Source organism: Kitasatospora sp. NPDC023176 (assembly GCF_055560495.1).
Window position 1 is genome coordinate 1 of record NZ_JBVHIP010000030.1, and the last position, 114,564, is coordinate 114,564.

The 114,564-nt window shown below is 74.3% G+C and carries 95 protein-coding genes and 1 pseudogene (1 of these 96 only partly in view); 50 read left to right on the forward strand and 46 right to left on the reverse strand.

All coding sequences use genetic code 11. The features are described 5' to 3' along the window. The 7 genes from ACZ3YL_RS31545 to ACZ3YL_RS31575 all read left to right on the forward strand — a co-directional run. Nucleotides 1-7,473 (forward strand): amino acid adenylation domain-containing protein (locus ACZ3YL_RS31545; RefSeq protein ID WP_465660626.1); only part of this gene is annotated, 7,473 nt, incomplete at its 5' end. Between the two features lie 109 nt (nt 7,474-7,582). Next, nucleotides 7,583-8,629, forward strand: a complete 1,047-nt coding sequence (locus tag ACZ3YL_RS31550) for an SAM-dependent methyltransferase (protein ID WP_188308509.1) — start codon at nt 7,583-7,585, stop codon at nt 8,627-8,629. Further along, nucleotides 8,629-9,657, forward strand: a complete 1,029-nt coding sequence (locus ACZ3YL_RS31555; protein ID WP_188308510.1) for a pyridoxal phosphate-dependent aminotransferase — start codon at nt 8,629-8,631, stop codon at nt 9,655-9,657. Before ACZ3YL_RS31550 ends, ACZ3YL_RS31555 begins: the two co-directional genes overlap by 1 nt. 40 nt (nt 9,658-9,697) lie before the next feature. Continuing rightward, on the forward strand, nt 9,698-10,993 hold the full coding sequence (locus ACZ3YL_RS31560) for an MFS transporter (RefSeq protein ID WP_465660628.1): 1,296 nt from the start codon (nt 9,698-9,700) through the stop codon (nt 10,991-10,993). A gap of 134 nt (nt 10,994-11,127) precedes the next feature. Beyond that, entirely contained in the window at nt 11,128-12,270 is a 1,143-nt protein-coding gene (gene hppD, locus ACZ3YL_RS31565) for a 4-hydroxyphenylpyruvate dioxygenase (RefSeq protein WP_465660630.1), read from the forward strand. Continuing rightward, on the forward strand, nt 12,267-13,397 hold the full coding sequence (locus ACZ3YL_RS31570; RefSeq protein WP_465660632.1) for an alpha-hydroxy acid oxidase: 1,131 nt from the start codon (nt 12,267-12,269) through the stop codon (nt 13,395-13,397). The genes hppD and ACZ3YL_RS31570 overlap by 4 nt, the downstream gene beginning before the upstream one ends. A gap of 65 nt (nt 13,398-13,462) precedes the next feature. Continuing rightward, nucleotides 13,463-14,692 (forward strand): aminotransferase-like domain-containing protein, encoded by a 1,230-nt coding sequence (locus tag ACZ3YL_RS31575; protein ID WP_188308523.1) that lies wholly within the window; start codon nt 13,463-13,465, stop codon nt 14,690-14,692. A 56-nt stretch (nt 14,693-14,748) separates the two neighbouring features. Here ACZ3YL_RS31575 and ACZ3YL_RS31580 read toward each other — a convergent pair whose 3' ends face one another. Beyond that, nucleotides 14,749-15,600 (reverse strand): PhzF family phenazine biosynthesis protein, encoded by an 852-nt coding sequence (locus tag ACZ3YL_RS31580; RefSeq protein WP_188308514.1) that lies wholly within the window; start codon nt 15,598-15,600, stop codon nt 14,749-14,751. Between the two features lie 275 nt (nt 15,601-15,875). On the opposite strand from ACZ3YL_RS31580, the gene ACZ3YL_RS31585 reads away from it, so the two are divergent. Then, complete coding sequence (locus ACZ3YL_RS31585; RefSeq protein WP_188308515.1) at nt 15,876-16,445, forward strand: hypothetical protein; 570 nt, start codon at nt 15,876-15,878, stop codon at nt 16,443-16,445. Between the two features lie 90 nt (nt 16,446-16,535). Here ACZ3YL_RS31585 and ACZ3YL_RS31590 read toward each other — a convergent pair whose 3' ends face one another. Beyond that, nucleotides 16,536-19,613, reverse strand: a complete 3,078-nt coding sequence (locus ACZ3YL_RS31590) for a SpaA isopeptide-forming pilin-related protein (protein ID WP_465660634.1) — start codon at nt 19,611-19,613, stop codon at nt 16,536-16,538. A gap of 395 nt (nt 19,614-20,008) precedes the next feature. On the opposite strand from ACZ3YL_RS31590, the gene ACZ3YL_RS31595 reads away from it, so the two are divergent. The 5 genes from ACZ3YL_RS31595 to ACZ3YL_RS31615 all read left to right on the forward strand — a co-directional run bounded on the left by ACZ3YL_RS31595 (nt 20,009) and on the right by ACZ3YL_RS31615 (nt 25,378). Continuing rightward, the gene (locus tag ACZ3YL_RS31595; RefSeq protein ID WP_465660636.1) at nt 20,009-20,812 is read left to right on the forward strand and encodes an MBL fold metallo-hydrolase; all 804 of its coding nucleotides are present in this window, start codon (nt 20,009-20,011) and stop codon (nt 20,810-20,812) included. 7 nt (nt 20,813-20,819) lie between these two features. After that, complete coding sequence (locus tag ACZ3YL_RS31600) at nt 20,820-21,251, forward strand: nuclear transport factor 2 family protein (protein ID WP_188308518.1); 432 nt, start codon at nt 20,820-20,822, stop codon at nt 21,249-21,251. A 172-nt stretch (nt 21,252-21,423) separates the two neighbouring features. After that, nucleotides 21,424-22,656: an NAD(P)/FAD-dependent oxidoreductase gene (locus ACZ3YL_RS31605; protein WP_465660638.1), complete on the forward strand. Its 1,233-nt coding sequence runs from the start codon at nt 21,424-21,426 to the stop codon at nt 22,654-22,656. 437 nt (nt 22,657-23,093) lie between these two features. Further along, complete coding sequence (locus ACZ3YL_RS31610) at nt 23,094-24,521, forward strand: serine/threonine-protein kinase (protein ID WP_465660640.1); 1,428 nt, start codon at nt 23,094-23,096, stop codon at nt 24,519-24,521. Nucleotides 24,522-24,961: 440 nt separating this feature from the next. Continuing rightward, on the forward strand, nt 24,962-25,378 hold the full coding sequence (locus ACZ3YL_RS31615; protein ID WP_465660642.1) for a DUF3592 domain-containing protein: 417 nt from the start codon (nt 24,962-24,964) through the stop codon (nt 25,376-25,378). 316 nt (nt 25,379-25,694) lie between these two features. On the opposite strand, the gene ACZ3YL_RS31620 is transcribed toward ACZ3YL_RS31615, so the two are convergent. Next, nucleotides 25,695-26,297: a GNAT family N-acetyltransferase gene (locus tag ACZ3YL_RS31620; protein ID WP_188308522.1), complete on the reverse strand. Its 603-nt coding sequence runs from the start codon at nt 26,295-26,297 to the stop codon at nt 25,695-25,697. Nucleotides 26,298-26,616: 319 nt separating this feature from the next. Beyond that, nucleotides 26,617-27,171: a universal stress protein gene (locus tag ACZ3YL_RS31625; RefSeq protein ID WP_465660644.1), complete on the reverse strand. Its 555-nt coding sequence runs from the start codon at nt 27,169-27,171 to the stop codon at nt 26,617-26,619. A gap of 478 nt (nt 27,172-27,649) precedes the next feature. On the opposite strand from ACZ3YL_RS31625, the gene ACZ3YL_RS31630 reads away from it, so the two are divergent. The 5 genes from ACZ3YL_RS31630 (at nt 27,650) to ACZ3YL_RS31650 (ending at nt 31,259) form a co-directional block, all read left to right on the forward strand. Beyond that, nucleotides 27,650-27,943 (forward strand): hypothetical protein, encoded by a 294-nt coding sequence (locus tag ACZ3YL_RS31630; RefSeq protein ID WP_188310054.1) that lies wholly within the window; start codon nt 27,650-27,652, stop codon nt 27,941-27,943. A gap of 120 nt (nt 27,944-28,063) precedes the next feature. After that, nucleotides 28,064-28,411, forward strand: a complete 348-nt coding sequence (locus tag ACZ3YL_RS31635) for a GntR family transcriptional regulator (RefSeq protein ID WP_188310053.1) — start codon at nt 28,064-28,066, stop codon at nt 28,409-28,411. Beyond that, nucleotides 28,408-29,418, forward strand: coding sequence for a DUF1648 domain-containing protein (locus ACZ3YL_RS31640; protein WP_465660646.1), 1,011 nt, complete (start codon nt 28,408-28,410; stop codon nt 29,416-29,418). The genes ACZ3YL_RS31635 and ACZ3YL_RS31640 overlap by 4 nt, the downstream gene beginning before the upstream one ends. A gap of 188 nt (nt 29,419-29,606) precedes the next feature. After that, the gene (locus ACZ3YL_RS31645) at nt 29,607-30,344 is read left to right on the forward strand and encodes a hypothetical protein (protein WP_188310052.1); all 738 of its coding nucleotides are present in this window, start codon (nt 29,607-29,609) and stop codon (nt 30,342-30,344) included. Nucleotides 30,345-30,446: 102 nt separating this feature from the next. Further along, entirely contained in the window at nt 30,447-31,259 is an 813-nt protein-coding gene (locus tag ACZ3YL_RS31650; protein ID WP_188310051.1) for an SAM-dependent methyltransferase, read from the forward strand. A gap of 184 nt (nt 31,260-31,443) precedes the next feature. Here ACZ3YL_RS31650 and ACZ3YL_RS31655 read toward each other — a convergent pair whose 3' ends face one another. Next, nucleotides 31,444-32,079 carry a response regulator gene (locus ACZ3YL_RS31655; RefSeq protein ID WP_411293107.1) on the reverse strand — a complete coding sequence of 212 codons (636 nt, stop codon included), beginning with the start codon at nt 32,077-32,079 and terminating at the stop codon, nt 31,444-31,446. A 50-nt stretch (nt 32,080-32,129) separates the two neighbouring features. Continuing rightward, nucleotides 32,130-33,323, reverse strand: coding sequence for a sensor histidine kinase (locus ACZ3YL_RS31660; RefSeq protein ID WP_188310050.1), 1,194 nt, complete (start codon nt 33,321-33,323; stop codon nt 32,130-32,132). A gap of 126 nt (nt 33,324-33,449) precedes the next feature. Here ACZ3YL_RS31660 and ACZ3YL_RS31665 point away from each other — a divergent pair, with 126 nt between their 5' ends. Further along, nucleotides 33,450-34,373: an ABC transporter ATP-binding protein gene (locus ACZ3YL_RS31665; protein ID WP_188310049.1), complete on the forward strand. Its 924-nt coding sequence runs from the start codon at nt 33,450-33,452 to the stop codon at nt 34,371-34,373. Beyond that, the gene (locus ACZ3YL_RS31670) at nt 34,370-35,212 is read left to right on the forward strand and encodes an ABC transporter permease subunit (protein ID WP_188310048.1); all 843 of its coding nucleotides are present in this window, start codon (nt 34,370-34,372) and stop codon (nt 35,210-35,212) included. The genes ACZ3YL_RS31665 and ACZ3YL_RS31670 overlap by 4 nt, the downstream gene beginning before the upstream one ends. A gap of 13 nt (nt 35,213-35,225) precedes the next feature. On the opposite strand, the gene ACZ3YL_RS31675 is transcribed toward ACZ3YL_RS31670, so the two are convergent. Beyond that, nucleotides 35,226-36,749, reverse strand: coding sequence for an MFS transporter (locus ACZ3YL_RS31675; RefSeq protein WP_223243648.1), 1,524 nt, complete (start codon nt 36,747-36,749; stop codon nt 35,226-35,228). Nucleotides 36,750-36,932: 183 nt separating this feature from the next. On the opposite strand from ACZ3YL_RS31675, the pseudogene ACZ3YL_RS31680 reads away from it, so the two are divergent. The 4 genes and pseudogenes from ACZ3YL_RS31680 to ACZ3YL_RS31695 all read left to right on the forward strand — a co-directional run. Then, nucleotides 36,933-37,955: pseudogene (locus tag ACZ3YL_RS31680) on the forward strand (MFS transporter); the annotation flags it as partial. A 423-nt stretch (nt 37,956-38,378) separates the two neighbouring features. Then, nucleotides 38,379-39,755, forward strand: a complete 1,377-nt coding sequence (gene lysA / locus ACZ3YL_RS31685) for a diaminopimelate decarboxylase (protein WP_465660649.1) — start codon at nt 38,379-38,381, stop codon at nt 39,753-39,755. 75 nt (nt 39,756-39,830) lie between these two features. Continuing rightward, entirely contained in the window at nt 39,831-40,757 is a 927-nt protein-coding gene (locus tag ACZ3YL_RS31690; protein WP_465660651.1) for a LysR family transcriptional regulator, read from the forward strand. Between the two features lie 40 nt (nt 40,758-40,797). Continuing rightward, a complete protein-coding gene (locus ACZ3YL_RS31695) occupies nt 40,798-40,998 on the forward strand; it encodes a hypothetical protein (RefSeq protein WP_465660653.1) in 201 nt (66 codons plus the stop codon). 23 nt (nt 40,999-41,021) lie between these two features. On the opposite strand, the gene ACZ3YL_RS31700 is transcribed toward ACZ3YL_RS31695, so the two are convergent. Together ACZ3YL_RS31700 and ACZ3YL_RS31705 are read right to left on the reverse strand one after the other, a co-directional pair. Continuing rightward, nucleotides 41,022-42,674, reverse strand: coding sequence for an N-acyl-D-amino-acid deacylase family protein (locus ACZ3YL_RS31700; protein WP_465660655.1), 1,653 nt, complete (start codon nt 42,672-42,674; stop codon nt 41,022-41,024). Between the two features lie 244 nt (nt 42,675-42,918). Continuing rightward, nucleotides 42,919-43,956: an aldo/keto reductase gene (locus ACZ3YL_RS31705; protein WP_465660736.1), complete on the reverse strand. Its 1,038-nt coding sequence runs from the start codon at nt 43,954-43,956 to the stop codon at nt 42,919-42,921. 127 nt (nt 43,957-44,083) lie between these two features. On the opposite strand from ACZ3YL_RS31705, the gene ACZ3YL_RS31710 reads away from it, so the two are divergent. Next, nucleotides 44,084-44,704 carry a TetR/AcrR family transcriptional regulator gene (locus ACZ3YL_RS31710; protein WP_188310043.1) on the forward strand — a complete coding sequence of 207 codons (621 nt, stop codon included), beginning with the start codon at nt 44,084-44,086 and terminating at the stop codon, nt 44,702-44,704. Nucleotides 44,705-44,880: 176 nt separating this feature from the next. Then, nucleotides 44,881-45,552 (forward strand): C39 family peptidase, encoded by a 672-nt coding sequence (locus ACZ3YL_RS31715; RefSeq protein WP_465660657.1) that lies wholly within the window; start codon nt 44,881-44,883, stop codon nt 45,550-45,552. Between the two features lie 23 nt (nt 45,553-45,575). Here the strand turns inward: ACZ3YL_RS31715 and ACZ3YL_RS31720 are convergent, their stop codons facing one another. Beyond that, entirely contained in the window at nt 45,576-46,502 is a 927-nt protein-coding gene (locus tag ACZ3YL_RS31720; protein WP_465660659.1) for a polysaccharide deacetylase family protein, read from the reverse strand. 158 nt (nt 46,503-46,660) lie between these two features. Here ACZ3YL_RS31720 and ACZ3YL_RS31725 point away from each other — a divergent pair, with 158 nt between their 5' ends. From ACZ3YL_RS31725 to ACZ3YL_RS31735, 3 genes are read left to right on the forward strand one after another with little or no spacing between them, the layout of a single operon-like run. Beyond that, on the forward strand, nt 46,661-47,341 hold the full coding sequence (locus tag ACZ3YL_RS31725) for a response regulator (RefSeq protein WP_465660661.1): 681 nt from the start codon (nt 46,661-46,663) through the stop codon (nt 47,339-47,341). Beyond that, nucleotides 47,338-48,840, forward strand: coding sequence for a sensor histidine kinase (locus ACZ3YL_RS31730; RefSeq protein WP_465660663.1), 1,503 nt, complete (start codon nt 47,338-47,340; stop codon nt 48,838-48,840). The genes ACZ3YL_RS31725 and ACZ3YL_RS31730 overlap by 4 nt, the downstream gene beginning before the upstream one ends. Further along, on the forward strand, nt 48,837-49,322 hold the full coding sequence (locus ACZ3YL_RS31735) for a GerMN domain-containing protein (protein ID WP_188310040.1): 486 nt from the start codon (nt 48,837-48,839) through the stop codon (nt 49,320-49,322). The genes ACZ3YL_RS31730 and ACZ3YL_RS31735 overlap by 4 nt, the downstream gene beginning before the upstream one ends. A gap of 56 nt (nt 49,323-49,378) precedes the next feature. On the opposite strand, the gene ACZ3YL_RS31740 is transcribed toward ACZ3YL_RS31735, so the two are convergent. Then, nucleotides 49,379-50,398 (reverse strand): TerD family protein, encoded by a 1,020-nt coding sequence (locus ACZ3YL_RS31740; RefSeq protein ID WP_188310039.1) that lies wholly within the window; start codon nt 50,396-50,398, stop codon nt 49,379-49,381. 167 nt (nt 50,399-50,565) lie between these two features. Here ACZ3YL_RS31740 and ACZ3YL_RS31745 point away from each other — a divergent pair, with 167 nt between their 5' ends. After that, the gene (locus ACZ3YL_RS31745; RefSeq protein WP_465660665.1) at nt 50,566-51,888 is read left to right on the forward strand and encodes a pyroglutamyl-peptidase I; all 1,323 of its coding nucleotides are present in this window, start codon (nt 50,566-50,568) and stop codon (nt 51,886-51,888) included. A 94-nt stretch (nt 51,889-51,982) separates the two neighbouring features. On the opposite strand, the gene ACZ3YL_RS31750 is transcribed toward ACZ3YL_RS31745, so the two are convergent. Further along, entirely contained in the window at nt 51,983-52,468 is a 486-nt protein-coding gene (locus ACZ3YL_RS31750; RefSeq protein ID WP_465660738.1) for an inorganic diphosphatase, read from the reverse strand. 130 nt (nt 52,469-52,598) lie between these two features. Between ACZ3YL_RS31750 and ACZ3YL_RS31755 the strand changes: the two genes are divergently transcribed. After that, on the forward strand, nt 52,599-53,423 hold the full coding sequence (locus ACZ3YL_RS31755) for a hypothetical protein (RefSeq protein ID WP_465660667.1): 825 nt from the start codon (nt 52,599-52,601) through the stop codon (nt 53,421-53,423). Nucleotides 53,424-53,451: 28 nt separating this feature from the next. Here the strand turns inward: ACZ3YL_RS31755 and ACZ3YL_RS31760 are convergent, their stop codons facing one another. The 4 genes from ACZ3YL_RS31760 to ACZ3YL_RS31775 all read right to left on the reverse strand — a co-directional run bounded on the left by ACZ3YL_RS31760 (nt 53,452) and on the right by ACZ3YL_RS31775 (nt 58,046). Continuing rightward, nucleotides 53,452-55,362 (reverse strand): CocE/NonD family hydrolase, encoded by a 1,911-nt coding sequence (locus tag ACZ3YL_RS31760; RefSeq protein ID WP_465660669.1) that lies wholly within the window; start codon nt 55,360-55,362, stop codon nt 53,452-53,454. Between the two features lie 8 nt (nt 55,363-55,370). Beyond that, complete coding sequence (locus ACZ3YL_RS31765) at nt 55,371-55,781, reverse strand: cupin domain-containing protein (RefSeq protein WP_465660671.1); 411 nt, start codon at nt 55,779-55,781, stop codon at nt 55,371-55,373. Nucleotides 55,782-55,954: 173 nt separating this feature from the next. Beyond that, nucleotides 55,955-56,686 carry a Mut7-C RNAse domain-containing protein gene (locus tag ACZ3YL_RS31770; RefSeq protein ID WP_465660673.1) on the reverse strand — a complete coding sequence of 244 codons (732 nt, stop codon included), beginning with the start codon at nt 56,684-56,686 and terminating at the stop codon, nt 55,955-55,957. 109 nt (nt 56,687-56,795) lie between these two features. After that, on the reverse strand, nt 56,796-58,046 hold the full coding sequence (locus tag ACZ3YL_RS31775) for an MFS transporter (RefSeq protein ID WP_465660675.1): 1,251 nt from the start codon (nt 58,044-58,046) through the stop codon (nt 56,796-56,798). 687 nt (nt 58,047-58,733) lie between these two features. Between ACZ3YL_RS31775 and ACZ3YL_RS31780 the strand changes: the two genes are divergently transcribed. Together ACZ3YL_RS31780 and ACZ3YL_RS31785 are read left to right on the forward strand one after the other, a co-directional pair. Continuing rightward, nucleotides 58,734-60,845: a xanthine dehydrogenase family protein molybdopterin-binding subunit gene (locus ACZ3YL_RS31780; RefSeq protein WP_317620995.1), complete on the forward strand. Its 2,112-nt coding sequence runs from the start codon at nt 58,734-58,736 to the stop codon at nt 60,843-60,845. A 15-nt stretch (nt 60,846-60,860) separates the two neighbouring features. Then, nucleotides 60,861-61,325, forward strand: coding sequence for a (2Fe-2S)-binding protein (locus ACZ3YL_RS31785; RefSeq protein ID WP_188304124.1), 465 nt, complete (start codon nt 60,861-60,863; stop codon nt 61,323-61,325). A gap of 56 nt (nt 61,326-61,381) precedes the next feature. Here ACZ3YL_RS31785 and ACZ3YL_RS31790 read toward each other — a convergent pair whose 3' ends face one another. Together ACZ3YL_RS31790 and ACZ3YL_RS31795 are read right to left on the reverse strand one after the other, a co-directional pair. After that, complete coding sequence (locus ACZ3YL_RS31790) at nt 61,382-61,801, reverse strand: hypothetical protein (RefSeq protein ID WP_188304125.1); 420 nt, start codon at nt 61,799-61,801, stop codon at nt 61,382-61,384. 309 nt (nt 61,802-62,110) lie between these two features. After that, nucleotides 62,111-62,503, reverse strand: coding sequence for a hypothetical protein (locus ACZ3YL_RS31795; protein WP_188304126.1), 393 nt, complete (start codon nt 62,501-62,503; stop codon nt 62,111-62,113). Between the two features lie 268 nt (nt 62,504-62,771). Between ACZ3YL_RS31795 and ACZ3YL_RS31800 the strand changes: the two genes are divergently transcribed. Then, complete coding sequence (locus tag ACZ3YL_RS31800) at nt 62,772-64,037, forward strand: helix-turn-helix domain-containing protein (protein WP_465660677.1); 1,266 nt, start codon at nt 62,772-62,774, stop codon at nt 64,035-64,037. Nucleotides 64,038-64,118: 81 nt separating this feature from the next. On the opposite strand, the gene ACZ3YL_RS31805 is transcribed toward ACZ3YL_RS31800, so the two are convergent. The 8 genes from ACZ3YL_RS31805 to ACZ3YL_RS31840 all read right to left on the reverse strand — a co-directional run bounded on the left by ACZ3YL_RS31805 (nt 64,119) and on the right by ACZ3YL_RS31840 (nt 73,219). Next, nucleotides 64,119-64,259, reverse strand: a complete 141-nt coding sequence (locus ACZ3YL_RS31805) for a hypothetical protein (protein ID WP_188304128.1) — start codon at nt 64,257-64,259, stop codon at nt 64,119-64,121. Nucleotides 64,260-64,363: 104 nt separating this feature from the next. Beyond that, nucleotides 64,364-64,954 carry a TIGR03086 family metal-binding protein gene (locus ACZ3YL_RS31810; RefSeq protein WP_188304129.1) on the reverse strand — a complete coding sequence of 197 codons (591 nt, stop codon included), beginning with the start codon at nt 64,952-64,954 and terminating at the stop codon, nt 64,364-64,366. Nucleotides 64,955-65,063: 109 nt separating this feature from the next. Continuing rightward, the gene (locus ACZ3YL_RS31815) at nt 65,064-65,819 is read right to left on the reverse strand and encodes an SDR family NAD(P)-dependent oxidoreductase (protein WP_465660679.1); all 756 of its coding nucleotides are present in this window, start codon (nt 65,817-65,819) and stop codon (nt 65,064-65,066) included. Nucleotides 65,820-66,121: 302 nt separating this feature from the next. Further along, nucleotides 66,122-66,883, reverse strand: coding sequence for a transglycosylase family protein (locus ACZ3YL_RS31820; protein ID WP_465660681.1), 762 nt, complete (start codon nt 66,881-66,883; stop codon nt 66,122-66,124). A gap of 554 nt (nt 66,884-67,437) precedes the next feature. After that, on the reverse strand, nt 67,438-68,106 hold the full coding sequence (locus tag ACZ3YL_RS31825; protein ID WP_188304132.1) for a response regulator transcription factor: 669 nt from the start codon (nt 68,104-68,106) through the stop codon (nt 67,438-67,440). A 91-nt stretch (nt 68,107-68,197) separates the two neighbouring features. Further along, nucleotides 68,198-69,859: a sensor histidine kinase gene (locus tag ACZ3YL_RS31830; RefSeq protein ID WP_317620996.1), complete on the reverse strand. Its 1,662-nt coding sequence runs from the start codon at nt 69,857-69,859 to the stop codon at nt 68,198-68,200. A 36-nt stretch (nt 69,860-69,895) separates the two neighbouring features. Then, nucleotides 69,896-72,484, reverse strand: a complete 2,589-nt coding sequence (locus ACZ3YL_RS31835; RefSeq protein ID WP_465660683.1) for a SpoIIE family protein phosphatase — start codon at nt 72,482-72,484, stop codon at nt 69,896-69,898. 165 nt (nt 72,485-72,649) lie between these two features. Further along, nucleotides 72,650-73,219 carry a Uma2 family endonuclease gene (locus ACZ3YL_RS31840; protein ID WP_465660685.1) on the reverse strand — a complete coding sequence of 190 codons (570 nt, stop codon included), beginning with the start codon at nt 73,217-73,219 and terminating at the stop codon, nt 72,650-72,652. A gap of 148 nt (nt 73,220-73,367) precedes the next feature. On the opposite strand from ACZ3YL_RS31840, the gene ACZ3YL_RS31845 reads away from it, so the two are divergent. Continuing rightward, nucleotides 73,368-74,669: an outer membrane protein assembly factor BamB family protein gene (locus ACZ3YL_RS31845; RefSeq protein ID WP_465660687.1), complete on the forward strand. Its 1,302-nt coding sequence runs from the start codon at nt 73,368-73,370 to the stop codon at nt 74,667-74,669. Nucleotides 74,670-74,746: 77 nt separating this feature from the next. Beyond that, a complete protein-coding gene (locus ACZ3YL_RS31850; RefSeq protein WP_188304136.1) occupies nt 74,747-75,382 on the forward strand; it encodes a nucleoside/nucleotide kinase family protein in 636 nt (211 codons plus the stop codon). Here ACZ3YL_RS31850 and ACZ3YL_RS31855 read toward each other — a convergent pair. From ACZ3YL_RS31855 to ACZ3YL_RS31875, 5 genes are all read right to left on the reverse strand, one after another. Next, a complete protein-coding gene (locus ACZ3YL_RS31855) occupies nt 75,330-76,178 on the reverse strand; it encodes a DNA-formamidopyrimidine glycosylase family protein (protein WP_465660689.1) in 849 nt (282 codons plus the stop codon). The two genes, ACZ3YL_RS31850 and ACZ3YL_RS31855, sit on opposite strands and share 53 nt — an antisense overlap. A 58-nt stretch (nt 76,179-76,236) precedes the next feature. Further along, nucleotides 76,237-76,689 carry a universal stress protein gene (locus ACZ3YL_RS31860; RefSeq protein ID WP_465660691.1) on the reverse strand — a complete coding sequence of 151 codons (453 nt, stop codon included), beginning with the start codon at nt 76,687-76,689 and terminating at the stop codon, nt 76,237-76,239. A gap of 136 nt (nt 76,690-76,825) precedes the next feature. Then, entirely contained in the window at nt 76,826-77,797 is a 972-nt protein-coding gene (locus ACZ3YL_RS31865; RefSeq protein WP_465660693.1) for a zinc metalloprotease, read from the reverse strand. Nucleotides 77,798-77,895: 98 nt separating this feature from the next. Next, nucleotides 77,896-78,486, reverse strand: a complete 591-nt coding sequence (locus ACZ3YL_RS31870) for an AAA family ATPase (RefSeq protein ID WP_465660695.1) — start codon at nt 78,484-78,486, stop codon at nt 77,896-77,898. Between the two features lie 237 nt (nt 78,487-78,723). Then, the gene (locus tag ACZ3YL_RS31875; protein ID WP_188306116.1) at nt 78,724-79,650 is read right to left on the reverse strand and encodes an LLM class F420-dependent oxidoreductase; all 927 of its coding nucleotides are present in this window, start codon (nt 79,648-79,650) and stop codon (nt 78,724-78,726) included. A 142-nt stretch (nt 79,651-79,792) separates the two neighbouring features. On the opposite strand from ACZ3YL_RS31875, the gene ACZ3YL_RS31880 reads away from it, so the two are divergent. After that, complete coding sequence (locus ACZ3YL_RS31880; protein ID WP_188306115.1) at nt 79,793-80,146, forward strand: DUF6401 family natural product biosynthesis protein; 354 nt, start codon at nt 79,793-79,795, stop codon at nt 80,144-80,146. A gap of 25 nt (nt 80,147-80,171) precedes the next feature. Here the strand turns inward: ACZ3YL_RS31880 and ACZ3YL_RS31885 are convergent, their stop codons facing one another. Then, a complete protein-coding gene (locus ACZ3YL_RS31885; RefSeq protein ID WP_465660697.1) occupies nt 80,172-80,972 on the reverse strand; it encodes a membrane protein in 801 nt (266 codons plus the stop codon). A 205-nt stretch (nt 80,973-81,177) separates the two neighbouring features. Here ACZ3YL_RS31885 and ACZ3YL_RS31890 point away from each other — a divergent pair, with 205 nt between their 5' ends. Continuing rightward, nucleotides 81,178-81,936 (forward strand): alpha/beta hydrolase, encoded by a 759-nt coding sequence (locus ACZ3YL_RS31890; protein WP_465660699.1) that lies wholly within the window; start codon nt 81,178-81,180, stop codon nt 81,934-81,936. Nucleotides 81,937-82,053: 117 nt separating this feature from the next. Here ACZ3YL_RS31890 and ACZ3YL_RS31895 read toward each other — a convergent pair whose 3' ends face one another. Together ACZ3YL_RS31895 and ACZ3YL_RS31900 are read right to left on the reverse strand one after the other, a co-directional pair. Continuing rightward, entirely contained in the window at nt 82,054-83,046 is a 993-nt protein-coding gene (locus ACZ3YL_RS31895; protein ID WP_188306113.1) for an ArsR/SmtB family transcription factor, read from the reverse strand. A gap of 210 nt (nt 83,047-83,256) precedes the next feature. After that, complete coding sequence (locus ACZ3YL_RS31900) at nt 83,257-83,847, reverse strand: isochorismatase family protein (RefSeq protein WP_465660701.1); 591 nt, start codon at nt 83,845-83,847, stop codon at nt 83,257-83,259. A gap of 150 nt (nt 83,848-83,997) precedes the next feature. Here ACZ3YL_RS31900 and ACZ3YL_RS31905 point away from each other — a divergent pair, with 150 nt between their 5' ends. Beyond that, on the forward strand, nt 83,998-85,089 hold the full coding sequence (locus ACZ3YL_RS31905) for a GlxA family transcriptional regulator (RefSeq protein WP_465660703.1): 1,092 nt from the start codon (nt 83,998-84,000) through the stop codon (nt 85,087-85,089). Here the strand turns inward: ACZ3YL_RS31905 and ACZ3YL_RS31910 are convergent. Both ACZ3YL_RS31910 and ACZ3YL_RS31915 read right to left on the reverse strand, forming a co-directional pair. After that, the gene (locus ACZ3YL_RS31910; protein ID WP_465660740.1) at nt 85,064-86,533 is read right to left on the reverse strand and encodes a sensor histidine kinase; all 1,470 of its coding nucleotides are present in this window, start codon (nt 86,531-86,533) and stop codon (nt 85,064-85,066) included. The two genes, ACZ3YL_RS31905 and ACZ3YL_RS31910, sit on opposite strands and share 26 nt — an antisense overlap. Before the next feature lie 32 nt (nt 86,534-86,565). Then, nucleotides 86,566-87,330, reverse strand: coding sequence for a response regulator transcription factor (locus ACZ3YL_RS31915; protein WP_465660705.1), 765 nt, complete (start codon nt 87,328-87,330; stop codon nt 86,566-86,568). 233 nt (nt 87,331-87,563) lie between these two features. Between ACZ3YL_RS31915 and ACZ3YL_RS31920 the strand changes: the two genes are divergently transcribed. From ACZ3YL_RS31920 to ACZ3YL_RS31940, 5 genes are all read left to right on the forward strand, one after another. Further along, nucleotides 87,564-88,931: a ferredoxin reductase family protein gene (locus ACZ3YL_RS31920; protein ID WP_465660707.1), complete on the forward strand. Its 1,368-nt coding sequence runs from the start codon at nt 87,564-87,566 to the stop codon at nt 88,929-88,931. Nucleotides 88,932-89,027: 96 nt separating this feature from the next. Beyond that, nucleotides 89,028-89,549 (forward strand): FMN-binding protein, encoded by a 522-nt coding sequence (locus tag ACZ3YL_RS31925; RefSeq protein ID WP_465660709.1) that lies wholly within the window; start codon nt 89,028-89,030, stop codon nt 89,547-89,549. Nucleotides 89,550-89,579: 30 nt separating this feature from the next. After that, a complete protein-coding gene (locus ACZ3YL_RS31930) occupies nt 89,580-90,335 on the forward strand; it encodes an FAD:protein FMN transferase (RefSeq protein WP_465660742.1) in 756 nt (251 codons plus the stop codon). A gap of 293 nt (nt 90,336-90,628) precedes the next feature. Further along, the gene (locus tag ACZ3YL_RS31935) at nt 90,629-91,264 is read left to right on the forward strand and encodes a cysteine hydrolase family protein (RefSeq protein WP_188309741.1); all 636 of its coding nucleotides are present in this window, start codon (nt 90,629-90,631) and stop codon (nt 91,262-91,264) included. Next, nucleotides 91,261-92,232, forward strand: a complete 972-nt coding sequence (locus tag ACZ3YL_RS31940; protein ID WP_465660711.1) for an SAM-dependent methyltransferase — start codon at nt 91,261-91,263, stop codon at nt 92,230-92,232. Before ACZ3YL_RS31935 ends, ACZ3YL_RS31940 begins: the two co-directional genes overlap by 4 nt. An 83-nt stretch (nt 92,233-92,315) precedes the next feature. Here ACZ3YL_RS31940 and ACZ3YL_RS31945 read toward each other — a convergent pair whose 3' ends face one another. The 6 genes from ACZ3YL_RS31945 to ACZ3YL_RS31970 are packed head-to-tail and all read right to left on the reverse strand — an operon-like array spanning nt 92,316 to nt 103,790. Further along, nucleotides 92,316-98,264, reverse strand: coding sequence for an SAV_2336 N-terminal domain-related protein (locus ACZ3YL_RS31945; protein ID WP_465660713.1), 5,949 nt, complete (start codon nt 98,262-98,264; stop codon nt 92,316-92,318). Between the two features lie 11 nt (nt 98,265-98,275). Next, nucleotides 98,276-99,400: an AAA family ATPase gene (locus ACZ3YL_RS31950; RefSeq protein ID WP_223243561.1), complete on the reverse strand. Its 1,125-nt coding sequence runs from the start codon at nt 99,398-99,400 to the stop codon at nt 98,276-98,278. Nucleotides 99,401-99,405: 5 nt separating this feature from the next. After that, nucleotides 99,406-100,935: a VMAP-C domain-containing protein gene (locus ACZ3YL_RS31955; protein WP_465660716.1), complete on the reverse strand. Its 1,530-nt coding sequence runs from the start codon at nt 100,933-100,935 to the stop codon at nt 99,406-99,408. Nucleotides 100,936-100,939: 4 nt separating this feature from the next. Next, nucleotides 100,940-101,905 carry a trypsin-like peptidase domain-containing protein gene (locus tag ACZ3YL_RS31960; protein WP_188309738.1) on the reverse strand — a complete coding sequence of 322 codons (966 nt, stop codon included), beginning with the start codon at nt 101,903-101,905 and terminating at the stop codon, nt 100,940-100,942. After that, nucleotides 101,902-102,222 carry a CU044_2847 family protein gene (locus ACZ3YL_RS31965; protein ID WP_465660717.1) on the reverse strand — a complete coding sequence of 107 codons (321 nt, stop codon included), beginning with the start codon at nt 102,220-102,222 and terminating at the stop codon, nt 101,902-101,904. The genes ACZ3YL_RS31960 and ACZ3YL_RS31965 overlap by 4 nt, the downstream gene beginning before the upstream one ends. Next, nucleotides 102,111-103,790: an SNF2-related protein gene (locus ACZ3YL_RS31970; protein ID WP_465660719.1), complete on the reverse strand. Its 1,680-nt coding sequence runs from the start codon at nt 103,788-103,790 to the stop codon at nt 102,111-102,113. Before ACZ3YL_RS31970 ends, ACZ3YL_RS31965 begins: the two co-directional genes overlap by 112 nt. A gap of 354 nt (nt 103,791-104,144) precedes the next feature. Between ACZ3YL_RS31970 and ACZ3YL_RS31975 the strand changes: the two genes are divergently transcribed. The 4 genes from ACZ3YL_RS31975 (at nt 104,145) to ACZ3YL_RS31990 (ending at nt 110,011) form a co-directional block, all read left to right on the forward strand. Then, on the forward strand, nt 104,145-105,428 hold the full coding sequence (locus ACZ3YL_RS31975) for an extracellular solute-binding protein (RefSeq protein WP_188309735.1): 1,284 nt from the start codon (nt 104,145-104,147) through the stop codon (nt 105,426-105,428). A 36-nt stretch (nt 105,429-105,464) separates the two neighbouring features. Next, nucleotides 105,465-106,367 (forward strand): carbohydrate ABC transporter permease, encoded by a 903-nt coding sequence (locus ACZ3YL_RS31980; protein ID WP_465660722.1) that lies wholly within the window; start codon nt 105,465-105,467, stop codon nt 106,365-106,367. Then, on the forward strand, nt 106,364-107,203 hold the full coding sequence (locus ACZ3YL_RS31985; protein WP_317621505.1) for a carbohydrate ABC transporter permease: 840 nt from the start codon (nt 106,364-106,366) through the stop codon (nt 107,201-107,203). Before ACZ3YL_RS31980 ends, ACZ3YL_RS31985 begins: the two co-directional genes overlap by 4 nt. A 150-nt stretch (nt 107,204-107,353) precedes the next feature. Beyond that, on the forward strand, nt 107,354-110,011 hold the full coding sequence (locus ACZ3YL_RS31990) for a glycoside hydrolase family 31 protein (protein ID WP_465660724.1): 2,658 nt from the start codon (nt 107,354-107,356) through the stop codon (nt 110,009-110,011). A gap of 134 nt (nt 110,012-110,145) precedes the next feature. Here the strand turns inward: ACZ3YL_RS31990 and ACZ3YL_RS31995 are convergent, their stop codons facing one another. From ACZ3YL_RS31995 to ACZ3YL_RS32005, 3 genes are all read right to left on the reverse strand, one after another. Beyond that, a complete protein-coding gene (locus tag ACZ3YL_RS31995) occupies nt 110,146-111,048 on the reverse strand; it encodes a hypothetical protein (protein ID WP_465660726.1) in 903 nt (300 codons plus the stop codon). 7 nt (nt 111,049-111,055) lie between these two features. Then, nucleotides 111,056-111,427, reverse strand: coding sequence for a peptidase inhibitor family I36 protein (locus ACZ3YL_RS32000; RefSeq protein ID WP_188309732.1), 372 nt, complete (start codon nt 111,425-111,427; stop codon nt 111,056-111,058). A 389-nt stretch (nt 111,428-111,816) separates the two neighbouring features. Further along, a complete protein-coding gene (locus ACZ3YL_RS32005) occupies nt 111,817-112,668 on the reverse strand; it encodes a LysR family transcriptional regulator (protein ID WP_188309731.1) in 852 nt (283 codons plus the stop codon). A 95-nt stretch (nt 112,669-112,763) separates the two neighbouring features. On the opposite strand from ACZ3YL_RS32005, the gene ACZ3YL_RS32010 reads away from it, so the two are divergent. Beyond that, nucleotides 112,764-113,495, forward strand: coding sequence for an SDR family NAD(P)-dependent oxidoreductase (locus ACZ3YL_RS32010; protein WP_188309730.1), 732 nt, complete (start codon nt 112,764-112,766; stop codon nt 113,493-113,495). Between the two features lie 142 nt (nt 113,496-113,637). After that, on the forward strand, nt 113,638-114,009 hold the full coding sequence (locus ACZ3YL_RS32015) for a tetratricopeptide repeat protein (protein ID WP_465660729.1): 372 nt from the start codon (nt 113,638-113,640) through the stop codon (nt 114,007-114,009). Between the two features lie 11 nt (nt 114,010-114,020). Here the strand turns inward: ACZ3YL_RS32015 and ACZ3YL_RS32020 are convergent, their stop codons facing one another. Further along, nucleotides 114,021-114,564: the 3' portion of a hypothetical protein gene (locus ACZ3YL_RS32020; protein WP_188309728.1), read on the reverse strand. Its footprint extends 95 nt past the window's final position; only the last 544 of its 639 coding nucleotides appear in the window; its start codon lies off the right edge, out of view; the stop codon is at nt 114,021-114,023.

Genomic DNA, 114,564 nt, shown 5'->3' on the forward strand with positions numbered 1-114,564 from the left:
GCCGCCGAGCGGACGCTCTGCGCACTGTTCGCCGAAACCCTCGGTGTGCCCGCCCTCAGCATCGACGACAGCTTCTTCGACCTCGGCGGCCACTCGCTGCTCGCCACCAAACTGGTCAGCCGCATCCGCACCGCCCTCGGCGTCGAACTGTCGATCCGCACTCTCTTCGACAGCCCGACGGTGGCCGCCCTGGCCGAGGCCCTGCCCGTCTCCGGCGCGGCCCGCCCGGCGCTGCGGCCGGCCGACCGGCCGGAGCGCGTCCCGCTCTCCCCTGCGCAGCAACGCCTGTGGTTCATCGACCAGTTCGAGGGCCCGAGCGCCCTCTACAACACCCCGTTCGTCGCCCGCCTCGCCGGCGCGGTCGACACCGCCGCGCTGGCCGAGGCGCTGGCCGACGTGGTCGCCCGGCACGAGGTGCTGCGCACCACCTTCCCGGCCGCCGACGGCCGGCCCCACCAGCTGATCGTCACCGACACCGTGCCCGTTCCGCGTACCCGCCGGGTGGCCGACGAGGAGGAGTTGCGCGTCGCCCTGGCCGAGGCCGCCGGCGAGGTGTTCCACCTCGCCGAGGACCTGCCGATCCGGGTCTCGCTGTTCTCCCTGGACGGCGAACGGCACGTCCTGCTGCTCCTGCTGCACCACATCGCCAGTGACGGCTGGTCCGTCACCCCCCTGCTGGGCGACCTCGCCACCGCCTACCGGGCCCGCCTCGCCGGCACCGCTCCGCAGTGGGAGCCGCTGCCCGTCCAGTACGCCGACTACACCCTCTGGCAGCGCGAACTCCTCGGCGACCAGGAGCAGCCCAGCGCCCTGCTGACCGGACAACTCGCCTACTGGCAGCAGGTGTTGGCCGACGCCCCGGAGGAGCTGGCCCTCCCGTACGACCGCCAGCGCCCGGCCACCCCGAGCCGCCACGCCGGAACGGTCGAGTACCGCTTGGACGCCGAACTGCACCAGCGGCTCGGCGAGTTGGCCGCCGCCCAGCAGGCCAGCCTGTTCATGGTGCTCCAGGCCGCCGTCGCCACCCTCTACACCCGCCTCGGCGCCGGCACCGACCTCCCGCTCGGCACCCCCGTCGCCGGGCGCACCGACGAGGCGCTGAACGACCTGGTCGGCTTCTTCGTCAACACCCTGGTCCTGCGCACCGACACCACCGGCAACCCCAGCTTCCGCGAACTCCTGGACCGCGTCCGCCGCACCGACCTGGACGCCTTCGACCACCAGGACATCCCCTTCGAGCGCCTGGTCGAACAGCTCAACCCCACCCGCACCCCCGCCCGCCACCCGCTCTTCCAGACCGTCCTGACCGTGAACAGCGGCCCGTCCCCCGTGCTCACCCTGGGCGGGGCGAGCGGGGTGCTGGAGGGCGCGGGCGCATCCCAGGCGCACTTCGACCTGAACTTCAACTTCACCGAGCAGCACGGCGACGACGGCACCGCGCTCGGCGTGGTGGCGGCCGTCGAGTACGCGGCGGACCTCTTCGACCACGCCACCGCCGCCACCCTGACCGAGCGTCTGCTGCGCGTCCTGGACGCCGCCGCCACCGACCCCGACGCCCCCATCGGCACCATCGAGATCCTCAGCCCGGCCGAGCGGCACCGGCTGCTCACCGGCTGGAACGACACCGCCGTCCCGGTCGCCGACACCACGCTGTCCGAGCTGTTCGAGGCCCAGGCCGCCGCCACCCCCGACGCGCTCGCCGTGGTGTCCGACTCCGAGGAGCTGAGCTACGCCGAACTCGACGCCCGGGCCGGCGCCCTGGCGGCCGTCCTGCTGGCCCGCGGGCTGGCGGTGGAGGAGCCGGTCGCGATCCTGATGGACCGCTCGGCCGAGCTGGTGACGGCGATCCTGGCGGTCACCAAGGCCGGCGGCACCTACGTCCCGATGGACGCCCGCTACCCGCTGGACCGGATGCGGCACATCCTCGCCGACACCCGGGCGCGGCTCGTGCTGGTCGATCCGGCCCACCGCGACCACCCCGCAGTCGACGACGCCGGCCTCACCGCCGTAGACGTCACCGCTACCACCGACACCCGGACCCCCGGCACCCACACCCCCGGCACCCAGCCCCCCACCGGCCGGCGCTCCCACCCCGGCCAGCTGCTCTACGTGATGTACACCTCGGGCTCGACCGGCGTCCCCAAGGGCGTCGCCGTGACCCACCGCAACGTGGTCGACCTGCTCGCCAACCGGCACTTCCACCAGGGCCACCACGAGAGCGTCCTGCTGCACTCGCCCACCGCCTTCGACGCCTCCACCACCGAGGTGTGGGCGCCGCTGGTGACCGGCGGGCGGATCGTCCTGGCCGCCCCCGGACAGCTCGACCTGCCCGCGCTGGCGGCGACCATCACCCGGCACGCCGTCACCCTGGTGCAGGCACCCTCGGGCCTGCTGCGACTGCTGGCCGAGGAGACCCCGGAGACCTTCCGCGCGGTGCGCCAGGTCTGGACCGGCGGTGACGTGGTGCCCCCGGACGCGGTGCGCCGGCTGCTCCAGGTGTGCCCGGAGACCGAGGTGGTCGCGGTGTACGCGCCGACGGAGACCACGGCCATCAAGACCACCTTCACCATGACGCCGGACGCGGACGTCCCGGCCGTGGTGCCGATCGGCCGCCCGCTGGCCAACACCCGGCTGTACGTCCTGGACGACACCCTGCGGCCCGTCCCGGCGGGGGTGCCCGGTGAGCTGTACATCGCGGGCGGCGGCCTGGCCCGGGGCTACGTCGGCCGCCCGGCGCTGACCGCCGAGCGCTTCGTCGCCTGCCCGTACGGCGGCAAGGGCGAACGCATGTACCGCACCGGCGACATCGTCCGCTGGAGCCCGGACGGCGTGCTGGAGTTCCTCGGCCGCGTCGACGACCAGGTCAAGATCCGCGGCTTCCGGATCGAGCCCGCCGAGGTGGAGGCGGCGCTGGCCGCCCACCCGGCGGTGGGCCACGCGGTGGCGATGGTCCGCGAGGACCAGCCCGGGGACAAGCGCCTGGTCGCCTACGTCACCGGCACCGCGACCCCCGGCGAGCTGCGCTCCTTCCTCACCGACCGCCTCCCCGCCTACATGCTCCCGGCGGCCGTCGTCACCCTCGACACCCTGCCCGTGACCGCCAACGGCAAGGTCGACCGCCGCGCCCTGCCCGTCCCCGACCACACCGGCGCGCCGGAGGGCCGGGCGCCCCGGACGGGGCGGGAGCGGGCCCTGTGCCGGCTGTTCGCCGAGACCCTCGGGCTGTCCTCCCTCGGCATCGACGACAACTTCTTCGACCTCGGCGGCCACTCGCTGCTCGCCACCAGACTGATCAGCCGCCTTCGCACTGCCCTGGGCACCGAACTGCCCATCCGTACCCTCTTCGACCACCCGACCGTCGCCGGGCTGGCCCAGCACCTCGGCGAGGGCGCCGGTCCGGTGCGGGCCCGGCTGCTGCCCCGGGAGCGGCCGGAGCTGGTCCCGCTCTCCCACGCCCAGCAACGCCTGTGGTTCATTGACCAGTTCGAGGGCCCGAGCGCCCTCTACAACACCCCCCTGGCGATCCGGCTGACCGGCGCGGTCGACACCGCCGCCCTGGCCGAGGCGCTGAACGACGTGGTGGCCCGGCACGAGGTGCTGCGCACCACCTTCCCCACCACCGACGGCCGGCCCCACCAGCTGATCGCCGAGAGCGCCCGACCCACCCTGCGGGAAAGGACGGTGGCCGACGAGCAGGCCCTGCGGGCGGCCCTGGCGGAGGCGAGCCGGGAGTCCTTCGACCTGGCCGTCGACCTGCCGTTCCGGTCCTGGCTGTTCTCGCTGCCGACCGACGAGCACGTGCTGCTGGTGCTGATGCACCACATCGTCAGCGACGGCTGGTCCGTCGGCCCGCTGCTGCGCGACCTGGACGCCGCCTACCTGGCCCGCAGCACCGGCGCCGGCACCGCCCCCGACTGGCGGCCGCTGCCCGTCCAGTACGCCGACTACGCGCTCTGGCAACGCGAGCTGCTCGGCGCCGAGGACGATCCGGCCGGCCCCCAGCACGCCCAACTCGCCTACTGGAAGCAGGCCCTGGCCGGTCTCCCGGAGGAGCTGACGCTCCCCTACGACCGCAAGCGGCCGATGGCGCCGACCCGCCGCGGGGACACCGTGGAGTTCCGGATCCCGGCCGAACTCCACGCCGCCGTCGTCGAGTTGGCGCTGGCAAGCCGGTCCAGCGTGTTCATGGTGGTGCAGGCCGCGCTGGCGGCCACCCTGAGCCGGCTGGGCGCGGGCGCCGACATCCCGCTCGGCACCCCGATCGCCGGCCGCACCGACGAGGCCCTGGACGAGCTGATCGGCTTCTTCGTCAACACCCTGGTGCTGCGCGCCGACCTTTCCGGCGACCCGAGCTTCCAGGAGCTGCTGGAGCGGGTGCGGCTGGCCAACCTGGACGCCTTCGAGCACCAGGACGTGCCCTTCGAGCGGCTGGTCGAGGTGCTCAACCCGGCCCGCTCGACGGCCCGGCACCCGCTGTTCCAGGTGATGCTGACCTTCGGCGCCGGCTCGGACGCCGAGGCCGCTCCCTCCTTCGCCGGGCTGCCCGCCCGGCTGGAGCCCTCGGCGGCCGAACTCGCCAAGTTCGACCTGGCCTTCGGCTTCAGCGAGCAACTGGCCGCGGACGGTTCCCCGGCCGGGATCGGCGTGGTGGTCGAGTTCGCCGAGGAGCTGTTCGACCCGGCGACGGTGACGGCCGTCGGCGAGCGCTTCGCGCGGCTGCTGGCCGCCGTGGTGGCCGACCCGGCCCGCCCGGTCGGCGAGGCGGAGATCCTCACCCCGGCCGAGCGGACGCTGATCCTGGACCACTGGAGCGCACCCGGGGAGCAGCCGGCGGCCCTCGAACCGCGCACCCTCCCGGAGCTGTTCGCGGCCCAGGCGGCCCGGACCCCGCAGGCCGTGGCGGTGGTCCACCGGGACGAGCGGATCGACTACGCCGAGCTGGACGCCCGGGCGAACCGGCTGGCCCAGGTCCTCACCGGCCGGGGTGTCGGCCCCGAGCGCCTGGTCGCGCTGGCGCTGCCGCGCTCGGTGGAGCTGGTGGTCGCCGTGCTCGCGGTGCTCAAGGCGGGCGGTGCCTACGTGCCGATCGACCCGGACTACCCGGCCGACCGGATCGCCTACACCCTGCGCGACTCGGCGCCCGCCCTGCTGCTCACCACCACCGCGGCCGCCGCCCGACTGCCGGACCCAGAGCTGCCGTTGCTGCTGCTCGACGCCCCGGAGACGGCCGCCGAACTGCGGCAGGCGCCCACCGAGGCCCCCGCCCCGGCCCTCGGCCCCGACCACCCGGCGTACGTCATCTACACCTCGGGCTCGACCGGCCGCCCGAAGGGCGTGGTGATCCCGCACGGCAACGTCGCCCGGCTGTTCTCCGCCACCGACCACTGGTTCGCCCCGGGCCCGCAGGACGTCTGGACGCTGTTCCACTCCTACGCCTTCGACTTCTCGGTCTGGGAGCTGTGGGGCGCGCTGCTGCACGGCGGCAGCCTGGTCGTGGTGCCCTTCGAGACCAGCCGCTCGCCCCGGGAGTTCCTGGAGCTGCTGGTGCGCGAGCGGGTCACCTTCCTCAACCAGACCCCGTCCGCCTTCTACCAGTTGATGCAGGCCGACCAGGAGGAGCCGGAGCTCGGTGACCGGCTCGCCCTGCGCCGGGTGGTGTTCGGCGGCGAGGCGCTCGACCTGGCCCGGCTGGCGCCCTGGTACCGGCGGCACGCCGAGGACGCTCCGGTACTGGTCAACATGTACGGCATCACCGAGACCACCGTGCACGTCTCCTACCGCCCGCTGGACGCCGCCACGGCCGCCGGGCAGTCCCGTTCGCTGATCGGCGCGGGCATCCCGGACCTGCGGCTCTACCTGCTGGACGCCCGGCTGCGCCCGGTGCCCGCCGGGGTGCCCGGCGAACTGTACGTCGCCGGCGCCGGCTCGGCCCGCGGCTACCTGGGCCGCCCGGCGCTGACCGCCGAACGCTTCGTCGCCGACCCGTACGGCGCCCCCGGCACCAGGATGTACCGCACCGGCGACCTGGCCCGCTGGACGGCCGACGGCGAACTGGAGTACCTGGGCCGGATCGACGCCCAGGTGAAGATCCGCGGCTTCCGGATCGAGCTGGGCGAGATCGGCTCGGTGCTCAGCCGCCGGCCCGAGGTGGCCTCGGCCGCCGTGGTGGTCCGCGAGGACGCCCCGGGCGAGAAGCGCCTGGTCGGCTACCTGGTGCCGGCCCCGGCCGCCGCACCGCCGGACCTGGACGCCCTGCGCACCCACTTGGCCGCCGAACTGCCGGACTACATGCTGCCGGCCGCCCTGGTGCCGCTGGAGCGCCTGCCGCTGACGCCCAACGGCAAGCTCGACGAGCGGGCGCTGCCCGCCCCCGAGCCGGGCCGGGCCGGCGGCGGCCGGGGCCCGCGCACCCCGCTGGAGGAGGTGCTCTGCGGGCTGTTCGCCGATGTGCTCGGTCTGGAGCGGGTCGGCATCGACGACAACTTCTTCGAGCTGGGCGGCCACTCGCTGCTGGCCGGCCGCCTGGTCGCCGGGATGCGCGAGCTGACCGGCAGCGCCGAACTCGGCGTCCGGGCGCTGTTCCAGGCGCCGACCGTCGCCGGGCTGGCCGAGCTGCTGGCCGGGTCCCGGGACGGCGCCGCCGCCGAGGAGACCTTCCCGGTGCTGCTGCCGATCCGCACCCGGGGCTCGCGCCCGCCGCTGTTCTGCGTGCACCCGGCGGCCGGGATCAGCTGGGTGTACACCGGCCTGCTGCGCCACCTGGACGCCGAGCAGCCGATCTACGGCCTCCAGGCGCCCGGACTCGCCGACCTCTCCCGCCACCCGGCCGACCTGGCGGAGATGGCCCACCGCTACCTGGCCGAGCTGCGCTCGGTGCGCCCCCAGGGCCCGTACGCCCTGCTGGGCTGGTCCTTCGGCGGCCCGGTGGCCCACGCGATGGCGGCGCTGCTGCGCGGCCAGGGCGAGCAGGTCGAACTGCTCGCCGTCCTGGACGGCTACCCGGAGCTGGACGAGTACGCCCGGTACGCCGGGGATTCGGCCGACCGCGACCCGGCGCTGCTCGCCGCGATCCTCGAGTCCCTGGGCCAGCAGGCCGGCGAGATCACCGCCTGGCCGGCCGACGAGGCGGGCTACGCCGAGCTGGTCCGGCACGGCGACGGCCCGCTGGCCGGGCTGAGCGGCGCCGGGGTGGCCCGGGTGGTCGAGGTCTTTCTCGCCAACCTCGCCCTGGCCGGCGACGCCCCGCTGCCCGGCTACGACGGCGACGCGCTGGTCTTCGTCGCCGCCAAGGACCGCCCGGCCGACGCCCCCGACCCGGAGAGCTGGCGGGCCCACGTGGGCGGCCGGCTGGAGGTCCACGAGGTGCCCAGCACCCATGGCGCGATGACCGGGGCGGAGGCCCTCGCGGTCATCGGGCCGGTGCTCGCCGACCGCCTGCGCCGCCCGGCGCAGGAGCCCACGCCCCACCCCTGAGCCGCCCCGCCGTCCCCCCGCACGACCGCACGACCGCACGACCGCGACACCCCCGCACCACCACGCCAAGCGGCCGCGACCCGGCCCACCACGAGGAATGGACACACCGATGCAGACTGCCGTCATCCCCGACACCTGGCGCGGCGTCACCCCGGCGCCGATCTCGTCGACCGACGCCTACAACGGCTTCATCGCCGCCAACGTGATCTTCGCGCTGGACCGGATCGGCGTGCTGGAGCAGATCGGCCGCGGCGAGGCGCTGTCGGCCGCCACGATCACCGCCGAGCGCGGCGACACCGCCCGCACCGAGGCCGTGCTGCGCGCCGCCACCGACTACGGCTACCTCAAGGCCGACGGGGCCGGCTACCTGCCCACCGAGGCGGGCCTCGAGATCGCCGCCGCCCGCGGCTACTTCACCTGGGCCGTCGGCGGCTACCACGACGTGTTCGGCCGCGCCGGGCACCTGAGCACCGGCTCGCACCACTACAACACGGACGTCTTCCGCGACGAGGCGATGGTCGCCCTCGGCTCCGCCCAGTGCGACCAGTCGATGTTCGCCGCCCAGCTGACCGACGTGCTCTCCGGCATCGACTTCCGCACCATCGCCGACCTGGGCAGCGGCACCTCCGCCCGGGTGCGCCGGGTGGTCTCCCAGCGCGAGGGCAGCCGCGGCCTGGGCATCGACATCAGCCGCCCGGCCACCGACATCGCCCGCGCCGACATCGCCGCCGCCGGGATGCGGGACCGGGTGACCGCCGTCCGGGCCGACGTGCTGGGCCTGCTGGGCACCCAGATCGACAACGACGCCGAGGCCGCCGAGGTGGCCGAGGTCGACACCGTGATGAGCTTCTTCCTGCTGCACGACCTGCTGGCCGACCCGAGCACCCGCTCCTCGATCTTCACCCGGATGCGCGAGGCCTTCCCGAAGGCCCGCACCTTCGTGCTCGGGGACACCATGCTGCGCGGCCCGGGCGAGTCCCAGAGCGCGATGCCGGTCTTCTCGGTCGGCTTCGAGCTGGCGCACGCGATGATGGGCGTCCCGCTGCACACCAAGGAGACCTACGAGCAGCTGTTCACCGACGCCGGGCTGCGGATCGACCGCGTCGAGGCGCTGGCCACCCCGCACTCCTGGCTCTACGTCCTGCAGGCCGACTGATGGCCGCCGCGTCCACGGCCAGACACCTGCTGGCCCAGAACGAGCACCCGTACCCGCCGCTGCCGTCGGTCCTGGCCGCCCTGGCCGGGGCGGTCGCCGACCTGAACCGCTACCCGGACTTCCGCCCGGAGCGGTTCGCCGGGATCATCGCCGACTGGCAGGGCGTGCCGGCCGCGCAGGTCGTGGTCGGCCACGGCTCGGCCGGCGTGGCGCTGGACCTCTTCCACGCCGTCGTCCGCCCCGGCGACAACGTGGTGCACTCGGACCCCTGCTTCGACGCGTACCCGCTGTTCTGCCGGATCGCCGGGGCCGAGGCCAGGGCCGTCCCGCTCGGCCCGGACGCCCGGCACGACCTGGCCGCGATGGCCGGCCGGCTGGACGAGCACACCCGGATCATCGTGCTGTGCAACCCGCACAACCCGACCGGCACGGTCTACTCCTGGGCCGAACTGACCGAGTTCTTCCGCCGGGTGCCGGCCACCGCGCTGATCCTGCTGGACGAGGCGTACGTCGACTTCGCCGGCGGCTGGGCGGCCCCCGAGGTCGAGGCCCGGATCGCCGAGTGGCCGAACCTGGTGGTGCTGCGCACCCTCTCCAAGTCGCACGGCCTGGCCGCGCTGCGGATCGGCTACGCCGTCGCGGCGGAGTCGGTGGCGCAGCGGGTGCGGGACGTCCAGGTGCCGTACGCGGTGAACCGGCTCCAGGAGGCGGGCCTGCTGGCCGCCGTCGCGGCCCAGGACGAGGTGGACCGGCGGATCGCCGAGATCGCCGGCGAGCGCGAGCGGCTGCGGGCCGAACTGCTCGCCCTGGGCCGGGCGGTGCCGCCGAGCCTGACCAACTTCCTCTGGGTGACGGCCCCTTCGCCCGAGGAGCAGCTCCCGGTCAGGGCCGAGCTGGAGCGGCTCGGGGTGGCCGTCCGCTTCTACCCGGGCCAGGGCATCCGGATCGCCGTCGGCGAGAAGGACGCCAACGACGCGGTGATCGAAGGTTTCACCCTGGTCGACCCGCCCGCCACCGAACCCCGTTAGCCCGCACCATCCACGACACCGCAGCAACGAAGGACAGGACATGCACCCACTTCTGGCGCGGCCGGAGTTCCGGCTCTATATCGCGGGACAGACGCTGTCCGTCCTCGGGGACAGCGCCCTCTTCATCGCCCTCGGCATCTGGGCCAAGGTGCTGACGGGGAGCAGTTCGGCGGCCGGTCTGGTGATGTTCTGCTACGCCGTCCCGATGCTGCTGCTGCCGCTCGGCGGCCTGGTCGCCGACCGGGTCCGCCGACGACCGCTGCTGGTCACGGTCAACCTCGTGCTGGCGGTGGCGGTTTCGCCGCTGCTGCTGGTCGCCGGCCGGGGCCAGCTGTGGATCATCTACGGCACTGCGGTGCTCTACGGGCTGGCCGGGGCGATCCTCACCCCGGCCCAGAGTGCCATGCTGCGGACGATATTGACGGAGCGTCAGGACTTCGGGGCGGCCGTGGGCTTCACCCAGACCATGCGCGCGGGCACCACCCTGGTCGCGCCGCTGGTCGGCTCCGGCCTGTACGGGTGGCTCGGCGGCCGGGCCGTCGCCCTGGTCGACATCGTCATCCTGCTCGCGGCGGCGCTGGCCTTCCTGGCGCTGCGGGCGCCCGAGGCCAGGCCGGAGCCCTCCGGCCGGCACTGGCGCACCGAGGTGCTGGCGGGCTTCCAGCACCTGCGCACCACCGCCTCGCTGCTGCCGCTGCTGATCGCGACCACCGCCACCGCGACCGTGCTCAGCTTCCTCCAGCCGGTGCTGTTCTCGCTCATCCAGCACGGGCTGCACCGCTCGCCGCAGTTCCTCGGCGTGCTGGAGACGGTGGAGGCGGTCGGGGCGCTGGGCGGCTCGGTGCTGGGCGGCATCCTGATCGGCAAGCTCGGCCCCCGCAGGACCGTCATGCTCGGCTCGGCGACCTTCGGCGTCGGCGCCCTGCTGCTGCTGGCGCCCTCGGTCTGGGTGGTGTCGGCCGGTCTGCTGATCGCGGGGGCCGGCATGCCGGCCGGCGTGGTCGGCCTGGCCACCGCCGCCCAGTCGCTCACCCCGCCGCACCTGATGGGCCGCACCCAGGCCGCCGTCAACCTCTCGCTCACCGCCCCGCAGGCGATCGCCATCGGCGTCGGCGCCGGCCTGGTGGCCGCGCTGGACTTCCGGACGGTGCTCGCCGCGATGGTCGTCGGCGCGCTGCTGTCGGGCCTCTACCTGCTCGGCAAGCCCGACGCCGCCGTCGAGGACGAGGACGACGAGGAGGAGCCGGCCGAGCAGCCCGCCGGGGCACTCACCGCGGACCGGGCCGGGGAGCCGGCTCAGGACGCCGAGCCCGCCCCGCGCCTGCAGTCCACCTGACCGACCGCCACCACCCACACACCCCGCTCCACGCTCCACCCACCACGCCACCGGCCTGCCCCGGCGGCGGCCCTGCCGCACCGCACCGCCGCCGGGGTGGGCCTCCGCGCACTCCTCACCAGAGAGCCCCTCAGATGCCCGACCGTTCCTCTCCCGACACCGCGCCCGCCACGACCGCCACGACCGTCACGGACGCCACTGCCGACGCCCCGCTCCCGCTCGCCCTGGACCACGTCGAGTTCTACGTCACCGACCTCGCCGCCGACGTCACCCGGCTGACCGCCGAGTACGGCTTCGACCTGCTCGTCCCGCCCACCGAGCGCGGCGAGAGCGCCGAGCGCTGCGTCTCCGCCCTGCTCGGCCAGGCCGCGATCCGGCTGCTGCTCACCCAGCCGCTGGCCGCCGGCCACCCCGCCACCGACTACCTGGCCCGGCACCAGGACGGCGTGGCCGCGCTGGCCCTGCGGGTGCCGGACGCCACCGCCGCCTACCGGGCGCTGACCGGCCGGGGCGCCGACGGGCTGCGCCCGCCGCAGGCCGCGGACGGCTGCGTCACCGCCGTGGTCGGCGCCTTCGGCGACGTGGTGCACACCCTGATCGAGCGGGGCCCGGGCGTCCCCGCCGACCGGATACCGGGCCTGCCCGAAGCCGTCCCGGCCGGCGGTGACGGCACGGTGGGCCTGCGCTCCGTCGACCACTTCGCGGTCTGCGTCCCCTCCGGCGAACTGCGCGACACCGTCCGGCACTACTGCGAGGTCTTCGGCTTCCGGATGGTCTTCGAGGAGCGGATCGAGGTCGGCGCGCTCGGCATGGACTCGATGGTCGTACAGAGCCCCGACCACAGCGTCACCCTCACCCTGATCGAGCCGCTCACCCCGGACGCCGGCGGCCAGATCGCCTCCTTCCTGGCCGACCACGGTGGCGCCGGGGTGCAGCACGTGGCCTTCTCCTCCGAGGACGCCGTCCGCTCCGTCTCCACCATGGCCGCCCGCGGCGTGCCCTTCCTGCGCACCCCGGGCGCCTACTTCGACGCCCTGCCCGCCCGGCTCACCCCGCTGCGGCACTCATTCGACGAGCTGCGCGACCTGAACCTGCTGGTCGACCAGGACCACGACGGCCAGCTGTTCCAGATCTTCACCCGCTCCCAACACCCGCGCGGCACCTTCTTCTTCGAGGTGATCGAGCGCATCCGGGCCCGCAACTTCGGCAGCAACAACATCCGCGCCCTCTACGAGGCCGTCGAACTCCAGCGCAGCGCCAGCGAAGTGGCCGGATGAGCGTCACGACTCCGACGGACCGTCAACTCCCGCTCTGCGTCGCCGACTACGCCGGCCCCGCCCGGGCCGCCCTGGCCCCCGAGGTCTGGGACTGGCTGGCCGGCGGCGCGGAGCGGGAGCGCACCCTCGCCGCCAACCGGGCGGCCTTCGAGCGGCTGGCCGTGGTGCCCCGGGTGCTGGCCGACGTCTCCGCCTGCGACACCGCCACCACCCTGGTGCGCAGCCGGTCGGCGCTGCCGGTCGCGGTGGCGCCGATCGCCTACCACCGCCTGTTCCACCCCGAGGGCGAACTCGCCTCGGCCCGGGCGGCGGCCGCGGCGGGGGTGCCGTTCACCGTCGGCACGCTCAGCAGCGTCGGGTTCGACGAGCTGGCGGCCACCGGCGCCACCCTCTGGTTCCAGCTGTACTGGCTGCGCGACCGGGCGCGGCTGCTCGACCTGGTCGCGGCGGCCGAGGCGGCGGGCAGCGAGTGCCTGGTGGTCACCGCCGACGTGCCGTACATGGGCCGCCGGCTGCGCGACGCCCGCAACGCCTTCGCCCTGCCCGGCGACGTCCGCGCCGCCCTGCTGGAGGACGGCGCCGCCGGGCGGGCGCACCGGGCCACCGCCGACGTCTCGGCGGTGGCCGCGCACACCGCCGAACTGCTCTCCCCCGCCGTCACCTGGGCCGACCTCGGCTGGCTGGGCCGGCACACCCGACTGCCGCTGGTGGTCAAGGGGGTGCTCGACCCGGCGGACGCCCTGCGGGCCGCCGATCTGGGCGCCGCCGCCGTGGTGGTCTCCAACCACGGCGGCCGCCAGCTCGACCGGGCGGTTCCCTCGCTGACGGCGCTGCCCGCCGTCGCCGACGCGCTGGCCGGCCGGGACTGCCAGGTGCTGCTGGACAGCGGGGTGCGCGGCGGCTCGGACGTGCTCGCCGCGCTGGCCCTCGGGGCGTCCGGGGTTCTGCTCGGGCGCCCGGCGATCTGGGGCCTGGCCGCCGACGGCGAAGCGGGCTGCACCCGGGTGCTGGAGCTGCTGTCCGCCGAGCTGCGGCACGCCCTCGGCCTGGCCGGCTGCGCCGACCTCGCCGCCGCCACCACCCTGCGCACCACCCCCCTGCCCTGCCCCGCCTGGAGTGCCCCGTGAGCGTTGTCGCCCCACCGCACGAGCTGCGGCTGACCGATCTCCACCCCTCCCTCGCCGACCCGGCGATGACCTCGATGAACCTGCTCAACGAGATCTCCATCCGCTACCCGGAGGCGGTCTCCTTCGCGGCCGGCCGCCCGGCCGAGCAGTTCTTCGAGCTGGACGCCGTCCACCGCCACCTGGACCGCTACGTCGCGCACCTGCGCGCCGAACGCGGCCTGTCCGAGGAGGCGGCCCGCCGCCAGGTGCTCCAGTACGGGCGGACCAAGGGGATCATCCACGAGCTGATCGCCGCCCACCTCGCGGTGGACGAGGGCGTCGAGGTGCCCGCCGAGTCGATCGTGGTGACGGTCGGCTGCCAGGAGGCGATGTTCCTGGTGCTGCGGGCGCTGCGCCGCGGTCCCGAGGACGTGGTGCTGGCCGTCTCGCCCACCTACGTCGGGCTGACCGGCGCCGCCCTGCTGGCGGACCTGCCGGTGCGGCCGGTGGCCGACGGCCCGGACGGCGTGGACCTCGCCGACCTGCGGCGGGAGCTGGCCGCCGCCCGGGCCGAGGGGCTGCGCCCCCGGGCGCTCTACCTGGTGCCGGACGTCGCCAACCCGAGCGGCGCCAGCCTGCCGCCGGCGCTGCGCCGGGAGCTGCTGGCGCTGGCCGCCGCGGAGGACTTCCTGATCCTGGAGGACAACCCGTACTGCGTCTTCGCGGGCGAGGACCGACTGCCCTCGCTCAAGGCGCTGGACACCGGGCGGCGGGTGGTCCACCTCGGGTCCTTCGCCAAGACGGCCCTGCCGGGCGCCCGGGTCGGGTACGTGGTGGCGGACCAGCTGGTGGCGGACGGCGCGGGCGGCACCGTCCTGCTGGCCGACCTGCTCGGCATGATCAAGAGCATGACCACGGTGAACACCTCGCCGATCGCCCAGGCCGTGGTCGGCGGGGCACTGCTCGAACACGGCTTCAGCCTGCGGGCCGCCAACACCGAGGTCGCCGCGCTCTACCGGCGCAACCTGGCCCTGGTGCTGGACGGCCTGGCCCGGCGCTTCCCGCCCGGCGGCGGGGTGAGCTGGAACGAGCCGCGCGGCGGGTTCTTCCTGGTGCTCACGGTGCCCTGTGTGGTGGACGACGCGCTGCTGGAGCTCTCCGCCTCGCGGTACGGGGTGATCTGGACCCCGATGTGCCACTTCTACCCGGGCGCGGGCGGGGAGCGGCAACTGCGGCTGTCGGTCAGCCAGGTCGACCCGGCCACCCTCGACCGGGGGCTGGACGGCCTGGCCGCCCTGATCGCCGCCCGGTCCTGAGCCGGCGCGGGACGGGGGCGCCGGCCACCGGCGCCCCCGTCCCGGCCCTCCCGGCCCTACGGGATCGCCACCGCCGCGCCGGAGACCCGCACCCGGGTGTCCTCCGCGCGCAGCTCCACCCGCAGCACCCCCGGGCGGCCGAGGTCCTCGCCCTGGTGCAGCGTCAGCACCGCCGGCGCGGTCACCGCGCCCAGCTCGCGCAGGTAGGCGCCGAAGGCGGCCGCGGCCGCGCCGGTGGCCGGGTCCTCGACCACGCCGCCGACCGGGAACGGGTCGCGGACGTGGAAGACGTCCGGGGCCTCGCGCCAGACCAGTTGCAGGGTGACCAGGTCGCGGGCACGCATGTAGGCGGCCAGCCCGTCGAAGTCGTAGTCCAGCCGGGCCAGTCGCGAGCGGGTGCCGGCCGCGAGGACCAGGTGCCGGGCCCCGGCGTAGCCGATCCGCGGCGGCAGGGCCGGGTCCAGGTCGGCGGCCGACCAGCCGAGCAGGGCGAGCGCCTCCTGGACGTCCGCCTCCGGCACCTCCTCGACCTTCGGCTCGACGCTGGTCAGCGTCGCCCGCAGGCCGTCCGCGCCGTGCTCCACCTCGACCGGGACGTCCCCGGCGGCCGTGCCGAACAGGTACCGCCCGGGGCCGGTCCGCCCGGCCACCGCGACGGCGGCGGCCACCGTGGCGTGCCCGCAGAACGGCACCTCGACGAGCGGGCTGAAGTACCGCACCCGGTAGGCGTCTTGGGAGTCACCGGGGGTCAGGAAGGCGGTCTCGGAGTAGCCGATCTCGGCGGCGATGGCGAGCATCCGCTCGCCGGTCAGTCCGGTGGCGTCCAGCACCACGCCCGCCGGGTTGCCGCCCTCGGGGCGGGTCGAGAAGGCCGCGTAGCGGAGGATCTCAGGAGCATCGTCGGTCATGACCGGACGAACGTGCGCCGGGTGATCACTGTTCCCGCTCACCGCAGCACCGCCTCCAGGAAGTCCGAGCCCAGCCGGGCGCTGCCGGACAGGTCCAGCTGGTAGAGCATGTACCGCCCGCGCCCCGATCGGCACCGGCCGGGGCGGCCCGTCCGCGCTGCTGGGCCTGCTGACCGCGGCCGGCGGCCGGCGGTACGCGGCGGTCGGGGCGCTGGCGGTGCTGCGGCTGGGCCCGGCGCGGTAGCGTTCCGCCGGGCGATGGGATGATCATCCGCATGGCCCTGACCCCGTACCAGCAAGAGCTCCGCGACCGGCTCCTCGCCGCCGAGGTGGTTCCCGCGCCGGATCCGTGGCGGCAGGTCGGCCGGGGGACCGTCCCGGTCGGCGGACTGCTCGGCATCGGCTTCGCCGTCCACCCCGGTACCGGGCACGACCTCGTGCTGACCGTCTCCAGCAGCGGGCACGGCCTGTTCGACGCAGTCACCGGCGAGAAGCTGGAGCGCGAGTACGACCCGGAGGACGACCCGGACGGCCCCGACCTCTCCTGCCCCGGCATCGGCCCGGTGGCCGACGTCCGGATCCCGGTGGCCGGGCTGTGGGGCGGTGGCCCGCACACCGGGACGGACGACGGCTGGCGGGCCGACGTCGTGGCGCCCGAGTGGCCGAACCACCGCGTGCTGCTCGCCCACGGCGCGGAGCCCGCCCGCGGCGGGCGGCACGGTGAGACCTGGTGGCACGTCTTCCACTCCTCCTGGTCGACCTTCCGCGCCGCCGGTTTCTCCCCCACCGGCCGCACCCTCGCCGTGGCCACCAGCAGCGACCTCACCCTCTGGACCCGCCACTGACGCCGCTGGCAACGCCGGTGGCCGGAGGCGCCGTCCTCGGCTCCTCCGGCCACGTCATCGGTTCAGGCGCTCACGCGCGGCGGCGGTCCGTCAGACGCGGCTCCCGGGCAGGCCGGGCAGCGGGATGCGGTCGGCCTGGGTGTCCCACTCGTGGGACGGCGGGTCGCAGGGCTCCGGCGGGCAGGGTTCCGGCGGGCACGGCTCCGGGTGGCCCTTCCTGCTGTCCTTGACCGTGATCTCCACGCACGGGCAGTCCTTGGTCAGTTCGACGGTGCTCACCGCGTCCTCCGGCAGCTGGTAGCCGGGGGGTGCGATGACCTCCTGCCAGTAGTAGGTGCCCAGCGGCAGGTTGTCCGCCGAGCAGACACCCGTGGCGGAGGTGACGCAGGGCGAGCCGACGGCCGTGTCCGGGTTGGCCCCGGTCGTCTGCAGTCCGGGCACCCCGTTGGTCTCGCGCCACAGCTGGAACACCGCACCGGCCAGCGGCCGGCCGGTCTCGGCGTCCACCTTGGTGACGGTCGTGCTGCCGGTCTGCCCGGCCGTCTTCGTGTCCTGCACGGTGACCGGGACGTTCTGCCCGTTGGTGTCCAGTACCACCGTCGTCACCGGCGGCGACGGCAGGTCGTAGCCGGGCGGGGCCGCGGTCTCCTGCCAGTAGTACGTCCCCAGCGCGAGGTTGTCGGCGGAGCAGACACCCGTGTCGGACGTGACGCAGGGCGAGCCGACGGCCGTGTCCGGGTTGGCCCCGGTCGTCTGCAGTCCGGGCACCCCGTTGGTCTCGCGCCACAGCTGGAACACCGCCCCGGCCAGCGGCCGGCCCGTGTCCGCGTCCACCTTCGTCACCGAGGTCGAGCCGATCGGCGTGACCGTCTTCGTGTCCTGCACGGTGACGGGGACGTTCTGCCCGTTGGTGTCCAGCACCACCGTCGTCACCGGCGGCGACGGCAGGTCGTAGCCGGCCGGAGCCGCGGTCTCCTGCCAGTAGTACGTGCCCAGCGGCAGGCCGTCGGCCGAGCACACCCCCGAGGCGGGCGTGGTGCAGGGCGAACCGACCGCCGTGTCCGGGTTCGCACCCGAGGTCTGCAGCCCGGCCACACCGTTGGTCTCCCGCCACAGCTGGAACACCGCACCGGCCAGCGGCTGCCCGCTGCCGGAGTCCACCTTCGTCACCGAGGTGGCGCCGGTCGGCGCGACGGTCCGGGTGTCCTGGACGGTCACCGCGACGGTCTGCCCGTTGGTGTCCAGCACCACGGTGGTGACGTTCAGGTCGGGCAGCTCGTAGCCGTTGGGCGCGGAGACCTCCTGCCAGTAGTACGTCCCCAGCGGCAGGCCGTCGGCCGAGCACACCCCCGAGGCGGGCGTGGTGCAGGGCGAACCGACCGCCGTGTCCGGGTTCGCACCCGAGGTCTGCAGCCCGGCCACACCGTTGGTCTCCCGCCACAGCTGGAAGACCGCACCGGCCAGCGGCTGCCCGGTGCCGGAGTCCACCTTGGTGACGGTCGTGCCGGCGATGGGAGCCGCCGTCGCGGTGTCGGCGACGGTGACCGCGACGTTCTGCCCGTTGGTGTTCAGCACCACCTCGGTGACATTGAGCCCCGGCAGGTCGTAACCGGGCGGGGCGGCGGTCTCCTGCCAGTAGTAGGTGCCCAGCGGCAGGCCGGTCGCGGAGCAGACGCCCGAGGCCGGGGTCGTGCACGGCGAGCCGACCGCGGTGTCCGGGTTGGCACCCGTGGTCTGCAGGCCGGGCACGCCGTTGGTCTCCCGCCACAGCTGGAACACCGCGCCGGCCAGCGGCTGCGAGCCGGCCGCATCGACCTTGGTCACGCTGGTCGACGCGGTCTCCACCACCGGGGACTTGGTGTCGGCGACGGTCACCGGGACGTTCTGCCCGTTGGTGTCCAGCACCACCGTCGTCACCGGCGGCGACGGCAGGTCGTAGCCGGGCGGGGCCGCGGTCTCCTGCCAGTAGTAGGTGCCCAGCGGGAGGTCACCCGCCGAGCAGACGCCGTCCGCCCCGGTGGTGCAGGGGGCGCCGACCTTGGTGTCCGGGGTGGTGCCCGTGGTCTGCAGCCCGGCGACGCCGTTGGTCTCCCGCCACAGCTGGAAGGTGGCGCCGGCCAGCGGCTGGGAGCCGGCCGAGTCGACCTTGGTCACGCTGGTGGACGCGGTCGGGGCCGGCGGGTTGCCGCAGTCGGGCAGGTCGCCGTTGAAGGGGTAGGCGTGGAACTCGGTGCCGGTCATGCCGGAACCGGAGTTGTGCAGCAGCGAACCGGTGGTGAAGAACCGTCCGTTCAGGCCGGGCAGGCTCATCGTGCTGGTGCTGGCCGGGTTGCCGACCAGCACGCTGCCCTGGAACTGCCCGGAGCCGGTGAGGGTGACGGTCGTCGCGGCCGGGAAGTTCCACAGCAGGCGCGAACGCAGCTGGTTCCACGGGTCGTTGTCGTCGAAGCTGCCGCTGTAGGTGTTGATGGTGCGGGCGCCGCCGACCAGGTTGACCAGCACCGTCGCGTTCGCGGGGATGTTCGCGAACGCGATGCCCTGGGTGGAACCGCCGTTGCCGACGAGGTCGAAGTCGACGTTGAAGACCTGCAGTGCGGAGGTGCCGTCACCGGTGAACAGGGTCTGGTAGCCCTGGTTGACGGCCGTCCCGGTGGCCGGGCGGGGCGTGCCGACCCCGGCGTAGCACTCGCTCGCCGTCTGCAACTGGCCGCGCAGCGGTGTGTAGGCGGCCACCGCCTGGGCGTCCTGGGTCTTCGTCCCGTTGATGGTGCCGGTGGCGGTACCCGCGTAGCGGACGACGCCGCCTTCCGCCAGCAGCGTCTGGCCCGGGGCGATCGTGACGTTGCCGCCGGTGGTGAGGAAGTCCGCGCCGTCCGGCGGGGGCACCCGGGAGCCGACGCCGACGATGCCGATGTTGTAGACGGAGCTGACGCCGGCGGCCTTGTTCTGGGAGAAGTTGCCGAGGGTCACCACGTGTCCCTCGGCCTCGGCGGCCGAGCCGCTGACGTTGAAGTCGCCGCCGACGAAGATGTTCACCCCGGCGTCGCGGCCCGCGAAGGGGCCGTTGTTGACCGGGGGGAACGTCGCCGGGCAGTCCGCGCCCAGGCAGGGCCCGAGACCGCCCGGAAGACCGGCCGCCGAGGCCGCCGTCGGCGCGATGAGTGACATTGCGAAGGGTACGAGCGTCAAGGCGAGCGCGGAACTCATCGCCTTGCCTAGTCGGTGTCTCCAGGTGACGGCTGGCACCGCTCTCTGGCTGGGCTTCACCTCGGTCCTCTCCTGACGTGAACACGATGGGGCCCTGGAAGTCTTCTGGGGCGCAGCCCCGGGCGTCCGCGACGCGCACGGGGTGTCGCCCTGGCAGGGGCGGAGTGCACCCGATCGGCAGCACCCGCCGGGCCGTCCGGCCTTCCGGATGCGGGCACCGGCGCGGGCACGGATCCTGGCGACGAGGCGTGCCCGGCCCGAGGAAGGACTGCCATCAGCATGAGTGAACGACGTGAACGAATCATCGAAAGGTGCGTGTTGCGCGAAGCGCTCGCCGAGCGAAGCGAGGTGGGCGCATGAGTGCCCTTGATTTCGAGATCATCGACGCCCCCGACAGCTCGCTCAACAAGACCGCCGTCCTGGTCACCGGCCCGAACGACGCCCTGCTGGTGGACGCCGGGTTCACCCGCTCCGACGGGCGCCGCCTGGTCGAGCGGGTACGGGCCGGCGGCAAGCGGCTGACCACCGTCTTCATCAGCCACGGCGACCCGGACTTCTACTTCGGCGCCCAGGAGGTGCAGGACGCCTTCCCCCAGGCGCGGTTCCTGGCCACCGCCTCGACCGTCGAGCACATCCAGGAGACCTTCGAGGCCAAGCTGAGCGCCTGGTCGCACCTGGGCCCCGAGCTGCCGACCCGGCTGGTCCGGCCCGAGGTGCTGCCGGGGGACGAGATCGTCTTCGAGGGCCACCGCTTCGAGCTGCGCGGCGCCGACTTCCACCTGCCGGACCGCCACTACCTGTGGCAGCACCACCACCGCGCGGTGCTCGGCGGGGTGCTGCTCTTCGAGGGCCTGCACGTGTGGACGGCCGACACCCCGACCGCCGCCCAACGGGCCGCCTGGATCGACCTGTTGGACGGCATGGAGGCGCTGCACCCGACCTGGGTGGCGGCCGGCCACCGGGTCGCCGACGCGCCCACCGACCTCAACGCCATCGACCACACCCGCGCCTACCTGCGCGCCTTCGAGACCGAACTGGGCCGCACCGCCGACGCGGCCGCCGCCAAGGAGGCCCTGGAGCGGCGCTTCCCGGACCTGGGGCTGCGGATCGCGGTCGACATCGGCACCAAGGTCGCCAAGGGCGAGATGGCCTGGGGGTGAGCGCGCGATGATCGAGATCCCCAGGGACGTCGTCACCTTCGCCGAGTCCGCCGCCCCCGCCGACGTGGTGCGCCGCCAGTACCTGGCCTCCGCCCGGGGCGACCTGGCCGCGCTGCGCAGCACCCTGGCCGAGGACGTCGAGTGGACCGAGATGGCGGGCTTCCCGCTGGCCGGCACCTACCGCACCCCGAAGGAGGTCACCGCCCACGTCATGGAGCGCCTCGCCGCCGAGTGGGACGACTGGACGGCGCACGACGACACCTATGTGGTGGACGGCGAGAACGTGGTGGTCCTGGCCCGCTACACGGCCGTCCACAAGGCCACCGGAAGACCGCTCGCGGTCCGGGTCGCCCACCACTTCGTGGTGCGCGGCGGCCGGATCGTCCGCTTCGAACAGTTCACCGACACCGCGCTGGTCAGGGACGCGATGACCGGGTGAACCGGATGGCCGGGGTGAACCGGGCGACCGCGCCGACCGCACCGACCGCACCGTTCACTCGAACGGGCGAGCATGGCGCGGCGCGCCCGGCGCGGTCTCGACACACCACCCGGACGGCGGCAGGCTGGCCCCGGTCCGCAACGGATCTTCCACGGCGAACGAGGAGTTGGGCATGACGGGCAGCGAGCGGCCGATCGTGATCGTCGGGGCCTCCCTGGGCGGTGCCAAGGCGGCCGAAGCACTGCGCGACGCCGGGTACCGGGGCGGCATCGTACTGATCGGCGAGGAGCACGAGCGCCCGTACGAACGTCCGCCGCTGTCCAAGGGGTACCTGCTCGGCAAGGAGGCCCGGGAGAAGATCTACGTCCACCCGCCGCAGTGGTACGCCGAGCACGACGTCACCCTGCGCCTCGGCACCGCGGTGGCCGCCGTCGACCCGGCCGCCCGCACCGTGACCCTCACCGATGACGGTGAAGTGGCCTACGACAAGCTGCTGTTGACCACCGGCTCGGTGCCGCGCCGGCTTCCCGTGCCCGGCGCGGACCAGGACGGCGTGCTCTACCTGCGCCGGGTCGAGGACAGCGACCGGATCAAGGCCGCGCTGCGCCCGGGCGCCCGGATCGCGGTGATCGGCGCCGGCTGGATCGGCCTGGAGGTGGCGGCCGCCGCCCGTACGGCGGGCGCCGAGGTCACCGTCCTGGAGTCACTGGAGCTGCCACTGCTGCGGGTGCTCGGCCGGGAGGTCGCCCAGGTCTTCGCCGACCTGCACCGCGACCACGGCGTGGAGCTGCGCTTCGGCGTACAGGTCGCCGAACTGACCGGCGACGGCGGCACGGTGAGCGGGGTGCGGCTCGGCGACGGCACCGGGCTGGCCGCCGACGCGGTGGTGGTCGGCATCGGCATCTCCCCCGCCACCGCCCTGGCCGAGGCCGCCGGGCTGGAGGTCGGCAACGGCATCAAGACCGACCGGCACCTGCGCACCTCGGACCCCCACGTCTACGCGGCCGGCGACGCCGCCAACGCCTACCACCCGCTGTTCGACCGGCACATCCGGGTCGAGCACTGGGCCAACGCCCTCAACCAGCCGCAGACCGCCGCCCGCGCCATGCTCGGGCAGCCGGACGCGGTGTACGACCGTGTTCCGTACTTCTTCTCGGACCAGTACGACCTCGGTCTGGAGTACGTCGGCTACGTCGAACCCGGCGGCTACGACCGGGTGGTGTTCCGCGGCGACCCGGCCACCCGCGAGTTCATCGCCTTCTGGCTGTCCGGCGGCCGGGTGCTGGCCGGGATGAACGTCAACGTCTGGGACGTCACCGACCCGATCCGCGAACTCATCGTCTCCAAGCGGGTGGTGGACGCCGATCGCTTGGCCGACCCGGGCGTTCCGCTCGGGGAAGTGTGAGCGAGAACGAACACCCGCCGCCGCGCGACCTGAGATCGCACGCCGATGGCAACGCAAAGCCCCCGGAGTAACACCGCCGAGCGTCCCCGAGGGCTCTGCTGTATCCCTCCAGCCACGGTGATCCATGCCCGGTGCGGCGTGGCCGACAAACGGTGGACGTGGTCGTCCGGTTGCGGGAGATCGGGGCCGGCCAGCCCCCGGCCTACGGGGTGGCGGCCTTCAACCGGCTCTACCTCACCGCACGGAGGGCGCCCGGGACCGGCTCGGCGACTACTTCGCCGACCCGCTGGCGGTGGCCGGGCTGGACGTGGCGTTCGCCGGACAGTACCTGCTGGCCGTGATCTCCCCTGGGTTCGGTCGTTGTCTAGTCCGGTCATGTACACACTGCGTACGCTCGTAGTCGACTGCTAGCCATCACGAGGGCCCCGGGGGAGACGATGGCTCAAGAGGCAAGCGCCGGCCAGCTCATCGGCGGGAAGTACCGGCTGGTCTCCAGCCTGGGGTCAGGCGGCTTCGGACGGGTTTGGAAGGCCCACGACGAGCACCTTGACGTAGACATAGCGATCAAGGAGATCTGGCTCCCGCCTGCGCAGTTCGAGGAGGAGTACAACGAGCGCCTCAAGCGCGCCGCGCGTGAGGCACGAAGTGCCGCGAAGCTCCGCGATCACCCCAACATCGTGACCGTTCACGAAGTCGTCGTGGAGGCCGGCCGCCCGTGGATCGTGATGCAACTGGTCAACGGCTGCTCGTTGGACGAGTACGTCAGGCAGCATGGCCCGTTGCCTCGCGACCTGGCACTCAAGGTTGCCAGGGCACTCCTGGAGGCCCTCGACGCCGCTCACCGGGCCGGTATCCTCCACCGCGACGTCAAGCCGGCCAACGTCATGATGGCTTCCGACGGAAGGATCCTTCTGACCGACTTCGGGATCGCCCGTCACAAGGACGACACGGTGCTGACTGCGTCGGGAACCGTCATCGGATCCCCGGAGTACATGGCGCCCGAGCGAATCCGGGGACGGGCCGACATGCCGGTCAGTGACCTCTTCTCCCTCGGAGCCACGCTCTTCCAAGCCATTGAGGGAATCTCCCCGTTCAGGAGGGAGACGTCGATGGCATCCATGTCCGCGGTGTTGATGGATGAGCCTCCACCGCTCGTGAAGGCCCGCGACCCGCTTAAAACGGTCGTCCGTCTGCTGCTTGAGAAGAAGCCCGAAAACCGGCTCGGCATTTCAACAGCCTCGGTCCTCCTGACAGGACCGACTCGCCCGCAGAACCCCGGTGGACCGCAGACGGAGCACAACGTCTTGCCGCCAACGAAGGATCACCAAGCCCTCTTGAGAGCAGCCATAGAGCTTGATCGGCAGCAACAGGTTGAGAGATTGCTGCTCAATAGACCATCACCTGTCAGGCCGGTGCCCGCCGTCAACACGCGGAGAACACCGGAAAATGAGCAGAGCAAATCCGAAGACCAAGATGGTGCAAGCACTGCAACCAGGCGATCGGGCGGTCTTCCGGAGAAGGAGGTTCTAAAGATAGTGGCCGCAGGGCTAGGATTCATAGTTCTGTTCGGAGGGTTCTCGTGGGGCCTTTCAAAAGTGACGAATAATTCGGCCTGCGGCTGGATGAAGAGCGCACTTGCCAAGTATGAGCCGAATGGCTACACCACATATCAAAATCGACAACAGCTCATCAACCAGACGAGAGACGCCCTGGATCTCCCAGGGCTTGACCACGACATAAACTCCAACCTTGATGAATATCTAGACAGTCTGTTGAGAAATTGGTCTGCCCAAGACGCTGGGGATGGTCAGGCGAGTCGAGCAAGGGCGGCGGTTTTGCGCGCATGCGGAGACAAGGGGGACTAAGCGCCCCAAGAAGACACCATGTGGGAGGTGTATATCGCCCCCCAGCCCGCAGTGCATGGCTGAGGACACTTCCCGTCAAAGAGTGGCCGGCAACATCACCAGGGGCACGTCCGGCTCGCCCTCCGGGTTCTCTGCCTGGGCCTGGCCCGCTCGAAGAGGACGATGATCCCTGCCATGAGGTCAGACTGAGCACATCGCGTTTCGGCCGCCCGTGAGTTCATCGCCTTCTGGTTGTCCGGCGGCCGGGTGTCGGCCGGGATGAACGTCAACACCCGCCTCTCTCCTCCGCACCCGCACCCCTCCGCTCCCCGCCCATACCCCGCGCCTGCCTCCCCGCCCACACCCCCACTCCTCGCCCGCACCCCGCTGCCCCGCCGACCGTGCGGGATACTGGGAGTTCGGGGAGTCTCGGGGCTGGTATTCGGGCTGGGAGGCGCGCGGTGGGCGGGACGGCCGGGTTCGCCGTGGTGGTGTTCGGTGTGCTGGGCGGTGTGGTCGCCTACCTCGCCGGGGTGGTCGGGCTGCGCGAGCTGCGGAGGCTGCGCCGGGTCGGGGTGCCCGTCCGGGCGCTGGTGCGGGCCCGCGTTCGGGCGCCGGAGGACCGTGCGCTGCCGCCGCGCCCGCTGCTGCAGTTCGAGACCGAGGACGGCCGGGTGGTCGAGGTGTTCTCCCCCGTCCCGTCCACCGCGCGCCATCCGCTGCCGGACGGCGGCTACGTCCCCGTGCGCTACGACCCGGCGGATCCCCGGCAGGTGCTGGTGGACGGGCGGGAGCGGGTGCGGCTGGAGTACGGCTTCGTGGCACTGGGGCTGCTGATGGTGCTGGCCTCGATCACGCTGGGCGCCGTCGCCCTCTGAGCCGCGGACTCCCCGGCGCCGTGGATCTCGGCGGGCTGGACGTCGTCGGTCACGATCTCGGCGGGTACCTCACCCGCGGACATCGTGCTGAGGGTGAAGGCATCGGCCCCGCCGAGCAGGGAGCCCTGTTCGGTGATGCTCTCGATCAGCTCGGCGTTCTTCACTTCGCACACATGCATGGTCAGCTCTCCCGCGTGATGAGCGGTGCGAGGTCTCGCAGCGCAGCGGCGGGGCGGCGCCGGTCGACGTGATCGCCGCCCCTGCCGAACCGGTCGAACCCGCCGGACTCGCCACCGGTGAATGATGATTGACACAGTCAGCTGCGTGGCCCGCGCCGCATCGCCCACAGGGTCGGGCCGTTCGCCGGCAGCCGCACCTCCTCCTCCACCTCGAACCCGAAGTGCCGGTACAGCCCGAGGTTCTCCTGCTTCGAGGACTCCAGGTACACCGGCAGCCCGGCCGCGTCCGCCCTGGCCAGTCCCGAGCGCAGCAGGGCGGCGCCCTGCCCCCGGCCCTGGGCGGCCGGGTCCGCGCCGATCACCGCGAGGTACCAGTGCGCCTCCTGCGGCGCGTTGGCGGCGGCGGCCTCGGCGCAGTGCCGGAACCACCCGGTCCGGTCCCCGAGCAGCCCGCTCAGCTCCCGGATCGTCCCCTCGTCCGGCACGGCCTTCTCCTGCGCCTCCGGCCCCACCCAGAGGGCGGCCGCGTGCTCGGTGCGCTCGCACACCCCGTGCGGCAGGTACTGCCGGGTGAGCAGGGTGCTGAAGTAGCCGTCCAGCGCGGCCGGGCGGGTGGCGTCGTCGGGGAAGAACCAGCACATCATCGGGTCGTCGCCGAAGGCCCGGGCGAACACCCCGGCTATCGCCCCGACATCGTCACCCGTCGCCGCCCTGGGCGTGTCCGCATTCGTGATCCGCATACGGACATTCTGCGTGCCCTTATCCCCGCCGCCCGGGTCGGCCGACCAACTCGGCTTGTTCCGGCCGCTGCTGACCGTTCGGCAGGGGGCGGTGGAGCGGCCGCTGCGGGCGGCGGCCCGCTGTCCGAACGGCGGCCACTCCACCGCGGGGCGCCGGGGCGCCCCGCTCCCACCTGTCCTCCACCGGGTGCCGCGGGCTCCGGAGTTCCGGCCGGGGCCCGGCGGTTCGGCGCGGCCCGCCCCAGGGTGGGGGCGGGCCGTCCATGGGCGGTCCGGCCGTACGGCGGGACCGCGGTGGCGGCGCCCTCGGGCGCCGGGTTCAGGCCTTGGCCGCGAGGAGTTCCGGCGCGGGGCCGACGGGCAGGTGCCAGCGGGCGCGGCGGTGCAGCGCCTCCAGGTCGTGCAGCAGTTCGGGCACCGGGACGGTCAGGACGGGGCAGCCGGCCCGGCGGGCGCAGTACCCGGAGACCGGGCGGCGCAGTCGGCGGCGCAGCGGGCCGCCGCTGCGTCCGAGGACCAGCAGGTCGTCCGGCCGGTCGGCGAGGTGGACCAGGGCCGGCCCGGTCTCGCCGCGGATCACCACGGGCTGCATCGGGACGCCGGGGCCGGCTTCGCCGAAGGCCGCTTCGAGGGCCTCGTCCAGGCGCCGTTCGGCGGCCTCCCGGACGGCGCCGAGCAGCGGCGGGCAGGGCGAGCGGCGGTAGCCGTGTTCGCCGCCCGGCGGCTCCCAGGCGAGCACCGGCCAGAGCTCGGCGCCGCGGTCGCGGGCCTCGGCGACGCCGCGGTGCAGCGCCGCCAGGCTCCCCAGCGACCCGCTGACCCCGACCACCACCCTGGGTGCCGTGCCGTCCTGGTGCTGCCCGTTGCCGTGCATGATCCGTCCTCGTGTGGTGCGGTCTTCCGTCGGTCTCCACCCAACCGCCGCCCGGCCGCCGGGCCGGCCGCCTTGACGCCTTCCTGACGCCCCGGAGGGCGTTCCGTACGCACTCCATACACGGATCGCCCCTTCACCCGTTCGGCTCAGCCAGCGGGCGGAGGTCACGTCCGGGCGGGTGGCCGGCACGCGCCCGGGACGGGCGTGCCCACGGGCCGTTCGACACCGAACGTCCCCTGGCCGGGGAGCCGGGCAGTGGCCGCCCCCGGGCGCCTGGGCGGCGTGCACCGGGAACGCCGGCCCGGGACGGCGCCGAACTCGACCTGCCGGGGCCGGAGTTCCGGCGCGAGCGGCTGCCGCCCCGAATGGAGGCGGCGGCCTCGACCGGTCACGGGCATTCGGCCCACCTCGCCGCCCTCCGGTGGTAACCCCGCCCGCTCCCGGCGAGGCGCCGGCCCCGAACGGTTATGCCTGGGGAATGAAACTCACCCTCCGCGCCGCTCTCGGCGTCCCACTGATGACCGCCGCCGCCCTGACCCTGACCACCGTTCCGGCCACCGCCGCCACCGGAGACCTGGCCATCAACGGCACGACCCATACGGATCCCTCCGGGTGCTATGCCCTGGACGAGAACGCCAGCGTCGTCGACAACCTCACCGACCAGGGGGCGGAGATCCACTCCGGCGCGGACTGCACCGGGGAGGTCCTCGACGTCATCCCCGCCGGCGACGACAGCCGCGTCACCGAGGCACAGAGCCTCTTCATCCCCTGACCCGGCAGGGCCGCCCCCCGACCCCCGGCGCCACCCCCCGGCCCCCGGCACCCGGCGCCACCCCCGGGCACCCGAGCGGCACTGGCATCACATCCGGATGGTGCTATCGTCATTAGCATCATGTTGCTGAAGCTGGACCTTGGCGACGCCCGCCCCCTGCACGAGCAGGTGGCGGGCGCGATCCGACGGGCCGTCGCGGAGGGCGAATGCGCCCCCGGCGACAAACTGCCGCCCGCCCGGGAACTCTCCCGGGCCCTCGGCGTGAACACCAACACCGTCCTGCGCGGGCTGCGCGCCCTGCGCGACGAGGGGGTGCTGGAGTTCCGCCGGGGGCGTGGCATCACGGTCGCCGACCACGCCGACACCCGCGCCGAACTAGTGGACCGGGTACGGCAGTTGGTCACCGACGCGGCCAGGGTCGGCTACAGCAGGAACGATCTCGTGGATCTGATCAGGGGGATGTCGTGAAGAACGAAGAAGCCGGCGGAGAGCCCGTCTCAGACCGGCCGGTGCGCCGGGCGGCCGTGTGGGGAGCCGTGGTCTGGATCCTCGGCGTGGCGGCACTGCTGGTCGCTCTGCCGCTGACCGCGCGGGACCGGCTGCCGGACCAGGTGGCGACCCACTGGAGCGGGAGCCGGCCGGACGGTTCGATGCCGCTGACGGTGGCGGCGCTCTTCCCGGCCGGGGTCTGGCTGCTGGTCGCGATCGGTCTCGCCGTCGCCCTGCGGGTCGGGCCCGACCGGAGCCGTGGCATCGCCGGGCCGGTCCTGGCCACCACCGGGGTACTGCTGGCCGGCGCGCAGGCCTCCATCGTGCGCGCCAACCTGGACCGCACCCGCTGGCAGGACGCCGCGCCGATGGGCGTCGAGGTGGTCCTGATCATCGCGGCGGCCGGCCTGGCGGGCGCCCTGGCCTGGCTGGCGACCCGACGGGCCGCCACCGAGACCGCACCCGCCCGCCCCGGGGCGCCGGTGCTGGCCGCGAAGCCGGGTGAGCGGCTGGTCTGGCTCTCCGAGGCCTCCAACCACTGGCTGCAGGTGCTCGCCGCCGTGCTGGGGCTGATCTCGGTGCCGGGCGTCCTGCTCGCCGCGAGCGGGCGCACCGAGTCCGTGGACTGGGTGTCGGTCGTCCTCTTCGGCGCCGGCTCCGTCACCGTCCTGTTCTGCTCCTCGGTGCGGGTCCGGGTGACCGGCGACGGCCTGCACGTCGGCTTCGGCCCGTTCGGCCTGCCGACCCGGCACCTCGCCCCCGAGGAGATCGCCCATGCCCGGGTCGAGAACCTCACCGCCCGTCAGGCCGGCGGCTGGGGCTTCCGGGCCTTCCGCAAGGGCACCGGCGTCTTCCTGCGCTCCGGCGCCTGCCTGGTGGTCCACACCGTGCGCGGCACGGACTTCGTGATCAGCGTCGACGACGCGGAGCGCGGCGCGGCCCTGCTCAACGCCCTCGTCGAACGGGTCGGCGCGCCGACCCGCTGACCCCGCCCGGACCGCCATCCGTGAGCAGTCCTCCGGTGGCGGGCCGCTCCGCGTGCGGCGACGCCGGCGCGCCGGGATGCCGACGGGCCCTCGGTCCGCCAAACCACCCGGTTCGGTGGTGGGGCGATCTCCTTTGCGGGTACACCAGTTGGCGGTCAACCATCGCGCGGAGCAGCGAGGAGGCGTCCGTGACCGACGACCGGAGCGTTCAGAGGACCATCGATTCACAGCAGACCGTCCAGGACGGACGGACCATCACCTTCCTGCGGTTCGGCGTCGGGGCGATCGGGGTGCTGCTGCCGCCGGCGCTCCCCGTGGGCAACTGGCTGGCGGACGAGGTGACCGGGCGGGCCGCGGAAGGGTACTGGCCCGCGTCGATGAGCGCCGCGTACTACTCGGGGACGCGGAACGTGTTCGTCGGGGCGCTGTGCGCGCTCGGGGTGTTCCTGATCTGCTACCGGTTCGACCGGCGGGACGACCGGTGGAGCACGGCGGCCGGGGTGTTCGCGCTGGGGGTGGCGCTGTGTCCGACGACGCCCTCGGATCCGAGCGGGCTGCAGCGCACGGTCGGGGTGTTCCATCTGGTGTTCGCCGGGCTGCTGTTCGTGATGCTGGCGCTGTTCTGCCTGTACTCCTTCCGCAATCCGCGGTCGGCGCAACCGGTCCGGGTGGGCACGGCGTACCTGGCGGCGGGGGTGCTGATCGTGGTCGCGCTGCTGGCGGCGGTGGTCACCGGGCTGTCCGGGTTCGGGGCGGACTGGACGGTGCGGCCGGTGTACCTGTGCGAGTGGGTGGCGACCTGGGCGTTCGGTGCGGCGTGGATCGGTGCGGCGGTGGAGCTGGCGGCCGGGCGGGCCGGGTCCGGGCGGCTGCCCCGTCAGACGGTGGGGCTGGAGGTGCGGGGTCCGGAGGCGCCCCAAACCTGAGCATTCGTCATCTCGTCACACTGGCGAACCGTTACCATGCGCACCAGGGCCGGGCGCCGTGACGACCGGTGACGGATGCCGGCAGCAACGGGGAGCGCGAGCATGACGTACCAGGACTACCCGTCGGTCGACCTGCGGATGGACGTGCCGCACTCCGCCCGGGTCTACGACTACCTCATCGGCGGCAAGACCAACTTCGAAGCGGACCGGGCCGCCGCGCACGCCTCGGTGCAGGCCTGGCCCGCGCTGCCGGTCTCGATGCGCACCACCCGCGACTTCATGCAGCGCTCGGTGCGCCACCTCACCGAGCGGTACGGGGTGCGGCAGTTCCTGGACATCGGCACCGGCATCCCCACCTCACCCAATGTGCACGAGATCGCCCAGGCGATCGCCCCCGAGGCCCGGGTCGGGTACGTGGACAACGACCCGATCGTGCTGACCCACGCGCGGGCCCTGATGTCCAGCACGCCCGAGGGCCGCACCTGTTACGTGGACGCCGACTTCCGCAACCCGGAGTCGATCATCGGCGACCCCCGGCTGCGCGAGGTGCTCGACCTCTCGCAGCCGGTGGCGCTCTCGCTGATCGCCATCGTCCACTTCGTGCTGGACGAGGACGACCCCCAGGGCATCGTGCGCCGCTTCATGGACGCCCTGGCACCCGGCAGCTTCCTCGCCCTCACCGTCTTCACCGGGGACACCGACCCGGTCGGGGTGGGCGGCGTCGGCCGGGAGTACAACGCCCGCGGCATCCCGCTGCAGATCCGCGACAAGGCCGAGACCGAGGCCTTCTTCACCGGCTACCGGCTGCTCGACCCGGGCGTCACCCTGGTGCACCACTGGCGGCCGGACGCCGACGCCCCGGCGATCCGCGACCGGGACATCGCGATGTACGCGGGCGTGGCCGTCAAGAACTGAGCGCCCACCAATACGGACGAAGACATCCGCCCGACCCCACGGCGCCGCCCTCGGACCCGCCGCCTTCGCGCCGCGGGCACCGGGGGCCGGCACCCGGGCGTCCCCGAGGAGTTGCGCCGGCTCACCGTCGTCTCGCTCGGCCTGAGACAGCGCTGACCGCGGCCCGTACGCGGACGGGCCGCGGTCAACCGGAGACGGAGACCAGGCCCGCCTCGTAGGCCAGGATGACCAGGTGGACCCGGTCCCGGGCGTCCAGCTTTGCGAGCAGCCGGGTCATGTAGGTCTTCACGGTGGCGATGCTGAGCACCAGTTCGGCGGCGATCTCGGGGTTGGACAGGCCCCGGCCGACCAGGGTGAGGATCTCCCGCTCCCGCTCGGTGATCACGTCCAGCCGGTGGGACACCGGTACCGGATTCCTCGGCCGCTGCGCCGCGAAAGCGCCGATCAGCCGCCGGGTGACGCTCGGCGCGATCAGGGCCTCCCCCGCGGCGACCACCCGCACCGCGGCGAGGATGTCGTCCAGCGCCATGTCCTTGACCAGGAAGCCGGACGCCCCGGCGCGCAGCGCCGCGTACACGTGCTCGTCCTCGTCAAAGGTGGTGAGCACCACCACCCTGGTCGGTCCGCCAGCCGCGGTCACCTGCCGGGTCGCCTCGATGCCGTCGGGGACCGGGGGCCCCTCCCGGCCGCCGGACTGGGGGCGCATCCGGATGTCCATCACCACGACGTCCGGCCGCAGTTCGGCGGCCAGCCGGACGGCCTCGGCGCCGTCGCCCGCCTCCCCGACCACCTCGACGTCCGCCGTCTCGGCGATCACCATCTCCAACGCGGCCCGCACCAGCGGCTGGTCGTCGGCCAGCACCACCCGGATCACGCCGCCACCTCCGCGGGAGCGGGGACCGGCAGCCGGGCGGCGACCCGGAAGCCGCCGTCCGGGCGCGGCCCGGCCTCGAACTCGCCGTGCAGCAGGGCGACCCGCTCGCGCAGCCCGGCCAGGCCGAAGCCGCTGCCGGGCGCGGTGCCGTGGCCCCGGCCCCGGTCGGTGATCTCCACGGAGAGCTCCCCCGCCGCCCGGTCGACGGTCACCAGGCAGTCCCGGACCTGCGCGTGCCGGACCACGTTGGTCACCGACTCCTGGATGATCCGGAACGCCGAGAGGTCGATCTCCGGTGGCAGCGGCCCCGGTTCACCCGTACACCGCAGCTCGACCCGTACGCCCGCCGCGGTGGTGGCCTCGGCCAGCCGGTCGAGGTCGGCCAGGCCCGCCGGGGCGCTCGTCGACGCCTCACCGTCGGCCTGGCGCAGCGCGACCAGCATCCGGCGCAGCCCGGCCAGGGTCTCCCGGCCGGCGGCCTCGATCTCGCCCAGCGCCTGCTTGGCCCGCTCGGGCCGGCGGTCGATCACCCGCCGGGCGGCGCCGGCCTGCAGGGCGACGATGCCGATGCTGTGCGCGACGGTGTCGTGCATCTCCCGGGCGATCCGCAGCCGCTCGGCGGTGACCGCCTCGGCGGCGGCCCGGCTGCTCAACGCCTCGGCGTGCTCCCGGTTCTGCCGCACCGAGCGCCCGGCCAGCCAGGCGACCAGGGCGAGCAGCGCGGCGCCGTCGGCCGAGCCGATGTGGGTGCCGGTGAAGATGCCGACGGTGTTGCCGTGGACCAGGCCGACGTGCAGCACCAGGAACACCATGACCAGGGCGAAGGCTGCGCGGGAACCGCGGCGCGGGCAGGTGGCGGTGATCAGGCAGAGCGCGACGTAGACCGCGAGCAGCGCGGCGGGTGGCACCTGGACGCCGGCGGCCCAGCCGTCGGTCTCGGTCCAGGTGGCGATCAACAGCAGGGCGACCGAGAGCACCGGCAGCCGGCGCAGCAGCGCGGCGCCGAGGAAGGCCACCGCCGTGTCGGCCAGGGTGAACGGCAGTCCGCCGTGCACGGCGGCGCCGCGGTGCTCCGGCAGGGAGCCGCGGAGCAGGAGCGCGGGATAGCCGACGGCCACGCACCAGGCGAGGGCGACCCAGGCCTCGGGCGGGACGCGCCGGAACAGCGGGGGCGTCGGTATCGCGGACATGGTTCAAGATCGTAACGACGGGGGCGGGGCACCGTCATCCAACCCTGGTTGTACGACCGGGGCCGACCTGCGGTGTCGACACCGGTCCGATGTGGCGGCGGGGGCTTCCCCGGCACCGTGGTGCCCATGATCGAAGTCATCGAACTGACCAAGCGCTACGGCCGCCGCACGGCCGTCGACACGTTGACCTTCACCGTCCGCCCCGGCCACGTCACCGGCTTCCTCGGCCCCAACGGCGCCGGCAAGTCCACCACCCTGCGGCTGATCCTCGGCCTCGACGACCCCACCTCCGGCAGCGCCACCGTCGGCGGCCGGGCCTTCCGCGGCCTGCCGCGCGGCCTGCGCGAGGTCGGCGCGCTGCTCGACGCGGGCGACGTGCACGGCGGGCGCACCGGGGCGGCCCACCTGCGGGCCCTGGCCCTCAGCAACGCGATCCCGCGCGGACGGGTGGACGAGGTGCTCGCCGAGGTCGGCCTCGCCGACGCCGCCGGCCGGCGGATCGGCGGCTACTCGCTGGGCATGAAGCAGCGCCTGGGCATCGCCGGCGCCCTCCTCGGCGACCCGCCCGTGCTGCTCTTCGACGAGCCGCTGAACGGACTGGACCCGGAGGGCGTGCTCTGGGTCCGCGGACTGTTCCGCCGGCTCGCCGCGGAAGGCCGGACGGTCTTCGTCTCCAGCCACATGATGGCCGAGATGGAGCACACCGCCGACCGGCTGGTGGTGGTCGGCCGCGGCCGGCTGATCGCCGACGAGAGCCTCACCGAGTTCGCCGCCCGGGCCGGCCGGGGCATCGGACGGGCCGCCGTCACCGTCCGCAGCACCGAACCCGAGCGGCTGACCGCCGTCCTGCGCGCCGCCGGCGCCACCGTCCGCCCCGGACCGGACGGCAGCCTCGACGTGACCGGTCTGGACGCCACGCGGATCGGCGAACTCGCCCTGGAACAGGGCCTGTTGCTGTACTCCCTGACCGAGCGAGGCGCCTCCCTGGAGGAGGCCTTCATGCAACTGACCGCCGACAGCGTCGAATACCTCGCCGGAGAACCCCGATGAGCACCCTCACCGCCACCGCCACCACCTCAACTCCCCTTCGCCGGCCCCGCTTCGGCGACCTGCTCGCCGCCGAGTGGCTCAAGTTCTGGTCGCTGCGCTCCATCCCCTGGGTGCTCGGCCTCGGCGCGCTGGTCGTCATCGCCGCCAACCTCAAGTCCGCCCAGTACCTCCACGACCACTACCTGCCCGGCGACGGCGACCCGGTGGTGATGAAGCAGGTCGCCCTGAACGCGTCCTTCGACACCGCCTCCGCCGACATCCTGATGCTGCTCGGCGGCGGCCTCGGCGCGATCGTCATCACCGGCGAGTACGCGACCGGCCTGATCCGCACCACTCTGGCAGCCGTCCCCGACCGCCGGGCCGTGCTGCTCGCCAAGGCGGGCGTACTCACCGCGGTGCTGCTCGGCTTCGGCGCCGTCAGCGTGGGCGTCTCCTTCGCCCTCACCCAGGCGATGCTGGCCGATCGGGGCATCGGACAGTCCATCGGCGACCCGACGGCGCTGCGGTACGTGGCGGCGGCCGCCCTGTTCGCCCCGGTCTGCGGACTGGTCGGGCTCTGCCTGGGCACCCTGCTGCGGCACAGCGCGGGCGCGGTGGTGGGCACCGTGGTGGTCCTGTTCTTCCTGCCGTCCTTCGTCACCGAACGCTACCGCTGGAGCGCCGACCTCCTGCACGCCCTGCCCTTCCCCGCCTGGCAGCGCCTGGCCCGCACCACCCTGGCCGGGATGCGCCCCACCGACTACCCGGCCACCGTCGCCGGCTCATGGGTCACCTACGCGGTGTGGGCGCTCGCCTCGGTGGTCCTCGCGACGGTGGTGATCCAGCGCCGCGACCACTGAACCCGCCCTTGCTTCACGACACTTGGGCCGGCTTCTCGCGCCGGCCGGCCCACTCGTCGGCGAGCGCCACCAGCAGGGCCGCCAGCACCAGCCCCGCCGCGACGGCGACGCTCAGCTCGAAGGCCATGGCCCAGTCGGGGCGGGGACCGGCCACGTGGGCGAAGAACACCGAGCCGACGACCGCGATGCCGACCGCCGAGCCGACCCGCTGGGCGGTCTGCAGGACGCCGCCGGCACTGCCCGCCCGGGCGAGCGGCACGTGCTGGAGGGTCAGCGTCTGGTTCGGGGAGATCACCAGGCCGCTGCCCGCCCCGGCGACCAGCAGCGGAACGAGCGTCGTCCAGCCCACCGAGGGCCCCGACCACAGCTGCACCGCCAGCGCCGAGGCCAGCAGGCCCAGCAGCACCAGCAGCAGCCCCAGCACCACCAGCCGCCGGCCCAGCCGGCTCACCAGCCGCCCGCCCACCGCGGCCGCCACACCCGAGCCCACCGCGAAGGGGGTGATCGCCAGTCCCGCCGTCAGCGCCGAGTAGTGCAGGCCCGCCTGCAGGTAGAGCGTGAAGATGAAGAAGATCGCGGTGAACCCGGCGAAGTACACCAGCGACAGCAGCACCCCCGCCGCGTACGGCCGCACCGCGAACAGCGCCATGCTGACCAGCGGTTCGTGCCGGCGCGCGTAGTGCCGCTCCCAGCCGACGAAGGCGGCCAGCAGTACCGCCGCCACCGGCAGCAGCAGCCAGCGGGCCGAGTCGTGCCACTGCTGCCCCTGGACGAACGGCAGCAGCAGGGCGACCGTCCCCGCACCGAGCAGCAGTACCCCGAGCGGGTCGAAGTCCCGGTGCCCGGTCCGCTCGGCGGCCGGGCGCGGCGGCGGGAGCAGCCGGTAGGCGATCGGCAGGGCGGCCACGCCGATCGGCAGGTTGACCAGGAACACCCAGCGCCAGCCGTCCTGCGGGCCGAACAGGTGGATCAGCAGACCGCCCAGCAGCGGCCCGACGGCGGTGGACAGCCCGATGGTCGCGCCGAGCGCGCCGAAGGCCCGGCCGCGTTCGGCGCCCTGGAACAGGGTCTGGATGAAGCCGGACACCTGGGGCACCAGCACCCCGCCGGCCGCGCCCTGGAACAGCCGGGCCAGCACCAGCCACTCCTGGTCCTGGGCCGCCCCGGCCAGTGCGCTGGCGGCGGTGAACAGGGCGAGCCCGGCGAGGAAGACGGCCCGCCGGCTACGGGCGTCGCCGAGCCGCCCGGCGGGCACGAGCACCAGGCCGAAGGCGAGCGCGTAGCCGCTGAGCACCCATTGCAGGCCGCTGTCCGACATGTGCAGCCCGACCCGGACGGTCGGCAGGGCGACGTTCACGATGCTGACGTCCAGCAGGGTCATGAACCCGGCGACCAGGCAGACCGTCAGCGCCCGCCAGCGCCGTGCCTCGGCCCGCCCGCCGACGGCGGAGGCACCGGGCGGCTGCGGGCGCGGGTTGGGGTGGGGGTTCGGGTTCGGGTGCGGGTTCGCCGCGTCGGGGGAGGGTGGGGCGGTCATGGGGAGCCTCTTCCCGGTGTCCGGGGCCTGGTCCTGGCTCTGCTGCGGATCATCCTCACCCGGGCCGTACGGCGCCGCCACCCGGGCCGTCGCGGGCCGCCACCTGAGCCCCGTCTCCCGTCCGCCTCACTCGAACGGACGAACCGGATCGCGACCGACCCCCACGCCCCCGAGGCTGGCCGCATGACTGTCGCCACCGAGACCCCGCCCTCCGCCCCACCGGTGCTCGATCTACGGCAGCGGAACGTCGTCTTCGCCACCATCGTGCTCGGCATGCTGCTGGCCGCCCTCGACCAGACCATCGTCGGCACCGCGCTGCCCACCATCGTCTCGGACCTCGGCGGCGCCGCCCACATGTCCTGGGTGGTGACGTCCTACCTGCTGGCCGAGACGGTGGCCACCGTCCTGGCCGGCAAGTTCGGCGACCTGTACGGGCGCAAGCTGATCTTCCAGGTCTCGGCGATCGTCTTCGTCGGCGGCTCGTTCCTGTGCGGCCTGTCCACCAACATGACGCTGCTGATCGCCTGGCGGGCGGTGCAGGGCATCGGCGCGGGCGGGCTGATGGTCACCGCGATGGCGCTGATCGCGGACGTCATCCCGCTGCGCGAGCGCGGCAAGTACCAGGGCGCGATCGGCGCGGTGTTCGGCCTGGCCACCGTCATCGGGCCGCTGCTGGGCGGGCTGTTCACCGACCACCTGTCCTGGCGCTGGGCGTTCTACGTGAACGTCCCGCTCGCCGTCGTGGTGGTGATCGCGGCCGCCCGGACCATCCCGTCGGTGCGCTCCGCGGTGCGGCCGGTGATCGACTACCTGGGCATCGCGCTGGTCTCGGTCGGCGCCAGCGCCCTGATCCTGGCCGCCAGTTGGGGCGGCAACCAGTACGCCTGGGGCTCCGGGGTGATCATCGCCCTGTTCGTCGGCGGCGCGGTGGCGCTCGGGCTGTTCTGCTGGACGGAGACCCGGGCCGTCGAACCGATGCTGCCGATGCGGCTGTTCCGCAACCCGGTGTTCGCGGTCTGCTCGGTGCTCAGCTTCATCGTCGGCTTCGCCATGCTCGGCGCGCTGACCTTCCTGCCGACCTTCCTCCAGTACGTCGACGGCGACTCCGCGACCGTCTCCGGCGTGCGGATGCTGCCGATGGTGATCGGCCTGCTGATCGCCTCGATCGCCAGCGGCAAGAGACCTGCTGGAGATGGGAGACCTCGCCCGCCACGGGGTTGACGGCCGCCGAGGCCGGTGCGGTGATCCCCGCGAGGACGTCGCCGGTGCGCGGCGTGGTGAGGGTGAGTGCGGCCCCCGACGACCCCGAGCCCCTGCTCCGCCTCGGCCTGCACCGCCTGCCGGCCGCCGAGTACCCCGTGCTGCGCGAAGTCGCCCCGCTGCTGACCGACCAGACGCGGAACTCGAGTTCGCCTCCGGCCTGGACGTGCTCCTGGACCGGCTCGGCACCTGATCGCGCGCGGCTCGCGCCATGGCGTTCACGGCCGTGGTCGTACCCCTGTCCCGCGGTGCCAAGGGCCGACCCGAGCATCGAGGAAGATACGGCTCAGCACCGGAAGAATGCGCTTTCTCGCTCCCTCCCCCAGGCCCGAGGATGGGCAGCGAATCAGCCTGCCCGGGAGGAAAGCCGTGTCCGCCGTGTCGCCCGCCCCGCCGCCCACCCCCGTCGACTCCCCCGTCGATGCGGGCCTGCTGCCGCTCACCGCCGAGGTCCGGCCGGAGGGCCTGGTGGTCGGCGGTGTCCTGCTGGAGCAGATCGCCCGTCGGCACGGCACCCCGCTCTTCGTCTACGACGAGGAGCACCTGCGCCGGCGCTGCCGGGAGGCGGTGGCCGCCTTCGGCCGGGGCAACGTCGCCTACGCCTCCAAGGCCTTCCTGTGCACCGCCATGGCCCGGCTCGCCGCCGAGGAGGGCCTGCTGCTGGACGTCGCCTCCGGCGGCGAGCTGCGCACCGCGCTGCACGCCGGGGTGGAGCCGGACCGCATCGTGCTGCACGGCAACAACAAGGACGACGCCGAGCTGCGCACCGCGATGAGCGCCGGAGTGCGCCACATCGTGGTGGACAGCTTCGACGAACTGGAGCGGATCGAGCGGCTACACCACGTGGAGGGCCTGCCGCCGGCCCGGATCCGGGTGCGGGTGGCGCCCGGCGTCGCGGCCGGCGCCCACCAGGCGATCCAGACCGGCGGCCACGACTCCAAGTTCGGCTTCGGCCTGGCCGACGGCGCCGCCCGGGCCGCCGTGCGCCGGGCCCGGGCCTCCTCGGCCGTCCGGCTGGAGGGCGTCCACGCCCACGTCGGCTCCCAGGTCCTCGACCCGGCCGAACTCGCCGACGGCGCCGCCGCGATGGCCCGCTTCGCGGTGGACAGCGAGGTCACCGGACTGACCGTGGGCGGCGGCCTGGGCGTGGCCTACGTGGGCGGACAGAGCGCCCCCTCGTTCGCCGTCTGGGCCGAGAAGGTGCGTGCGGCGGTGCGCGGGGCGGGCTGGACGGGCGAGGTCGGCGTCGAGCCGGGCCGCTCGATCGTCGCCCGGGCCGGGCTGACGCTGTACCGGGTCGGCACCGTCAAGCGGATCCCGGACGTGCGCACCTACGTCAGCGTGGACGGCGGGATGAGCGACAACCTCCGGCCGGCGCTGTACGAGGCCCGCTACGAGGCCTTCCTGCCGCGCTGCCCCGAGGCGGCCCGCCCGCAGCGCGCCCGGCTGGTCGGCAAGCACTGCGAGAGCGGCGACGTGATCATCGACGACGCGGCCCTGCCGGACGACCTGCGGGTCGGGGACCTGCTGGCCACCCCGGTCACCGGCGCCTACGGCTACGCGATGGCCTCCAACTACAACAAGCTGCCGCGCCCCGCCGTGGTCTTCGTCCGCGACGGCCGGGCCCGGCTGGTGGTGCGCCGGGAGACCGAGTACGACCTGCTGCGCCTGGACGTGGCGGCCGAGGAGGCGGAGCCGACCCCCCGGGGGGAGCCGGTGGCGCCGCGCGAGGCGGTGCGGTCCTGACGAAGGCCCGGGGAGAGCCAGGGGAGAGCCAGGGGAGGGCCCGGGTAGGACCGGGGAAGGGCCTAGCCTGGGCCGATGCTGAACAGTGCCCGACTGCTCGTCCTGCTGGAGATCGCCCGCCGGGGCACCATCGTGGCCGCGGCGCAGGCGCTGCATCTGAGCCCCTCCGCCGTGTCACACCAACTCGCCCGCCTGGAGCAGGAGTTGGACGTGGCACTGGTGGAGCGGGCGCCGCAGTCGCTGCGCCTGACGGCCGCGGGCGCCCGGCTGGCCGAGCACGCCCAGGCGATCGCCGACCTGATGGCCGTCGCCCGGGACGACCTCCGAGCGCACTCGGAGGCGGCGGCCGGGGTGCTGCGGATCGGCTTCTTCGTCTCGGCCGGGCTGGAGCTGCTGCCGCGGGCGCTGTCGGAGTTCGCGGACCGGCATCCGCGGGTGGAGCTGGAGCTGGTGATGGGCCAGCCGCACGAGCTGGTGCCCGACCTGGAGGCCGGCCGGCTGGACGCGGCCGTGGTCTTCGAGCACCCGCTGGATCCGTGGTGCCGCCAGGCCACGGTGGAGGTGCGGATGTTCTTCGAGGAGCCGCCGTTGATCGTGCTGCCGCCCCGGCACCGGCTGGGGCGGCGCCCGGTGGTGCGGCTGGCCGAGCTGGCGGACGAGAGCTGGATCGGCACCCACGGCGGCGGCACCGGCGAGCCGGTACTGGAACGCGCCTGCGCGGCCGAGGGCTTCCGGCCCCGGGTGCGCTGCCGCAGCGACCACTACCAGGTCACCGTCACCCTCGCCCGGGCCGGGATGGGCGTGGCGCTGATCCCGGCCCTCGGACTGGCCGACAGCGCCGGGGTACAGGTCTGCCGGCTGGAGCACCCGCAGTTGCACCGCCGCGTCGGGGTGGCCACCCGGGCCACCAACCGCAATCCGGTACTGAGCGCGTTCCTGGCCGAACTCGGCGCCGCTGCCGGGGAGATCGGCTCCGCGCTGGCACAGCGGTGGGCGGCCTGAGCACCCCTCTTTCCCCTGTGCCGCGGACTGCGGTTGTGTCATGCTTCAGCGACCAGAATCCATCTCAGCTGATTGGTCCCTGATGATGCGCCGGATATCCGCCCTCCTGATCGCCGCCGCGTCCCTCCTTTCCGCCGGCGCGGCCTACGCCCAGCCCACCGCGCCCCGCACCGCCACCGTCGCCGAGGCCCCGGCCGGCACCGCCGGCGGTCACACCGCCGACCGCTCCGAGCACCACTGACCCGCGGTCGGCCGGGCGGGGCCTCACCGGACCCGCAGCACCTCACCGGACCGGACGGCGGTCGGCCGACCCCCGCGCACCGCGACCCGCCCGGCGACCACCACCGTCTCCACTCCCTCCGGCGGCAGCAGTGGCTGCTCGAAGCTCGCCCGGTCCAGCACGGCCGCCGGATCCAGCACCACCAGGTCCGCCACCGCACCGTCGCGCAGCACCCCGCGCCCGGTCAGCCGGAACCGCCCCGCGGGCAGGCCGGTCATCTTGTGCACCGCGAGTTCCAGCGGCAGCAGCCCCTGGCGGCGCCCGTAGTGGCCGAGCACCCGGGCGAAGCTGCCCGCCCAACGCGGGTGCGGGCGACCGGGTTTGGGCACCCCGTCCGAGCCGATCATGGACAGCGGGCTGGCCAGCACCCGGCGGACGTCGTCCTCCCGCATCGAGTGGCTGATGATGGTCACCTCGCCCCGCCCCTCCAGCAGCAGCTCGCAGACGTAGTCCACCGGGTCGGTGCCGCGCTCGGCGGCCAGTTCGGCGATCCGCCGCCCCTCGGCCGCGGGGCGGGCCGGGGCGGCGGCGACCGAGATGAGGTCCCAGCCGCCGTTGCCGACGGTGTTCTCCCAGCCCGCCACGCCGTTCGCGATGTCCGCCCGGATCCGGCCGCACACCGTGGGGTCGCCCAGCCGGGCGAGCAGCGCGGCCGGCCCGCCCTCGCTGACCCACGGCGGCAGCATCGCGGGCAGCACGGTGCTGCCCGCGGTGTACGGGTAGACGTCGCAGCGCACGTCCACGCCCTCGGCGCGAGCCCGCTCCAGCCGCGGCAGGGTGCGCAGGGTGGCGCCCCAGCCGTACCGGCCGGCCGTCTTGTGGTGGGAGATCTGCAGCGCGGCGCCGGAGCGTACGGAGATCTCCAGGGCCTCCTCCAGCGCCGCCTCCACCTGGGACATCTCGTCCCGCAGGTGGGTCACGTACGGCTTGCGGTGGCGCGCGGCGACCGTCGCCAGGGCGACGATCTCCTCGGTGTCGGCGTAGCCGCCGGGCGGGTAGATCAGGCCGGTGGAGAACCCGGCGGCGCCCTGGGCGAGCGAGCGGTCCAAGAGCTCACACATCGCGGCCAGTTCCTCGGGGCGGGGCGGGCGGTCCGCGAAGCCCATCACCCCGGCACGCAGGGTGCCGTGGCCGACCAGCGAGGCCAGGTGGTTGCGTCGCAGCTCGGGCCGCTGACCGGCGGCGAACGCGGCGAAGTCCCCGGCCGGGCGCACCGGCCCGAGGCCGAACGTGACCCGCAGGTGCTCGGCCAGCCCGGTCAGCCGGCCGGGCAGCGCCGGGAACAAGCTGGTGCCGCAGTTGCCGGCGATCTCGGTGGTGACCCCCTGGAGCAGCGGGGCCAGCCGCAGTTCCTCGGTGCCGTGGCCGGCGCCGCCGTCGTGGTCAGGGCCGCCCTCGCCGTCGAAGGTGGCCGCGAGGGCGTCCGAGTGGGTGTGGACGTCGATGAAGCCGGGGGTGACGACCCGTCCGGTGACGTCCAGCACCTCGGCCGCGTCCGCCTCGGCCCCCGGCGCGAGCACCGCGACCCGGCCGCCCACGACGGCCACGTCCGCCGGCCGGCCGGCGGCCCCGGTGCCGTCCACCAGAGTGCCGCCGCGCAGCAGCAGGTCGATCCGGCCAGGCGGCGGGCGGTGCATCGGCGGCTCCTCGGGCGGTGGGCGGTGGGCGGTGCGCCGATGCTGGCAGCCCGCCCCGGGGGAACGGAAGATGATGCACCCATTGCCGCCTCAGCCACCACTTTGGTACCGCTGCCCGGGCGGGTGTGCCGTGTGCCCGCTCGTCGAATGGCGCCCGCTCGATGATGAGGGAATCGAACGGGGCCCGGAACCGGTGGTCAGTGGCTGAGGTTGGCGGCGGCCTTCTTTGCCTCGGCCTTCGGCCCTACCCGGCCAGCGGCGGGTTGAGGCGGGCGAAGGCCTCCTGGCGGCGGTAGGGGAAGTAGGGGTAGGGGGCGGTGCGGGCGCTGGCGGCGTCCAGGCGGGCGACCTGGTCGGGGGTCAGGGACCAGCCGACGGCGCCGAGGTTCTGGCGCAGCTGGTCCTCGTTGCGGGCGCCGATGATGACGGAGGAGACGGTGGGGCGGCGCAGCAGCCAGTTGATGGCGACCTGGGGGACGGTGCGGCCGGTCTCGGCGGCGATCTCGTCCAGGGCGTCGACCACCCGGTAGAGCAGTTCGTCGTCGACCGGCGGGCCGTAGTCGGCGGTGTCGTGCAGGCGGCTGTCGGCCGGGAGCGGGCGGCCGCGGCGGATCCGGCCGGTGAGGCGGCCCCAGCCGAGCGGGCTCCACACCAGGGCGCCGACGCCCTCCTGTTCGGCGAGCGGCATCAGCTCCCACTCGTAGTCGCGGCCGACCAGGGAGTAGTAGACCTGGTGGGCGGCGTAGCGGGGGCGGCCGTGGCGTTCGGCCAGGTCGAGGGACTTCATCAGCTGCCAGCCGGAGAAGTTGGAGACGCCGGTGTAGCGGATCTTGCCCGCGCGGACCAGGTCCTCCAGGGTGGCCAGCACCTCCTCGATCGGGGTGGCGGCGTCGTAGGCGTGCAGTTGGAAGAGGTCGAGGTGGTCGGTGCCGAGGCGGCGCAGCGCGTCCTCCACCGAACGGATGAGCCGGGCGCGGGAGGTGCCGGCCTGCTGGGGGCCGTCGCCGAGCGGCAGGCCGGCCTTGGTGGAGATCAGCACTTGGTCGCGGCGGCCGCGGACGGCCTGGCCGAGCACCTCCTCGGAGGCGCCGTCGGAGTAGACGTCGGCGGTGTCGAAGAGGGTGACTCCGGCGTCGATGGCGATGTCGAGCAGCCGGCGGGCCTCCTGGACGTCGGTGGTGCCCCAGGCGCCGAACAGCGGGCCGCGGCCGCCGAAGGTGCCGGTGCCGAGGCTCAGCGCGGGGACCTTGAGTCCGGATGTGCCGAGCCGGCGGTATTCCATGGCGGTGGATTCCACGGTGGTTGACATGAAGGCACTCCCCTCGGAGTCCGCTAATGGGACTCTCGTTCCGTTAGGATGCCTCGAAGCTAGCAGACTCCCCCCATCTAATGGAACAGGAATCCCGTTAATGGTTGACGAGCCCTCCACACCCGGCACCCTCCGCCCCGGCGGCCGCACCGCCCGGGTGCGCACCGCCGTTCTGCGGGCCGCCGAGGACGCCCTGGTCGAGCACGGCTTCGGCGGCCTGGACCTCGGCGACCTCGCCCAGCGGGCCGAGGTCGGCCGCACCACCGTCTACCGCCGCTGGGGCAGCACCACCGCCCTGGTCGCCGACCTGCTCGCGGACATGGCCGAGCAGTCCTCGCCCCGCACCCGCAGCGGCTCGCTCGCCGAGGACCTGCGGGCCAACGCCCGACTCGTCCAGCGGACTCTGGCCGACCCCCGGCAGGGCGCGCTGTTCCGCGCCGTCATCGTCGCCGCCAACGGCGATCCGGGCACCGCCGAGGCGCTGCGGCACTTCTACCGGCGCCGGGTGGAGGAGTGGGCGCCGTGCGTCACCGAGGCCGTCGAGCGCGGCGAACTCCCCGCCGACACCGACCCGTTCGAGGTGATCCGGGCCGTCTCGGCACCGCTCTACTACCGGATGCTCACCACCGCCGAGCCGCTCGACCAGCCCGCCGCCGACCGCGCCGCGACCGCCGCCGAGGCCGCCGCCCGGGCCGGGGCGTACCGGCGGGCGCAGGCCTGAGGGCCGAGGGCCGAGGATCCAGGGCTGAGGATCCAGGGCTGAGGACCGAGGCCCGCGTACGCCGACGGCGGCTGTGACCGGGCCAGCTCTCCGAAAGGCCGTCGACGCATACGCTCCGTCACCTGATCGCCGTCCACCGGCTGCGGAGCGCAACCGGCCTTCGTAGCGTCATGGTCATGACGATCACCGTACGAGCGTCCCTGCTCGCCGTCCTGACCACCGCGACCCTCACCGCGGGCACCGCCCCCGCACCGGCGGCCCCCGCGGCCGCCAGCGTCCCCTACTACCACCAGCAGCTCAGCGACGACTGCGAGGCCGCCGCCCTGCGGATGGTCCTCGCCGCGCGCGGCGTGCAGGCCGACGACCAGCAGATCCTGGACCGGATCGGCGTCGACCGGGACCACCCCGAGTTCGGCCACTCCGGCCCGCGCTCCGGCGACCCCTACCGGGTGTTCGTCGGCGACCCGGACGGCTCCGAGACGGACGGCACCGGGTTCGGCGTGTACTACCCGCCGGTGGCCGGGGCCGCCCGCGCGTACGGGCTGACGGTGCTCCAGGACGCCGAGGGCGTCTCCGTCCAGGAGCTCAAGGACCACCTGGCCGCCGGCCACCCCGCGATCGTCTGGGTGGACTACCTGTGGCGCCGCCTCAAGGGCACCACGTACACGGCCTACGACGGCCGGAGCATCCCGTACGCGGGAACCGCCGAACACACCGTCGTGGTCACCGGCTTCGGCGGCGGCAAGGTGTCGCTCAACGACCCCGCCCGCGGCCGCACCACCGTCTCCGAGCAGGACTTCGCCGACGGCTACGCCACCTACGGACACATGGCGGTGGTCATCGACTGACCGGCGCCCCGGGGCGTCGGGCGTCACCGCCGGGGGAAGCTGAAGACGTAACCGTTGTCCTTGAGCCAGGGCAGCAACTGTTCCAGCGCCTCCAGGGTCTGCGCCCGGTTGCCCCCGCCGTCGTGGAGCAGCACGGTCGGGCCGATGCGCAGTTGGGCCTTCGCGGTCTCGACGATCTTCGCCACGCCGGGGCGTTCGAAGTCGCGGGTGTCGACGTTCCAGCCCAGCGGGCGCATGCCGTGGGCGGCGGCGATCTGGCGGCTCTCCGGGGTGAAGGCGCCGCCCGGGGCGCGGTAGTAGTCGACGGGTGCGCCGCCGGTGCCCTCCTGGATCATCCGCCGGCCGTCCACGATCTCCTTCTCCTGGTAGGCGACGTCCTTGTGGTCCATCGCGGTGTCGTGGCTGACCGAGTGGTCGCACAGCCGGTGCCCGGCGGCGACGACCTGCCGGGCGAGGTCGGGGTGGGCCCGCGCGTCGGGGCCGAGCATGCAGAAGACGGCCTTGGCGCCGTTGCGGGCGAGGACGTCCAGGACCCGGGGCGTCCACTGCGGGTCGGGGCCGTCGTCGATGGTCAGGTTGACGGTCTTGCCCGGGTCCTCGGACTGGCGGGAGATGCTCATGTCGACGACGGGCGCGGGCAGCGTCGGGTCCGGGGCCGAGGCCGCGGTGGAGGCGTCGGCGGCGGAGGCACCGGCGGCGGACGGGGGTGCGTCGTGCATCGCCCCGGCGACACCCACCAGGGTCGCGGCGGTCACTCCCAGGGCCAGCACCCGCAGCGCCACCGTCCGCCGCCGGCCCGCCGGACGGGCCGGGGAAAGGCTCGGGGGGAGGCCCGGGGAGAGGCCCGGGGAAAGGCCGGGGGAAAGGCCCACCCGCCCCTCCTGCGGGTACCCGCCGCCCGGGGTCCGGTCGTTGGGGTCCATCGGGTTCGGCTCGCGGTCGTGGCGCACGGCGGTACTCCTCGGAGGGGATCGGGGTCTCGGTGCCCACCACCCTCGGCCGCCCGCTTGCGCGCCCCGTGAGCTGCGTATGAGCGTTTCGCAACAACCCACCCCTCCCCCCACCCCCGAAGACGCGTCCCCGCAGGTCAACCCGGATACTGGCTCCCATGGCACGGCTGCTCCTGATCGAGGACGACGACTCCGTACGCGAGGCACTGGCCCTGGGCCTGCGCCGCCAGGGCCACGAGGTGCGCACCGCCGCCTCCGGCGAGGCGGGGCTGGAGGCTGCCCACCGGGAGCCCCCGGAGCTGATGGTCCTGGACCTGATGCTGCCCGGGATCGACGGCCTGGAGGTCTGCCGACGGCTGCGCCGGGCCGGGCCCACCCCGGTGATCATGCTGACCGCCCTCGGCGACGACGTGGACACCGTGCTCGGCCTGGAGGCCGGCGCCGACGACTACGTGGTCAAGCCCGCGCAGTCCCGCGTCCTGGACGCCCGGATCCGCGCCGTCCTGCGCCGGGCGGGCGGTCCGGGCCCGGAGGCGGAGCGGGAGACCCACGGCGAGCTGGTGCTGGACCGCTCGGCGCTGACCGTCACCAAGCGCGGCGCCCCGCTGCCGCTGGCACCCAGCGAACTGCGCCTGCTGCTGGAGCTGGCCGCGGCCCCGGGGCGGGTCTTCAGCCGGGAGCAACTCCTGGAGTCCGTCTGGGGGCTGGGCCGACAGGAGGACATCCGGCTGGTCGACGCCGGGGTGAACCGGCTGCGCGCCAAGGTCGAGGACAGCCCCGCCGCACCGCGCTACATCCAGACCGTCCGCGGCTTCGGCTACCGCTTCGGACCGCTGTGACCACCGCCTCCGCGTCCGCCCCCGCGCCCCGTCGGCCCGAGGACCCGCACCCGCCCCGCCTGGTCCGGCTGCGCCGCGCCGTCGCCGGACTGCGGCCGCGCCTGCTGGTCGCCTTCGTCGCCGTCGCCGCGCTGAGCGCCCTGGCCACCGCCGCGCTCACCTACCGGGCCGCCACCACCTCCACCCTCGACCTGACCAAGGACACCGCCCTGGACGAGCTGCGCCGCCGCGTCGACGTCCTCGCCCCGGCCCTGCCCTTCCCGCCCACCCAGGGCGAACTCGACCGGCTGGCCGGCCAGTTGTCGGGCACCGGCGGGTTCCGCGACTGGCGGGTCCTGGCCTCCTACGGCACGGCCCACTCGGAGTGGACCCAGCCCTTCGCCGTCCCGCCCGCGCTCCAGCACACCGTCGGAGCCGGCCACGCCGCCTTCCAGCGCTTCACCGACAACGGCCACCCCTGGCTCGCCGTCGGCGTCCCCGTCACGTACGCCAAGGGCAGCGCCGCCGCCGGCCCGTCCGGGCTCACCGTCTACGCCGCCCTCCCCCTCGACCGCGAACAGAGCGCCGCCGACTCGCTGCTGGCCGCCGCCGCCGGGGCCGGGGCGTTCGCCGCGATCCTGGCCGCCGGGCTCGCCCTGCTGGCCGCCCGCCAGGTGCTGCGGCCGGTCCGGGCCCTGGGCGATGCCGCCCGGGCCCTCGCCCAGGGCCGGCTGGACACCCGGCTGACCGTCACCGGGCACGACGAACTCGCCCAGCTCTCCAAGACCTTCAACCACAGCGCCCGCACCCTCCAAGGCACCATCGAGGAGCTGCGCGCCGTCGAGTCCCAGGGCCGGCGCTTCGCCGCCGACGTCTCCCACGAACTGCGCACCCCGCTGGCCGCGATGCTGGCCGTCACCGACATCCTGGACGAGGACGCCGAACAGCTGCCCGCCGACACCGCCACCGCCCTGCGCATGATCAGCAACGAGACGGTACGGCTGACCCGCCTGGTCAACGACCTGATCGAGATCTCCCGCCTGGACGCCGGAGCCGCCCCGCTGCGCACCGAGGCCGTCGACGCCGCCACCGCCGTGCGCGAGACCCTCGACCTGCGCGGCTGGAGCGAGCAGGTCGACCTCGACCTGCCCGCCGCCCTGCCCGTCCGCCTCGACCCGCGCCGCTTCGACGTCATCGTCGCCAACCTGGCCGGCAACGCCCTGCGGCACGGCCGCCCGCCGGTGCGCCTGGCCCTGCGCGGCTCGGCGAACGAACTGGTGCTCACCGTCACCGACCACGGCGCGGGCATCCCGCCCGCCGAACTCCCGCACCTGTTCGACCGGTTCTACAAGGCCGACAAGTCCCGGGCCCGCTCCGAGGGCAGCGGGCTGGGCCTGGCCATCGCCCAGGAGAACGCCCGGCTGCACGGCGGCCTCGTCGAGGCCGCCAACTCCCCGGACGGCGGTGCGGTGTTCACCCTCGTCCTGCCCCGTGGGCTCGACCAGGAGGAGGAGCTGTGACCGTCCGCCGCCTCGCCCCGCCGGCCGCCCTGGCCGCCGCGCTGCTGCTCGCCTGCGGCTGCTCGGTCTCCACCACCGGCGCCGTCCGGAACGGACAGCCGGCCACCGGCGTGCAGCCCGGTACCCGGCTGTACTTCCTCGACCAGCACGGCATCCGCCTCGCGATCCGCCCGACCGCGCAGCGCGAGGACCTCCAGCAGACCCTGAACACCCTGCTGGCCGGCCCCGACCAGAGCGAACAGCGCCAGGGCCTGTACAGCGAGCTCCCGGTGAAGGGGCGCGTCGAGGCCACGGCCACCCCCGGGGTGGTCACCCTGCGACTCTCCTGGCCGGCCGCCTCGCTGTCCGCCCCGACCATCCAGCAGCTCGTCTGCACCACCGAGGACGCGCCCACCACCGGCCCGGTGCCGAAGGTCGCCATCGTCAGCAGCGACGCCCCCTCGGCCATCCAGCAGCAGTGCGACCTGCACCGCACCGGCTGACCGAGGGGGCCACGGGCTGACAGCCTGGCGAGCTGACGGGCTGACGGGCTGACGACCTAGAAGAAGGAGTCGTCGTCGTCCTCGTAGTAGTTGTTGACGACCACCTGCGGCTCGTCGTCGCTCAGCGCCTCGTTGAGCAGCATGCCGCCGACCAGGCCGGCCGCACCGGCGCCGATCATCGCGCCGGTGCCGAAGCGGCGGCCGCCCTGCTCCTGCTGCTGGGCGGGCACCTGCGCCTGGACCGGCTGCGGGTAGCCGGCCTGCGGCGGGGTGTAGAACGGCGGGACGGTGGTCTGCACCCGCTGGGCGCAGGCGGCGCAGGTCTCGACCTGGCGCGGCACGCCCCACTGCGGCTGCCACAGCACCACGGCCGAGCCGACGCCGTGGGTGGGGTCGAAGAAACACGTCACGGGTGAACTCCCTGTTGCTGGCTGGGTCTTCGGAACAGCGGGTACGGCGGGGGCCGCGACGGGCGCGGCGGGAGCGGGAACCGGGGCGACCGGCGCCGGGGCCGCGGGCTGCAGGACGTCGACGCCGAAGTCGGTGGCGATGCCCGCGAGCCCCGAGGCGTAGCCCTGCCCGACGGCCCGGAACTTCCAGTCCGCGCCGTTCCGGTAGAGCTCGCCGAAGACCATGGCCGTCTCGCTGCCCGCCTCCGGCGTCACGTCGTAGCGGGCCACCTCGGTGCCGCCGTCCGCGTCGACGACCCGGACGTACGCGCCGCGCACCTGCCCGAAGGCCTGCCGCCGCTGCGCCGCGTCGTAGATCGCCACCGCGAAAGCGACCTTCCGCACCTCGGCCGCCACGTCCGCGAGCCGGACCTCGATCCGCTCCCGGTCCTCGCCCGCGCCGCCCGCGCCGAGGTGGCGGACCGCGCCGTCCGGGCTCTGCAGGTTGTTGAAGAAGACGAAGTGCTGGTCGGTGAGGACCTTCCCGTTCTCCCCGCAGAGCAGCGCGCTGGCGTCCAGGTCGTACTCGGCTCCGGCCGTCCAGCCGAGGCACACCCGGACGGTCCGCACGCCGGGCGCCTGCCGGTTCAGGGAGACGTTGCCGCCCTTCGTCAGGGCCACACTCATGGGGTTCCTCCACCGTCCGATTCCTGCTGTTCGACCACGACAACGCTGTAGAGGTCACACCGGTTCCCATCCGTCCGACCGGAACCGAGCGGGGGTTCCGGCAGGCCACGGGCCTGCGGGGCGGGCACTCTGGCGGGGTGTCGGCCCGCCGCCTATCGTCAGTGTCCATGACAAATGCTCACCGTGACGCCGGCCACACCGCCCGCCGTGCCGCCCGCCGCGCCGCCGCCCTGGCCACCGCCCTCGCCGGGACCCTCGCCGCGCTCCTGGCCCCCGCCACCGCCCAGGCCGCACCGGCCGGCTGCCGGACCGTCACCACCGCGCCCCTGGACGCCGAACAGGCCCGGCTGCAGGACCCCCGCACCGCCGCGTTCACCGAACGCTCCGGCCTCGCCGACCTGCTGCACGGCTTCCCCGCCGCCCTGTGCTCCGCCCGCGACGCCCACCGCGCCCAGCGGGTCGTGGACGCCTGGGGCCGCAAGCTCTGGCAGGCCGGCCTCGACCGCGCCCAGGGCCGCCGCCCCAACGGCGAACTGCCCGCCCTGGACGACCGCCCGCTGTACTGGGCCCGGCTCGCCATGACCGTCCGGCTCGCCCAGTGGCAGCCCCGGTTCGACGTCGACCACGCCGAACTCCGGGCCCGCTTCGAGGACGCCTCGCGCGGTCTGGGCGACGGCTTCTCCGACGACCCCGCGCCCGATCCCGGGTCCGGGGGCGGGGTCCGGCGGATCTTCGTCAGCGGCTTCGACCCGTACGGCCTGGACACCGAGCCGCGCCGCGCCAACCCGGCCGGCGCGGCCGTGCTGCAACTCCACGGGAAGCGGATCACCCTCGCCGACGGCAGCACCGCCGAGGTGCGGGCCGTCGTCCTGCCGGTGCGCTACGGCGACTTCGACGACGGCATCGTGGAACGCGCCTTCGGCCCCCACCTGCGGCCCGGCGGTCCGCAGTCCGCCGACCTGATCACCAGCATCAGCCAGGGCTACCCCGGCGAGTTCACCCTGGAGGCCTGGGCCGGCCGCGCCCGCTCCGCCGACCCGGCCACCGACAACACCGGCGCGCTCTCCGGCGGCACCGCCCTCCACCCGGTCGACGCCCCCGGCCTGGCCGACGGACCGCAGTTCATCCGCACCACCCTGCCCACCGACGCCATGGCGGCCGTCCAGCAGCCCTACCCCGTGCTGCTCAACACCCCCGTCACCGAGATCCCGGCGGGCGCCACCGCCCCCGTCGAACGCCCCGACGGCCCCACCCCCGGCTCCCGCGCCGTCGCCGGCGGCGGCGGGGGCTACCTCTCCAACGAAGTCGCCTACCGCTCCAACCGCCTGCGCCTGGACCTCGACCCCGACCTCCCCGGCGGCCACCTCCACACCCCCGTCCTCACCGGCCTGCCGGCCCGGCAGGACCAGCTCACCTCACCGGAGTTCGAGCACAACGAGGCCGCCATCGCGGACGAGGTCCGCGCGATCCTGCGCAGCGCCCGGCTCTGAGCGGGCGACCGTACGGCCGGGCCGGAAACGACGTCACGGCGCCCGGCCCGCCCGGTCACGGCGGGCCGGGCTCGCACCGCACCGGCGGCCCGGCCTACGCCGGGTGGGCGAAGCGGGTGCCCGCCGCCCGGGCGCGGGAGTCGGTGATCTCCGCGTAGGCGGCCTCGCGGCCGGCCCAGTGCGAGCCCTCGACCGACTTGCCGTGTTCCAGGGCCTTGTACACCTGGAAGAAGTGGGTGATCTCCAGCAGGTCGAACTCGGGCAGGTCGCCGATGTCGCGGAGGTCGGCGTAGCGCGGGTCGCGGGCCGGGACACAGAGGATCTTCTGGTCCGGACCGCGTTCGTCGCGCATCACCCACATGCCGACCGCCCGGCAGCTGAGCACACAGCCGGGGACGGCCGGCTCGCGGCCGAGGGCCAGGGCGTCCAGCGGTTCGCCGTCGCCGCCGAGGGTGCCCTCGACGTAGCCGTAGTCGGTGGGGTAGCGGGTGGCGGTGAGGAGGGTGCGGTCGAGGCGGATCCGGCCCGCGTCGAAGTCCATCACGTACTTGTTGCGCGATCCCTGGGGGATCTCGATCATCACGTCGAACTCGGCGGGTTCCACCGTGGCCTCCTCCTCGGCTCCTGGGGAGATTGTCCGCCGTACGGGCCCTGTGAGCACCTGTCGAAAGCGCCTCCGCCGCCCGGGCCCAGCCGATAGCATCCGGCCCATGGGGAGCTGGCAGGTCACCGTCCTGGACCACCGTCACGAGCCCGGCGGACGGCCGCAGGGGCGCCCGGAGGGGCCGCTGGCGCAGCGGGACGGCTGGGAGGTGCACGGCGGGGACGGCGAACTCAGCCGGGTCGACGCCGACGGCGTGGTCCGCTGGCGCCGGCCCTGCCCGGGGCGGCCGAACGCGGCCCACCTGTCCGCCGACCGGGTGCTGGTCACCACCAGTTCCTTCGAGTACACCGCCTGGGGCCACCTGGGCCCGGCCCTGCTGCTGGACCTCGCCGACGGCTCCCTGGTGGCCGAGCTGCGCGGCGAGCGCGGCGCGGCGCTCGGCGACGACGGCCGGTTCGTGCTCGGGCTGGAGGGCTACGGCGCCTTCCACACCTGGGCGCACGACCGGGACGGCGCCGTGGTCGACTCCTGGCCCAGCTACGGCCACTACGTGGTCGACGGCGGGCTGCGCGTCGTCGAGGCGGACCGCCGCGTCCCCACCCGCAGCCGGGTGGTGCGGCTGCTGCCCGGCGGGGTGGTCGAGCCCGGCCCGCGGCTCTCCGACGCCCAGGCCCCGGCGCCGCTGGTACTGGCCGACGGCACCCTGCTGGTGCTGGACGCGGGGGTGCTGCGCGCCGTCGGGCGGGAGCTGGACGACGCCGTGCTCGCCGAACTGCTCCCGCTCGCGCCGGACCAGCGGCACCGCTTCACCGGTGCGCTGCGCCGGACGGCCGAGGGCCTGACCGCGACGCTGGTCGAGCGCCACCCGACCCGGATGGGCCGCTACAGCCACCATGTCTGGACCCTCGGCCTGCGCACGCCACGGCCGTAACCCGGAGCGGCCGCAGACGGCGCCGCAACTACCCCTGCACCACCGGAAGTTCCAGCACCGAGCCGTGCTCCCCGCCGTACCCGATCCGGTACTCCGCCCGCCCGTCGGCCGGGAGCAGCTGGAAGGAGTCGGTGTTGGCGGCGGCCACGGTCAGCCGGATCCGCTCGCCGGCCTTGAACAGCACCGAGACCGGCTGGAGGTCGATCACCACCTGTTGCGGCCGGCCCTGTGGGAAGGGCTCGGCGTCGCCGGCCGCGTAGCTGCGGGGCGTGCGCAGCCGGCGCCAGTCGGGGTTGTCATCCCGGTCGGCCACCGCCCGGTCGGCCAGGGCGAGTTGGCCCTCGGTGAGGTAGCTGACCCGGCCGTCGGGGGTGACGTCCTCCAGGTAGACGTGCAGGGCGCCGTTCGCCGAGCCGGCCAGGCCGGTGACGTCGAGGGTGACCTTGCCGTTGCCGGTGACCCTGGTGTCCTCGGTCAGCGGCGCGGTGGTGTAGCCGAGCAGTCGGGCGTCCACGCCCGCGCGGTCGGGGTAACTCACCTCTTCCCCGGTGAGGTTGGTGTTCCAGCGGTCCAGCGGGCCGGTGCCGGCGGTGGGGTCGAGGCGCAGCGGGTCGGAGCCGGCGGGGGTGGCGCCGGAGCGCCCGGTGGCGAGGGTGTTGCCCGCGCCGAGGCGGAACGGCCGGGTGCGGGTGCCGGGCACCGGCCAGCGGGTGGTGGTGCGCCAGACGCCCTCGTTGAAGGTGTAGTAGTGCACCTGCCGCGCGCCGTCGGGGCGGGCGCCGTCGCGCACGTAGCGGTCGAAGAAGTCGACCACGCGCTGGTCGTTCTGCTCGTGTTCGGCCCGGGTGAGCGGCCGGGCGGGCTGGAAGGGGTCGGCGAGCCAGCCGGCGCCGTGGTTCCACGGGCCGATCCAGTCGTCCTGGGTGTCGGACAGGCCGGTGAACTGGGAGAGCACGCCGTTGGCCGTCCCGGCGTCCAGCCAGCCGGCCCGGGTCAGGACCGGGACTCCGCCGTCCTCGACCGCGTCGGTCTTCTCGCCGACGCTGCCGACCGTCCAGCTCTGCGGGCCGTTGCGGTAGTCGCGGTAGGCGCCGGTGCGGGCCATGTCGACCAGGTTGGCGTTGTTCGCGTGCTCGGCGCGCGCGGCGGCCAGCAGGGCGGGGCCGTCCGGACCGTCGACCGGTCGCGGGGTCAGACCGGTGAGGCCGAGCTGCGCGCAGAGCTGCCGGGTCTGCTCGCTGGTCTCGCAGGTGGTGCCGCCGGTCTGGTCCAGGATGCGCAGCAGCAGCGCGTACGGGGCGAGCCGGGGCTCGATCAGCAGGCCGCCGGGGCGCACCAGGTCCTCGTACGGGTCGAAGTCGTAGGAGAGCGGGGCGGCGGCGGTGATGTGGTGGTTGCCGAGGGCGGTGGCGAGCATGGCGGTGTCGCCGCCGTAGGAGATGCCGGTGGTGCCGACCCGGCCGTTGGACCAGGGCTGGGCGGCGATCCAGTCGCCGAGCGAGCCGCTGTCGGCGATCGCGTCGGCGCCCAGCTCGGCGGTGAGGGTGCCGAAGGAGGCGCCGGTGCCGCGCAGGTCCGCGACGAGGTAGGCGTAGCCCTTGGCGTTCCAGGCCTCGGCCTCGCCGCTGGCGCCGCCGGGTTGACCGGCCAGGACGCGGGCGCGCCAGTAGCGCTGGGTGACCAGCACGGTGGGCAGCTTGGCACCGGGCTTGGTGCCGGGCGGGAGGTAGACGTCGACGGCGAGGCGGACGCCGTCGGGCATGGTGACGTAGCGTGACTGGAGGTGGGGCTCGGTGGGTGCGGTGGCCGCCGCCGGAACGGCCGGGAGGCCGAGGAGCGCGAGCGCCGCGAGCGCGGCCGCCAGCGGGCGGCGCAGGATCCCCCGGCCCGTCGTCCGCCGGCCCGTCGCTCCCCGGCCCGTCGTCTGCCGACCGATCATCCCCCGGCTCATCGGACGGTCGCCTTCCAGGGGCCTTCCTCGGGGCGTGCCTCGGTGTCCGTCCCCGGCCAGGGCGGCATGGTGACGGCGGTGATCCGCAGCGGCCCGTCGCCGTCCGGGTCGGCCCGGAACTGGAAGGCGGTGCCCAGCGGGATCGACACGGCGGTGCCGGGTTCGAGCCGGTGGATCTCCTCCCGGCCGTCCTGGCGCCGCCACAGTTCGCCGCCGCCCGCGGTGACCTGCCACAGCTCCTGCACGGTGGCGTGCGACACCGCGTGGGTGACCTGCCCGGGGGCGAGTTCGAAGACGGCGAGGCTGCCCAGCCCGTCCAGGACCAGCAGCGGGCGGACTTCGGCGCCGTCCGGGGCGGTCACCACCGGGGCGGCAGGGGCCTCGGCGCTCTCGAAGGGTTGGTGCACTGGCGGAACGGGTTGGTGCACTGACTGATCGTTCATCGACGACCCGGCCTCTCTCGTTCGACGGAGCAACTGGGCTCGTCCCCCACCGCCGATCAGACCACGCCCGCCGCCGGGCCCGCCATCGGCGCCGGCCCGTATCCGACCCCGAATCAACCCCGAGAGGACCGGGGCCGCTACCCCGAGACGCCCCCGAACTCGCGCACGGCGTCGGTGACGATGGCCTCCAGCCGGGCGTGGTGGGCGCCGCGCCAGTAGGCCTGGCCGCAGTCCGCGCACTGGGCGAAGGCGTCGTAGGAGCGCTCGGTGCCGTCGTGGAGCTGCTCGCGCACCGTGGTCTTGCTCACCGTGCGCAGCGTGCCGTTGCACGTGGTGCAGCGGCTCCAGGGGGCGAGCGGCGGGGCGAAGCGGGAGAGCACGTCGCGCAGCTGCTCGGCGGGGCGGTGGCTGTAGACGTAGGCGCCGGCCCACAGTTCGCGGCGGCGCAGCAGGCCGCGGTCACGAGAGAGCATGATGCGCTGTTCGGCGGCGGAGCGGGCGGCCAGCGCGGCGTCGCCGATGTCCGGGTTCTCGTACGCGGCGTCGATGCCGAGCAGCCGCATCCGGCGGGCGAGGGTGCCGAGGTGGACGTCCAGCAGGAAGCGCGGCGGGGCGGGCGAGGGCTGCGGCCGGGCCACCGCCTCGACGCTGACGTGCTCGTCGTCGACCGGGACGTACGAGTCGGGCACCGGCCGACCGTCCACCCGCAGGGTGCCGACCTCGGTGAGCGGGACGCCCAGCGACTCGACCAGGTGGCCGAGGCTGGAGGTGCCGTCGGTGCGCAGCGCGGTCCGCCCGGCCCGCCGGGGCGCGGAGACGAAGAGGTGCAGCTCAGGGGCGAAGTCGAGCCATATCTGGGGTCTGTCCACGCGGCCAGCATGCCAGCGGGCGGCGGGCCGGGGCCACCGGTTTGCCCGGCACTCCTCACGAGGCGGCTTTGGCCCGGCACTCCTCACGGGGCGGCTTCGCCCACGCTCCTTACGGAGCGACCGCCGCCGCGGCCACCGGCCCCCGGTCGCGCGCCGCCCAGCGGGCCACCGGGCCCATCGCGTACCCGGCGGCGAGGAACACCGCGCCCAGCACCAGCCAGCCCGCGAGCCCGCCGTCCAGCAGCAGGGCGGTGAGCAGCAGCGGTCCGAGGGTGCGGGCGACGGCGACGCCGGTGCCGAAGAAGCCCTGGTACTGGCCGATCCGCTCGGGCGGCGCGAGGTCGAAGCCGAGCTGCCAGGAGCCCGCCGACTGCCGCATCTCGCCGGCGACCTGGAGGACTGCCCCGGCGACCAGCAGGGCGGCGAAGGCCCACAGCGGGACGTCCAGCCCGGAGAGGCCGCAGACCGCGCAGGAGGCGAGCAGCAGCACCCCGGACGAGCGCACCGCCCGGACGGCGGAGTCCAGTCCGCTGACGTCGCTCGCCGCCCGGACCTGGAAGGCCAGTACGGCCAGGGTGTTGAGCACGAACAGCACCGAGCCGAGCCAGCCGAGGCCGGGGGCGCGCTGGGCGATCCACAGCGGCAGGATCAGGCTGAGCATCGGCATCCGCAGCAGCAGCACGGTGTTGACCAGGGTGACGGCGGCGTAGCGCCGGTCCCGCAGCACGGCCAGGCGCGGGCCGGTGCCCGACTCCGTCGGCGCGGGCGGGACTTCGGGCAGCCCCCGGAGGACGAGGGCGCCGGCCAGGAAGCCGAGCGCGGTGACGGTGAAGGCGCCGAGGTAGGCCGCCCGGGTGCCGACGGTGAGCGCGATGCCGCCGATGGCGGCGCCGACGGCGAGACCGCCGTTGAGGGTCGACTGCAGGTGGGCGAGCAGTCCGGTGCGTTCGGCGGGCGGCACCAGGCCGGCGACCAGCGCCTGTCGGGCGGCGGTGAGGCCGGACTGCGCGGTGGCGTAGAGGCAGACGGCGAGCAGGAAGGGGGCGTAGGAGCGGACCACCAGGAGGACGGCGACCACGGCGGCCGTGGCGAGCGCGAGCGTCACCGCGGTGCGGCGCGGGCCGCGGCGGTCGGCGAGGTGGCCGAGCGGCACGCCGGCCAGCGAGCCGAGCGCCCAGGCCACCGCGAGGCCGAGGCCGAGGGCGGTCGGCGACATGCCGACGACCCGGGTGAAGTAGAGCGCGGAGCAGGTGTAGTAGGCGCCGTCGCCCACCGCGCTCGCCAACTGGGCTGCGGCGAGGGTGCGCTGGGGGCCGGCGGGGGGCAGCAGGGCGAGCCGGGCGGCGCTCTGGTTCGGCACTTCTCTCCTGTCGGACGGGCGGCGCGCGGGGTGGGCGTTCGCAACCGCTCGGGGCGGGCCTTCGCCACCGCTCGGGCGGTCCACGGTGGGTCAGCGCCCAGCCTAGGGAAGAAGTGGACCGTCCGACAGATCCATTGATCTTGTATTTCCCTGGGCCACTTCCGGGCCGCGCCGCACCAGCCGCCGCCCGCCCGCCACCCCGCCCGCCGCACCGCCGGGCGAGCCCTGAACTCCCGTACGACGGCGCCCCGTTGACCCACCGCCGAGATCCCCCGCGGCCCCGCTCCGCCGCCGGCCGCCCGGCCGAAGCGCCGTCCGTACCCGCTCCGACTCCCCCACCGGAAGCGGACCGGACGCCTCCACCACCCGGCCGGAGGGCCAAGATTGACCGTGTTGACCCGTCAGTAGCGCCCTCCTTATGCTCGACGGCGTTCGTGATCCGGCACCGGAGCCGGGGCCGTCCGTGCCCGCCCGATCCGGCGCCGTCTCCGGTTCGAAGGGTTTCCTCCCATCAGCACCTCCATCGCGCCCTCGGACTCCTCCGGCTCCCCGGACGAGGCAGCCGGACCCGCCGGCGAGGACACCGGCCGCCGCCGCTTCCTCACCTACCTGCTGGCCGCCCCCACCCTCACCGTCGCCGCCCGGCTCGGCCTCGACGCCGCCGCGCCCGCCACCGCCCGGGCCGCCGTGCGCACCGCCGAAGCCGCCGCGACCGGCCGGAACGCCTCCGCGCCCCCGCAGTTGCTCGGCCTGCCGGGCATCCCCGACGTGCTCGACCTCGGCGACGCGATGATCCTCGCCGGGCTGCCGACCTCCCACCTGCTGGTGCTCGAAATCACCCCCGCCGGGCGTGCCGCGCTGTACCTCCCCCGGCTGGAGGTCGGCCAGGGCCTGACCACCGCGATCGCCCTGCTGGTCGCCGACGAGCTCGACGCCAGGCTCACCGACGTGGACGTGCCGCTCTCCGAGGGCCGCCCCGAACTGCTCTTCAACCAGCTCACCGGCGGCTCCAACTCGGTGCGCTCGCTGTACGACCCGGTACGCGCCGCGGCCGCCGCCGCCCGCGCCCGGCTGGTCACCGCCGCGGCCCACCGCTGGAACGTTCCCGCGGGCGGCCTGCGCACCGCCGACTCCGCCGTACTCGCCCCCGACGGCCGCCGCCTCGGCTTCGGCGAACTCGCCGCCGACGCCGCCGCCGTGATCCTGCCCGCCGTGCCCGCCACCCCCAAGCCGGCCGACCAGCGCCGCCTGGTCGGCAAGCCCACCGGCCGCATCGACGCCCGCGACATCGTCACCGGACGCGCCAAGTACGCCGGGGACCTCCGGATCCCGGGCGCCGTGCCCACCGTCGTCGCCCGCCCGACCACCGTCAACGGCACCCTCAAGTCGCTGGACGCCTCCGTCGCCCGCGCCATGCCCGGCGTGCTCGCCGTGGTGCAGATCCCCAGCGGCGTCGCCGTCCTCGCCGAGACCTTCGACCAGGCCCTCAAGGCCCGCGACGCGCTGCGCACCACCTGGAACCCCGGCCCGGTCGCCGACCTCTCCACCGCCGACGTCCAGGCCCGGTTGCGTGCCGCCCACGCGCCGTTCCTGCTGCCGCCGCTGCTCACCCCGTACCTGGACGGCGAGTTCGACTTCGCCTTCGTCAACCACGCCCCGATGGAGGTGCTGACGGCCGTCGCCGACGTCCGGCCCGGCCGCGCCGAGCTGTGGTTCGCCGCGCAGAGCCCGATCATCGCCCAGCAGACCATCGCCGCCGAACTCGGCCTGCCGCAGAGCGCCGTCACCGTCCACGTCGTCCGCGGCGGCGGCTCCTTCGGGCGCCGGCTGTTCTTCGACGCCGCCCTGGAGGCGGCCCAGATCTCCAAGGCCGCCGGGCGCCCCGTCACGCTGATGTGGACCCGCAACGACGACATGCGCCACGGCCGGATGCGCCCCGCCAGCCACCACCGGATCCGCGCCACCTACGGCCTCGGCCAGGTCCTCAGCTGGGAACACCGCGCCGCCACCGTCCGCACCGACCTCTCACACGGCCTCGGCGAAGCCCTCACCGGCGCCGGGTTCAACCTCTCCGTCGCCGGGATCAGCCTCGCCCAGGCCTTCTTCCTGCTCACCGAGAAGAACCCGTACGACGTCGGCATCCCCACCCAGCTGCTCGCCGAGGTGCCGCTGCAGATGCACACCGGCAGCTGGCGCTCCGTCTACTCGGGCATGGTCCGGGTCGCCGACGAGATCATGATGGACGAACTCGCCCGCCGGATGGGCCAGGACGAGGTCGCCTTCCGCCGGGCCCGGGTGCGCGACGCCGCCGGGCGGACACTGCTCGACACCGTCGCCGAGGCCGGCGCCTGGGGCCGCCCGATGCCCGCCGGCCAGGCCCAGGGCGTCGGCTACCACGACGAGAACGGCGGCCGGGTCGCCTACCTGGTCGAACTCGACGCCACCGACCGCGCCAACCCCAGGGTCACCAAGGCCGTCATCGCCGCCGACGTCGGCCAGGTCATCAACCCCCGCGGCCTGGAAGCCCAGTTGACCGGCGCCCTGATCGACGGCATCTCGGTCATCCTGCAGGCCGGCAACCACCTGGACAACGGCGCCTTCCGGGAGGGGAGTTACGCCGACTTCCGCTACGCCCGGCAGCACAACACCCCGCCGACGGTCGAGATCCACCTCATGCCGCCCAGCGGATCCCCCGGTGGTGCGGGCGAGTTGGGCGTCCCCGCCGCCTCCGCCGCCGTCGCCAACGCCTACGCCCGCGCCACCGGGACCAGCCCGCGCTCCTTCCCGATCAACTTCTGAGGACATCGACTCCCCATGCCCACCCACACCTTCGTCCTCAACGGGCAGCCCGTCAGCGTCGACGCCCCGGACGACATGCCGCTGCTCTGGGTGCTCCGCGACAAGCTCGGCGTCACCGGCCCCAAGTACGGCTGCGGGGTGGGCGTCTGCCGGGCCTGCACCAGCCACCTCGACGGCCAGGAGTTCCAGCCCTGCACCCGCTCCGTCAAGGACTGCGAGGGCCACACCGTCACCACCATCGAGGGCCTCGCCGACGGCGACACCCTGCACCCGGTGCAGGAGGCCTGGATCGACTGCGACGTCGCCCAGTGCGGCTTCTGCCAGCCCGGCCAGATCATGACGGCCGTCGCCCTGCTGCGCCGCACCCCCGCCCCGACGGACGCCGACATCGACCAGATCCAGAACATCTGCCGCTGCGGCAGCTACCCGCGCATCCGCGAGGCGATCAAGCGCGCGGCGGCGGCCCGCCCGGCGCGCTGACGCGGCTGTGCCCCGCCCGGCGAACGGGCGGGGCACAGCGCGGAGTCAGTCGGCCGTCAGCACGGCGGGATGGTCGGCACGTGGAAGTTCCAGTTGCCGTCCGTGTAGGCCCCGTAGACGTAGGCCACCGAGGTGCCCGACGACGGCCAGTAGCCGTAGCCGGCGGAGTAGACCTGGACCACCCGGTACCAGACGTCGCCCTGGTTGTTGATGTTCTCGCCGGTGGTCCAGCACACCATGTTGACCGCGTCGCCGGACCACGAGTACGAGCCCAGGTCGCCGGCGACCTTGCCGGACCAGGAGTACGGCGCCGAGTAGACGCCCACGCCGTGACCGGTCGGGTGGTTGTTGAGGTAGTACCAGCCGACGGCGTTCGCATCGCCCGCCGAGAGGCCGATCCCGGCGCCCGCCAGCGCCAGCGTGGCCACCGCGATGCCGCCGCGGCGCCCGATCTTCCTGAGGATGCCCTTGACCATGCCGATTCTCCTGTCCGGTCGAACCGCTCCGTCGCCGTCCCGAGGTCCTCGACGGCGGAGACAGCAGATCCGATCGCCGCAGGTGTTCGGTAGCCACTGACAGGAACTGACAACAGCTGACACGCCGGCCGAACACGCCTTCCACCGACCGGAGTCGACGCGTCACCCCGTCACCGCCCACCGCCCACCGCCCACCGCCCACCGCCCACCGCCCACCGCGGGGATCAGCGCGGCGGCGGCCCGCCCAGCGCGCTGACGCGGCTGTGCCCCGCCCGGCGAACGGGCGGGGCAGAGCGGATCAACCGACCGTCAGCACTCCCGCAGACCGTTGTGGAAGTACCAGTTGCCGTCGGCGTACGCACCGTAGACGTAGGCCGTTCCGAAGAAGGTGCCGTTGGTGCCACCGATCTGGTACCAGACGTTGCCCTGGTTGTTGATGTCCTCGCCCCGGGTCCAGCACTCGATGTAGATGTCGTCCGAGGACCACGAGTACGAGTACACGTCGCCGGCGACCTTGCCCGAGCCGGAGTACGGCTGCGAGTAGACGCCCACGCCGTGGCCGCTGGCGTGGTACTGGAGGTAGTACCAGCCGTCGGCGGAGGCGCTGCCCGCCGAGATGCCCACCGCGCCGGCCGCCAGTGCCAGCACGGCCGCCGTGGTCGCCCCGCGCCGCCCGATCCTCTTCATGATGTTCTTGACCATGAGGGTCCTCCTGTCCGGCCGGACGCCCCGTCCGACCGCTCCGATGCCACCCCGTCGATCTCGACGGCGGAGCCAGCTGACCCGATCACCACCACTGTTCGGTACCGCCTGACAGGAACTGACAACAGCTGACACGGGCCGTCGAACACGCCTTCCACCGACCGGAGTCGACGAATCGGCCGTTCCCGCCGTCACCCGTCGCTATGATCCGTACTCGACAAGCACACAGCGACACCGAGGGATCTGACAGCTGACACCAGGGGGCGCCATGGCGGAGCACCAACAGGAGCCACCGGCCGCGCGGAAACCGCCGACCGCCGCCGAGAACTTCGCCGGCCAGCTGCGCACCCTCCGACTCGACGCCGGCCAGCCCTCGTTCCGCACCATGGCCAAGACCGTCGGCTCGATCTCCCACACCACCCTCTACGAGGCCGCCTCCGGCTCACGGCTCCCGTCCTGGCCCACCACCCGGGCCTTCGTCCGCGCCTGTGGCGGGGACGAGGAGGTGTGGCACCACCGCTGGCGCGCCGCCGTCAACGGGGAACCGCCGGCCGAACTCGTCCTTCCCGCGCCGCCGGCCGCACCCCTGTCGCCGTCCTCACCCTCACCCTCACCTTCGGCGGCGGCACCGGCCCCCGCCCCGGTGCCGCCCACCGCCGTGCGGGTCGCGCCGCCCGCCACGGCCGGGCCGGCCCGCGGCCGGCTCTGGACCCACGCGCTCAGCCTGCTCCTCGGCCTGGCACTCGGCGTCCTCGGCACCCTCGGCCTGCTCACCGACCGCGCACCCGCGGCCCAGGACGCCCCCCAGAACGCAGCCCCGTCCGCCGCGCGCGACTGCCCGACGGCCGGCCCCGACGTCCCCGCACCCGGCGAGCACCCGACGCCGGCCCCCCTCGGCCCCGGAGCGCCCACGCCGGGCTGGGTCTCCCGGACGGCCTTCGGCCAACAGGCCGCCACCAGCACGGACTTCGCCCTGCCGGTACTGTCCCCGGTCGCCGGCGGGGACGCCCTGGTGGTCTCGATGCTGCTGACCGACACCTGCCCCGGCCCGGTCAGCGTCACCGACAGCCACGGCGACCCTTTCCAGCTCCTCGGCGACGTCACCGACGCGCTGCGCCACCGAGTCCTGGTGCTCGCCGCCTTCGACGCCTCCGCCCTGACCACGGCCGACTCGATCCACGCCAGCTACCCGCGCGCCGAGGACTACCACGTCGCCGTGGACGAGTTCCGGGGCGTCAGCACCCTCCGTGCCTTCTCCCCCGCCTCCGGAGACGCCGGCGGATCCGGCTTCACCACCGCCGGCAGCACCGGCTGCGAACCCGGCGACCTCCTGGTGGGCGCGGTCGGCAGCAGCGGTGGCAGCGCCCCCGAGTTCGCCACCGGCTGGACCACCCTGCCCGTCCTCCAGCTCTCCCCCGACCGCCTCACCACCGCCCACCGGATCGCCACCGGAACCGGCGCCGACGCCACCCGCTGCACCGCCACCGGCCGCACCACCGCCCAGTGGGACGCCGTCCTCGTCGTCCTCCACTGAGCACACCCCGGACGGCCACCCGGCCCCTCGTCGCCGACCTGCCCCGACGCCGCCCCGCAGGCCGGAGTTCGAAGACGGACCTCAGCGACCGCCCAGCCAGCCCGCGATGTCCTCCACCACCTCCGCCGCCACGTGCCCGGGCCGGGCGTACTCGGCCGGGGTGGCCGGGCCGGTGCCCGGGAGGAAGAGGTGGTCGACCTCCGGGTGGATCCGGACGGTCACCTCGGGCCGGTCGGCAGCGCGGCGAACGCGCGCGCCGCCTCCGACACTCGTGTCCGATCGTCCCCCATGTCCAGGAACCGTAGCAGGCAGTGGAGTTCGCTTCGCTAGCCGCCGGCGCCCGGGCCCGGGTCGCGGCCGAAGAACGCCGCCAGCCGGTCGTACGCCGGGGCGTCCGCCGGCGCGGGGACTTCGGGGCCGAAGGCCTCGCCGCGGTACTCGGGTTTGAGGGCGCCGTGGGCCCAGTCGAGCGCCGCGCGGGCCACCTCGTGGTCCAGCCCGTCGGTGGACTGGCTGGTCGCGTGCGCCAAGTCCCAGGCGTGGACGGCGAATTCGGTGGTCTGCTGGTCGACCGGGAAGCGGGCCGGGAGGGTGCCGCCACCGGGGGCCGGCACCGTGCCGGTGAGGTCCCCGGCGGCCCGCCAGGCCTCGACGAGCCGCTCGGCGCCGGCTTCGAAGGCGTGCAGCCAGTCCTCCTCCACCCGGTCGAAGGGCTGCGACCAGTCCGGCCGGCCGCCCTCGGCGCGGAGGGTGAACTGCCGCAGGTCGTGGAGGAGGTGGCTGACCAGGTCGCCGACGTCCCAGGAGCGGCAGGGGGTCGGGTGGCCGGCCAGCTCGACGCCGGTGCCGTCGATCAGCCCGGCGGTCTGGGCGAGGGCCCGGGCGAGCAGGTCGATCGGGTCGTCCACCGCGGTCATGGCACACCTCTCGGTCGGGGTCTGGGGGCGCACGGGTCGTGCCGGGCGATCGTAAGCGCGGTCACCGACGACCGCCCGGCACGACACCGCCGCCCTCGGCTCCGGGAGGTCAGGCCGCGAAGCCGCCGTCCACCGCCAGTTCGGCGCCGGTGACGTACCGGCCGTCCTCGCCCGCCAGGTAGGCGACGGCGCCCGCCACCTCCGTCACCGTGCCGTACCGGCCGAGGGCGACGAAGCCGCGCTGGAAGTCGGCGGAGGAGCCGTCGGCCGGGTTCATGTCGGTGTCGATCGGGCCCGGGTGGACCAGGTTGACGGTGATCCCGCGCGGGCCGAGTTCCCTGGCCAGCGCCTTGGTCAGGCCGATCAGCGCGGCCTTGCTGGTCGCGTAGAGCGCGGCGCCGGGGAAGGACACACGCTGGGCGATGCAGCTGCCGATGCCGACGATCCGCCCGCCCTCGGCCAGGTGCTCGACCGCCGCCTGGGCGTAGAGGTACGGCGCGCGGACGTTCACCTCCAGTACCCGGTCGACCTCCTCGATCGCGGCCTCCTCGATCGGCCCGGCGGCGCCGACCCCCGCGTTGTTGACCAGGATGTCCAGCCGCCCGAACCGCTCGGCGACGGCCGCCACGGCGGCCCGCACCGCCGCCGGGTCGGCGCTGTCGGCGCGCACGGCCCAGCCGGTCCGGCCCATCACGGTGATCTTCGCGGCCACCTCCTCGGCCCGCTCGGCCGAGCCCTGGTAGGTCAGCGCCACATCGGCGCCGTCCTCGGCCAGCCGCAGCGCGACGGCCGCCCCGATCCCCCGGCTGCCGCCGGTCACCAGGGCCACCTTGCCGTCGAGCGCCGCCGCACCGTTCATCGTCATGTCTCGGAATCTCCTCGTTCATCGTGGGCCGAGCGCGCCCCGGCCGGTGTGCCGGCCGGTGTGCCGCTCTCGGGGTACGGGTCGATCCTGGTCCGGATTCCTTGACGTCTCCGGCGGTATTCGGACGTTGCGTTCAATCTTCAACTACAACTCCGCACACCCCGGTGGCACCACCCCCGGACGGCAGTACGACCCGACCGCCGCACGAATCCGGCCCACGAGCGCCCATCCGCGCCCACGGGCGCGCCGAACGCGCCGGGCGGCCACCCCCGCGCAGGGGTGGCCGCCGGATCACGAGGGCGTCAGACGGTCAGCGTCTGGCCCGGGAAGATCAGGTCCGGGTCGGCGCCGATGGTGCGCGCGTTCTTGCCGTACAGGCCGTCGGTGTCGACGCCGAACTTGGCGGCGATGTCGCTCAGGGTGTCACCGCTCCTGACGGTGTAGCTGCCGCCGGAGGTGTTCCGCTCCGCCGCCGGAGCCGCCGGAGCCGCCTGCGCCGGCTTGGCCGACGGACGGCCCTGCGGGGCCTCCGGGGCATACGGCTTCGCCTTCGGGGCGGCGTGCTGGGCGGCCTTCGGGGCCGCCTTCGCGGAGCGCTGGGCCGGCTTGGCCGCCGGGGTGCCCGAGTCCGAGCCCGCGGTGGTGTCGACGGCGGCCGGGGCGCCGCCCTTGCTCAGGCCCGCCTTCTTGGAGCAGACGGGCCAGGCGCCCGGCCCCTGCGAGGCGAGCACCTTCTCGGCGACGGCGATCTGCTGCGCCCTGGTCGCCTGGTTGGCCTGGGGGGCGTACGCGGTTCCGCCGTACGCGGCCCAGGTGGAGGGGGTGAACTGCAGTCCGCCGTGGAAGCCGTTGCCGGTGCTGATGCTCCAGTTCCCGCCGCTCTCGCACTGGGCGACGGTGTCCCAGGCCGAGGTGGGTGCGGCGGAGGCCGAGGTGGCCGTGACGAGGCCGGCCACCGGCAGGGCCGCGACGGCGGCGCCCGCTACGACCGCCATCCGCAGGCGGTTGCGCTTCACGGTGGCGGTGGTGTCGGTGGCAGCGGCGGTCTCGTGACGGGAAGTCATGAATGTCCTCTCGACAAGCCCCGGGCGGGCAGGCGGAACCAGGCCCGGGACACGGGCCGGTCGGTCGCGCTCACCTCACTCGTCGGGCGGCCGGACACGTGTCGGACGTGCCGTGCCGCCCCGGTCACCTCCACTCGCCGACGGCCTGTTCGAGCCGGTCTCGTCGGCGGGCACCGCCCTCGCGCCGGGGGTCAGTCGGCGGGCCGTGCGTCGGGGTGAACCCGGGTGGCGCTCGTTGCGCCGCCAAGAAAGCTAGGGGCATGTGCGGGCCTCAGCAAGCAATTCTTGGTCTTCGCAGGTCAGTTGACTGTTACCGGCGGTATCGATCAAGAAACGGTGCCCGGTTCGACCGGGTTTGACCGCATTTTGAAGATCTAACGATCAATTTCCGTGCCCGCGCTCACATCTGTCCATTCGTGAGGTCCCGCACACCATCGACGGTCCGTCAGCACTAGCTGACGCGACGTCACCACGACATCCGGAGTTCCCGCTTCGGCGAAGCAGTTGAGTGGCATCCATCACCGACGGCACCCTCCGCGATCGCGCGAACGCGCTCAGCTACGACCGTCGAGCTCCGCGTCCCGCGCCAACAGCGCCGCCTGGACCCGGTTCTCGCAGCCCAGCTTGGCCAGGATCCGGCTGACGTACGTCTTCACCGTCGCCTCGCTCATGTGGATCCGGGCCCCCGCGTCCGCGTTGGACAGCCCCTCCCCGAGCAGCGCCAGCACCTCCAGCTCGCGCCCGGTGAGCACCTCCAGCCGGCGCCGCGCCTGCGCACCGCGGGCGGCCGCCGAGCCGCTGCGTCCGGAGGCCAGCGAGTCGACGATGTGCCGGGTGGCCGCCGGGGAGAGGAAGGCGTTCCCGCCGGCCGCCGCCCGGACGGCCTGGATCAGCTCGTTCGGCGCGGTGTCCTTGAGCAGGAACCCGGCGCCGCCCTCGGTCACGGCGCGCAGGACGTTCTCGCGCTCCCCGAAGGTGGTGAGGATGATCGCCCGCGCGCCGGGTGCGACCCTGCCGAGCTCCCCGAGCGCCGTCAGTCCGTCCATCACCGGCATCTGGATGTCCAGCAGGACGACGTCCACCCGGTGCGCCCGGGCCAGTTCCAGCGCCTCCCGGCCGTCGGCGGCCTCCGCGACCACCTCGATGTCCTCGGCCGACCCCAGGATCATCCTGATCCCGGCCCGGATGAGCGGCTCGTCGTCGGCGACGAGGACTCGGATCACGCTGGTCATTCCCCTCGAACAGTGAAGCGGCTGGGGCACCATCCTCACATCCCCGCCGCCGCCGTCTCCCGCCCGGGCCCGGCGGGCGGCGTCAGCCCTTCTTGACGTACTCCACCTTCTCCACCAGCACCCCGCCCTTGAAGCAGAACCGCGCCACGTGGTCGTCCGACCAGGAGTCGTCCGCCCCGGCCTTCGCCAGCGAGTACCAGCGGCAGTGCGAGCCCTCCGGCTTGGGCGGGCCCGCGTCCTCGAAGTCGGACGTGAAGAAGTCGTTGCCGGGCGGCAGCTGCCGCATCACCTCGGGCTTCGACTCGCCCACCCGGATCTGCTCGTAGAGCGACTGCGACACCGTCGAGTCGCTGGCACCCCGGACGAAGGCCACCACACCCCAGGCCACCAGGCTCGCCACGATCAGCGTGACCGCGCCCACCCCGGCCGCGCAGCCGAGCGCCGGGCGGCGCCGGCCGTCGTCCGTGCCGTCGACCGGCGGCAGGCCGGACATCCAGTCCTCCGCCGTCAGGGCGGCGGCGCCCTCGGCCTCCGCCCCCTCGTACGGGAGGACGGCCGCCAGCCGGAAGCCCTGCTCGGGGGTCGGTCCGGCGTGCACCATGCCGCCGACCAGCCGGGCGCGCTCCCGCAGGCCGGTGAGCCCCTGCCCGCCGCTCACCACCGCCCCCGCGCCGGCGCGTGCGCCGACCAGCTCCGGCGCGCCCGGGTTGGTGACCTCCACCACCAGGGCGTCCGGCTCGTACCGGAGCGCGACCGCGATCGGCGCGCCGGGGGCGTGCTTGTGCGCGTTGGTGAGCGCCTCCTGCACGATCCGGTACGCCGCGTGGTCGACGGCCGCCGCCAGCGGCCGCCGCTCGCCCTCGGTACGGAACGCCACCTCCGCACCCGCCGCACGGGAGGACTCCACCAGCCCCTCGACCCCGTCCACCCCGCCCCGGAGGGACGCCGGGCCCGGGGCACCGGCCGTCGGAGGCAGCGCCGTCGACTCGTCGTGCAGCACCCCGACCACCTCGCGCAGCTCGCGCATCGCGGCCACCGCCGCCTGCCGCAGCACCCCGACCGCCTCCCGCTGCCGGTCGCTGAGGGTGCGGTCCACCTCCAGCGCGCCCGAGTGCACGGAGATCAGTGCGAGCTGGTGGCCCAGGCTGTCGTGCATGTCCTGGGCGATCCGGTGCCGCTCGCGCAGCCGGGCCTGGTGCACCACCATCGCCCGCTCGCGCACCAGCTGGTCGTTGCGCTCGCGCAGCGCGTCCATCAGGGCCCGGCGCTGCGCCCGGTACCGGCTGTAGAGCGCGGGCAGCACCGCGAAGACCAGGAAGACGCCGAGCGAAACGCCGATGATCAGCTTCGACGCGCCGGATGCGCCGTCCTTGAGCATCCCGAACATGGAGAACATCAGATAGCTCAGCACGAAGGCGCCGACCAGCCGCCACACCCGGCTGATCCGCGCCCCGGCCGCCCAGCCCGCGCACACCAGCAGCAGTATCGGCCCGACCGACCAGCCCGCGATCGCCCCGGTCAGCACCAGCACGGTGGCCGGGAACCCGCGCCGCAGCACCCACAGCACGGCGACGGCGAGGCCGAAGAGCCACGCCAGACCGGTGCCGGCGACCACCTCCAGCAGCCCGGCGACCACGCCCAACAACAGGGCCGCCACCGCCTCGCCCACCACCCGCCGGGGCCGCCACGGCCCCGGGAGCGCCGTCTGTACCGCCTTCGACCAGGCCCGTGCGATTGCTTCCACCCATCGAGGCTAACCGGGTGGCCGCCCCGGCCGCGGTCACCCTTCGTCGCCGCCGGGCCCGACGAAAGTAGCCGTTCCGGAGCCGGGGCCCGGGCCGCCCTCCGTGCCGCCGTCTGTGCCGCCGTCCGGGCCGAAGGCCGTGAGCAGCAGCGCCACGTCGTCCACCCGCCCGGTCGAGCCGACCTCGCGGATCAACCGCTCGGCCAGCTCCTCCAGCTCCTCCCCCACCCGCCCGTGCGCCAGCGCCGCCCGCAGCCGGTCCACCCCCTGGTCGATCGGCAGCGCCGGATCCTCCACCAGCCCGTCGGTGTAGAGGGCGAGCACCGAGCCGGGCCGCAACCGCAGCTCGCTGACCGGGTACGCGGCGCCGTCGTCCACGCCGAGCAGCGGCCCGCCCGGGACGTACAGCGCCTCGGCCCGCCCGTCCGGGTGGCGCAGCACCGGCGGCAGGTGCCCGGCCCGGCCGATCCGCACGGTGCCGTCGGCGGGGGTGAGCCGGACCAGGCAGCAGCTGGCCAGCAGCCCGAGGTCGAGGTCCAGCAGTTGCCGGTTGGTGCGGGCGAGCACCTGGTCGGGCGGCTCGCCGCCGCTGGCGAAGGCCCGCACGGCGCTGCGCAGCTGGCCCATCGCGGCGGCGGCGCCGACGCTGTGGCCCTCGACGTCGCCGATCACCAGGGTGAGGTCGGCGCCGGTGACGATCGCGTCGTACCAGTCGCCGCCGATCTCCATCCCCTGGGTGCCGGGCAGGTAGCGGGCCGCGGTCCGGATGCCGGGCACCTGCGGCAGCCGGTGCGGCAGCAGGCCCTGCTGCAGGCCGCGGGCCAGGGCGAACTCGGCGTCGTAGAGCCGGGCGCGCTCCAACGCCTGGGCGATGAAGCCGCCGAGGCCGGTGAGCAGCCCGCGCTCCTCGACGGTGAAGGGGTGCACGCGGTCGAAGCCGAGGATGCAGCTGCCGACCGGCCGGCCGGAGGCGATGAGCGGCAGGAAGGCCCAGGCGCCCATCTCGTCCAGGGCGAGGCCCGGGTAGGCGGCGGCGAGTTCGCGCACGGACTCGAAGAAGATCGGGGTTCCGGTGCTGAGCGCCTCCGCGCCGGGGACGCGGGCGTCGAGCGGGGTGCCCTCGAAGCCGTCCAGGAAGCCGTCGGGGTAGCCGCTCTGCGAGACCAGGTGCAGCCGCTGCTCGCGCACCCCGTAGATGGCGAGTTCCTGGCCGCCGAAGGCCGGCAGGATCTCCTCGGCCACCGCCCGGCACACGTCGCGTACGGTGACGGCCTCGGTGAGCGCGCTGGCCAGCTGGAGCAGGTGGTAGGTGCCGCCGACGCCGCCCGCGCCGGTGCCGGCCGCGGCCGGGGACAGCAGGGCGGTGGGCGGCTCGGCCGCGCCCGGCGGGGCCTCGGCGGCGATCACCCGGGCGGTGACGCCGTGCGCGTCGGGGAAGAGCGAGAAGGCGAGCCAGCCGTTCGGCGGGCGGGCGGCCAGGAACGCGGTGGGCTGCTGGGAGAGCACGGCGGCGCGGTAGCGGTTCTCGTAGAAGGGGTCGGCGAGCCAGGGCAGCGTCTCCCAGGGGTGGCGGCCGACGAGGTCCGCCGCGCTCGCCCGCAGCAGCGGCTCGGCGGCCCGGTTGACGTAGCTGATCAGGCCGTCCGGGTCGAGCGCGAGGACGCCCTCGTGCAGCCGCTCGACGGCGGCCGCGGCGGCGGTCAGGGCGCGGACGTCCAGGACGGCGCCGACCAGACGGGTCCGGTCGTCGGAGATCGCGCCGGGCACCCGGGCCCACAGCTCCACCGGGTGCGGGCGGCCGGCCGGTCCGAGCACCCGCACCCGGGCGGCCAGCACCTCGCCGCGCTCCAGGGCGGTCCGGGCGGCGGCCCGGAACCCGGGCACGTCGCCGGGGGCGATCCGCCCGGTCAGGCAGCCCACCGTGCCGTCGAACTCGCCGGGCGCGAAGCCGAAGATCTCCAAGAACTGGACGTCCGCGGCGAGCGCCCCGGTGGCCACGTCCCAGTCGAACAGCCCGACCCGGGTGCTCGGCGCGGACGGCGGCGGAAGCTCCACCACGGCGGCGTCCTCGACCGGCTCCACCGGCTGCCCGGAGGCCGCCAACTCGGCCAGCCCGGCGCCGAGTCGGGAGGCGACGGCGGTCAGCTGCCCGCCCTCCCGGGCCGGCCCGCCCTCGTCCGCGGCCGCGGCCGGCCACAGCACGCTGAGCACCCCGAACCGCTCCCCGCCGTGCCCCACCGGCACGCAGGCGGAGACGAACTCGTACGGCAGGCCGACCGCGAGCTGGGGGAAGCGCCGCATGGTGTCCTCGGGGTCCGACAGCGCGACGCTCCGGCCGGTCCGGAAGCAGACCGCGACCGGCAGCGGCCCGGCCGCCGCGATGCGCCGGAACGGGCCCATGATCGACAACGGCACCCCCGCCAGGGTGCGCAGCACCAGCGACCGCCCGTCCCGCGACCGCAGGTACACCATCGCCGCGTACGCCCCGGTCGATCCCAGCACCCGCCGAACGGCCTCCGCCAACAGCTCGTCCCGCCGGTGATCCGCCTCCGGGGGCGCCACCTCGTCCGGGCCCGTCCCACGGACCGGCTCGCCGGCCCCGCCGGTCACCTGCGGATGGCGCATGCTCCCTTGCTACGTCCGCCCCGGAGCCGTGTCAAGGCGAACCCCCACCACCCCGGGCGCCCCATCGACCCCACCCGCACCACCCCGGGCGCCCCATCGACCCCACCCGCACCGGCCCGGACGCCGGATCCGTCCACGGCCCCGCTCCGCCGGGAGGGTGACGGGCTACGGCAGATCGGTGAGGTCGACCTCAACCGGGTACGGCACCACGGCCTTGACCAGCCCGGTGAACACCTCGCCAGCCCGGTACGACCGGCTCGCTTCATCCAACAGGTACGTGTGCACGACCGGCACCCGGCCCGCCGCCTGCTCCACCCGCCAGTAGTAGGGGATGCCCGCCGTGGCGTACTGGTCCAGCTTGACCACTCGATCGGTGGTCTCCGAGCCCGGTGAGACAACCTCGACCAGCAACAGCACGTGCTCCGGTCTGGTCAACGGCTCGTCGAAGGTGTCCGCGCGGTAGACCACCACGTCGGGCCGACGGTTGTTGAGCGGCGCGTCCGGCAGCCGCACGTCGAAGCCGGTGTCCGCGATCCACTCCTCACCGCCCGCCCCATCAAGGGCATTCGCCAAAAGACGCCCGAGCCGGTTGTGGCGCTTCGATGCGCCCGGACTCACAACGACCATCCCGTCGACGATCTCGATGCCCGCGCACTGTTCCTCCGTCCAGGAGTCGTACTCCTCACTGGTGATCTGCCGGTGCATCCACTCGGGTGCGATCATCTCGGCCGTCACGGCGTACCTCCCCGGTCTCATGAGGGGCCTGTGCTGTGCGCCACAGCCAGGTGCAACGCGGTGACAACTTCGGATGGTTCGGGGGCTGTTCGATATCCTCGCGGCGGGTGGCGGCGTCGTGGCCGCCGGGGGTGGAGGCGAGGGCCGTATGAAGTCGTCCGAGGAGCCGGCACAGGAGGCTTCCTGGCAGTGGGACGGGGAGGCGGACGGCGCGGCCGAGACGCCCGGCGACGTGATCGGCGGGGGCGGGGGCGGTCCCCGGCTGAGCCGGCGCGGGTTGCTGGTCGGGGCCGGGGTGCTGGCCGTGGGCGGCGCGGCGTGGGCGGTCACCGGCGCGCAGGGCGACGGGCCGGCACCGCAGCCTCAGCCGACCGCCCTCGCGGGGCCGACGCCGCTGTGGACGTACCGGGGACCGGAGGCGACGACCCCGGAACGGCTGCTCGTGCCGCCGGACCGGCCGGTCTTCCTGTCCAGGGCCGGCCTGCGGGCCCTCGACCCGGGCGACGGCGGCCCGAAGCGGCTGCTGAGCTTCGACCCGCCGCCGCCCAAGGACTGGCCGAGCGACCTCGAACGCCCCGCCGGAAACGTCGTGGTCTCGCGCGACTACCTCTACACCGCCACCTCCCGGGGCCACCTGGACGCCCACCACCTCACCGACCCCACCGCCGGTTGGAGCCTGCCGCTGCCCGACGATCTCCCGGGCGAGCTCCAGCTCACCGCCATGGCCGCCGGCGTCCTCTACGGCTGCGTCCTGGGCTGGCCCCGGGCGAACGGCACCGTGCCGAGCAGCCGGCTCTTCGCCGTGGGGCTGGAGGAACGGTCCCTGCTGTGGTCGCTCGCGATCGACCGTCAGGAGCGGCCGCTCGCCCGCGCCTCCGGCTACGGCGACCACCCGCTGGCCTGCGGCCGGTCCCTGGACACCGGCACCGAGCTGGTGGTCCGGGACGCGGCCACCGGCCGTGAGCTGTGGACCGCCCCGGCCGGCGGGGACCTGAGCTGGTGCACCGCCGTCGGGCAGGAGTTCCTCGTCCCGGACGGCAGCGGCGGTGTGCGCCTGCTGGGCGCCGACGGAAAGCCACGGTGGACCCACTCCCCCGCCCGGGGCGAGTCCTGGCGGGCGCTGGCGCCCGTCCCGGACGCCGTCCGGGTGTTCGTCCCGCGTGACGACGGCGTCGTCACCTGCCTCGACACGTCCGAGGGCCGGGTGCTCTGGTCCTGCAAGCTGCCGTTCCTGCTGGACCGCCGCAGCCGTCCGCTGCTCGACGGCGGCACGCTGTACGTCCCGGGGCCGGCGGCGGGCGGGGTCAGCGCGATCTACACCGCGACCGGCGTGCTGGGGTGGACCTTCCGCGATTCCGGCCCCGGCCGGAACGTCTGGAACCTCGCCTCCGGCGGGGGCCGGCTCTACGCGGGCCACGACGAGGTCCTGCACGCCCTCCCGCTGACCTGAACCGACCCGACCGACCCGATCCGACCGATCCGACCGGCCCCGCCCTCGGCGGCCCGACCAAGCGACAGGATGGCCCGGTGCAGGTACGCCCCATCTCCCCCGACAAGCTGGCCGAGCTGCTCGCCGACCGGATCACCGAACTGCCCGGCGCCGGCGAGCGGTGGCTGCGGATCGCCGTGGACGGCGCCGGGCCCGCCCGGCCCGAACTGCTGGCCGACGCCCTGGTGGAGCCGCTGCGGCTGCGCGGCCGCCCCACCCTGCGGGTGTCGGCGGCGGACTTCCTGCGCCCGGCGTCGATCCGGCTGGAGTACGGCCACCACGACGCGGACGCCTTCCACGACCTCTGGCTGGACGACGGCGCCCTGCTGCGCGAGGTGCTGGACCCGCTGGAGCCGGGTGGCAGCGGCCGGGTGCTGCCCTCGCTGCGCGATCCGGCCACCGACCGCTCGACCCGAGCCCCGTACGTCCGACTCCCGCCCGGCGGCGTGCTGTTGTTGGACGGCGCGCTGCTGCTCGGCCGCTGGCTGCCGCTCGAACTGACCGTCCACCTCGCGCTCTCTCCGGCCGCACTGGCCCGCCGCACCCCGGCCGACCGGCAGTGGACACTGCCCGCCTTCGCCCGCTACGAGGCGGAGACCGGGCCCGCCGAGGCCGCCGACCTCACCGTGCGGGTGGACGACCCGCGGCACCCCGCCCTGGTCGTGCGGCCGTGACGGCCGGGGCCGGTCCGCGCTGGCAGTAGGGGCACCAGAACACCGCGCGGTCCCGTGGGGCCTCGCCCTGGCGGCCGGTCAGCACGGGCGTGACGCAGCGTGGGCAGGGCCGCCCGGCGCGGCCGTAGACCCAGTGCCGGTAGCCGGGCCGGCTGTCACCGGTGGTGATGTGGCCGGGGCGCAGCTTGTTGGCGTCGAGCATCTGCCGGGCGCGTTCCACCAGCCGGTCGGGGTGCGGGACTTCGCCGACCTCGGTCCACGGGGTCACGCCGGCGACGAAGCACAGTTCGTTGGCGTAGACGTTGCCGATTCCGGCCAGGTTGCGCTGGTCGAGCAGGGCCTCGACGAGTGGCCGGGCCGGGCGGGCGGTGAGCCGGCGGACGGCCTCGACCGGGTCCCAGTCGGGGCCGAGCAGGTCCGGGCCGAGGTGGCCGACGGCCCGGCGTTCCTCGGTGGTGCGCAGCAGCTCGACGACGGGCAGCCGGTAGCCGACGGCGGTGCCGTGCTTGGTGCCGAGGACGGCACGGATCTGGAAGGCGGGGCCGCCGGTCCAGCGCTCGCCGGGGCGGTAGACCTCCCAGTGGCCGTCCATCCGCAGGTGGGTGTGCAGGGTGAGGCCGCCGTCGAGGCGGGTGAGCAGGTGCTTGCCGCGCGGGCGGACCTCCAGTACCCGGCGCCCGGCGAGGGCGGCGGTGGCGTGCGCGGGCACCCGCAGCTCGGCGCTGGTCAGCAGCTGCCCGGCGAGGGCCTCGTGCAGCCGGGCCGCCACGCGGTAGATGGAGTCACCTTCTGGCATGACTCCATTCTGGTCCGCGTGGCGGCCCGGCGCGGCGCCGCCCCCGGTGGCCGCTCCGCTACTCCTCGGCCGTCCGGCCCTCGCGCACGACGACCACCGGGCAGGGCGCGTGCTCGGTGACGTGGCGGCTGACCGAGCCGAGCAGGACGCCGGAGAAGCCGCCGAGGCCGCGGCTGCCGACGACCAGCAGCGCGGCGCCCTTGGCGGCCTGCAGCAGGGCGCCCGCCGCGTTGCCGGGCAGCACGTTGCGGGTGACCGGCACGCCCGGGTCGGCGCCGACCACCTTGGTGACGCTCTCGGAGAGCGTCTGGCCGGCCAGCACCTCCGGGTTGAAGGAGACGTCGGTGGGGGCGGCCGTCCCACCCCAGCCGTAGAAGACGGGGTACTCCCAGGCAGCGACGGCGTTGACGGTGCCGCCGACGGCCTTGGCGTAGTCGACGGCCCAGCGCAGCGCCTGCTCCGAGGCGGGCGAGCCGTCCACGCCGACGACGATCCGGGGTTTGCCACTCATGCGGTTACTCCTTCACTTGGTCCGGGGTGGTCCTGCTGGGTTCCGACCCACCGAACAGATCGAATCGGACGAGCGGTCGATGTCCGCCGGGCCGTCCGGGTGATTCGCCGCGCTGCCGCGGACCCGGCGGCCGACCTCAACTGCGGTAGGCCGACCAGGCGTCGGACATCCGCTGGGCCTGCCCGGGGGTGAACCCGCTCATGCAGGAGTCGTAGCTGTAGTCCATGAAGTTGTGGATCGGGTCCAGCCCGCCGCCGGGGCAGCTGTGCCGGCCCTCGGGGCAGCCGTAGGCGGCGCCGCGCTCGGGCGGGGTGTCGTCCACGTAGTCGCCCGGGGGCAGGCAGCCGCCCTGGAAGGTGTGGAAGAGGCCGAGCCAGTGGCCGGTCTCGTGGGTGGCGGTGTTGCCCTCGTTGTAGTGGGTGGCGGGGCCGCCGGGCAGCGAGTCGTCCAGGACCACCACGCCGTCGTCGGCCGGGTCGGAACGGTAGGCGTTGGGGAAGGTCGACCAGCCGAGCAGGGACTGCCCGAGGTGGGCGGTGTAGAGGTTGAGGGTGCCCTGGTCGCCCTTGCGCAGGGCGCTCTTCATCGCCCTCTCGGCGCCGGAGCCGGGGGTCATGCCGGTGTACCAGCCCGCGTTGTCGGTCCAGTCGGTGCCGACCAGCTCGAAGTGGAACCGGGTGGGGGCGTTGCCCTCGCCCTGGCCGCCGTAGGTCGCGTTGAGGTGGTCGATCTGGGCGGTGACCACGCCCCCGTCCAGCCGGCCGGCGTCCCCGGAGTGGATCACGTGGACGTACACCGGGACGGTGGTCGGGGCGGCGGCCAGCTGGACGTGGGCGGGGCCGAGCTCGGCGAGCCGGTGGTCCAGGTCCGCCTGCATCGCCCGGGCCTCGCCGACGCTCACCGCGTTCGGGTCCCGGCCCGCCTGGCTGCCGGCCGGCTTGCGCGCGGCGGCGTCGGCGTCAGTGCCGGCGGCGGCGCAGACCGCCGTCGCCACCGCACGGTGCGCGGCCGGAGCGGCGAACTGGCTCAAACCGGCCGCGGCGACCAGCGCGGCGGCGCAGGGGAAGAGGCGGGGGGCACGTGAGCGCACCCGGGCAGTACGGCGCATCAGCGCTCCTGACGGGGAAACAGGGGAGTTGCCGGGGGGTCGGCCGCGCCTCGGGGACGCCCACCGGCGACCGGCGCCCGGCGGCGGCCCGCCCGAGACTACGACGCCGGGAAGTCGATCTCCCGCAGGGCGCGCGCGGAGGCCCGGTCGAGTACCACGGCCGACGCACAGCCGGCCGGCGGCCGCCCCTGCTCCGTCCCCTCGCCCAGCAGCAGCCCGCGCAGCCGGGCGGCCGCGCCGCGGTGCCGGGCGAAGGCGTAGCGCGAGACCCACCGCCCGCGCCGCCGCTGCCCGGCCCGGGCCTCGGCCGGGTCGGCGTCCAGCAGCAGCAGGTGCACCCGGCGCCCCTGCCGGGCGGCGGCCCGGACCAGCCAGGTCCGGACGAAGGGCAGCGTGCCGCAGTCGTGCACCGCCAGTGCCCCGCCGTCCAGCACGGCCCGGCGAAGCCGCCGGTAGTGGGCGAGCCGGGCCAGCGGGCGGTACAGCGCGTACGGGAGGCCGCCGGGCAGCCGGGCCGCGTACTCCTCGCGGACCACCTGGGAGTCGACCAGCGGGGCGCGGACGCAACGGCGCATCAGGGTGCTCTTGCCGCTGCCGGGCAGTCCGGTGACCACCAGCAGGTCACCGGCGGGGTAGTGCAGGGCGGCCGGGCCGGGGCCGCGCAGCTCGTGCACTCCGGTGCGGACCACGCGTACAGGACGGTCCCCGAGGCGACGGCCCCCGACGCGACGCTCTGCGACACGACGGCCCCCGGCAGCGCGGGGCGGCGGCACCCGTGGCGCCGCCGCCCGCGGTACTCGTGTGCCCGTCACCGGCCCTCTGCCCTCCGCTCCCGCCGCCGTTCCCCTCCCCGTAGCATGGCGGATGGCCAAGAACGAGTAAAGACCCGTGGTCAGAGCGGGGGCGAAGGGCCGCCGCCGGATCCGTCAGCCCAGCTGCGGGGCGACCCGGGACGCGACCAGCTCCAGGTGGTCGAGGTCGCCCAGGTCGAGCACCTGGAGGTAGACCCGCTCGCTGCCGACCGCCGCGTACCGGCCGAGCTTCTCCACGACCTCGTCCGGGGTGCCGGCCAGGCCGTTCTCCTTCAGCTCGGCCACCTCGCGGCCGATCACGGCGGCCCGGCGGGCCACCTCGGCGTCGTCCCGGCCCACGCAGAGCACCAGGGCGTTGGAGTACACCAGCTCGTCGGCCGATCGGCCGGCCCGCTCGACGGCGGCCCGCACCCGGCCGAACTGGGCCGCGGTGTCGTCCACGGAGGCGAACGGCAGGTTGAACTCGTCGGCGAAGCGGGCCGCCAGCGCCGGAGTGCGCTTTGGACCCAGGCCGCCGACCAGCACCGGGATGCGCTCCTGGACGGGCTTGGGCAGCGCGGGCGAGTCGGTCAGCGTGTAGTACTCGCCGGCGAAGTCGAAGGTGTCGCCGAGCTTGGTCCGCCACAGCCCGGTGATGATCTCCAGCTGCTCCTCCAGCCGCCCGAACCGCTCTTTCGGGAACGGGATGCCGTACGCGGCGTGCTCGGCCTCGTACCAGCCAGCGCCGAGGCCGAACTCGACCCGGCCGCCGCTCATCGCGTCGACCTGGGCGACCTGGATCGCGGTGACGCCCGGCAGCCGGAAGGTGCCGGCCGTCATCAGGGTGCCGAGGCGGATGGTGCTGGTGTCGCGGGCCAGGCCGGCCAGGGTGATCCAGGCGTCGGTGGGGCCGGGCAGGCCGTCGACGTCGCCCATCTTCAGGTAGTGGTCGGAACGGAAGAAGGCGCTGAACACGCCGAGCTGCTCGGCGGTGCGGGCGACCGAGAGGAGGGTGTCGTAGCTCGCGCCCTGCTGGGGCTCGGTGAAGATGCGGAGATCCATGCGGGCCATTCTGGTACGGACCGCCCGTTCGGGAACGCAGGGAACCGGCCATGCCACGGAACGTCCCGAAGGTGGCCAAGGTCTCAGCACGGAACCGTCACGGCCCGGCTCGCCCCCTCGGCGGCTCGCCTACCGTGGACGGATGTTCGCGACCCCCGACGAGTCCTTCCGGCGCTCCCCCGACGAACCGGCCGGCTGCCCGCTGCCCGGCATCGTGGCCGCCTTCACGCCCCGGCTGGCCGAGTTCGCCTTCGAGCCCGGCTTCGTCGCGGCCGTCGACCAGCACGCGGCGATGCTGCGCGAACTGCTGTACGCCCAGGGGCCGGAGCTGGCGCCCCGGCCCCTGGACCGTGAGGAACTGTCGGACTACGCGCTGGGCTTCCTGGACGCGCTCACCGAAATCGGCTGGCGGGAGCCGGTGGGCTACGACTACGCCGTCACCCGGCTGACCGCGATCTGCTGGCTGGTGCGCGACCAGGGCCTGCTGGAGGTCTGAGGACCGCCGCCTCGGCTGAGGACCGCTACCTCGGCTGGTCGCCCTCGGTCCCCGGCGGATTGCCCGGGCCGGCCTGGGTGGTCGGCCGGACCGGCTGGTTGGTCAGCGCGTCCGAGCGGCCCGCCTGGTACGCGGTGCCGCGCAGCCGGGCGGTCTCCTGCTCGGCGTTGTCCAGCCACCGCTCCCAGCGCTGGCGCATCGGCATGATCAGACCGCCGCCGACACCGACCACCAGCACACCGGTGACGGTGGCGAGCGCGGCGATCAGCACCGGACCGGTGACCGCGGTCGCGATCCCGGCCTGGCCGAGCGCGGCGATCACCCCCAGCGCCACGATGAACGCCCAGGCCACGGTGGAGACCGTACGGCCGTACGAGGTGCCGGAGAGCGCGTTGCCGACGATGTCGCGCACGCCGTTGGCGATGGCCATCGCCACCACCACGATCGCCACCGCGACGATGCCCCTGGGCAGCCAGGCGACGATGCTGTGGATCATCACGCTGATCGGGTTCGGGCCGAAGACGCCGAACGCCAGCTGCAACGCCATCAGCAGGATCGCGTAGTAGACGATCTTGCAGAGGATGCCGGTCATGTCGTACTTCGAGCCGCTCAGGTAACGGGCCATCCCGGCCCGCTCGGCGACCTTCTCCGAGCCGACCCGGCGCAGCACGCGGTCCAGGAGCCGGGCGATCGCCTTGGCCACGAACCAGCCGATGGCCAGGATCACCAGGAAGGCGATGAACTGCGGAATGACCTTGGCGATCTTGCCCCAGGCCTGGGTGAAACCCGACCCGAAGTCGACGGAGAGTGCGAGCTGCTGAGCCACGGAGTCCTCCACTCGGTGCCACGGCGCCACGAGCGGCGCAGGCGACCCCCCACCCTTCGTGGATAGCAGCAGCCCGCCCCGCCCGCGCGCGCCCGGGTGTCCGGGATGGTCCCGTCGGGTGAACACCCCCGCCGTCCGCACGCGTACAGTGGCGGTCCAGACCGAGAGGTGAGGGGCCACGGTGACGGAGCCGGACGGTGCGCAGGTGATCGGAAGCGACACGGACACGGGCACGGTGCTACACCGGGCGCTGCAGTGGCGGGTGCGCCCCGCCACCCCCCGGGCCGCCGTCCTCGTCCTCCACGGCGGCGAGGAACACAACCTCACCCGGCCCCGGCGCCTCAACCTCCCCCTGCTGCGCATGCACGGCTTCCTGCGCGCGCTCACCAGGGAGACCGCGGCCGACGCGATCGCCATCGGCACCGTCCGCTACCGCCACCGCGGCTGGAACGGCGCCCGCGCCGACGCCGCCCGGGACGCGCTCACCGCCCTCGACGACCTCACCGAGACGCTCGGCCCGGTGCCGACCGTCCTGGTCGGCCACTCCATGGGCGGCCGCGCCGCCCTCCGGGCCGCCGGCCACCCCACCGTCACCGGCCTGGTCGCCCTCGCCCCCTGGTGCCCCGCCGAGGACCCCTGCGACCAGCTCGCCGACCGTGACGTCCTACTCCTGCACGGCGACCGCGACACCGTCACCGCGCCCGCCGACACCCGCGCCTTCGCCGCCCGCAGCCGCGCCGCCGGCGCCCGGGTCTGCGGCTACACCGTCGCCGGCAGCGGCCACGCCATGCTCCAGCGCATCCCCGACTGGCACCGCGCCACCACCCGCCTCACCACCGCCCTCCTCGGCCTCCACCCCCTCCCTGCCGAAACCGCCTCCGCCCTCGCCCTCCCGCCCACCTCCCCCGAGGCCCTCTCCCTCCTCCTCCCCCGCCAACCCCGCACCGCCCCCGCCCACGCCTGAGCCCGCCCGACCCCCGCAAGGGCGCGGGAGCCACACCCACCCCCACCCCCGGGGGAGCGGTCGGGTGGATGTGCTCGATTCGCGTCGGCGGGTGGCGCCGGGTGCCAGGGCCTGTCCTCACACTCCCGGCTGCGGGGCGGGGGCGGGGAGGCGGCCGGCCAGGAGGGCGTGGCCGAGGGGGGTGGGGCGGTGGGTGACGGTGCGGCCGGTGCGGTCCTTGGTGGTGAGGCCGGAGTCGGCGAGGACGGTGGCGTGTTCGCTGGCGGAGGCGGTGGAGATGCCGAGGAAGCCCGCCAGGTCCTTGGTGGAGCACGGTCCGTGGGTGGCGATGGTCTCCAGGGCGGCGGCGCGGGTCTGGCCGAGCAGGGCGGTGAGGGTGCGGCTCGGGGTGGGTTCGGGCTCGGGCTGCAAGGGGCCGCCGATCCTCGCCGGGTAGAGGAGGACGGGCTGCTGCCGCGGGTCCTCGAAGCGGGCGATGACGGGCCGGCGGGGGCCGAACACGCAGGGCTGGAGCAGTAGTCCGCGGCCGTCCAGCCGCAGGTCGTGCCGGCAGCCGCCGACCAGCGGGAAGCTGAGCACCGGGCGGCGCCAGGACAGCGCCGGGTGCAACGAGGCGAGGACCTGGTCCGGTTCGGTGATCCGGCGGCGACGGCCGTGCTCGGTGGTGACGATGGTCTCGATCTGCCGCCGGTAGGGGTCGATCGCGCGGGTCTGGTAGTCGGCGGTGACGTTGCCGAGCAGCTTCCTGGCCTGCCGGTCGCCCGCCGCCACGCCGCGCGCGAAGGCGCTCAACTGCCGTTCCCCGCCCACCGATCGCAGGTGGCCGCGGAGCGGCTCCTCGGGCGCCTCGGCGGTGGCGCTCTCGGTCGCGCCGGGGTCGCGGCGGACGGTGAGGAACTCCGGGATCGCCGAGGAGGTGTAGAGGTCGAAGAGCAGCGCGGTGCGCGGGTTCCAGGAGGCCCGCAGGCGGTTGCGCCAGACCTGGAAGCGCGGATCGCAGCGGCCGCTGACCAGGGCGTGCACACTGAGGGACAGTTCCATCGACATGTCCGGGCGCTCGGCCACCCGGGTGCGGTCGAGGTCGTCCGTACCGAAGAAGATTCGCAGCACGGACAGGATCGTCACCCCGCCGGCGGCCGGACCGCAACACCGTTCGGCGAGAACCGAATCCCTTGCCCCGCGGCCACGGCCCGGGCAGGCTCGGGGGCCCGGCCGGGTGCCCCGGGTGACGGACCGGGGCACCCGGCCGACGTACGGGCCACGGGCACGGGCCCGCCCACCGGGCCCGGACCGCGTCCCACTTAAGGACGTGGCGGGCGGTCAGCCCAGTTCGGCCGCGGACTCCACGACGACCCCGTAGAGGTCCCCGATGGTGGCGAGCGCGCCCTGGTGGATCTGGGCGGCGGTGAGCTCCGCGGCGCCGGACCGCAGCGGGCGGGTGGCGCAGGCGTCGGCGACCACGGTGGGGCGGTTGCCGCGCAGGAAGGCGCCGGCGGTGGTGAAGGCCACGCACAGGTGGGTCATGAACCCGGCGATCACCACGTCCTGGTTGCCCGCCGCGTCCAGCAGCTCGCCCAGCTCGGTGCCGACGAAGGCGTCCGGCGCCTGCTTGACCACCACCCGCTCGCCCTCGGCCGGGGCCACGCTCGGGTGGATCCGCCCGATCTCGGCGCGGATGTCGTACGGGGTGCCCTCGCCGCCGTCGTTGATCACGTGGACGACGGTGGCACCGGCCGCCCGGGCCCGGGCGAGCAGGTCGGCGCCCGCGTCCAGGGCCTCGCGCCAGCCGGTCAGCTCCATCACGCCACGCGTGTACGCGTTCTGGTAGTCGATCAGGACGAGGGTGGCCGCGGCGAGCGGGGCGGGCTGGTCGTCGAGGCCGTTGAGGGTGCGCAGGGTGGTGCTGGGCATGGCTGTGCCGCCTTCGTGATTCGGGGGGTGTCTGCGCAGGTCACGCCTGGTGCGGCCTGCCGCTGGAAACGCTACGGGCGGGCCCGGCATGGCGGCAATGCCGTCTAACATGCAGATTCCGACATCAGGGGCGGCACAGAGGGGGAGCCCGTGGAGAGCGCGCAGCGGCTGATCGTCATCGTCCTGTTCGAGGGCGTGGACCTGCTGGACGTCACCGGGCCGCCGGAGGTGTTCTCGCTGGTCCGGCGGGAGAGCGGGGACACCACCGGCTACCGGGTGGTGCTGGCCGCCGAGACCTCCGGCCCGGTCACCACCGCCGCCGGGGTGCGGATCCTGCCCGACCTCACCTTCGACCAGGCCGCCGCCGCGGGCGGCATCGACACCCTGCTGGTGCCCGGGGCCGTGGAGGTCGACGAGGCCCGCAGGGTCCGGGCGCTGACCGACCCGGCCGTGGTCGAGCACGTCCGGACGCTGGCCGCCCGCTCGCGCCGGGTCGCCTCGGTCTGCGTCGGCGCCCACCTGCTGGCGGCCGCCGGGCTGCTGGAGGGCAAGCGGGCCACCACCCACTGGTCGACGGCGGGCCAGCTGGCCGCCGAGTACCCCGGGATCGAGGTCGACGCCGACCCGATCTTCATCCGCGCGGGCGAGGTGTGGACGGGCGCGGGCATCAGCGCCTGCCTGGACCTCTCGCTCGCTCTGGTCGCCGAGGACTTCGGCGAGGAACTCGCCCTGCGGGTCGCCCGGCAGCTGGTGATGTACCTCAAACGCCCCAGCGGCCAGAGCCAGTTCAGCGTCCCGCTGGAGCCGGTCTCCACCACCCGGCGGATCGAGGAGCTGCGCCACCACGTCCTGCGCAACCTCTCCGGCCGGCTCACCGTGCCGGAACTCGCCGCCCACGCGCACCTCAGCGAACGGCAGTTGGTCCGGATCTTCAAGACCGAACTGGGCACCACGCCGAGCGCCTACGTCGAGTCGGCGCGGGTCGAACTCGCCCGCCACCGGCTGGAGTCGGGCGACGACACGCTCGAACGCATCGCCACCGCCTGCGGTTTCGGCACCACCGACACCCTGGTGCGGGCCTTCCGCCGCCGGCTGGACACCACGCCGACGGACTACCGGCAACGCTTCCGCACCGGCCCGGACACGGCCAAGACCACGACCACGGACACGGACACGGACACGACCGTCGCACCGCCGGCAGCAGCGCTGCCGGCCGTCACACCGCCGGCAGCCGCACCGTGAACACCGTCCGGCCGGGCCGGCTGGCCGCCTCGACCGTGCCGCCGTGCGCCTGGACCACGGCCCGGACGATGGCCAGGCCCAGCCCGGTCGAACCGGTGGCGCGGGAGCGGGCGCGGTCGCCCCGGACGAAGCGCTCGAAGACCCGTTCCAGCAGCTCCGCCGGGATCCCCGGGCCCTCGTCGACGACACTCAACTCCACCTGATCGGCGGCGAGTTCGAGACGCAGTTCGACCGCCGTACCGGCCGGGGTGTGGGTACGGGCGTTGGCCAGCAGATTGGCCGCCACCTGGCTCAGCCGGTGCTCGTCCCCGCGCACCAGCACCGGCTCCTCCGGCAGCACCAGGCGCCAGCGGTACTCGGGGCCGGCCGCCCGGGCGTCGGCCACGGCGTTGAGCGCGATCCGGGTGAGGTCCACCTCCTCCTCCGCCAGTGGGCGGCCCGCGTCCAGGCGGGCGAGCAGCAGCAGGTCCTCGACGATCGTGCCCATCCGCAGCGCCTCGGCGTCGATCCGCTCCAGCGAGTGCCGCACCTCGCCGGGCACCTCGCCGGGGTGCCGCAGCGCCAGCTCGGCATGGCCGCGGACGGCCGCCACCGGGGTGCGCAGCTCATGGCTGGCGTCGGCGGCGAAGCCGCGCAGCCGCTCCTCCACCGCGTGCCGACGGGCCAGCGCGTCGCCGACGTGGCCGAGCATCCGGTTGAGCGCCGCGCCGACCCGGCCGACCTCGGTGCGCGGATCGTCGTCCGGCACCCGCTCGGCAAGCAGCACCTCGCCGCTGGCCAGCGGCAGCGCGCTCACCCGCTCGGCCATGCCCACCACCCGGCGCAGCGGGCGCAGCGACCAGCCGACCCAGACCGCCCCGGCGGCGCCGGCCGCGGTGACGGCGATCGCGAAGACGGTCAGTTCGAGGGTCTCCAGCCGCTCCACGGTGTCCTCCGCCGGGCGCAGCGGCAGCCCGCTGACCAGCACGTCGCCGTCCATGCCGGCCACCGCCCGGACCCGGTAGCGGCCCAGGGCGCCGCCGAGGTCCAGGGTGCGGGCCGGGCCGCCGGCCGGCAGGGCGGCCAGTGCGCGTTGCCGGTCGGGGGTGAAGGAGACCCGGTCGTCCGCGTCGTCGGGGTGGTCGACGTCGTCGGCGTCCCCGTCGACCACCCCGGCGGCGGTGACCCGGCCGCCGAGCAGCCGCACGCCCAGGGTGCCGGGGGTCTGGGCCCGGGTGTCGGGGCCGGAGCCGGCGCCGGTGTGCTCCAGGCTGGCGGCGTAGCGGCCGCCGGCCTCGGCGAGCTGCTGGTCGAGCCGGTCGACCAGGAAGTGGCGCAGCGCGGCGGCGGTGGCGAAGCCGACGGCGGCGCAGGTGACCACCAGCAGCACCAGCAGGCCGGCGATCAGCCGGGCGCGCAGGGTGCGGGGCAGCAGTTTGCGGAGCGCCGGTCGGCGGGGCAGCATCCTGCGGAGCGCGGCCGCTCCGGTGCGGACCGTCACTGCGCGGCCTTGATCAGGTAGCCCGCGCCGCGCACGGTGTGGATCATCGGGCTGCGGCCGGCGTCCAGCTTCTTGCGCAGGTAGCTGATGTACAGCTCCACGATGTGCGCCTGCCCGCCGAAGTCGTACGACCAGACCGCGTCCAGGATCTGGGCCTTGCTGAGCACCTGCCGGGGGTGGCGCATCAGGTGGGCGAGCAGCGCGTACTCGGTCGGGCTGAGCTCGATGGTCTCGCCGCCGCGGGTCACCTCGCGGGCCCGGTCGTCCAGGACGAGGTCGCCGAGCACCAGGGCGTGCGCGGGCGGGCGGCGCGGCCCCTCCGTCGGGGCGGCGCGGCGCAGCAGCCCGCGCAGCCGCACCATCACCTCGGCCAGGCTGAACGGCTTGGTCACGTAGTCGTCACCGCCCGCCGCGATGCCCGCGATCCGCTCCTCGACGGCGTCCCGGGCGGTCAGGAACAGCACCCGCACCTCGGGCTGGGCGGCGTGCACCCGGCGCAGCACCTCCAGGCCGTCGAGGTCGGGCAGCATCATGTCGAGCACCACCGCGTGGGGCCGCCACTGTGCCGCCTCCCGGACGGCCTCCAGGCCGGTGGTCGCGCCGCGGGCCTGCCAGCCCTCGTAGCGGACGGCGCCGCAGACCACCTCCACCAGGTCCGGCTCGTCGTCGACGACCAGGACGCGCCAGTCCGGGCGGTCGTCCCGGCGGTCGTCCGCGCGCTCGCCCGGGCGGTCGTCCCGGCGGTCGGCGCTGTCGTCCATGCTGCTCCCTCGGCTCGGTGGCGGACGGCGGACATTCTGGCCCGCCGCGATGAGAAACCCGTGAGATCGCCGAACCTGGTTCGTGAACCCTCACATGGCCGCTGACCTGCGGCGATGGTGCCCCCTACGGGCTTGGGGGGCGGACTCCCTCAGAGGTGACTCAGAGCTTGCGGTGCCATCGTGGACCGCCCCGGCGGGGCCGTGCCGCCGCCGGGAGCCAAGGAGGATCCGCGATGAGCACTGCCACCGTACCGAAGTCCCGGCAGGCGCCCGCCGGCCCGCGTCACCGGGCCGCGGCCCGCCCGCCGCTCGCGCTGCCGCCGGGCGCGGCGCTCGGCCTGATCGCCGCCGGCGCACTCGGCGTGCTCGGCCTGTGGTGGGTGAACACCGCCGCGGTGGTCGGCGCGGCCGGCTGGCTGACCGGCGCCGGGCGGATCGCCGGACTGCTCGCCGGGTACGCCGCGCCGGTGCTGCTCCTGCTGATGGCCCGGCTGCCGCCGGTGGAACGCGGGGTCGGCGCCGACCGGCTGGCCCGCTGGCACGCGTACGGCGGCCGCTGGCTGGTCGGCCTGGTCACCGTGCACCTGCTGACCGTGATCTGGGGCTACGCGCTCACCGACGGACGCGGGCCGGTCGGCGAGGGCGTCGAGATCGTCTTCCACTACCCCGACATGCTCAAGGCCACCGCGGGCACCCTGCTGATGCTCGGCACCGGCGCGGTCTCCGCCCGGGCGGCCCGGCGCCGGCTCTCCTACGAGACCTGGTACTACCTGCACCTGGCCACCTACCTCGCGGTCGCACTCGCCTTCGCCCACCAGCTGACCACCGGCGCCGACCTCGGCGGCGGCCCCGGCCGGGCCGGCTGGTACGCGCTCTACTTCGGGACGGCGGCCCTGCTCGGCTGGTACCGGCTGCTGTGGCCCTGGCTGCTCGACCGGCGGCACGGGCTGAAGGTGGCCGAGGTGCGGCCGGAGGGCCCCGGCGTGGTGTCGCTGTTCCTGTCCGGCCGGCGGCTGGACGAGCTCCGCGCCGAGCCCGGCCAGTTCTTCCGACTCCAGTTCCAGGCCCCCGGACTGCGCTGGGCCGCCAACCCGTACTCGCTGTCCGCACCGGCCCGCCCCGACTTCCTCCGGTTCACCGTCAAGGACCTCGGCGGGCACAGCGCCGCCGTCGCCCGGCTGCGGCCGGGCACCAGGGTGCGGGCCGAGGGACCGTACGGGGCGTTCACCGGACGGCGGCAGCGGCAGCGCCGGGTGCTGCTGCTCGGGGTGGGCGTCGGGATCACCCCGCTGCGGGCGCTGTTCGAGACCCTGCCGGGCGAGGTCACCCTGGTACAGCGGGCCCGGCGCGCCGAGGACGTGCTGTTCCGGGCCGAGCTGGCGGAGGTCGCCCGGCAGCGCGGCGCGGTGGTGCACGAGCTGCTCGGCTCGCGCGAGCAGGTCGGGGACCTCGGCGCGGCGCTCGCCCGGCTGGTGCCGGGGCTGGCCGAGCACGACGTCTACCTGTGCGGGCCCGAGGCCGTCACCGAGGAGGCCGTGCGCGCGCTGCGGGCGGCCGGGGTTCGGGCGGGGCGGATCCACCACGAGTCCTTCGTCTTCTGAGCCTGATTCCGAGCTTGATCCCGAGCTCGATTCCCCGCCTGCTTCCCCGCCTGCTTCCGAGCCTGCTTCCGAGCCTGAGCACACCAGGAGTTGTCCATGCGCCGAGCCGTCGTCACCAGTGCCGCCACCGCTGCCGGGGTGGTGCTGCTGCTCTCGCTCAAACCGCACCAGGCGACCGGGTCCGCGCCGGTGATCAGCTCGGGAGCGGGATCCTCGTCGGGGTCGGGCTCGTCATCCGGGACCGGCTCCGGGACCGGCGCCACATCGGGCTCCGGGACCCCGGGTGCCGCCGACACCTCCGCCTCCCCCACGTCGGCGCCCGCGCCCGCCGGCGGCGGTGCCACCCGGAAGATCAGCGGGGACACCGTCAACACCCGGTACGGGCCGGTGCAGGTGCAGGTCACCCTCGCCGGGAGCCGGCTCACCGGCGTCGACGTGGTCAAGTACCCCACCGAGGACCGCCGGGACCGCGAGATCAACACCGACGCCCTGCCCACCCTCAACCAGGAGGCGATCTCCGCGCAGAGCGCCCAGATCGACGCCGTCAGCGGCGCCACCTACACCAGCGACGGCTACATCCGCTCGCTGCAGAGCGCCCTCGACCGGGCGAAGGGCTGACCGCCGGTGCTGCGGCACGCCGAGCCCGTGATGGGCACCGTCTTCTCCATCGCCGTCCGCGACCCCGGGCCCGACCTGCCCGAGGCGCTGCGGCGGATCACCGAACGGCTGCACCGGATCGACGCGGTGTTCTCCACCTACCGGCCGGACAGCGACATCAGCCGGCTCGACCGGGGCGCACTGGCTCTCGCCGACTGCGATCCCGAGGTCCGCACGGTGCTCGACGCCTGCCGCGAGGTCACCGCCGAGACCGACGGCTACTTCACCGAACGGCCCGGCGGACGGCTCGACCCCAGCGGCTGGGTCAAGGGCTGGGCCGTCGAGGAGGCCGCCCGACTGCTGCGTGCCATCGGCGCCCGGCAGTTCTGCGTCAACGGCGGCGGGGACGTCCAGACCTCCGGCGGGCCGTGGCGGATCGGCATCGCCCACCCCGGGCGGCCGGGCGACCTCGCCGCCGTCCTCGGCGGCAGCGACCTCGCCATCGCCACCTCCGGCACCGCCGAACGCGGCGCCCACATCCTCGACCCGCACACCGGCCGCCCCGCGGACGGCCTGGCCTCGCTCACCCTGGTCGGCGCCCCCGGCACCGGCATCGCCCGCACCGACGCCTGGGCGACCGCCGCCTTCGCCATGGGCCCGGACCGCGCGCTGGCCTGGGCGGCCCGACGCCCCGGGGTGGAAGCGCTCGCCGTCCTGCCGGACGGAACCAAGCGCTGGACCTCCGGACTGCCCGGCCACCTGCCGCCCTCGGGCCCCGCCGACTGGCAGCTCGCCACGACACGCTGAACCGCTGGACCGCCGAACCGCCGAACCGCCGAACCGCCGAACCGCTGCGGCAACTCGGTTTCCGCCACACCGAGTTCACTCCATCAGGTGAACCCCGGCGATCATGTCTCGCTCACCTCCGCATGGTGGCCGATAGTGAGGAAAACCGATCGGGCACGGACCGCCCGACCCCCCACTGGCACCGAGCCGAGGAGGCACCGCACCGTGACACCCGTCGTCGCACTCGCCGTTGACCGGGGTCCGGGCGCGGAACGTACCAGCACCCCGGTCGTCAACCCGTCCGGAGCGGCCGCGTGAGCGCGCCGCCCGGCCACACCGCCCTGGTCGTCGTCGACCTGCAGAACGACTTCTGCGCCGGCCCGGCCGCCGCCGCCCGCTACCCCGGCGACCCCACCCGGCTCCCCACCGTCGCCGCCAACACCGCCCAGGCCGTCCAGGCGGCCCGGGCCCACGGCACCCCGGTGGTGTTCGTCCGCTTCCTCGGCGATCCCGCCCACCAGGGCGCCAGTTGGCGCCACCGGGACGCCACCCTCGGTAAACGCCCCAAGTGCCTCGACGGGAGCTGGGGCGCCGCCTTCACCGCCGTGACCCCGCAGGACGGCGAGGCGGTTTTCACCAAACACGCCTGCTTCGACGCCTTCCTCAGCCCGGGCTTCGAACGGCACCTGGTGGACAGCGGCGTCCAACACCTCGCCCTGGCAGGCGTGTTCGCCGACGTGTGCGTGGACAGCACCGCGCGCACCGCCTTCCAGAAGGGCTTCCACATCACCGTACTCGCCGACTGCACCGCGGCGCTGCACCTCCCGGACGACTCCGTCCTCGCCTTCATGCGCCGGGTGTACGGCGCCCGCGTCACCACCCGTGACCAACTCACCGTCTGGACACGGATTCCCGAGACCCCCGCCCCCGAGCAGCAGGAGCGCGCATGACCGTCGGCATGAGCGAGAACACCGGCCTGGCCGAGGAACCCGGCCCGGCCGAGGACGCGCAGGAGGGCGAGGCCGAGGGCGTGACCGAGGACCTGGCCGAGGGGGTGCCGCCCACCGCCCTGCTGGTCGCCGCCGCCCGGGCCATCGAGACCCACCGCCCCGACGCCCTCGCCCGGGACCCGTACGCGGAGCACTTCGTCCGCGCCGCCCCCGCCGCCGCCCGCTGGCCCCTCCACCCCCAGGACGTCCCGGACGGCGAGGCCGACCCGTTGTGGGGCCGGCTCGGCCGCTACTTCGCCCTGCGCACCAGGGCATTGGACGACCAGCTGCTCCGCGCCGTCCAACTCGGCGCCCGGCAGGTCGTGCTGCTCGGAGCCGGGCTCGACACCCGGGCGTACCGGCTGGACTGGCCGGCCGACTGCGCCCTCTACGAGGTCGACCGGCCCGGGGTGCTGGCCTTCAAACAGCGCGTCCTGGACGGCATCGACGCCCGGCCGACGGCCCAACGCTCCACCGTCGCCGCCGACTTCCGCACCGACTGGACCGAGACGCTCACCGCCGCCGGATTCCACCCCGACCAGCCGACCGCCTGGCTCGCCGAAGGCCTGCTGCTCCACCTGCCCGGCACCACCGAACGCGAACTCTTCGCCACCGTCGACCGGTTCAGCGCCCCCGGCTCCACCCTGGCCTACGAGGCCCTCCTCCAGGAGGCCGAACCCGGCGCAGATCCCGCAGCCGGCCGCGACCACCCCGTCCACACCGCCACCCGCGAACGGACCGGCATCGACCTGCTCGCCCTCCTCGACGCCGGCCCCCGCCCCGACACCCCCGCCGACCTCGCCGCGCGCGGCTGGTCCACCACCGCCCACACCCCCTTCGAGTTCACCCGCCACTACGGCCGCGGCCCGCTCCCCGAACGGGACGACGCCCTCGCCGCCACCCGCTGGGTCTTCGCCGCCCGGCCCTGACGAGCTCCCGCCCGGAGTCCACTGGTCCCTGACGCAAGCCCGGTACACACCCCGCAGGAGCGGACTCGCGCCGTCTGCGGTCATCAGGCCCTTCGGGTCGGCAGCCAGCCGGTCTGGATCAGGGTTCCGGACGGGCGGCCGGGCGTCACCAGGATTCCCCGGCCCGGGGGGAGGGATCGGGGGGACACCGAGCCGAGCAGGGAGCCTTCCTGTTTGTCACCGGAGAGCACCACGCCGTGGGGCCCCAGCGCGCAGGCCGTCCGGAGGAACGGCGAGGCGGGGGCGGCCCGGCCCGCGCTCCTGGTGGTGCAGGCGATGATGACGTGGAGGCCGATCGCGCGGGCCTGCGGGAGGAGTTCGACGAGGGAGGACAGCGGATCCTCCTCCATGGAGGCGGTCAGATGAAAGTCGTCCACGATGAGGAAGACGGCCTTGTGCCGCTGCCAGGCGCCCGGCGTACGGCTCTCGGCCGCAACGCGCAGGATCCCAGCCAGGGTGGTCAGGCCCGGCATGTCCGACGCGTAGTGGACGAGACACTCGGGCGGCACCTCGTCGAGCAGGGTGCGGCGGAAGTCGGCGACCAGGAAGCCGACTTGCTCCGAGGTGTAGCGATCGGTGAGCTGCTTGACGAGCAGTCGGAGCAGCGTGGTCTTCCCCGCGCCGTTCTCGCCGAACACGACGAACAGCGGGTTGGCCTCGAAGTCGACGAACACCGGGACCTGTTGGGCGATGTCGCGCCCGATCGCCACCCCCTGTGGCGCGTCACCACGGGGGAGACGGGCTGAGTCCACGACGGCGGGCGTGGTGGTCCCGCCCGGTGGCACGATGAGCGCCTCGGCCCGGCCGGGCCTGCGGAGTTCGAGGTCGTCCGCCTGGATCATCTGGTACAGCCCGGTCACCGCCGGGCCCGGCTCGACGGAGAACTCCTCCGCCAGCCGCTGCTGGAGTCGCCGGTAGGGCTCCATCGCGCGATCCTTCAGTCCGAGCCGGTAGTAGGCGAGCATCAGCAGAGCGCACAGCCGCTCGCGCAACGGGTGCTCGGTGAGCGACAGTTCGAGTTCGTTCAGCAACTCGTGGTGCCGCCCCAGCGCCAGCCCGGTGGCGTACAGGTCCTCGGTGGCGGCCATCCGGCGCTCGGTCAGCCGGGTGCGCTCCCAGGAGGCGTACGGCCCCGGGACGCCGTCCAGCGCGGTGCCCTCCCAGAGGTCGAGCGCGGAGCGCAGCAGCCTGTGCCCGCCGGCCAGGTCACCGGCCTGCTCCGCCTGCACGGCCGCGGCCAGCCGCTCCTCGAAGACGGCCACGTCGACCGAGCCCGGGTCGACGACCAACCGGTAGCCGTCGGCCACCGTCTGGAGGATCTCGGTCGCGCCGCGCGGCTGGGTGCGGTCGCGCAGGACGTTCCGCAACCGGGACACGTGGCTGTGCACCACCGCCCCGGCCCGGGCCGGTGACTGGTCGCCCCAGACCGCGTCGACCAGGCTGCGGGTGGGCACGGCTGCCGGGGCGTGCAGCAGGAGGGCGGCGAGGACGGCCTCCTGCTGCGGTGAGCCGACCCGCACCGGCTGCTCGCCGCGCCGGACGCGCAGCGGGCCGAGCAGGGAGTAGCTGAGGCGACCGCCCCCCGGCGCGGTGGGCGGCGCGGTTGCGAGGATCAACTCCTCTACGCGTCGGTACAGTTCGTTGAGACGGGTCCGCTCCAGTTCTGCGGACGGCCCTGGCAGGTCGGCCAGCGGCGGCCCCTGCCAGAGGGCTTCGGCCTCCTCGGCGTACCGTCGAAGCGCATCCGGGGCACCGTCCTCGAGTGCCGCTTCGGCGCGCTCCAGGGCCCGTTCGAAGAGGACGACGTCGATCTGCCCGGAGGTGACGTTCAGGACCCAGGTGTGGCCGTCCGCCAGTTCCTCGACCACGGCGCGCGGGGCCGAGGCCGAGTTGAGCACTCGCTCCAACTCCTGGACATGGAGCCAGACTTCGTCCAGCTCGCGGGCCGACGAGGTGTGCTGCGACCGGACCGCGTCGATCAGGACCTCGGCCCGGACGGGGCGGCCCCGGTACTTCAGCAGGGCGGCGAGCACGGCCGCCCGTTCCGGGGGGCCGAGGTCCAGCGGCTCGTCCCCGCGCCAGACCCCCACCTCGCCGAGCAGGGTGAACCTGAGCGGGGGTTCCGGGGTGCGGTCGGGCTCTCGCAGGGCGCCCGAGGCGGCGATCCGCCGGGCGGCTTCGGCGGCGGACGGCCGTCGGCGCGGGTCCGGGTGGAGCAGTTCGAGGACGAGCCCTTGCAGGGCCTCGGGGACGCCGGTCTGCTGGAGGAGGTTGCCGAGGGCGTGGAGGTCGTCGGCCGGCTCCGCCGCGCCGGATCCGGTGAAGTCGATCCCGAAGTCGCAGAGGACCGGGCTGCCGTCCGGGCGGACGAGGACGTTGGCGGGCTCGATCCTGCCGTGCGCGATCCCGTGGCCGTGCAGGTAGTCGAGCGCCTCGGCCACGCCGTGGGCGATCGCTGCCGCCTCGTACGGGGGCAGCGGCTCCCCGTCGAGTACGGTCCGCAGATCGGGTCCGTCGATGAACTCGAGGACCAGGTAGAGGCGTTCGGGGTCGCTCCCGGCGAGTCGGCAGCCGAGGACACCGGAGTGTCCGAGCAGCGTGAGCTTCCTGGCCTGGTCCAGGAACACGTCCGTGTCCGGGCGAGTGGCGTGACGGTCCCGGTCGAAGGTCTTCACCGCGACGGTCGAGCCGTCCTGTTCGTCCCGGGCCCGCCAGACCTCGCTCTGCCGCCCCTGGGCGATCCGCTCGAACAGGCGGAACCGGCCGGCCAGCAGCGGAAGTTCACTCTCGCTCCGCCGGTCGCCGCGCCAGCGGCCCTCGAACTCCCAGATGTGGACGTGGGTGTCCCGGTCGCCGATCGAGGCGATCACGCAGCGGGTCTCGTCGCCGGTGATCCCGACGATGGTCCGCGCCCGGCCGGGGTCGACCACGGCGGCGGCGAAGGACTCATGGGTCGAGGGGTCGTCGGGTCGCCAGCGGTGCAGCCGTCCGGTCGGGTCGACGCCGATCAGGAGCGAGGGCCCGTCCGGCTGGGGAAGGGTGGTCATCGCCCAGGAGCGGTGGCCGCCGGGGAGGCCGGGCAGTTCCACGACCACTCCGTCGGTCCGGGCGTCCCAGATCCGCATCCGGCCGTCGAGGTCCGACATCCAGAGGTAGACCTCTCCGTCGGTGTGGACGAACCGGGCCATCGCCACCGGCGGCGAGGACGGTCCCCGTTCCCCCGCGGCGAAGTGGCCCTCGCGGGCGTCCCAGAAGGCGAATCCTCCACTGGAGTCCGCAGTGCAGATGACGAAGATCCGGTCACGAAGCCCAGCCATCGCGACGAACTCGGTGCCGGAGTCCTCGAGCTCCACCGCGGGTTCGGTCTCCTGGCCGGTCATCACGTCGATATTGCGTACCAGCCGGTCCGCACCGTAGACAGCGAGGTAACCCCCGTCCTCGGCCGGCATCAGCGCCATCGCCAGCGCCGGGCTGGGCAGCCGGAAGCTGCGGACGTTGGAGGAGGAGTTCCCCGACCCGGATGTCCCGGCCAGGACGGCGAGTTGGTCGTCGAGGTGCCAGGCCGCCAGTTCGTCCGGGCGTCGGGGCATCCGGTCCAGCAGGTGCTGGAACTCCTGGGCGTGCTCGATCCGTTGGTAGGCGTCGCCGAGGCGATGGCGGATCTCCTCGCGCAGTTCGGCCTCGGTGAGGAAACCGAGGGTGACCGTGACCCAGGGGCGGCCGAGCCGCTCCAGCTCCCGGTCCGAGCCGGTGGTGACGAGCAGGCAGCCGCTCCGGGCGTCGGCGAGGTCGAGCAGGTCCTGGGGCCAGGCCTCCTCGGTGGGTGGGAGACCGGCGTCGAGGCCGTCGATGACGATCAGCCAGCCTGGGTGGCTGCCGAGCAGTTCGTTCAGCGGTACGGAGCGGTCGGCCGATCCGGATCCCGCGCCGAGGGCGTCGCGGAGCCGGGCGAAGCCGTGCCGCAGGGAGTCGGCGGAGCGGGTCTCGATCCAGTGGACGAGGGTGTGGCGCGCGCCGTAGCGCCGGACGTACTCCTGGGCGAGGCGGCACCTTCCCATGCCCAGGGGAGCGTTGACGGCCACCAGTTGGCGTGTCGGATGGCGTCGGGCCGGGTCGAACGCCTGCGCGATCAGGTCGAGTGCCTCGCGCCGTCCGATCAACCGGGGCGGGTCGGGCGGACTGACGATCGGCGGCGGCGGGGTGAGCAGCTCCCGGCGGAGCGTCCGGCCGGCCACCACAGTGCCCAAGTGCCGCGCGATCGCCGCGTGCTGGCCGCCCGCCCCCGCCAGCACCGTCGCCGCGACCTCGGCGAACGGGCGGCTGCGCTCCGGGAGCCGGTGCTTCCCCTCCCCCGTGCCGGCTGCCAGGGCGCGGAAGTCGAGTGTCCCGCCGAAGGTGGCCGCGACCCGCCCGGAGACCTTGGCGAGCACGTGGTCCAGCACCCGTACCGACTCCGTCCGGGTCAGTTCCCCCAGCAGCTCCTCCCGGACGCCGTCGACGAAGTCGTACACCACCTCGTCCGGGTCGGCGGCCTTCTCCCGCACCTCGATCAGCCCGGACAGGAAGAGCTCGGCCAGCTCCCGCTGCCCTGACTCCGGCACCGTGGCCCGCTGGACCAGTCGCATCACCGGCAGGCTGAGCGGCGCCGCCGCCAGGTGGCAGGCGAGCCGGTAGGCGTTCGGAGAGCTGCCGGCCCGGAAGGCGGCAACGCGGTCGGCGGCGGGGCGTGGGTCCGTCTCCCCGGCGCGGGGGCGGCGTGGCCGGGGCACTCCGCTGAGTGGTGCGGCGAGCATGGGCGTCCAGCCGGTCGTGCGGCCGGCGGTGAGGTCGGCCCAGGGGGCGAGCCAGTCGGCGTCGATCTCCAGCACCGGGAGCCAGCCCACCGCGGCGCGTGCCGCCTCGCCGGCCCGGCCGCGCGGGATGCCGGGCAGGGTGGTGTCGCTGCGCAGGACGGGGACGGGCCGTCCGTGGGTGGCGGCCCGGGCCTCGACCGGGGCGGGGCGCAGCGCGGTGCGGTGCCAGAGGCGGCGGGGCAGGACTTGGAGGGCGGCGGCCGGGCCGGTGGCGGCGGTGCGGGCGAGGAAGGGCACCAGGTCGGCGCCGTACCAGGCGGGGCCGACGCCGTCGGTGAGGACGAACAGGATGCGGCGCCGGTGCGGCTCGGCGAGGGGGCGGGCCCAGTTGCGGTCGGGGGTGGCGGGCGGTGGTACGGCGGTGCGGCGGCGTCGGAAGGGGGTGAGGTGCGGGGTGTCCCGGTCGGTGTCGAGGGACCAGGTGCGTACGTCCTCGAAGGCGCCGTGGCGTTCCAGCAGGGTGGCGAGTTCGCCGGCCAGGTCGTGCCAGACGGCCATGGTGGCGCCGGTGTCGACCAGCAGGTCGACGGAGTACCGGGGCTGGGCGCGCTGCCAGACCGGCAGCAGGACGCCGGCCTCGGCGGTGGCCGCCGCCGTGGCCTCCTCGTCGAGGTGCAACCGCCGTCGGCCGCCGGGGCGTTGGGTCAGTGGCCGGCGCAGCGGGCGCAGGGCGCGGGCGATGGCCAGGGCGCCGGGCAGGGCGGTGGGCCGGGTGACCTGGACGACCTCGGCGCCGCGGGCGACCGCCTCCGGCCGGGCGGTGCCGGTGGGGGCGCTGCGGGGGTGCAGTTCGACCTTGGGGTCGGGTTGCGGGGTGGTGGGCGCGGGCGGTCGGGGCCCGGCCGGCCGGCCGGGCGTGGTGGCGGTCCGCTGCGGGGTTCCGGTCGGCGGGGTTCCGGTCTGCGGGGTGACGGGCGGTGGGGTGGTGGGCGGGCCGGTGGGCGGCTGCGGGCCGCCGTCGGGCAGGGGTGCGAGGCCGGCCAGCCGGGAGATCCACAGCACGTCGGCGAGGTCCTGCGGGTGGGGTCGCTCGCCCTCGGGGGCGACGAGCGCGGCCAGCGCCTGGCGCAGCGCGCTCTGCGCCGCCGCCCGATCGCCCGGACCGCCACCCCCGTGGGGACCCGTACCGTGCTCGTCCACCGGCCGCCGCCTCAGCTCTCGTTGAGCGGGCGCAGCAGGACGTCGTGGATGACGTCGCGCCCCGGTCCGCTGCCCCACAGGCCGCGCTCGGCCATGAGCAGGGCGTTCAGCAGTTGGTCGTTGGCCAGGTCGGCGCCGTCCTCGCGCTGGCGGCGGAGGAACTCGGTGATCAGCGCGGCGCGTTGGGCGCCGTCGGGTGAGCCGTCGGCGCCCAGGTGGGCGGCGACCATGGCGGCCAGCCGGTCCTCGGTGGGCGGCTGGATCTCCAGGCGGACGCAGCGGCGCAGCAGTGCCGAGGGGAACTCCCGCTCGCCGTTGCTGGTGAGGACGACCAGCGGGAAGTGGGCGCAGCGCACGTGGCCGCCGCGGACGACGGCCTGCCCGCTCGGGTCGGCGGTGGCGACCTCCTGCGGGGCGGGGCCGAGGCGCTGGAGTTCGGGGATCTCGAACTCGCCCTCCTCGAAGACGTTCAGGAGGTCGTTGGGCAGGTCGATGTCGCTCTTGTCGATCTCGTCGATCAGGACGACCCGGGGGGTGCGCCAGGGCAGCAGCGCGGTGCCGAGCGGGCCGAGGCGCAGGAACTGGCCGATGGCGGGCGGTCGGCGGTCCCCGGCCGGCTCCCCGTCGGGCTGCGGGGTGCGCAGGCCCGCCTCGTGGAGCCGCCCGATGGCGTCGTAGGTGTAGAGGCCGTCGCGCAGGGTGGAGCGGCTGCTGATGGGCCAGCGCAGCACCGGGCCGAGGCCCAGCTCGTGGGCGACGGCGTAGGCGAGGGTGGACTTGCCGACGCCGGGCTTGCCGGTGATCAGCAGCGGGCGGCGCAGGTGGAGGGCCAGGTTGACGAGGTGGATCTCGCGGTCGTCGGCCTGGTAGGCGGTGGCCTGCTGGATGCGGCCGAGCCGGCGGGCGGTGAGGCCGGTGGCGTCGTCGGCCGGGGGCGGGGGCAGCTCCTCCTCGGCCTCTTCCCCGTCGCCGAAGGAGCGCCAGGCGGGGGCGGGCGGGAGCGCGGCGATGCCGCCGTGGGGCACGCCGGTGCCCCGGTAGATCCACCAGTTCTCGGGCATCGTTACCGCCTCGTCCTCGTCGTTCTCGTCGTTTCCCGCTCCGTCGGCGACCGGTCCCGGACAGTCGACGGCCATCCGCATCACACCATCCCCGGAAAGCCGGCGTCCTGATCCGGATCCATGCAGTTCGGGTCGTCCCAGAACAGGGTGACGCCGTCCTGGGCCGGCGCCGCCCTGGTCACCTTGCGGTGCCGGTGGACGGCCTCCGGCAGGTGGGCCAGTGAGCGCGGGCGGTCGCGGCGCAGGGCCTCGACCACGTCGGTCGGGGCGCCGGGCGCCCGGCGCCACAACATGGCCGGGACGCCGTCGAGTTCGACGGCGTCGAGCACGGCCGCGCGCACCCGGGGGTCCAGTTCGTCGTACGGGGTGTCGAGGCAGATGCAGGCCACGGTGGGCCGGCCGTCGAGCCAGCCGGGCAGGTCGGCGACCCGTTCGGGGTGCAGGGGTGGCCAGCCGATCCGGTCGGCGGCCTCGCAGTCGAGCGTGTCGGCGAACAGCTGCTCCCACCGTTCGTACCAGGCCTCGGTCTGCAGCCAGGGGTTGACGTAGCGGTCCAGGTAGCGGACCACCACCGGGTGCAGCAGGCCGATCCGGTGTCCGTCGGGGGTCGGGGACCACAGTTCGGCGCTGTGGCCGAGCAGGGACCTGGGCAGCAGGAACTCGATCCGGACCGGGCTGCGCCTGCTCCTGGCCAGCTCGGTGAAGAGCGCCTGCCAGCCGGCCAGCCGGGCGCTGCCCTCGGCGACCAGGTCCTCCAGGGCCAGCGAGTCGGCGGCGACCAGGTCGTTGAGGCGCTCGATCGGCCCGCCGGACAGCGGCTGGCGGTAGCAGGACGCCCGGAGGTGGTAGCGGCTCGCCTCGATGTGCTCCGGAGTCTCCGGTTCCAGCCGGATCTGCACGATCAGCCGGCCGGGCGCCTCCTCGCGCGGCGCCGGGCGGGCGGGCGTGACGCTGCCCAACAGGGCTGCCAGCTGGAGCAGTTGCGGGTGCCGGAGGGTCAGCTCCCGGTCCCGCGCCAGGCCGTCCAGGAAGGACAGCGCAGGGCCGGCGTCGGGGCCGCCGAAGCGGTCGAGCAGCCGGCCGAGGATCTCCGGCAGGGTCGTCCGCTCGTCGATCCGGTGGCGGCCGGGGGCGTTCCGGGGTACGTGGACGAGGAGTTGGTGGGGGCCGGGCGGGGGTGTCAGCGCGCGCAGCAGGCCGATGACGCGCAGCAGGAGGTCGGCGGCCAGCCCGGTGTCGGCGGTCAGCGCCAGCACCACCAGTTCCAGCCAGGGCAGCGCGCCGTCGTACGGGTCGTGGGCCCGGAGCGCCTCGCCGAGCGAGCCGAGCACGGCCCGGGGGTCGCGGGCGCAGCGGATGCTCCGCAGGATCTCCCGGACGTGCTCGCGGGCGGTGTCGGCCTCCTTGACGTCCAGGTGGAACAGCCGGGAGGACGGGGAGCGGCCCATCGTCTCCAGGACGCCCTGCCGGAACTCCCGCCGGGAGATCCCCTGGAAGTCGAACAGGATCTCGGCCAGCAGGCCCTCGGCCGCCTCGATCGGGGGCGCGGCGCGGTGCCCCCGCTCGCCGGCGGCCTGCGGCGACCAGTCGCCGTACGCCCCTCCGCTCATCGGCCTACCCGCTCCCCGGGCCGTCGGCCGCCGCCCGTTCCAGGACAGCTCGGAGCCGCTCCAACGCGCCGTCGTACGGAGCGAGTTCCTCCAGCGCCGTGTACAGCGCGCGCAGTGCCGCCGGGGCGTCGCGGTGGTAGCGGCAGCGGCGGACGATGCGGAACAGGTGGTCGCGGCGGTCGGAGCGCTCCTCGACCTCGAAGGAGTGCGGCAGGCCGAGGTGTTCGCCCATCCGCTCCAACAGGTCGAACCGCCCGTCGGCGCGCGCCGTGTACGGGACGGCCATCAGGGCCGCCACCAACTCGGCGTCGGTGGGGGCCGGTTCCGCCGCGACCGCCGCGACCGCCGTGACTGCCGGAACCACCCGCCCGAGGAAGGCGAGCAGGGCGGCCAGCGGGATGTACCAGCCGCCCAGGTCCTGCTTGTACGAGCGGGTGCCCTTGAGCACGCCGCGCACCAGCCCGTCCGGCCCGGCCAGCATGCTGCCGCTGAAGCCGGGCTGGACGAGGCCGGTGACGCCGATGAACTCACCGGAGCGGCCCACGACCTGGAGCGCCGTCGTGTCGGCGCTGGGGCCCGGTGTCGGGGTTTGGGTGGAGTAGCCGAGGGCGGTCAGCCAGCTGCCCGGCTCGGCCTCGCCGTCCGCCAGCGGGGCCACCGGGTACCCGGCGCCGGCCACCGCCGGGACGTCGAGCAGGGCGAGGTCGGGGAACGGTTCGAGGGCGCCACCGCTCATGGTGTCGGGCTCGGCGCGGACCGCCCCGGGCGGCACCGGGTGGGCGCTCGACCCGTTCCGGACCACCAGCCCTTCGGTCACACCGCGCCGGTCCAGCACGACATGGGCGCAGGTGACCACCAGGCCGGGGGCGACCAGGAAGCCGCTGCCCCGGAAGCCGGTCGCCGCCTCGATCCGGACGGCACAGCGGTGCAGCGCCTCGGACCGGGCCCGGTCGAGGTGCGGGCCGGTCACTCCGCGGCAGCGGGGGTGGTGGCCTCGGTGCCCTCGGCGCCCTCGCCCTCGGTCGCGGCTCCGGCTCCGGCTGCGGCTCCGGCTGCGGCTCCGGCTGCCGCACCGTTCGCCCGCTCGCGCCGCGCCGCGAGGTCCCAGGAGAGCTTGACGGTCAGCCCCGCCTCGCTCCCGGCCTCCGCGATGATCCCGAGCAACTGCCCGGACTTCACGGCCAACTTGAGCCCGAACTCGACCTCGAAGGAGTCCGGTGCCCCGGACCCGCCCTGGGCGATCGTCTCCGCCGCCCAGCGCCCGATGCCCTGCACCGTGCCGCGCACCTGCCCTCGGCGACGGCGGAGCGGTAGGCGGCGAGGTCGGCGGGCGTGAACTCCTCCCACTCGTCGACGTGGACGACCTCGGGCAGTTCGGTCAGCACGTCCTGCTGGTTGCGCCGCAGGTAGGCCGGGGCGACGGCCCGGCGGAACGCCTTCGACCCGGCGGCGGCCGAGCCGGCGTGGATGCCCGGCAGCAGGTCCGGCTGGAGGTAGCGGACCAGGTTGCGGAACTCCTCCACCCGGTTCTCCATCGGCGTGCCGGTGAGGAACAGCACCCGCTCGACCCGTTCCGTCCAGGCCGCCACCGCCTGCGAGCGCTGCGCCGTGTGGTTCTTGACGTAGTGGGCCTCGTCGACCACCACCAGGCCGACGGCCTGCTCCGGCGGCACCTCCAGCCGCCGCAGCCCGTCGAAGGTCACCACGGCCACGCCGCCCCGCCGGAGCCACTCGGCGCGCGCCGCCGCGCGCTCCTGGCCGTGGCAGCGGTAGGCGTCCAGCGTGCTGCGGGCTTCGACCTCCCGGCACCAGTTGATCAGTACGCTCGCCGGGCAGACCACCAGGAAGTGGGTGCTCCCCCGGGCCCGCAGGTGCGCCATCACGGCTATCGCCTGGACGGTCTTGCCCAGGCCCATCTCGTCGCCCAGGATCACCCGCTTCTGCCGCAGCGCGAAGCGCGCCCCGAAGGCCTGGTAGCCACGCAGCGAGACCCGGCAGCGGGCGTCGTCCAAAGGTTCGGCCCGCACCTGTTCGGACAGGTCACCGGGCAGGTGGCCCTCGGCGGCGGTGTGGTCGGCCGGGCCGCCGAGCGCGGCGACCTCGGCGAGCACGCCGTAGAACTCGGCCGAGCGGTGTTCGAAGTCCGTCCACGCCTCGATCGCGTCGGCCTGCGGGCGCAGCAGGTCGGCGGAGGCCTGGGCGAACAGGACCGGCGCCGCCTGCTCGTCGAGTTCCGCCAGCAGGGCGGCCAGTTGGTCGGCCGCCGCGAACGCCGCTTGCCGGCGCTCCCGCCCGGCGAGCAGTCCGCGCACCACCCCGCGGGCCGGCCCGGCGGCCTCCACCAGGGATCCGGCCCGGTCGGCGACGCGCTCGCCCAGCTCCGCGGCCCGGGCCGCGTCCGGCCCCGCGACGACCAGCCGTTGCAGCGCCACGACCAGTGCCGTGCTCAGCTCGTCCGGCCGGTCCACGTCCAGCCGCACCGCCACCGTCTGCTCGGCCGCCCGGGCGATCTGCCCGGCCGCGGCCACGGCCTGCGCCGCCGTCTGCGCCCCGACACCCGGCAGCAGTTGCAGCGCGTACGCCGACGCCTCCACCACCTGCCGGACCGTCCCGAACCCGGCGGCCTCCAGCGCCCCGGTCCGCAGCCGGCCCCCGGTCACGTCCCGGAGCCGGCCCACCGCGATGGCGCCCAACTCCTCCCGCACCAGCCGCTCCCGCAGCGCGACCGCCGCCCGCCGGGCCTCCTCCACCGCGCCCCGGTGGTCCCCCGCCACCGCCCGCGCGGCCACCCCGAGCCGCTCACCCTCCGCCAGCAGCTCCCTGACCGCCCGGGCACCCCACCGTCTCTCCCCCACTGACGCCCTCCGCCCCACCGTCTGCCGTCCGGACCCGGTCATGATCCCACCTGCGGTGATGCCGTCGCCCGGCCGTCGGGAATGTCGGTGCGGACTGCCACGCCCGGGAACTCCGGGCCAGGACGCGGGAAGTGGACGGGTCCGGGGTGAGCCGGGGCACCCCGCGGTTTGAGCGTTTCTGCGCAGAGCGCCTCCGGCCTGCCCGGGTCGGCGGCGTCTTCATGCTCAAAACTGCGGCCAGGATTGACATGAACCGCCCGAAGCAGCAAGCTGCTCTTTCGAAACTGCTCAAAACCTGCGTTCTTCAAGCATCTTGGATCATCCGATCAAGCACGCACGAAGGCGGTAACTGCGGTGGACAAACGTGTGCTGGCCCTCGTCTCGGCGTGCGCCCTCGGTGCCCTCGCCCTCACCTCCTGTGGCAGCGGTGGCAGCGGCGGTGGGGGTGGCGGGACCGACGCCGACGGGAAGGCGACGCTGAAGCTGGTGGCCGCCGACTACGGCGACAAGGAGTCCAACAGCTCGAAGAACTACTGGAACAAGGTCGCCGCCGCCTTCACCGCGGCCAACCCCGGGATCACGGTGGACGTCCAGGTGGTGAACTGGAACGACATCGACAAGCAGGTCAAGACGATGATCCAGAGCGGCAACGTGCCGGACATCCTGCAGACCGGCGGCTACGCGGACAAGGTCGCCGACGACCTGCTGTACAAGGCGGAGGACGTGCTGTCGCCCGCCACCCGGGGCGATCTGATCGACAGTTTCGCCACCGCCGGGCAGGTCAAGGGTGTCCAGTACGGCATCCCGTTCGTCTCCTCGGCCCGCGCCCTGTTCTACAACAAGGCGGTGTTCCAGCAGGCGGGCATCACCCAACCGCCCACCAGCTGGGAGGAGTTGCGCAAGGACGCCGAGCTGGTGAAGGCGAAGGTGCCCGGGGTCACGCCGTACGCGCTGCCGCTCGGCCCGGAGGAGGCGCAGGGCGAGAGCATGATCTGGGAGCTCGGCGACGGTGGCGGCCCTACCGGCAAGGACGGCGCGTACACCCTGAACAGCCAGGCGAACGTCGACACCTTCCGCTGGCTCAAGTCCGGTCTGGTAGACCCGGGGCTGACCTACGCCAACCCGGCCACCACCGACCGCAAGACCGCGTTCGCCGACTTCGCGGCCGGCAAGGCGGCCATGCTCAACGGGCACCCGTCGCTGATCCAGATGGCGCAGGCGGGCAAGGTCGACTACGGGGTCGCGCCCATCCCCGGCAAGGACGGCCCGCTGAGCTCCACCCTCGGGGTGGCGGACTGGATGATGGCCTTCAAGAAGAACGGGCACCGCGACCAGATCCGGAAGTTCCTGGACTTCGCGTACGCCAAGGACAACCAGCTCGCCTTCGACGAGACGTACAACCTGATGCCGGTCACCCAGAGCGCGTTGCAGGAGCTGACCACCGGGGGCAAGCACCAGGACCTCCAGCCGTTCTTCGCCCTGCTGCCGCACGCCGTGTTCTACCCGCTCGGCGACACCACCTGGGACGCGGTCTCCGCCGAGATCAAGAAGTCCGTCGGCAGCGCCGTCTCGGGGGATCCGGCCAAGGTGCTCGGCGACCTGCAGAAGAAGGCCCAGGACGCCGTCGCGAACAAGTGACGGCGCCGGGCGAGCGACGGCTGTGAAAGGGCCCCCATGACTCCCGACTCCCCTGTGCGCAGCGGCCGTCGGCCAGGCCCTGCGCTGGGCCCGCTGCCGTGGATCGCCCCGGCCGTGCTGCTGATCGCGGCCGTGGTGCTGTGGCCGGTGTACGAGATGGTCCGCACATCGTTCCTGCGGGTCAGCACCAGCGGTTTCGTCCGCGGCTCGGCCGGGCTGGACAAGTACCGCAAGCTGTTCGGCGAGGCCGACCTCGGCCGGGTGCTGCTCGCCACGGTGGTCTGGACGCTCGCCGTGGTCGGTCTGACCATGCTGCTCTCGCTCGCCCTGGCCCAGCTGTTCGACCAGCGCTTCCCGGGCCGGCGGTACGCCCGCTGGGCGTTGATCGCGCCGTGGGCGGCGTCCGTGCTGATGACGGCCATCGGCTTCCGCTGGATGCTCGACCGGACGGCGGGCGTGCTGAACACCGCGCTGACGGACCTCGGTCTGGTCGACGGCCCGCGGGACTGGCTGGGCGATCCGTCGACGGCCTGGCCTTGGATGGTGTTCGTCGCGGTGTTCGTCTCCCTGCCGTTCACCACCTACACCCTGCTGGCCGGTCTGCAGACCATCCCCGGCGAGCTGTACGAGGCGGCGCGGGTGGACGGCGCCTCGCGCCGGCAGGCGTACCGGCGGATCACCCTGCCGCTGCTGCGCCCGGCGTTCCTGGTCGGCGTGGTGATCAACCTGATCAACGTCTTCAACTCCTTCCCGGTGATCTGGGGCATGACCCAAGGCGGCCCGAGCAGTGACACGGCCACCAGCACGGTGTTCATGTACCAGCTGAAGGACACCGACATCGGGGAGTCGGCGGCGATGTCGGTGGTCAACTTCGCGCTCGTGGTGCTGCTGGTGCTGGTCTTCCTGAAGGTCAGCCGCTGGGGTCGGGAGGAGAGTTGACGATACGTCAGAGAAGGTCACGGATCGGCCCGCGCACCCTGGCCCTCGCGGGGGCGGCCTGGCTGCTGGCGGCGCTCTTCCTGCTGCCGTACCTGGAGATGGTCGTCACGGCGCTGCGCCCGGCCGACGAGCTGCGCGACGCGACGTACCTGCCACGGCACTTCGCCTGGTCCAACTTCGTCGGCGTCTGGCGTGACTCCACCCTCGGCGGCAACCTGCGGGTCACCCTGCTGGTGGCCGGCGGCTCCACCGTGCTGGCACTGCTGGTCGCGCTGCCCGCCGCGTACTACACCGCCCGGGTGCGGTACCGGGGCCGCCGGCTGTTCCTGCTGCTGGTGCTGGTCACCCAGATGTTCCAGCCGACCTCCCTGCTGGTGGGCCTCTACCGGGAGTTCTACCAGCTGTCCATGCTCAACTCTGTCTGGACGCTGATCCTCTGCAACGCCGCCTTCAACCTGGCCTTCGCGGTCTGGATCCTGACCGCGTACATCTCCTCGATCCCGGTGGAGCTGGAGGAGGCCGCCCTGCTGGACGGCCTCGGCCGGCTCGGGGCGCTGCGCCGGGTCGTCCTGCCGCTGGCCCTGCCGGGCGTGGTCACGGCGGTGATCTTCACCTTCATCTCCGCCTGGAACGAGTTCGTGATGGGCCTGACGCTGTCCACCGATCCGAGCAGCCAGCCGCTCACCGTCGGCATCAACAGCTTCATCGGCAACTACACCGTCCAGTGGAACTACCTGTTCGCCGGTTCGGTCGTCGCGATCGTGCCGGTCGTGGTGCTGTTCGCCGTGATCGAGCGGCACGTGGTGTCCGGGCTGACCGCCGGATCGGTCAAGTAGCGCTCCGAACCGGCGGATCCAACCACCACGCGGATCCAACCACCAAGCGGATCGAGCCAACGAGCAGATCGAGCCAACGAACGGATCGAGCGAACGAGCAGAACGAGCAGATCCAGCAGATCGACCCACCGAGTCGACAGGAGAACCCCCGTGCGCCTGCTCCGACCCCACCTCCGACGAGCCGCCCTCGCGGCGGCCCTCACCAGCCTCGCCGCCGTGGCCGGCCCCGTGCTGCCGGCCCGCGCCGCCGTCCCCGCCGCCGTCCTGGACAGCGGCCACCAGAACGCCGGCTGGCAGAGCCCCGCCTACGCCAAGGGCACCATGGGCGGGGCCGCCTCCTGCCCGGCCGCCGCCCAGGACCCGGACGGCGCCGTCTGCGGCCGCTTCGACCTCACCGTGAACGTCCCGAACGGGTACTGGGACGACAACCCGGAGGGCGGCGTCCCAGTCTCCGTCCAGTGGCAGAACCCCACCGACGACTTCGACCTCTACATCTACGACGCCAACGGCAAGGAGGTCGCCGAGAGCGCCGGCACCGCCGACCCCGAGGCCACGGTGATCCCCAAGGCCTCCGGCACCTACCACGTCCTGGTCGTCCCGTACGACGTCCACGGCGGTTCCTTCACCGGCCGCGCCTACCTGCCGCAGACCGCCGACGCGGGCGACCTCACCTCCTTCACCGGCGGCAGCGGCAGCTACGACATCGCCGCGGGCACCCTCAAGGCCAAGGTCGACTTCCTCGCCGACGACCAACTGCGCCTGCGCGCCGCCCCGGACGGCACCATCACCGACCCGGCCGACAGCGCGATGATCCGCAAACAGCCCGAACTCCAGCCCCGCACCTCCTCGTTCGACGCCGGCGACTACTACGGCATCCGCTCCGGCCACGTCGTCCTGCGGGTCTACAAGCACCCCCTGCGGTTCGGCCTCTACCAGGCCGACAACCGCACCGCGATCTGGCAGGAGAACGCCCCGCTGCGCTGGTCCACCAGCGGACTGCGGCAGAGCCTGACCCGCGGCGCCGACGAGCAGTTCTTCGGCGGCGGCGAGCAGAACGGCAGCTTCTCGCACCGCGACCAGACCGTCCACGTCGCCAACAGCACCGACTGGAACGAAGGCGGCTACAACAACTCCCAGCCGTTCTACGTCTCCACCGCCGGCTACGGCGTCTTCCGCAACACCTTCGCCCCCGGGATCTACGACTTCGGCTCGCCGGTGCACACCGGCCAGCAGGAACGACGCCTGGACGCCTACTACTTCACCGGCGACGTCAAGTCCGTCATCGGCCAGTACACCGCGCTCGTCGGCAAGCCCTTCATGCCACCGGTCTACGGCCTGGAGCCCGGCGACTCCGACTGCTACCTGCACAACGCCAACCGCGGCGAACGCCACACCACCGACGCCCTCAAGGTCGCCGACGGCTACGCGCAGAACCAGCTGCCGCTCGGCTGGATGCTCGTCAACGACGGCTACGGCTGCGGCTACGAGAACCTCCCGCAGACCGGCGAGGGCCTGCGCAAGGACCACGCCCAGCTCGGCCTGTGGACCCAGAACGGCCTGCCCAACCAGGCCGAGGAGGTCAAGGCCGGGGTCCGGGTGCGCAAGCTCGACGTCGCCTGGGTCGGCAACGGCTACGGCTTCGCCCTCAACGCCTGCGACCAGGCCAAGGCCGGCATCGAGGACAACAGCGACGCCCGCGGCTTCGTCTGGCTGCCGGTCTCCTGGGCCGGCGCCCAGCGCTGCGGCGTCCTGTGGAGCGGCGACCAGAGCCTGTCCTGGGACTACATCCGCTGGCAGATCCCCACCTACGCCGGCGCCACCATGTCCGGCATCGCCTACGACACCGGCGACGTCGGCTCGATCTTCCGCCGCGACCCCGGGATGTACACCCGCGACCTCCAGTGGAAGGCCTTCCTGCCGACCATCATGACCATGGACGGCTGGGCCAAGGACATGACCGGCAAGCAGCAGCGCGACCAGCAGCCCTGGCTGGACGGCGAGCCCTACACCTCGATCAACCGCAAGTACCTGCAACTGAAGGAGCGGCTGCTGCCGTACATGTACACCCTGTCCGCCGAGGCCACCCGCACCGGCATCGGCGCGGTGCGCCCGCTCGCCCTGGAGTACCCGCACGACCCGGCGGCCCTCGGCCCGAACGCGAAGTACGAGTTCCTCGCCGGGCCCGACTTCCTGGTCGCCCCGGTCTACTCCGACACCTCGGTGCGCGACGGCATCTACCTGCCCGAGGGCACCTGGACCGACTACTGGACCGGGCGCACCTACCAGGGCCCCACCACGGTCAACGGCTACTCCGCCCCGCTCGACACCCTGCCGCTGTTCGTCAAGGGCGGCGCGATCGTCCCGATGTGGCCCCAGGGCACCCTGTCCTGGCAGACCCGCGACCGCACCGAACTGGACTACGACCTCTACCCCCAGGGCGACTCCTCCTACACCCTCTACGAGGACGACGGCGTCACCCGGCAGTACGACGCGGGCTCCTCCGCCACCCAGCGCGTCGACGTCCACGCGAACGGACCGGTCACCACCGTCAAGGTCGGTGCCAGCGAAGGGAGTTACACCGGCAAGCCGGACGCCCGCTCCTACCGCTTCTCCGTGCACGGCCAGTCCGCCCCGCGCCTGGTCGTCACCCGGGGCGGCCCACTGCCCCACCTCGACTCGGCCGCCGCCCTCGACGCCGCCGACTCCGGCTGGTACCACGACGCGGCCACCGGCGTGACCCACGTCAAGACCCGGCCGGTCTCCACCGACGACGACTTCTCGCTCCACCTGATCCGCGGCGGCCACTGACCCTCCGCCCGCGCGCCGCGACCCCGCGCCGCCCGGCCCTCCCGCCGGGCGGCGCGGGGTCGCGGTGCGGATCGGTGCGAATCGGCGCGGTGCGCCCGGCCGGCCCCGGCGGCACTCCTTCTGTCGACGCCTCCTCAGGGGCCGGTGGTCGGGCGGCTCGTCCGGGCGAGGGCCTGTCGGCGCAGCGTCCAGAGCCGGTCCAGCTGGGGCCGGTCAGAGCCGAGGACGGTCCGTTCGATGTCGGTCTGCGCCTGGGTGACGGCGTCGGTGAGTCCGGCCTGGGACTGGCACCGAGCCGAGGTCCTGGCGAGGGCGAGTTCACCGCCGATCAGCTCGTGCGTCCTGCCCGGGTCGCCGCCGTCCTGCTTCACCCGCTGGTCGATCGTCGCCACCGGGTCCCCGAGGTGGGCGGCCGGCTGGTGGGCGGCGGTCATGCAGTCGCGCCAGCGGCCCTCGGCGGCGGTGAAGCGGCCGTCCGCCTGGACGCCGGTGACGACCTTGCTGCTGAGCACCTGGAAGGTGTTGAACAGGCGGTAGTAGTCCGGGCCGTAGAGCGCGTCGCCGGCCTGGGTGAGGCAGGAGTCGCCGTTGTAGAAGAACTGCTGCCGGTCCGGGAGGTCGACGGTGACCCGGTGCGCCTCCGTCCCCAGCAGCGCGTCCTTCCAGGCCTGGTCGGAGGCGTGGTCCTGGTTGGGGTCGGCGACCGGCTTCAGGTTCAGCTCCGTGCTGATGACGCCGAAGCCGTCGTCGGTGGCCTGGGCGGTGGTGAGCAGACCGTACGGGTTGGCGTCCACCCGGTGGTCGCCGGTGCCGAGGGGCTGCGGGCGGTACTCGAATCCGCGCCCTCGCATGCAGGCGGCGACGAGTCCCTCCTCGGCGTCGTGCAGGGCGACGCGCTGCTGCTCGTCGTAGTGGACGACACCGTCGAACGGGCGCGGCTCGGCCCCGGGCGGGGTGGTGCCGCCGGACGAGGAGCATCCGGCGGCACCGAGGCCCAGGAGGACCGCCGCGAGGGCGAAGGTGATCCTGGTCTTCATCACTGGGTCAGACCGTGCACCAGCGGTCGGAGAGGATGGACGGCAGGTTGTCCTGAATCTGGGTCCAGCCCGTGCCGCGGTACAGGATCCAGCCCTGGCCCTGGGCGTTCTTCTGGGCGTAGACGACGACGTTGCAGCTGTTGCCGTTGTTGAACGCCGAGCCGCCGAGGCTGTTGTTGAAGTTGCGGTACTGGCTCAGGTCGTCGTTGTCCCGGTAGACGGTCTGAACGCTGCCGTTGTAGCCGGCGTTCCAGTACACGCACAGGCCGCCCGCGTTGCAGCCGGACGGGGCCGCCTCGGCCACGGGGGCGAGGGCGACGCCGGCGCCGAGGGCGAGGCCCGCAGCTACGGCGAGGGAGGCGATGGTCTTCTTGAACATGAGCAGGCTCCTCGAATCGAGTGAAGGTGCTTGCCGTTCCCACCGAGCGGGACCGCCCGAAGCCACGCGGGATCACTGAAACCGCCTGGAGACGAGGGATTCTGACGTTCCGTCGGCTGTTCGTCAGTCTGCGCCACACCGAGGCGGACGCCACCGGCCCGTACCGACCCTGGGACGGCGTCCCACGACCCCGCGCCGCTGAGCAGCGGCGCAGCCGCCCTCCCGGGCCGACTGTGGGACATCGCGTGCCCGTTGGGACGGCGTGATGGGGCGGTGCCGACGGCCACCGCGGTTTCCTGCCGGCGGGCGGCCGTCAGCGACTCGGGACAGGACGACCCGCGACGTCGAACCGGGCCGCCTCCGGTGGAACCCGGCCAGGTGTCTCGGGACTACCGGAGGCGTGTCGCGGTCCGGACGAGGTCGGCGACGGCCCTGGACCGGCTGTGCGGGGGCCAGGCGATCACGGTGGTGACGTTCGGCGCGTCCAGCACGGGCACGGCGGCGAGGTCACCGTGCAGTTGGGCTCGGCAGGACTCCGGTGAGACCGCGCAGGCCCGGCCGAGCGAGACGAGCTGCAACAGCTGCGCGTGGTCACGGACCTGGGGGCCGGGGCCGGGCGGGTAGCTGCCGTCGGGGTCGGGCCAGCGCGGCAGGGGCAGGCCCGGCAGCCCGGTGATGTCGGCCATCCGCACCTGGGCCCGGGCGGTGAGCGGATGCCCGGCCGGCAGGACCACCACCTGGCCCTCCGTGCTGAGCTCCTCGGTGTGGAGCCCGGCTGTCGAGTCGAACGGCCGGTGCAGCAGCGCCACATCGGCCCGGCCCTCGCGCAGCAACCGTCCCTGCTCGGCCGGGCCGCACAGGAGGACCTCCACGGACGCCGCGCCGGGTTGGGCGGCGTACGCGTCGAGCAGTCGCGCCAGCAGTTCACCGGACGCATTGGCCTTCGTGACCAGGACGAGTCCGGGACGGCCGTCCGCCGGGAGGGCCGCCCGGCGGGTCCGGCGTTCGGCGGCGTCGACCGCCGCCAGCGCCGCTCGGCCCTCGACCAGCAGCACCGCACCGGCCTCGGTCAGCGTGACGGTACGGCTGGTCCGGTCCAGCAGCACCGCCCCGAGGCGGCGTTCGAGCCGCTGGACCGCCCGGGACAGGGGCGGCTGCGCGATCCCGAGCCGCTGCGCGGCGCGCCCGAAGTGCAACTCCTCGGCGACAGCGACGAAATAGCGCAGTTCCCGCGTCTCCATGCGCCCACGCTACTCCGGATCAATACCCGAACGGTATCGATGCCCACCCGATCGGTCTTGGACCTCGGCCGGGGGCCGGGAGCAGCATGGTCCCCATGAGCGAACGAACGATTGCGCTGGTCACCGGCGCGAACAAGGGAATCGGCTACGAGATCGCCGCCGGCCTGGGCGCCCTCGGCTGGAGCGTCGGCGTCGGCGCCCGCGACCAGCAGCGCCGTCAGGCCGCGGTGGAACAGCTGCGCGCGGCCGGCGTCGACGCGTTCGGCGTCCCGCTGGACGTGACCGACGACGCGAGCGCGACAGCGGCCGCACGGCTGATCGAGGACCGGGCCGGACACCTCGACGTGCTCGTCAACAACGCCGCCATCACCGGCGGCATGCCGCAGGAGCCCACCCGGGTCGATCCCGCCACCATCCGAACGGTCGTGGAGACCAACGTGATCGGAGTCATCCGCGTCACCAACGCGATGCTGCCGCTGCTGCGCCGCTCCGCCTCACCGCGGATCGTGAACATGTCCAGCAGCGTCGGCTCCCTCACCCGGCAGTCCGGAACCGGTGGCGAGCAGACAACCGGTCCGGTGGCCGTGGCGTACGCGCCGTCGAAGACCTTCCTGAACGCCGTCACCCTCCAGTACGCACGGGAGTTGAGCGGGACGAACATCCTGATCAACGCCGCCTGCCCCGGCTACGTCGCGACCGACCTCAACGGCTTCCGCGGCGTGCGCACCACCGAGCAGGGCGCGGCGATCGCCATCAAGCTCGCCACCCTGCCCGACGACGGCCCGACCGGCCGGTTCTTCGAGGACGCCGGCGTCGTGCCCTGGTGACGCGTACGACGGCTGCCCCTCGGGGGGCGGGCACGGCAGTGCGGACCGGAGGCCGGGGTGGGGGACGAGGCCACCGTGCCGCTGCCGCGCGAGGCCTTGGCCCTCTGGCGCGGGCCGGCTGAACAACCTGGCCGACGCCCTGGTGAGGGCCGACCGGGCCGCGGACGCCCTGGCCCCGATCACCGAGTCGCTCGACCTGCCGGCGGGTCGGGACTCCGACCCGTACCTGGTGATCTCCACCAAGACCCACGCCCAGGTGCTCGGCGCGCTCGGCCGGTCCGAGGAGGCGGTGGAACAGATCCACCGTGCCCGCGAACTCGGCCGGGCGCAGGGCACCCAGGCCCACGCGGAGTTCGACTTCGCCGACGTCATGGGCCAGGTGCTGTACGACCGCGGGCGCACCGCCGAGGCCCGTGCCCACGGGGAGCGGGCCCTCGAACTCGCCGCCGAGCAGGGGCGGCTGACCCGCCAGGTGGAGCGGGTCGGGGCCCGCCTCGCGCAGTGCGGGTCCTGACCGGCGCGAGGTCAGACGCCCCGGCTCCGGTACGGCGAGGCGGGCCGGCCGGGAACAGCGGCCGAGGTCGCGGGGCTCGCGACGGCGGCCGGGACGGTGGGGACGCCGGGGACGGCCGGGAATCCGGGGACGGCCGGGAATCCGGGCGCGGCCGCGCCAGTGGAGGTGGTCGGGCGGGTGGAGGTGGCGGGGCGCCGGAAGTCCGGGTCCGCCGCCGAGGTGGTCGTCCGCCGTCCCGTGGCCGCCGGGGCGGCCGGGGCCCCCGCGGTCGTGGTCCGGCGCACGGTGGACACCCCCGGCACGGCCGCGGGCGTGCCGCCGTCCGGCTCCACCCGCTCGATCCGCAGCACCAGGTTGCGGTCCCGACGGTCCCCCGCCCGGTCCCGGTTGCGGCTGTGCACCAGCTGGGTCAGCACACCCCGGACCTCCTGCCAGCGCCCCTGCACCGCACGGATGTTGGGGCACCACTCGGACCCGAACCGGTGCTCCAGCGCCAGCTGCCAGCTCTCCGCCTCCACCAGGTGGACCGCACCGACCGCCGCCGGGATCTCCACC

Bases quoted from the DNA above. Each gene is read 5' to 3' on its own strand.
- ACZ3YL_RS31550 (WP_188308509.1), top strand. From the start codon at position 7,583: ATGCAGACTGCCGTCATCCCCGACACCTGGCGCGGCGTCACCCCGGCG.
- ACZ3YL_RS31555 (WP_188308510.1), top strand. From the start codon at position 8,629: ATGGCCGCCGCGTCCACGGCCAGACACCTGCTGGCCCAGAACGAGCAC.
- ACZ3YL_RS31560 (WP_465660628.1), top strand. From the start codon at position 9,698: ATGCACCCACTTCTGGCGCGGCCGGAGTTCCGGCTCTATATCGCGGGA.
- hppD (WP_465660630.1), top strand. From the start codon at position 11,128: ATGCCCGACCGTTCCTCTCCCGACACCGCGCCCGCCACGACCGCCACG.
- ACZ3YL_RS31570 (WP_465660632.1), top strand. From the start codon at position 12,267: ATGAGCGTCACGACTCCGACGGACCGTCAACTCCCGCTCTGCGTCGCC.
- ACZ3YL_RS31575 (WP_188308523.1), top strand. From the start codon at position 13,463: ATGACCTCGATGAACCTGCTCAACGAGATCTCCATCCGCTACCCGGAG.
- ACZ3YL_RS31580 (WP_188308514.1), bottom strand. From the start codon at position 15,600: ATGACCGACGATGCTCCTGAGATCCTCCGCTACGCGGCCTTCTCGACC.
- ACZ3YL_RS31585 (WP_188308515.1), top strand. From the start codon at position 15,876: ATGGCCCTGACCCCGTACCAGCAAGAGCTCCGCGACCGGCTCCTCGCC.
- ACZ3YL_RS31590 (WP_465660634.1), bottom strand. From the start codon at position 19,613: ATGTCACTCATCGCGCCGACGGCGGCCTCGGCGGCCGGTCTTCCGGGC.
- ACZ3YL_RS31595 (WP_465660636.1), top strand. From the start codon at position 20,009: ATGAGTGCCCTTGATTTCGAGATCATCGACGCCCCCGACAGCTCGCTC.
- ACZ3YL_RS31600 (WP_188308518.1), top strand. From the start codon at position 20,820: ATGATCGAGATCCCCAGGGACGTCGTCACCTTCGCCGAGTCCGCCGCC.
- ACZ3YL_RS31605 (WP_465660638.1), top strand. From the start codon at position 21,424: ATGACGGGCAGCGAGCGGCCGATCGTGATCGTCGGGGCCTCCCTGGGC.
- ACZ3YL_RS31610 (WP_465660640.1), top strand. From the start codon at position 23,094: ATGGCTCAAGAGGCAAGCGCCGGCCAGCTCATCGGCGGGAAGTACCGG.
- ACZ3YL_RS31620 (WP_188308522.1), bottom strand. From the start codon at position 26,297: ATGCGGATCACGAATGCGGACACGCCCAGGGCGGCGACGGGTGACGAT.
- ACZ3YL_RS31625 (WP_465660644.1), bottom strand. From the start codon at position 27,171: ATGCACGGCAACGGGCAGCACCAGGACGGCACGGCACCCAGGGTGGTG.
- ACZ3YL_RS31630 (WP_188310054.1), top strand. From the start codon at position 27,650: ATGAAACTCACCCTCCGCGCCGCTCTCGGCGTCCCACTGATGACCGCC.
- ACZ3YL_RS31635 (WP_188310053.1), top strand. From the start codon at position 28,064: ATGTTGCTGAAGCTGGACCTTGGCGACGCCCGCCCCCTGCACGAGCAG.
- ACZ3YL_RS31650 (WP_188310051.1), top strand. From the start codon at position 30,447: ATGACGTACCAGGACTACCCGTCGGTCGACCTGCGGATGGACGTGCCG.
- ACZ3YL_RS31655 (WP_411293107.1), bottom strand. From the start codon at position 32,079: ATGGTGATCGCCGAGACGGCGGACGTCGAGGTGGTCGGGGAGGCGGGC.
- ACZ3YL_RS31660 (WP_188310050.1), bottom strand. From the start codon at position 33,323: ATGTCCGCGATACCGACGCCCCCGCTGTTCCGGCGCGTCCCGCCCGAG.
- ACZ3YL_RS31665 (WP_188310049.1), top strand. From the start codon at position 33,450: ATGATCGAAGTCATCGAACTGACCAAGCGCTACGGCCGCCGCACGGCC.
- ACZ3YL_RS31670 (WP_188310048.1), top strand. From the start codon at position 34,370: ATGAGCACCCTCACCGCCACCGCCACCACCTCAACTCCCCTTCGCCGG.
- ACZ3YL_RS31675 (WP_223243648.1), bottom strand. From the start codon at position 36,749: ATGACCGCCCCACCCTCCCCCGACGCGGCGAACCCGCACCCGAACCCG.
- ACZ3YL_RS31690 (WP_465660651.1), top strand. From the start codon at position 39,831: ATGCTGAACAGTGCCCGACTGCTCGTCCTGCTGGAGATCGCCCGCCGG.
- ACZ3YL_RS31695 (WP_465660653.1), top strand. From the start codon at position 40,798: ATGCTTCAGCGACCAGAATCCATCTCAGCTGATTGGTCCCTGATGATG.
- ACZ3YL_RS31700 (WP_465660655.1), bottom strand. From the start codon at position 42,674: ATGCACCGCCCGCCGCCTGGCCGGATCGACCTGCTGCTGCGCGGCGGC.
- ACZ3YL_RS31705 (WP_465660736.1), bottom strand. From the start codon at position 43,956: ATGGAATACCGCCGGCTCGGCACATCCGGACTCAAGGTCCCCGCGCTG.
- ACZ3YL_RS31710 (WP_188310043.1), top strand. From the start codon at position 44,084: ATGGTTGACGAGCCCTCCACACCCGGCACCCTCCGCCCCGGCGGCCGC.
- ACZ3YL_RS31715 (WP_465660657.1), top strand. From the start codon at position 44,881: ATGACGATCACCGTACGAGCGTCCCTGCTCGCCGTCCTGACCACCGCG.
- ACZ3YL_RS31725 (WP_465660661.1), top strand. From the start codon at position 46,661: ATGGCACGGCTGCTCCTGATCGAGGACGACGACTCCGTACGCGAGGCA.
- ACZ3YL_RS31740 (WP_188310039.1), bottom strand. From the start codon at position 50,398: ATGAGTGTGGCCCTGACGAAGGGCGGCAACGTCTCCCTGAACCGGCAG.
- ACZ3YL_RS31745 (WP_465660665.1), top strand. From the start codon at position 50,566: ATGACAAATGCTCACCGTGACGCCGGCCACACCGCCCGCCGTGCCGCC.
- ACZ3YL_RS31750 (WP_465660738.1), bottom strand. From the start codon at position 52,468: ATGATCGAGATCCCCCAGGGATCGCGCAACAAGTACGTGATGGACTTC.
- ACZ3YL_RS31755 (WP_465660667.1), top strand. From the start codon at position 52,599: ATGGGGAGCTGGCAGGTCACCGTCCTGGACCACCGTCACGAGCCCGGC.
- ACZ3YL_RS31760 (WP_465660669.1), bottom strand. From the start codon at position 55,362: ATGATCGGTCGGCAGACGACGGGCCGGGGAGCGACGGGCCGGCGGACG.
- ACZ3YL_RS31785 (WP_188304124.1), top strand. From the start codon at position 60,861: ATGCCCACCCACACCTTCGTCCTCAACGGGCAGCCCGTCAGCGTCGAC.
- ACZ3YL_RS31790 (WP_188304125.1), bottom strand. From the start codon at position 61,801: ATGGTCAAGGGCATCCTCAGGAAGATCGGGCGCCGCGGCGGCATCGCG.
- ACZ3YL_RS31795 (WP_188304126.1), bottom strand. From the start codon at position 62,503: ATGGTCAAGAACATCATGAAGAGGATCGGGCGGCGCGGGGCGACCACG.
- ACZ3YL_RS31800 (WP_465660677.1), top strand. From the start codon at position 62,772: ATGGCGGAGCACCAACAGGAGCCACCGGCCGCGCGGAAACCGCCGACC.
- ACZ3YL_RS31810 (WP_188304129.1), bottom strand. From the start codon at position 64,954: ATGACCGCGGTGGACGACCCGATCGACCTGCTCGCCCGGGCCCTCGCC.
- ACZ3YL_RS31815 (WP_465660679.1), bottom strand. From the start codon at position 65,819: ATGACGATGAACGGTGCGGCGGCGCTCGACGGCAAGGTGGCCCTGGTG.
- ACZ3YL_RS31820 (WP_465660681.1), bottom strand. From the start codon at position 66,883: ATGACTTCCCGTCACGAGACCGCCGCTGCCACCGACACCACCGCCACC.
- ACZ3YL_RS31835 (WP_465660683.1), bottom strand. From the start codon at position 72,484: ATGCGCCATCCGCAGGTGACCGGCGGGGCCGGCGAGCCGGTCCGTGGG.
- ACZ3YL_RS31845 (WP_465660687.1), top strand. From the start codon at position 73,368: ATGAAGTCGTCCGAGGAGCCGGCACAGGAGGCTTCCTGGCAGTGGGAC.
- ACZ3YL_RS31855 (WP_465660689.1), bottom strand. From the start codon at position 76,178: ATGCCAGAAGGTGACTCCATCTACCGCGTGGCGGCCCGGCTGCACGAG.
- ACZ3YL_RS31860 (WP_465660691.1), bottom strand. From the start codon at position 76,689: ATGAGTGGCAAACCCCGGATCGTCGTCGGCGTGGACGGCTCGCCCGCC.
- ACZ3YL_RS31865 (WP_465660693.1), bottom strand. From the start codon at position 77,797: ATGCGCCGTACTGCCCGGGTGCGCTCACGTGCCCCCCGCCTCTTCCCC.
- ACZ3YL_RS31875 (WP_188306116.1), bottom strand. From the start codon at position 79,650: ATGGATCTCCGCATCTTCACCGAGCCCCAGCAGGGCGCGAGCTACGAC.
- ACZ3YL_RS31880 (WP_188306115.1), top strand. From the start codon at position 79,793: ATGTTCGCGACCCCCGACGAGTCCTTCCGGCGCTCCCCCGACGAACCG.
- ACZ3YL_RS31900 (WP_465660701.1), bottom strand. From the start codon at position 83,847: ATGCCCAGCACCACCCTGCGCACCCTCAACGGCCTCGACGACCAGCCC.
- ACZ3YL_RS31910 (WP_465660740.1), bottom strand. From the start codon at position 86,533: ATGCTGCCCCGCCGACCGGCGCTCCGCAAACTGCTGCCCCGCACCCTG.
- ACZ3YL_RS31915 (WP_465660705.1), bottom strand. From the start codon at position 87,330: ATGGACGACAGCGCCGACCGCCGGGACGACCGCCCGGGCGAGCGCGCG.
- ACZ3YL_RS31920 (WP_465660707.1), top strand. From the start codon at position 87,564: ATGAGCACTGCCACCGTACCGAAGTCCCGGCAGGCGCCCGCCGGCCCG.
- ACZ3YL_RS31925 (WP_465660709.1), top strand. From the start codon at position 89,028: ATGCGCCGAGCCGTCGTCACCAGTGCCGCCACCGCTGCCGGGGTGGTG.
- ACZ3YL_RS31930 (WP_465660742.1), top strand. From the start codon at position 89,580: ATGGGCACCGTCTTCTCCATCGCCGTCCGCGACCCCGGGCCCGACCTG.
- ACZ3YL_RS31940 (WP_465660711.1), top strand. From the start codon at position 91,261: ATGACCGTCGGCATGAGCGAGAACACCGGCCTGGCCGAGGAACCCGGC.
- ACZ3YL_RS31950 (WP_223243561.1), bottom strand. From the start codon at position 99,400: ATGGCCGTCGACTGTCCGGGACCGGTCGCCGACGGAGCGGGAAACGAC.
- ACZ3YL_RS31955 (WP_465660716.1), bottom strand. From the start codon at position 100,935: ATGAGCGGAGGGGCGTACGGCGACTGGTCGCCGCAGGCCGCCGGCGAG.
- ACZ3YL_RS31980 (WP_465660722.1), top strand. From the start codon at position 105,465: ATGACTCCCGACTCCCCTGTGCGCAGCGGCCGTCGGCCAGGCCCTGCG.
- ACZ3YL_RS31995 (WP_465660726.1), bottom strand. From the start codon at position 111,048: ATGAAGACCAGGATCACCTTCGCCCTCGCGGCGGTCCTCCTGGGCCTC.
- ACZ3YL_RS32000 (WP_188309732.1), bottom strand. From the start codon at position 111,427: ATGTTCAAGAAGACCATCGCCTCCCTCGCCGTAGCTGCGGGCCTCGCC.
- ACZ3YL_RS32005 (WP_188309731.1), bottom strand. From the start codon at position 112,668: ATGGAGACGCGGGAACTGCGCTATTTCGTCGCTGTCGCCGAGGAGTTG.
- ACZ3YL_RS32010 (WP_188309730.1), top strand. From the start codon at position 112,764: ATGAGCGAACGAACGATTGCGCTGGTCACCGGCGCGAACAAGGGAATC.